This window comes from Pseudomonas sp. COW5 (assembly GCF_026240005.1).
Taxonomy (GTDB): domain Bacteria; phylum Pseudomonadota; class Gammaproteobacteria; order Pseudomonadales; family Pseudomonadaceae; genus Aquipseudomonas; species Aquipseudomonas kribbensis.
The window spans coordinates 5016885-5130465 of sequence record NZ_JAPHVP010000001.1; the positions used below are offsets into that span (position 1 = coordinate 5016885).

Genomic DNA, 113581 nt, shown 5'->3' on the forward strand with positions numbered 1-113581 from the left:
GCCAGTTGAAGTGGAACGCGTCGTTGCGTTCGCGGCGGAACTGCTTCACGGCTTTGAGACCTGCAGTCATTTGGCGCGCCACTTCGGCCGGGTCGTCGATGATGATTTCGTAATGCTGTTTAGCCGCCTCGCCGAGCGTGGCGGTAACGAACGCGTCAAGCTGTTCCAGGTACGGCGCGGCATGTTTCGGCCCGGTGAGAATTACCGGGAACGGCAGGCCGGCGTTGTCCGGGTGCATCAGGATGCCCAGCAGGTACAGGAACTCTTCGGCGGTGCCGGCGCCGCCCGGGAATATGATGATGCCATGTCCGACGCGGACGAAGGCTTCCAGGCGTTTTTCGATGTCCGGCAGGATCACCAGCTCATTGACGATCGGGTTCGGTGCTTCGGCGGCGATGATACCCGGCTCGGTCAGGCCCAGGTAGCGACCGCCGTGGATACGCTGCTTGGCGTGGGCAATCGTCGCGCCTTTCATCGGGCCTTTCATCACGCCGGGGCCGCAGCCGGTGCAGATGTCGAGGCTGCGCAGGCCCAGTTCGTGGCCGACTTTCTTGGTGTATTTGTATTCTTCGGTGTTGATCGAGTGACCGCCCCAGCACACGACGATCTTCGGCTCGACGCCCGGGCGCAGGGTGCGTGCGTTGCGCAACAGGTGGAAGACGTAGTCGCTGATGCCCTGGGAGGTGCTGAGGTCGATGCTCAGGGCGTCGAGCTCGTTTTCGGTGTAGACGATGTCGCGCAGGGCGCTGAACAGCATTTCCCGGGTGCTGGCGATCATTTCGCCATCGACGAAGGCGTCGGCCGGGGCGTTCAGCAGTTCCAGGCGCACGCCGCGATCCTGCTGGTGAATGCGGATTTCGAAGTCTTTGTAGGCTTCCAGAATGGTTTTTGCGTTGTCGACATGGGCGCCAGTATTGAGGATTGCCAGGGCGCACTGGCGAAAGAGGGTGTAGGTGCTGCCGGTTCCGGCCTGGCTCAGTTGCTGAACTTCACGTTGGGAAAGGGTTTCCAGGCTGCCTTTTGGGCTGACCGAGGCATTGATTACGTGTCGTTGGGTCATGCAGTGATCCTTAAAACGATGTCATTGCCGGCCTGGCCAATGGCATCCGAATAGAGTGTATCCATGAATGAAGATGGCACGATCTGCGTGGTATCGCCATGTCCCCCGCTGGACGATGAAAAGATGAAAAGGAGCTCCAGCATAGCTAAATCCGCCTCAGAGGCGATAATGCGCCGGCCTCTTTTTATTTCAAGCCATGGAAGCCTGTCGCGATGTTCGAGATTCAACCGATCGATGCCATCACCTATCGCCAGCAGACCCGGCGCAGCACGCTGATTATCGCGGTGCTGTTCCTGGTGCTGGCGATGGCGTTTTCGACCGTGGCGGTGGCGCTGTTCGGCGAGCCGGGCGGGGATAACCTGCGGTTCAATGTCGGCGGGGTGTTCGGCGCATTCCTGCTGACGGCGGCGTTGTTGCGCGGGCGATTCTGGAATCAGACATGGATGGCCCCGGCGGTGTACGGCTGGCGGCTCAAGCGCAGCCTGATGAGCGTCACCAATGTCATGCATCAGGTGACGGCAGCGGTCGAGAAGGGCGATCCGACGGCGATGAAAGTGCTGCGCTTCTATCATCTCGGCTTGACGCAGATGCATGAGCTGGACGGCAACTCCAGCGATCATGGGCAATTGCACCGGGAAGTCGAAGCACACAAGGCTCGGATGGAAACGCTCGGTCTGGACACCGATCAGACGCGCCTCGACCCGGCCTGGCTGGAAGCCTTGAAGTCGCGTTAAAACGGGATGCGTGCAGGGCGGCGTAGTTGCCACTGGCGGATCAGGCGCCCGTATACCAGCAGGTTGATCACCAGCACCACGCTGCCCAGCGCTAACTGGATCTGTGGGGTCAGCCCCGCCGGGTAGATGATCGGCCAGACATAATGCTCGATGAAACCGCCGGCATACTCGGTTTGCCCGGCGGCGTGGCGCATCAGGTTTTCCCAGTAGGTCAGCGGGCAGGTCAGGTGCAACACTTCGACCATTACCCCCCAGGTGGCGGCCGGCAAATGCAGCCAGGCCACTCGGTGCCACTTGAGCACCAGCAGCCCGCCAAACAGCACGAACAGAATGAACGAAAGGTGGAAAAGCACCAGCCCGTCGGCGGCAATTCGATACAGCATGTCGTCTCCCTGACGCAGATGTGAATGGCTGTCATGGTACGCCGCTAATCGGTTTGCAGCTGGGCGATTTCCGGCAACTGCGCAAGATTGTTCAAGCCATGAAAAGGCATTTGCTGGCAGAGTCCGGGGTCTTGTCTCACGGTTGAAGAGCGTTATGTCTGACTCATTTATGCCGCGCAGTGCCTTTCTTCGCGGAGCCGCGGCGATCATGCCGTTATCCCTGGCGACCGCGCCGTGGGGGCTGCTGGCCGGCTCCATGGCGATCGAAGCCAACCTCACGCCACTGCAGGGGCAGGGCTTGTCCACCATTGTGTTTGCCGGTGCTGCGCAACTGGTGGCGATCGGCATGCTCAAGGGCGGTGCCGGGATTTTCTCGATTCTGCTGACCACGCTGCTGCTGACGTCGCAGCATTTGCTCTACGGCATGAGCATGCGCCACGTGATTTCGCCGTTGCCGGGTCGCTGGCGCATCGGCCTGGGTTTTTTGCTCACCGACGAACTGTTCGCCCTGACCAGCCAGCACGACCGTCAGCAGTTCAATCGCTGGTATGCCCTTGGTGTCGGCCTGACGTTCTACATCGCCTGGAACCTCTTCACCCTGGCCGGCATCGTGCTCGGCAGCAGCATTCCGGGGCTTGAACACCTGGGACTGGACTTTTCGATTGCCGCGACCTTCATCGCCCTGATCACCCCGGTGGTGCGCAACGTGCCGACCGTGGTTTGCGTGGCGGTGTCGCTGTTCTGCTCGGTGCTGTTCAGTTACTGGCAGTGGGGTTCGGCGTTGGTGCTGTCAGGGCTGGCGGGAATGATGGCCGGGTTTATCTGCAACAAGCTGTATCGGGAGCGCACATGATGATCTGGGCAGTGATTTTCGGCATGGGAATTCTGGTGTTCCTCAACCGCTACGTGTTTCTCGAGCCGCGCCTGCCGGTGCGTTTGAGCAGCAATGCGCGGCAGTTTCTGGGTTTCGCCGTACCGGGCATGTTGACCGCGATTTGCGGGCCGATTGTGTTCATGCCGGACAAACAGCTGAATTTGCAGTGGGACAATCCCTATTTGCTGAGTTCGTTAGTCGCCATCGGACTCGTGATCTACACGCGTAATACGTTGCTTAGCATGCTGTTGAGCATGGCGTTCTTCTTTCTGTTGCGCTGGTGGTTGTAAGTTGCCTGTCTGAATCTGTTCTACGCTGTAAGGATGACTGATGACTTATGACGGCGAGGTGAACATGGCAACGGAGCAGCAACGTCCCGAAGAAGATGAAGAACCGAGCGAAGAAGAGATCGAGCGGGAGAAACACAAGGAGCAGACCTGGAAACATGACGACAGCCGCGAGTTGTCCGATCGCGACCAGGAACGCCCGCTGAAACCCTGAACGCCACAACGAAAAAGCCCCGCGATGGCGGGGCTTTTTCGTTTCATCAAAGATCGTCCAGCTGTGTGAAATCGGGGTGTGAGGCCCGATAGCCCAAGGTCTTGTCGATCCAGGCATTCAGCTCGTTGACCATCACCGGCGGGTGGCAGGGATAGTTTTGGAGAGTGGTGCGCAGGAGGCGGTCGATCTCGGGTACGTCACGCAGGTTTCGAGTCTTTATGTAGTGGGCGATAAAACAGTCGAGTTGAAAGCGTTCTGTCATGGACAGATAAATACACTCCAGGCCGTTGGCCTGTTTGATTGCAAAATCGTCGCGCAACTTAGTTCTCTGCAAGGCTTGTAAGTTTGTAGGGTATTCCCGGTTTGTTGACTCTTTGGTCAACTGGTATGCCAATAGGAAATGCGGCGCGCATGCTATCTGTAGTGTTACTAAATGTATGTATGACGATTGAAATGTCAGACAGGCGGTTGGTTTTAATCAAACGACCGATTCAATGATTGTTTCGAGTTTGAAACACTGACTGTAACGAACGGTTCTCACTTGCTGCGTGATATCAATTTGACTCACGTCTTCCGACTATTCGATAAACGTGCCGGCCTACAAAATATTTAAGCCACTACTTCAATCAACTCCGCCCCCTGATTGCGTGAGTTACCGACAGCTTTGCCGACTTTGTGCCATTCGAACGCTTCGCTGCTCAAGCCTTCGAACAGCAACATTTGCTCGGCTCGCTCCACGGGCGTAGCCGGGTCGAGCCATTCCCGCGCGCCCTCGGCGGACAACACGATGGGCCGGCGATCATGCAGATCGAGCAGGCCACCTGCGCTGTCGGCGGTGATGATCACAAAGCCGTCGTCTTCCCGTGGTTCTGATCCGGGTGTCGGAAACTGGCCGATGGCGGCGCAGAAAACCGGTTGATGATCGATTCGATGGATCAGCCAGGGTTGGCGGCTCTTGTCCGGACCGTCGACCCACTCGAACCAGTTGTCGACCGGCACGATCAGGCGATGACGCCAGATTGCCCGGAAGAACGGGCCGTGGACGACTTTTTCGACCCGCGCATTGATCGGCGCCGCGCGATCCCTGGCCCAGTGCGGGCGCCAGCCCCAGCGCAGGTTGTCGGCGTACAAGCGTTGTTCGTGTTGATGAAGAATGGCCAGCGTGGTGGTGGGCGCCGCGTTGTAGCGCGCCAGCGGTGCATCTCCGACGTGATTGATCAGCGCATCGGGAATGCTCAGCACCGCGACGAAATCGTGGATGCCCCGGTACTGCGAGAGTCTTCCGCACATCGGCCGAACCTCCGGCGAACACTGCCTGAAGGTTCAGCTTAGTTGTGCGAGTCAGTCCTTGCTGCCCTGGCCGGTGAAGGTGTCGCGCCAGGCCAGCCAGCGGCGTTCGAGTGTGGCGAGCAGGCCGTCGCTGAGTTTGCCCAGCAGCGCCAGAACGATGATCGCCGCCAGCACGATGTCCGGACGCGAGGTTTCACGCCCGTCACTCAGCAGATAGCCCAGGCCTTTGGTCGCCGCGATCAGTTCGGCCGCCACCAGAAACATCCACGCCAGACTCATGCCGCTGCGCAGTCCGGTGAACAGGCCGGGCAGGGCGGCGGGCAGCAGAATCCGCCGTACCAGTTGCAGACGGCTGAAGCCATAGATATGGCCGACTTCCACCAGTTTGCGGTCGATGTTGCGGATCGCTGCGACCACGTTGACGTACACCGGGAAGAACGCGCCGATGGCAATCAGGACGATTTTCGAGGTCTCGTCGATGCCCAGCCACAGCAGCAACAACGGCACCCAGGCCAGACTGGGAATCGAGCGCAGCGCGGCGAACGTCGGCTCCAGGTACGCCTCGGCCTCGCGGCTCAGGCCGACCCACGCGGCAAACATCAAGGCTAGACTCGCGCCGATGGCAAACCCGATCAGCACGCGAATCAGGCTGGCGCCGATGTGTTTCCACAGTGCGCCTTCGGCCAGATCGGTGAGGGTCATGGCGACCTCGCTCGGCGCGGGCATCTGATAGGACGGCAGCCAGCCGATGCGCACGATGATCTCCAGCGCGATCACGATCAGCAGCGGCAGGGCCAGCCCTTTAAGGCGTCGCCGCCAGAGCGGATTCAGCGGCCGGTTTTGTCGGCGGGGCAGCGGCACGGTGAGGCGGGCGGGCAGGTCATTGCTCATGGGCGGTTCTCCGCTCACGACAAATCCGCGACGGGCGCGGATTCGTTGTGAGCCTGATCGGTTACTGGGCGGCGGCGACCTGCTGGAAACCGGTGTCGATCAATTGATCGATGACCTGATCGACATTCACCCCACGGCGCACCAGTTCTTCGGAGACCAGAATCGGCGCGGCGGCTTTCGAGGCGAGCACATCCTTGGCGGTGAGTTGCGGGCTGCTCAGGTCGGTGCGCGACAGTTGCAGTTTGGCCACGTCCAGTGGCAGGCCGGATTCGCTGGCGAGCAATTTGGCCAATTCATCGGGATTTTTCACCGACCATTCGCGAGCCTGTTCATAGGCTTTGATCACGGTGTCGATGGTTTGCGGATGTTCCTTGGCGTATTGCTCGGTGACGCTGACCACGCCGTAGCTGTTGAAGTCGCGGTTGCGATACAGCAGGCGCGAACCGGCCTGTACCTGACTGGCGGCCATGTGCGGATCGAGGCCGGCCCAGGCGTCGACGTCGCCTTTCTCCAGCGCGGTGCGGCCGTCCGGGTGTTGCAGGTGCACCAGTTCCACATCGTCCTTTTTCAGCCCGGCCTGTTGCAGGCTGCGCAGGGTGAACAGGTACGGATCGGTGCCTTTGGTGGCGGCGATTTTCTTGCCCTTGAGGTCGGCGACGGTCTGGTACGGCGAATCCTTGCGCACCACCAGCGCGGTCCACTCCGCGCGGCTGTAGACGTACACCGATTTGATCGGGCTGCCGTTGGCACGGCTCAGCACCGCCGCGAGGCTAGCCGACGAGGCGAAGTCCACGCCACCGCTGTTGAGGTATTCCAGCGAGCGGTTGCTGCCCTGGCTCAGCACCCAACTGACTTTGCTCTGGGGCAGGGCTTTTTCCAGATAACCCAAGTGCTTGAGCGCCAAGCTGACGGGGGAGTAATAGGCATAGTCCAGATGCACTTCAGCGGGTGGCGTTTCGGCGGCGTGGACGAGAGGTTGCAGACTCAGGGCTACTGCGCAGGCCGCGAGCAGTGTTTTGACACGGGAAAACGGTAAGCGGGATTTCATGGGCACGCTCCGGCAAGGCAACAGTTTCTTATGTCCAGAAAGATATTTTTATCGAATGCTTCCTGCATGAATGGAATATTGCAGGCTCTGTGCCATATGCCTTGAGCCCCGTATTTACGGGGTTTTGATGCGATTTACGCGCTTTGAGCTGTTGCCGGGAAAACACTGTGCCGCGCCACTGTTGCCAGACCAACAGCGCTTGTCGGCGGTGCTGAGCTTATTCATTAATCGAATTTCAAATGCGATTTATAAGAGCGCTATGGTCTATAGAAAATCCCCTTTGCAGGACTCGCCATGAAGCTCTCCCGTTTCCTACGCGCTGCGTTGACCAGCGCCTTGATTGCCTCGCCTCTGACTTACGCAGCTGAACCTGTGGTCCTGCACGTCGGTGACCAGAATTACTACAACATCCGCGCTTCGGTAGAGGCTTCCGGGGTATTGAAGGGCGCGCCTTACACGGTCGACTGGAAACACTTCCAGGCCGCCGCGCCGTTGGCCGAAGCGTTACAGACCGGTTCGCTGGATCTGGGCTTTCTCGGCGATTCGGGTTTTCTGTTCCTCGCCGCGAAACAGGCACCGGTAAAACTGATCGGCGTGTCGCGGCAAAACCCGGACACCATTGCACTGTTGGTACCCAAGGATTCACCGGTGAAAACCATCGAGGATCTGAAAGGCAAGAAAGTCGCTTTCTGGCCGGGTGCCTGGAGCCAGCAATTGACCTTGCGCGCTCTGGAGCAGAATGGGTTGCCGGAGAATTACGTCGACTTCGTCAAACTGATGCCGATTGACGCGGCAGCGGCATTACCTCAGGGCAGCATCGATGCCTTCCCAGTGTGGGAGCCGTACATTTCCCAGCAGATCGTGTTCTCCGGTGCACGACCGATTCTGACTGCAAAAAACCTGATGCCGGGGTTGAGCGCCATCGCCGCTTCCGCGCCGTCCATCGACAGCAAGCGGGAGGCGATTGCCGACTTCCTCGGTCGCCTGAAACAGGCCCGGGCCTGGGTCGACAGCCACACCGACGAATACGCGGACTTGTGGGCGAAGAAAGCCAATCTCGATCAAGAGGTCTCGCGGCACTGGTTGCGCCAGGCGCACATGACGGTCGGCCCGGTGGATCAACAAGCCGCTGCCGACCTGCAAGGCACCGCGGACTTCCTGTTCAAGGTCAAGGCGTTGCCGGCGCCGCTGACCACGGCGGGGATTATCGACACCTCATTCCAGCAGGCACTGGCGCACTGAGTGAGCACCGGAACAAAACCCTGTTATCTTTATCCAACCTCGGCCCATTTCGGTGGGCCGCAGGGAGGCAGCAGCGGCGAGGGAGTTTTGCCAATCGACAACGTGACCGCAACGGTCGGGCTCAAGGCAAAACATGAAACTCTGGTTCAAGCTTTTCTGCGCTGCGTCCATCATCACCGGGCTGGCCGGTTGCATTGCCGCTCCCATCGAACTGACCGCGCAAACCCGCTCGCGTCTGGATGCGCAGGCGCCGGTCAGGTTTCTGCTGACCTTCGATGACGGCCCCAGCGCTTCGAGTTTCTACAACCCCACCGAAACCGTGCTCGACAGCCTGAAAGACAACCCGCTGCAACCGAACATCAAAGCGGTGTTTTTCGTCCAGACCCGCGCGCCGAGGGCCGGCAACAGCGAAATCGGCCGGCGGATCATGCATCGCGAGCACGATGAAGGGCACATTCTCGGATTTCACACCGCCACGCACTGGCACACCAATCACCGTTCGCTCGATCCGCAGGAGCTTGAAACCTCACTGACCAACGGCATGGCGGACATCGCGGCGATCACCGGTGCGCCGCCGATTTTGCTGCGCCCACCTTTCTGGAACTACGACAAACGTACGTTCGCGGCCTATCAGCGACATGGTCTGCATGTATTGCTCACGGACCTGAGCGCCAACGACGGCAAGATCTGGGGTTTCAACGGCAGCCCCAGACGCCGCGCGAACATGCTGCGTCAGCTCTCGGAAGTGCGCGAACGCATCGCTCGCGGCGAACTGCCGACGGTGGACGGGGTGATTCCGGTGGTGGTGACGTTCCATGACCTCAACCGCTATACCGCGCGACATGCCCGCGAGTATCTGCAGATTCTGCTCGACAGCGCTGCTGCCACAGGCGTGCGCCTGGCCGATAAGCCGTTCTACGACGATCACGCACTGCTGGAAAAAGCGGCACTGGTGCGTACGGTGCAGAAAAGCTCGGATCCGGTGCAATTGCCGGGGATCTGGAACTGGATCTGGGGGCGCGACGCCAACTGATCGATGTTGCGCAAGGATGTGAAGCGGTTGGCATTTTCTGCGATCGAGCGCTCGCGCAAGGTCGAAAAAGCTCATCTATGCTCAATCGATCGACCGATCCTTCGCCCGCGAGGCGTCCGCCCATGCTTGCCATTGCCGACATTTGCCGCATCGTCGAGTCCGGCTTTTCGCCCCTTTACTGTGACTGCACGGAAACGGGGCAGGGGCTGTTGCAGATCAAGGTTTACGAACCTGACAGCGGGCGGGTCGATCTGCTGCTCAACGGTGTGTCGCCGGAGCATCTGGTCACCATTCGTGACATCTCCAATTTCATCGGTGAATTGCGCACCGAAATGAGTGCCGGGCGTCGGGCGTTCGCCGGTTGACTCAGAGCCGGCGCTGAAAGGCGCGGACGATTTGCAGGGTCGCCTCACTGACAGTAAGGTTCTGTACCGCGTTCAGCGGGTGCCAGATGCAATCGACGATTTCGTTTTGTGGCCGTACTTCATCAATATTCAGTACCGACGCCTCGTAGACATGGTGGCGCGTGCCGCCAGCCTCCAGTTCCATCAGATACAGCATGCCATCGGCGAGCAGTCCGGTTTCTTCCTCAAGTTCACGCGTCGCGGCGTCGGCCCTGGTCTCGCCGGGCTCGACCTTGCCGCCCGGCAAGTTCCAGCGGCATCGGGGTTTGCGCACCAGGAGAATGTGTCGATCCTGTTCGCAGATGATGGTTGCACGTACTTTCATTTGTTACCCGATTGCCGGTTGTCATGAATCGGTTATGAAAATGCAATATTCAAGCCGTACCTTGGTTTAGACACGCTTGTGATGTCAGAGTGGTCGAAAAGCGCAAAAGTGCCAGACGCTTGACGCCGCTGTGGGGCGACGTCTGGTCGGCACACCCTGTCGAACCCGGTGTAAGGTGCAAAAGTGCAGTTGATCGATAGTCGACAGGAGGTGCCTATGAGCATGGCGATGCTGAACAGAATGCACATGAATGGCTACGACGTACTCAGCGTGAACAACGGCCCGTGGCGGGTCTGCACGCAGGGTGATCGACTGGCGTCTTTCGCCAGCCGGGAGGAAGCACTGGCGTATGCCGCTGCACTTCCGGGCTACAAAAGCCGCATCCACGGCCGCAAGACAGGCTGAAGGCCTGCAATGAAAAAGCCCCGGATTGTCCGGGGCTTTTTGTTTGGGGGTGTCAGTGGATTTTGGTTCGGCTGATGGCGCGGGCCTTCACTTCCCTGGCATAGAGTTGCAAACGTTCTTCATCGCTTTGCAGCACCTCGCAGGACCTGAGCACGCTTTGCGCATCCGCCTCGTTGCCGGACTTGCGCAATTGCTCGGCAATACGCTTGAGGTCGACCGCCGACCATCTCAGGTCCGATGCCATGCTTTGCAGATCACGTTGAAGTTCGTGTTCGTATTCATTGAGCCGCATGATCACCTCCGGAACATTCTCGGTAGAAAATAGTAGCCGCATTTTCCGGGAGCGGGGCAAGTGGTTCTGGTCAATGAGCTGAACGGCCGTGAACAAACTGCCGTTGGTCGGAGTAATTGTTTGCCGTGGTGCCGGAGAGCCCGGTTTTCGGGGGCACAGCATTGCGCCACGATGGATGTTCAACCAGTAACAGGGTAAATTCGCGCTTTTTCAGATGAAGGATTCAATATGCGGATGTTGATCGGGGGCCTGCTGATGGCCGCGTTGGCCGGGTGTTCACTGCCGGCATCGCTGGTCCCGGGCGAGCCGAATCTCAGCAAGGTCAGTGGCAAGGCTCCCAAGGACTACGCCGCATGCGTGTTGCCGTTGTGGCAGCAGGATATTCCCAAGACTTCACAGGTCGCGATTTCCAACGGTTACCGGATCACGGCGCCAAGCATTGTCACGGCCGACGAGATTCTCGATATCGTCAAGTACAAGGATGGCAGTCGCGTGTCGCTGTACCAGGGGCCGCCGTGGGCCAAGTCCGGCTCGCTGCGCAAATCGGTACGCGATTGCCTCTGAGGCGGAACGGCCGAAATGAAAAAGCAGAAACCGTGTGACCGGTTTCTGCTTTTTTTTGCCTGTCAGTCGGTGATGTCGGTGAGCGGGATGCCCGAGCCGGCGGTCTTCTTGTCGCGACGGTCCTGAATCCAGTTTTCCACCTGGCTGTTGAACTCCGCTGGCGCTTTGCGTCCGACCTTTCTGGCGATGTCGAGAATGGTTTGCTGGGCGAGGGCTTCTTCCATGCGCTTTTGCGCAACCATCATCGCTCCGTGGATCGAACAGGTTCCGTCCACGGCCCAATCCGGCGGCGAGCCGTCAAATAGCGCGCAGCGCCCACGGATGTCGCGGCATTCGAAAATGTTCTTCGGGCCGTCGATGGCGTTGACGATATCGAGCAGGGTGATCTCGTCCGCCGGGCGCGCCAACGTAAAACCGCCGCGCACGCCGCCAGTGGCCACCACCAGTTTGCTCTTGGCCAGTTTGGTGAAGATCTTCGCCAGGTAATCCAGCGGCACCCCTTGCAGGTCAGCCAGGTCGCGCACGCTCGCTTCGCGACTGTCACCACCGCTGCCCACCAGAAACGCCAGGCAATGGATGCCGTACTCGACGCCCGCACTGTAAAGCGACATAGCTATCTCCGACTGTAGTTGTCGCAGATGTTAGCAGGGTAATGCGTGGCGGACAAATCTGATAAGTGCCTGAATCTTTGCCTTGAAACCCGTATTTGCTCGGTATGCAGCGAATTCTATGGTTTCGAAATCCTCAGAAGGGGTCAGGTCAGCTATCGAATATTTCGATTCGAATGATCGGATAATCTGACTTGTTGGATATAACGGCGACCAATACAGTCGCCGTTATCAGGTGAGCATTGTTCAGCGCTTTCAGAAACCACAAGCGTGCCGACTCCCGATAAACGTGAATTCTTGAACCTCTTTCTACGACTTGGCTTCGAGCCTGGAGACAACAATGAAACAGCACATTCTGGTAATCGGCGCAGGTTTCGGTGGCATGTGGACGGCGCTGAGTGCGACTCGTCTGGTCGACATTCACAACCGTGACAACATCGACGTCACCGTGATGGCGCCGCAGGCTGAACTGCGTGTGCGTCCACGCTTCTACGAGCCGAATGCCCACACGCTGGCCGCGCCGCTGGGCGATCTGTTTGACGCGGTAGGCGTCAACTTCATCAAGGGCGCCGCGAACACCATCGACGTGAACGCCAAAACCGTGGGTTACACCGACGCCAACGGCGCCGCACAGGTTTTCCATTACGACAAACTGGTGCTGGCTTCCGGCAGTGGCCTGGCGCTGCCGGATACCCCGGGTGTCGCAGAACACGCCTTTGACGTTGACCAGATAGAAGCCGCGATTCGCCTGGAAAACCACCTGAAATCCCTGGCCGATCAGCCTGCGAGCCAGGCGCGCAATACCGTGGTGGTGGCTGGCGGCGGCTTCACCGGCATCGAAACCGCCACCGAAATGCCGGCGCGTCTGCGGGAAATGCTGGGCGATCAGGCTGACGTTCAAGTGATCATCGTCGACCGTGGGCAGAAAGTCGGTGCGGCCATGGGCGAAGCCATCAGCGTCTCGATTGCCGAAGCGAGCGAAGCACTGGGCGTCGAATGGCGACTGGGTGTGTCGGTGCTGTCGGTCGATGAAAACGGCGTGACCCTGTCGGACGGCCAGCGCATCGAGGCAAAAACCGTGGTCTGGACCACCGGCGTGCGTGCCAGCTCCCTGACCGAGCAGATTCCGGCCGAACGCGATCGCCAGGGCCGTCTGCATGTGGATGCACACCTGAAAGTCATCGGCCAGGACGATATCTTCGCCACCGGCGACGTGGCTTATGCGGCCACCGACGACATCGGCAACTTCGCCCTGATGACCTGCCAGCACGCGATTTCCCTCGGCCGACATGCCGGCAACAACGTCGCGGCGCAGATTCTCGGTGTCGATCCGACGCCATACAGCCAGCCGAAATACGTGACCTGCCTCGACCTCGGCGCCTGGGGCGCGGTGTACACCGAGGGATGGGATCGTCAGGTGAAACTGGTCAAGGAGGAGGGCAAGTCGCTCAAGACCCAGATCAACACCCAGTGGATCTACCCGCCGGCCGCTGACCGTGCCATCGCGCTGGCAGCTGCTGATCCGATGATCCCCGTCGTCGCGTAACCAGGCGCAGTCCGAAAAGTCCCGCTTTCGAGCGGGATTTTTTTCGCCTGCCCTTTTTACCTGCATCAAGGCTATGACTAAAAGTCATTGCCCCATGATTTTTAATGGTTACGGCCAGCCCGATCCCCGGTGTTAAAAAATCGCAAACACAGCTCATCAATAACAACCAGAGAGCGTTTGCAGCCATGTCCCGATTCTCCCTTCGCGTCTCCCCGTGTCCGTTATTGATCCCGTTGGCCATCCGGCCCGCGTGAGCTGTCGATCACCCCAAAAAATCCCTCTGCATCGCAAAGAGTAATGACTGATGAAAGAACTCGACCTGTACATCGGTGAAGGTTTCGAAGGCCCGGGCGTGAACGCCGCGCACATCAATATCCTGATCGGCCCGCGCAACGGTCCGGCGGGGAAGGCGTTTGCCAACAGTCTGGCGTCGCCGAGCCAGGGCCATTGCCCGTTCATGGTGATCGCCCAGCCGAACATTCCGGTCAAGCCGATGACCCTGTACGTCAACAAGGCTGCGATCAGCAGCGACTTGCACGGCAACGCAACGTGGGGTGCCTCCCAGGCCGGTATCGCCAAGGCGGTGCTCGAAGCGTTGCTCGACGGCACGCTGCCGCCGGAAGCCGAAGACGAGTGGGCGATCGTCACCGCCAACTGGGTCAACCCGGCCTGCGATGACCTCGATGCGGTCTACCTGAACAACTACAACGCCTGCCGCACCGCGATCCGCGCCGCCCTGACCGGCAAGCCGGAAACCGCGCAGCTCAAGGATGTGGTCAACCACATCAGCAACCCTTTCTACACGCCAAAAGCCTGAGGTCCGCGCCATGCAATACATCCGTTTGGGCAACTCCGGCCTGCAAGTTTCCCGCCTGTGCCTGGGCACCATGAACATGGGCACCCCGGACTGGAAACCGTGGATCTTCAATGAAAAACAAAGCGAGCCGATCGTCGCTCACGCGCTGAACAACGGCGTGAATTTCATCGACCTCGCGGACTTCTATTCCGCCGGTGTCGGCGAAGAAGTGGTGGGGCGCATCGTCAAGCGTCTGGCCCGTCGCGAAGACCTGGTGATCACCACCAAGGTCGGCTACGGCACTCGCAACGCGATCAATGCCAGTGGCCATTCGCGAAAGCACATCATGGACAGCATCGATGCCTCGCTGAAGCGTCTGGACATGGATTACGTCGACGTGTTCATGCTGCATTACTTCGACGTGAACACCCCGGTCGAAGAGACCATGGGCGCACTGAACGACATCGTGCGTTCCGGCAAGGCGCGTTACATCGGCGTTTCGACCATGCTCACCGGCCAATTGGCGAAAATCCTCATGGCCTGCGAGCGCAACGGTTGGGTCAAGCCGATCAACATGCAGCTGCAACTGAACTGCGCCTACCGTGAAGAAGAGCGCGAGATGATTCCGTTCTGCCGCGATCAGGGCATCGGCGTGTCGGTGTTCAGCCCGCTGGCCCGTGGCCTGTTGACCGGTGACGTGCAATCGACTCGCAACCAGACCGACTTCTTCACCCAGCAGATGTACAGCGACGAAGCCTCGTTCGAGATCGCTCATTCGGTGCAGCGCGTGGCCCGTGCCCGTGGCGTGTCGAACGCGCAGATCGCCCAGGCCTGGGTCGCCAATCATCCGGGCGTGGACTGCATGCTGGTCGGCGCCGATACCACGGCGCAGTTCGACAGCGCACTGGCTGCGCTGGAGACCAAGCTGGATGCCGAAGAGCTGCACGAACTGGAACGCAACTACACCCCGTGTGACGTGATCAACGATTACACCGCCGGCAAACGCATCCTGCGCACGGCCCGTCCGGGGCAGGAACGCTTCACGCTGCAGGGGGCGGTGGCATGAGCGGGTTGATTCGTCACGGCAACTTCATCGACGGTCAGTGGGGCAGTGGCGGCGCGACCTATCCGGTGCGCAACCCGGCCAATGGCGAGTTGATCGCCGACGTGCAAAAGGCCGGCGCCGAGGAAACCAACCTAGCCATCGAAGCCGCCAATCGTGCCTTGCCGGCCTGGCGCAAACTCACTGCCAAGGAACGCAGCCAGCGCCTGAAGCGCTGGAGCGATCTGATGCTCGCCAACCAGCAGGAACTGGCGACTTTGCTCAGCCGCGAACAAGGCAAACCGCTGGCCGAAGCCAAGGGCGAAGTAGTCTACGCCGCAAGCTTTCTCGAGTGGTTCGGTGAAGAAGCCAAGCGTGCCTACGGCGATGTGATCCCGAGCCACAAGGCCGATGCGCGGATCATCGTGACCAAGGAAGCCATCGGCGTGGTCGCGGCGATTACCCCGTGGAACTTCCCGCTTGCGATGGTCACTCGCAAGGTCGGTCCGGCGCTGGCCGCCGGATGCACGATGATTCTCAAACCGTCGGAAGAAACCCCGTTGTCGGCATTCGCCCTCGCGGTGCTGGCCGAGCAGGCCGGGATTCCGGCCGGTGTGTTCAACATCGTTTCCGGCGATGCGGTGGCCATCGGTGGTGCGCTGCAAGCATCCAGCGTGGTGCGCAAGCTGTCGTTCACCGGCTCGACCCGCACCGGCAAACTGCTGATGCGCCAGGCTGCCGACACCCTGAAAAAGGTCTCGCTGGAACTGGGCGGCAATGCGCCGTTCATTGTCTTCGACGATGCCGACATCGACGCGGCCGTCAAAGGCGCGATGGCCTCGAAATTCCGCAACACCGGGCAGACCTGCGTGTGCGTCAACCGTTTCTTCATTCAGGACGGCGTCTACGAAGCCTTCACCGGCAAACTCGCCGAAGCCGTGGCGGCGATGCGCGTGGGCAATGCACTGGACGGTGAGACCGAGCAAGGTCCGCTGATCAACGCCGCCGCGCTGGCCAAGGTCGAAGCCCACGTCAGCGATGCACTGGAAAAGGGCGCCACGTTGTTGTGCGGCGGTCGTCGCCATGCGCTGGGCGGCACGTTCTACGAACCGACCATCCTCACCGAAGCCAACGGCGACATGCTGATTGCCCAGGACGAAACCTTCGGCCCGGTGGCCGCATGTTTCCGCTTCAAGGACGAAGCCGAAGTGCTGGCGCGGGCGAATGACACGCCGTTCGGTCTGTCGGCGTACTTCTACAGCCGCGACATCGGCCGGGTCTGGCGCATGGCCGAAGGGCTGGAAGCCGGGATGGTCGGCATCAACGAAGGGATCATCTCCACGGAGGTGGCGCCGTTCGGTGGCATCAAGGAATCGGGCCTTGGGCGTGAAGGTTCGAAGTACGGTCTGGATGACTATCTGGAGATCAAATACCTGTTGATGGGCGGCCTCTAGGCCTCCCCGAATCCTGCGGGAGTTCGCTCCCGCAGGCTTCTCCCAGAGCTTTCCGTTTCTCCGTCAATAACAACAATTGGAGACGAACATGTCCGCTCAACCCGTAAAGATCGATGACCTGCCCATCGGGCGCTTCCACATCAAGATCGCCGGCCTGACCTTCGGCGCACACTTCACCGACGGCTACATCCTTGGCCTGATCGGCATCGCGTTCACCTTGCTCAGCCCGCAGATGCAGCTCGATGCGTTCTGGCAGGGCCTGATCGGCGCGTCCGCGTTGATCGGCCTGTTTCTCGGCAGTCTGTTTTTCGGCTGGATCTCGGACAAGGTCGGCCGGCAGAAAATCTTCCTGGTCAGTTTTGTGCTGATCACGCTCGCTTCGGTGATGCAGTTCTACGTCGAAACTGCCATGAGCCTCTTCCTTTGCCGGGTGTTGATCGGCATCGGCTTGGGCGGGGATTTCAGTGTCGGCCACGCGATGCTCGCCGAGTTCGCACCGAAGAAACATCGCGGCGTGTTGCTGGGTTCGTTCAGCGTGATCTGGACCTTCGGCTACGTCGCGGCGACCTTCGTTGGCACCGCCATGCTCAGCCTCGGTGATGACGCTTGGCGCTGGATGTTGGCGTCGTCGGCGATCCCCGCCGCGTTGATTCTGATCGCCCGTATCGGTACGCCGGAGTCGCCGCGCTGGCTGGTCAATCAGGGGCGGGTGGCCGAAGCCCGTGCCATCGTCAAAAAGCATCTGGGCGACAATGTCGAGCTGGACGAGACCCAATCCACGGAAACCCGCTCGGGCTACGCGGTGCTGTTCAGCCCCGAGTACCGCAAGCGTACGGCGTTCAATTGCCTGTTCTTCGTCTGCATCGTCATGCCGTACTTCGCCATCTACACCTTCCTGCCGTCGATTCTGCAGAAGATGGGCCTGGCCGAAGGTTTTGGTACCGAGCTGATGCTCAACATGCTGCTGATCCTCGGCGCGTTGATCGGCATCTGGTGCACGATCAAATTCACCCGACGCGGGTTCCTGATCAACTCGTTCATCATTCTGGCGGTGGCGTTGTTTCTGCTGGCGGTGTTGCCGGGCAGTGCGGCGTGGCTGATGGTGCTGGTGTTCGGTGTGTTCACGCTGGTGCTGTCGGCGGTGAGCAACCTGGTGGGTGTGTTCCCGGCGGAGAGCTTCCCGACGGAAGTGCGGGCCAGCGGGATTGGTCTGGCGACGGCCGTCAGCCGCCTCGGTTCGGCGGTCAGTACATTCCTGTTGCCGGTGAGTGTGGCGGGGATTGGTCTGAGCCCGACGATGGGGATTCTTGCTGCGATTCTGGCGATTGGGGCGTTGCTGTCTTGGGCGTGGGCGCCGGAGACCAAGTCGTTGACGTTGAGTCAGGCGTGCAAGGCGCAGAGTCCGGTGGAGGGCGGAGGCGTTGTGGCTGCGAAAGTAGCTGCTTCCGTGTGATTTTATTAACGGTGAGCAGCCACTATTGTGATTTGCTTGAGATCCACCCCTCACCCCAGCCCTCCCGAAACGTCGGACCGCCCCAGAGGGGAGAGGGGGAAAGGGAGCAGATCTTCATGGTTTTCCAAGCCTGAGTTCGGCTCGATGGATCAGGTCGATGTATGTCTTATAAACACCTCGGTAGGTCCCCTCTCCCTCCGGGAGAGGGCTAGGGTGAGGGGGCTTTTCAGGGGTTGGACACAATGCTGAGCCACTCAGTAAACAGCCTCACCTTCGACAGCCCTTGCTTGTCATTCGCCACATCCAGCCAATAGCCATAAGGGCCGATCACCTCAATCGGGGTGATCGGCAGCAGGCTGCCGTTGGCCAGTTCCTTTTCGATCATCTGCCGGTCGATTACCGCCAGTCCGCCACCGGCCAGGGTGGTGTGGATCACCTGGTCCAGGGTGCTGAATTCCAGCCCTTGCCCGGCATCGATGTCATCCCGGCCCATGGCCGCCAGCCAGTTTTCCCAGACTTTCAAACGCTTGCCATCGTGCAGGATGTGCAGCAGCGGAAACTGCCGCAGGTCCGGTGGCTGATCGCCGTTGAACAGCTCCGGGCTGGCCACTGCGATGTGCCGTTCCATCACCAGCAATTGGCTGGAGCAATGGGGCGCCGCCGCGAGTCCGAAGCGGATGTGGCAATCGACTTCCGTGAGGCTGTCGTGGCCGATCTGGTTGGTCACGCTGAGGTTGATGTCCGGGTAGCGCTGACAGAATGCGCGCAGGTGTGGCGACAGCCAGCGCGTGGCCCAGGTCGGCGGTGCGAGTACTTTCAAACGCTGGCGCAGATTGGGCACGCGCACCGCTTGCAGAGCACGTTCGATGTGGTCGAAGGCTTCGGCCAGATGCGGGGAAAGATTGCTGCCGGCGTCAGTCAGCGACAGCCCTTGAGGCGTGCGTACGAACAGCGCCACGCCGAGGTAGTCTTCAAGCTGTTTGATCTGGCGACTGACCGCGCCCTGGGTGACGTTCAACCCGACGGCGGCCTGACTGAAACTGCGATGGCGGGCGACTTCTTCGAACACACGCAGGGTGTTGAGCGAGGGCAGTTGACGCATGGAGGCGGAACTCCGGAAGGGGCGGTTTATTGTTGTTTTGTGGTGAGGGCTATCTGACTATCGGGGCGGTGCGGATGCAAGGTGAATTCGCAATGGACAGGCAAAAAAAATCGCAGCCCTGGCTGCGATTTTTTCGAGCGTCAGAAGTAATACCCGACGTTCACATACAACTGGTTCTCCCACTGATCCAGCCCGCCCGCGCCAAGGCTCTGGGTGTAGCTGCTGCCTCCGATGTACGGATCGTTTTTGCCGAACAGCCATTCCGTGGCCACCCACAATTTACTCACGGAAAACGAGGTGCCGAGGATCATCCGCTCGGACGTCTTGAACCCGCTGGCGGACTTGTCGAATGCGCTGTAGTTGGCGTACAGCTTGATCCCGCTGATCTGGTCGAACAGGTATTTGCCGCCGACGTCGTAACTCAGGTCGGCCACGTACAGATTGCCGCGACTGGCGACGTTGTAAGTGCCGTCGTAACCGCCGAGGGTCACCACTTCATCACTGCCGGGATTGCGCGGAGACATCTGCTGCCGCGCCGCCTGCAACTGCACGCCCCACGGGCCGTTCTTGCCCATGTAGTGCACGGCCACGGCGTTGCGCCGACCGTCGTTGTTGGTGTCTTTGTTCTCGATGCTCGAGGTCAGGCCGGAGATCCCGACCTCGGATTTCCACGGCCCCAGATCCAGCGACCTGGCCACTCGCAGCACCACGGTGTTGCGTTCCTGGTTGTTGCTGCCGTCGGCCACATAGCTGTCGGCTTCGGACACCACGCTCGAATACGTCACGCCTTTGCTGGTGCCTTTGCCTTGCCAGGCCGGGCGCAGGTAGTAGCCGGCCTGGATGTTCCAGTCGCCGCTTTGCTGGATGTACTTGGTGCCGATCTGTTGCACGTCTTCCAGGCCGATGACGTTGCCCAGAGTTTCGTAGAAGGTGCTGCCGAAATACGGCTGCAAGCCGAACGGCACGGTGTTCAGGCCCACTTGCACTTGCTGGTCGGGATTGAACTTGTAGCCGACCCACGCGAACTTGGCGAAGCGGATGTCGCCGTAATTCTTGGTGTACTGGTATGGGTAGGAGCGGCCGTAGAAGCGATATTGCGCCTCACCGATCCACGAATCGGAGTTGTACTTGGCACTGAGGAAAACTGTGTCGAGGCCAAACTTCTGGATGTCGCGATCCGGGTCCACGTCCCAGCGGGCACGAATGGCGCCGCCAAGGTCGAGATTGTCGGTCACCTGGACCGCCATGGCCGGGGTGGCAAAGCTGCAGAACAGAGCGATGGAGGTGGTGCGCAGGCGCAAAGATGCAGGGAAGGGCATGGAGCGGCTCTCGATTGTTTTTATTAGAGATGCCGCGCAGTTTTGCCATCCGCCCGCTGCAGAACAAACGATAAAAACGTCAGGGAAACCTGCATCGAATGCATGTTACTCGGAAAATCCTGTAGGACAATTCGCCAATGTCGTGGGATGCTTTGCGCCTTGTCAGTGGTTTTCGAGTGCCTTGTATGAAACGCAAAATGCCCGGCCTGAATGCGCTCAAAGCATTCGAAGTGGCCGGCAGCACCGGCAGCTTCACCCGAGCCGCCGAGTTGCTCAACGTCACCCAGAGCGCGGTCAGCCGTCAGGTGCGGCAACTGGAAGAACAGCTCGGCGAAAGTCTGCTGGAGCGCCGCCATCACCATCTCGAACTGACCGGTGCCGGCAAGATTCTGCTGCGGGCGCTGCATCAGTCGTTCGACAAGATCGAGCTGACCGTGCGCAGCATCCAGCAGAAAACCCACGCCAACCGCCTGCACATCAACGCGCCGCCGACCTTCACCAGCCGCTGGTTGATGCCGCGCCTCGGGCGCCTGCGCGAGCAGCATCCGGAGCTGGAACTGAGCATCACCACCCGTTTGCAGGACAGCCTCGCGGAAACCAGCACCCTCGATTGCGCGATCCGTTTTGGCGACGGCGAATGGGACGGGCTCGACAGTTCGCTGCTGATTCAGGAACGGCACATCGCCGTGTGCGCACCGACCCTGTATGCGCGGGAGGGCGGCGATCAGGGCATCGACCTCAATCGCCTGACGCTGCTGCACGTGCTGGCCCGGGAGGATCAGCGCTACCTGACCTGGAAACACTGGCTCGACGCGGCGCGCATCACGGGTGTCGATACCCAGGGCGGTTATGAATTCGACTTGCTGGACCTGGCGATTCAGGCGGCGGTCGATGGTCTGGGGATCACCATTGCCGACTGGCACATGGTCGCCTCGGAACTGGCCAGCGGGCAGTTGACCCAGGTGCACAACGTGCATGTGGAAGGGCACCAGTCCTACTGGCTGGTGACCCGCCCGGAACAGACGCAGATGCCGCAATTGCAGGCCTTCAGTCAGTGGCTGCAGGAAGAGATCTGGCTGGCGCAGCGCCAACTTGAGCCTTCGAAGGCGATTTTCTGAGTAACGTGCATTTTTCGAATGTTTGATCGCCGGATAAATCGTTTGTTGAACCCGCTGTCGATGACAAGACTGGCGGCATCGATAAAAACAAACGATGGGCGATGCACATGCGAGTCGAGCGAAATTTTGTTAACGGCCACTTCATCGAGCCGGCCAGCGCGGCGCTGATCGCGGTCTACAACCCGGCCACCGAAGCGTTGATCGGCCAGGTGTCGGCCGCCACTGCCGAAGAAGCCACGGCGGCAGTCGATGCCGCCGCAGCAGCGCAAAAAGTCTGGGGTAAGCTCACCAGTATCGAACGTGCCGAGCACCTGCGAGCGTTTGCGGCTGCCCTTGAGGATCGCGCCGAAGCCATCGGTGAGGCACTGGCCGCCGAATCCGGCAAGAGCCTGAGCGACGCTAGCAACGAAGCCCGTTATGCCGCGCAGATCACCCGTTACCACGCCGAGTGGGCGCGCCGTATCGAAGGCGAGATCATCCCCAGCGACAGCCCCGACGAAAACCTGTTCCTGCACCGCGAGCCGATTGGCGTCGTCGCGTGCCTGATTCCGTTCAACTACCCGGTCTACACCTTGCTGCGCAAAATCGCTCCGGCGCTGATTGCCGGCAATACCGTGGTGGTGCGCCCGAGCAACAACACCCCGACGTCGGCGTTCGAAATCGCCAAAGCCGTGGAGCAATCGGGCATGCCGGCCGGTGTGATCAACATCCTGACCATGGATCACGCCACCGCCGCAGCGGTTTGCACCCACAAAGCCGTGGGCCTGATCACCCTGACCGGCAGCGTCAACGCCGGTCGCATCGTCCTTGATTACTGCAAGGCCAACATCGCCAAGCCTTCGCTGGAACTGGGCGGCAAGACCCCGGCAATCATCGAGGCCGACGCCGATCTTGAAGCTGCTGCGAGCGCAATCATCGCCTCCAAGACCACTCACTGTGGTCAGTTGTGCACAGCGGTGGAACGGGTCTGCGTGCAGGAAAGCGTTCACGACCGTTTCCTCGCGCTGCTCAAAGCGAAAATCGCCGCCGTGAAGTTCGGCGACCGCGCCACAGATGCGAGCCTGATGGGCCCGCTGGTCAACGCCAGTTCGCAGAAGAACATCCACGCCATGGTCGAGCGCGCGATTGCCGATGGCGCCGTCCTCGAAAGCGGCGGTGTGCTGCCCGAAGGCCCGGGGCATTTCTACCCGCCAACGCTGCTCAGCGGCTGCCGTCAGGACATGGAAATCGTCCAGGAAGAAATCTTCGGCCCGGTGCTGCCGGTGCTCAAGTACCGCGACATCGATGAAGCGTTGGCGATGGCCAACGACCACCAGTTCGGTCTGTCGTCGGTGCTCTACACCGAGAGCTACCGCACCGCGCAGAAAGTCGCCAACGCCATCGAGGCCGGCGAGTTGTACGTCAATCGCACCCCGGCTGATCCGTACCAGGGCTATCACGCCGGCTGGAAACGCTCGGGCCTGGGCGGCGATGACGGCAAGCACGGCATGCTCGAATTCACCCAGACCCGTCTCGTGGTCATGAAGTACTGATCCACCGCATCACGCCTCACGCTACACCTATAAAAACAATTATCAGGGGCGCCCGGAGCACGGGTCGCCCGAGGTCACTTCAATGTCCAAGCATGCATCCTCTGCTGCCGCTGTTCAGGGTTCCAACTCGGCTTCGAAAAGCCAGAGCGACAAGGGAAGTCGCTATTTCCAACTGATGCTGCTGGTGCTCGCCGCCGGTGCGATCTACCCGATTCTGTACCTGCGTCAGGTCTACCAGACCACCATGCTCGAGGTGTTCCAGATCAGCCACAGCGAGCTGGGTTATCTGTACTCGATGCTCGGCACGATCTTCTTGCTCAGCTACTTGCCGAGCGGCTGGCTGGCCGACCGTATCGCGCCGCGTTTCCTGATTTTCTTCTCGCTGGTGGCAACCGGCGTGCTGGGGCTGTGGTACTCGACCGCTCCGTCGATGACCGGGCTGATGATCATCTTCGGTTGCTGGGGTCTGACCACCGGCCTGACGTTCTGGGCCTCGGTGCTCAAGCGGGTGAAAATGATTGCCCATCACACCGAGCAGGGCCGGTTCTTCGGCATCCTTGATGGCGGTCGCGGGCTGGTCGAAGCGCTGCTGGCGACGGTCGCGCTGGCGTTGTTCGCCTTTGCTACCGAAACCCGTGGCGAGTCCACCGCCGAAGGCTTCAAGCACGTGGTTTACCTCTACGCCTTCACCTGTATTGCCATCGGCTGCGTGCTGGTGCTGATCAAGGACCCGAAGTCGATGGAGGACACGCCGCCGGTAGAGAAGGGCAAGTTCAACCTGCTCACTGATCTGGCGACCCTGGTGAAGATCCCTGAACTGTGGCTGGTCACTGCGATCGTGTTCTGCGGTTATCACATCTTCTGGGCCACCTACAGCTTCTCGGACTACCTGCAAGGCAGCGGCCTGACCGCCGTCATGGCCGGCACCATCACCACGATCAAACTGTGGATGCGCCCGATCGGCGGCATTGGTGGCGGTTGGCTGGGGGACAAGTTTTCGAACATCTCTGTGCTGATCGTCGCGCTGTTGCTGGCGAGTCTGGCAATCGTCGGCCTGATCGTTTTCCCGGCGCTCAACAGCATGGGACTGCTGATCGCGACAGTGATTTTCATCGGCCTGATGACCTACGCGATTCGCGGTCTGTACTGGGCGATCCTCGACAGCTGCAACATTCCGCTGCGTATCACCGGACTGGCCATCGGCATTGTCTCCGTGGTCGGTTACATGCCGGATGCGTTTATCCCGTTGATCAACGGCTACCTCACTGAACATTTCCCCGGCGCCCTCGGCTACAAGCTCTATTTCGGCTACATCGCCTCTATCGGTCTGATCGGCACTCTGGCTGCCGTGACCCTGCGTGCCCGGATCAATCGCAAATCCTTGAACAAGACCTCTTTGAACAAGACAGGTGCCTGAGATGAAAATCGTCGCCCTTGAAACCCATATCGTTGCCGTACCGCCACCGCACATCGGCGGCATGTACTGGCTGTTCGTCAAGCTCAAGACCGACTGCGGCATCGAAGGCGTCGGCGAGATCTACGCCGCGACCTTCGGCCCCAAAGCCATGCTGCCGATCATCGAAGACGTGTTCGAGCGCTACCTGTTGAATCAGGACCCGCACCACATCGAACGCTTCTTCCGTCAGGCCTATTCGAGCGGTTTCACCCAGCGTCCCGACCTGACCATGATGGGCGTGGTCAGCGGCCTGGAAATGGCCTGCTGGGACATCATCGGCAAGGCCGCGAACAAACCGGTCTACGAATTGCTCGGCGGCAAGGTTCACGAACGCCTGCGCTCTTACACCTACCTGTACCCGGTCAACAGCCGTGGCGAATACGACTACGACGACCCGGACCTGGCCGCCGAGTGCGCCATCGAGAATATGAACAAAGGCTTCACCGCCGTGAAGTTCGACCCTGCCGGGCCGTACACCGCGTACTCCGGGCACCAGATCTCGCTGGAAGTGCTGGAGCGCTGCGAAACCTTCTGCCGCAAGATTCGCGAAGCGGTGGGCAACAAGTGCGATTTGCTGTTCGGCACTCACGGGCAAATGGTGCCGTCCTCGGCGATTCGCCTGGCCAAGCGCCTGGAGAAATACGACCCGCTGTGGTTCGAAGAGCCGGTACCGCCGGGCCAGGAAGAGGCCATGGCGCAAGTCGCCGCCAAGACCAGCATTCCGATTGCCACCGGTGAGCGCCTGACCACCAAGTACGAATTCTTCAAGCTGTTGCAGGCCGGCGGTGCGTCGATTCTGCAGATGAACGTGGCGCGCTGCGGCGGCCTGCTCGAAGGCAAGAAGATCGCCAGCATGGCCGAAGCCTATTACGCGCAAATCGCCCCGCATCTGTACAACGGGCCGATTGGCGCAGCGGCGAGTTTCCAGCTCGCGGCCTGCACGCCGAACTTCCTGATCCAGGAAAGCATCGAGACCTGGGGCGGCTTCCACGCCGAGGTCCTGAAAAAGCCATTGCAGTGGGAGGACGGCTACATCATCCCGTCCACCGAACCGGGCCTGGGCGTGGAGCTGAACATGGACGTGGTGCGCAAGCATTCGCCGTACACCGGTGAACGCCTGCACTTGCAAATGGCCCCGACCCCGGTCGACGTCAAAGACACATCGCCGGCCAAGGGCTGACGGGATTTCCCCGCCCGGCAACGGGCGGGTTCGATAAAAAGACTTACGCGGTAACCGTGCATGACATACGACTACATCATCGCTGGCGCAGGCGCCGCTGGCTGCGTGCTGGCCAATCGGCTTTCGGCCTCGGGCCAACACACGGTGCTGCTGCTGGAGGCGGGCGGCAAGGACAGTTCCCTGTGGTTCAAGATCCCGGTCGGCTTCGCCAAAATGTATTACAACCCGACCTTCAACTGGATGTACTACAGCCAGCCGCAGAAGCAGTTGGGCAATCGCGAAATCTACGCCCCGCGCGGCAAGGTCCAGGGCGGTTCGGGTTCGATCAACGCGATGATCTACGTGCGTGGTCAAGCCCATGACTTCAACGACTGGGCAGCCAACGGCAACGACGGCTGGGGCTTCAAGGACGTACTGCCGTACTTCCGCAAACTGGAAAACCATCCGCTGGGCGACAGCGAATACCACGGCGGCAGCGGCCCGATCAGCATCACCCCGATGGCTGGTCAGACCCACCCGATCTGCGACGTGTTCCTCAAGGGTTGCGATGAACTCGGCTACCCGCGCAGCGACGATTTCAACGGGCCGAAATTCGAAGGCGCGGGCATCTATGACGTCAACACCCGCAACGGCCAGCGCAGCTCCAGCAGCTTCGCCCATCTGCATCCGGCATTGAGTCGGCCGAACCTGACGGTCGAACATTACGCGTTGGTCGATCGTGTCCTGTTCGATGAAAGCCAACAGCGTGCCACCGGTATTTCCATCACCCAGCATGGCGTGCTGCGTACTTTCACGGCGCGCAAGGAAGTGATCCTGTGCGCTGGCGCCGTCGACACACCGAAGCTCCTGCAGCTGTCGGGCGTGGCGGATCGCGCCTTGCTGGCCAAACATCAGATTCCGCTGGTGAAACACCTGCCGGCGGTGGGGCAGAACCTGCAGGATCACCTGTGCGTCAGCTACTACTACAAAGCCAATATTCCGACGTTGAATGATGAGCTGAGCTCGCTGTTCGGCCAGTTCAAGCTCGGCGTGAAATACCTGCTGACCCGCAAAGGCGCGCTGGCGATGAGCGTCAATCAGGCTGGCGGATTCTTCCGTGGCAATTCGGAGCAGAGCCATCCGAACCTGCAACTGTATTTCAACCCGCTGTCGTATCAGATTCCGAAAAACAACAAGGCCAGCCTCAAGCCCGAACCGTATTCAGGCTTCCTGCTGTGCTTCAACCCGTGCCGCCCGACCAGTCGCGGGCGCATCGAGATTGCTTCGAAGAATCCTCGCGATGCCGCGTTGATCGACCCGAACTACCTGAGCACGCAGAAGGACATCGACGAGGTGATCCAGGGCAGTCGCCTGATGCGCAAGATCATGGGCGCTCCGGCGCTGAAGGGCATCACGGTTGATGAAGTCTTGCCGGGGCCGGCGGTGGAAACCGACGAGCAGATGCTGCAGTACTTCCGTGACAACTGCGGCTCGATCTATCACCTGTGCGGTTCATGCGCGATGGGTGCGGATGAGCAGACTTCGGTGGTCGACAAGCGCCTCAAGGTGCATGGCCTTGAGGGCTTGCGGATCGTCGATGCGTCGATCTTCCCCAACGTGACGTCGGGCAATACCCATGCGGCGGTGCTGATGGTGGCGGAGAAGGGCGCGGATCTGATTCTGCAGGATGCGTAATGCGCAGTGACACTTGATCGCAGACGGTTCTCCAGCCTGCGCTAGCCTTTGAATGCCGGCCCATTACGGGCCGGCATTGCTGTTTCTGGAGGATTGGTTTTTTGATTCAAGGAGTGACCGATCATGGATGATCTGGTGAAAGAAGTGATTCCGCTGTTGCAGTACCTGATCCCGGGGTTTGTCTCGACCTGGATTTTCTACACCCTGACGGCGTTCAAGCGGCCGGATACGTTCGGGCAGATTGTGCAGGCGTTGATTTTTACGTTTGTGATTCACGGGATGGTGTTGGGGATCGGGGCGGTTTGTGTGTGGGTGGGGGAGAAGGGATTTTCCGTAGGAAAGTGGGATGCCAAGGCTGAAGCGTGCTGGGCATTTTCTACTTCGTTGCTGCTGGGGTTGAACGCTTGTTGTCTGGCTACCAATGGCAAATTGCATAGATGGTTGCGCAGCAGAAACGTAACGAAACAATCTTCCTATCCCAGTGAATGGTTCTGCGCTTTCGCTCAGCATGATCGATTCATCACCCTTCACCTGGATGATGAAAGGCGCGTTCTAGGCTGGCCAGTCGAGTGGCCACCGGAGTCGAACACCGGGCAGTTTTTGATGAAGTTTCCACGCTGGCTCAACGACGATGGCAAATTGGATCCTATTGGCGCCGAATTTTTGCTGATAGATTCCGCAAAGGTTAAATGGGTTGAGTTCAGCCCAGCATCAGAGGAATCATCATGACTGCCAGAGCACCGCAACCAATGCCGAAACATTTGGAACGCCTATTCGTCGGACCTGACGGGAAGTTGCTGGAGCAACCATTGATCAAGGGTCCAAAGGCACCGCCACCGCTGAAGCGTTAGCCGATACAAGGGGCGTTTATTCGCCCCGGTTGCCAGCTCTCCAGTTCAGGCTCGCCAAGTCAGAGCGTCTGCACCAGCCAATCCCGAAACGCCTTCAATGACGCCAACGACTCATTGCGCGCCGGGTACACCAGGTAATAACTGCGCCGGCTGCTGATCGGTTCCCCCAGTTGCACCAGCTCACCGCTATGCAGTTCATCCTCCACCAGAATCCTCGGCACCAGCCCGATGCCGATATTGGCGCGTACGGCCTGGATCAGGTGCGAGGTCATCTCGAAACTCGGCCCGATGCGCATGCTGCGATGGGGCAGGGCGTGATGGCTGAACCATTCGCTCCACGCCTGAGCATTGCTGCTGACGTTGAGCAGCAGTTGCCCGGCGATATCCTTGTCGGCCGCCCGCCGTTCGGCATCGGACAGCTGCGTACTGGCAATCACCACCAGTTCTTCGGTGTGCAGGCGGTGGGCGGTCAGCCCCGGCCAGTCACCGCCGCCAACACAAATCGCCGCGTCGATTTCACTGGTGTCGAAGTCGATGGCTTCGATCCGCGAGTGCAGGTGCACGGTCATGCCCGGGTGCGCCGTGTAAAAGTCCTTCAAGCGTGGCAACAGCCATTTCGAGCCGAAGGTCGGCAAGGTCGCCAGGCGCAGGCTGTGAATTCCCGAGCCAAACGCCATGGCCTGCAGCGTTGCGCTGCGAATCTGGCCGAGGGCTTCGGACAGTTCGCGCTGATACATGCGCCCGACGTCGGTGAGGATCACCCGCCGGCCCTCGCGGCTGAACAGGCGCATGCCGAGCATCTTTTCCAGAATCTGCACCTGACGGCTGACCGCACTCTGGGTCAGCGACAGTTCGTGGGCGGCGCGGGTATAGCTTTCATGGCGTGCGGCGGCTTCAAACGCCAGCAGCAACGACATCGAGGGAGTGAGGGTTCGCGGATTCATTCGTTTTAGTCATGGATTGCAGGTCGATTTTACGGTTGTCCCGACATCGCTCTGCAATGAACATAAGGCCTATGAGATGGCGGGAGCGTGACGCAATCATTCATTGCGCACAACTGTTCACCGCCACACGGCCCGTTTTTGACCGAGATTGCACACCCGATGATTGCCCAGCTGTCGCCTTCCACCGCGTTGAACACCGATTACCAACAGTTTCTCAAAGCCCTTGAAACCAGCAGTTTTCGTGGCGAAATCAGCGCCGACTACGCCAGCCGCGTGGTGCTGGCCACTGATAACTCGATCTATCAGCGCTTGCCGCAAGCGGCGGTATTCCCGCGCGACGCCGATGACGTAGCGCTGCTGGCACGTCTGATCGCCGAACCGGCTTATCAAAACGTGGTAATCAGCCCTCGCGGTGGTGGTACCGGCACCAACGGTCAGTCGTTGACCGACGGCATCGTCGTCGACCTGTCGCGGCACATGAACCGCATTCTCGAAATCAACGTTGAACAGCGTTGGGTGCGGGTGCAGGCCGGCGTGGTGAAGGATCAACTGAACGCCGCTCTGAAATCCGCCGGGCTGTTTTTCGCTCCGGAGCTGTCCACGTCAAACCGCGCCACCGTCGGCGGCATGATCAACACCGATGCCAGCGGCCAGGGCAGTTGCACCTACGGCAAGACCCGCGACCACGTGCTGGAACTGCACATGGTCCTGCGCGGTGGCGAGCGCTTGCACGGCCGCCCATTGGAAGAAAGCGAACTGGCGGCGGAATGCGCCCGCGAGGGCCGGGCCGGCGAGGTGTATCGCTGCGCGCGGCAGATCATCGATGAGCAGGGCGAGTTGATCCGGGAAACCTTCCCCGACCTCAACCGTTGCCTGACCGGCTACGACCTGGCGCACCTGCGCGAGGCCGACAACCGTTTCAACCTCAACAGCGTGCTGTGCGGCGCCGAAGGTTCGCTGGGGTTTGTGGTCGAGGCCAAGCTCAACGTGTTGCCGATCCCCAAGCACACCATGCTGGTGAACATTCGTTACGCCGGCTTCATGGACGCGTTGCGCGATGCCCGGGCGTTGATGGCGCTCAAGCCGCTGTCGATTGAAACCGTCGACTCCAAAGTGTTGTTGCTGGCGATGCAGGACATCGTCTGGCATGGCGTCGCTGAATACTTCCCGGAAAGCGCCGAACGACCGACGCTGGGGATAAACCTGGTGGAGTTCTGCGGCGACGATCCCGAGGAACTGCAAGGCCGGGTCGAGGCCTTTGTCCAGCATCTGGGCAACGACGCCACGGTCGAGCGACTGGGCCATACGCTGGCCGTCGGTCACGCAGCGGTGAACCGCGTTTATGGCATGCGCAAACGCGCGGTGGGTTTGCTCGGCAACGTCGCCGGTGAAGCACGGCCGCAGCCGTTTGTCGAAGACACTGCCGTGCCGCCGCAACACCTGGCCGAGTACATCGCCGAGCTGCGCGACCTGCTCGACAGCCACAATCTGCAATACGGTATGTTCGGCCATGTCGATGCCGGCGTGCTGCACGTGCGGCCGATTCTCGACATGAAGGACCCGCAACAAGCCGCACTGGTGCGCCCTGTTTCGGACGGCGTCGCCGCGCTGACCCAGCGTTACGGCGGTCTGTTGTGGGGCGAGCACGGTAAGGGTCTGCGCTCGGAATACGCGCCGGCCTTCTTCGGCGCGTTGTACCCGGCACTGCAAGCGTTGAAGGCGGCGTTCGATCCGTTCAACCAGTTCAATCCGGGCAAGATCGCCACACCGAATATTCCTGGCGCTGCACTACTGAAGATCGACGAAGTGACCCTGCGCGGCGAACTGGACCGGCAGATCGACGAGAAAGTCTGGCAGGACTACGGCGCGGCCATGCACTGCAACGGGAACGGCGCCTGCTACAACTTCGATCCCGACGACGCCATGTGCCCGTCGTGGAAAGCCACTCGCCAGCGTGCGCAATCGCCCAAGGGCCGTGCCTCGCTGATTCGCGAATGGCTGCGTTTGCAGGGCGAGGCGGGTGTTGATGTGTTGTCGGATGCCAGTCGTCGTCCGCCGCTTTTCAGCACATTGCTGCAGCGCTGGCGCAACAGCCGTGCGCAGGAAAAAGACTTCTCCCACGAGGTGTACGACGCCATGGCCGGGTGCCTGGCGTGCAAGTCCTGTGCGGGGCAGTGCCCGGTAAAGGTCAACGTGCCGGACTTTCGTTCGCGGTTCCTCGAGCTGTACCACACCCGTTACCTGCGGCCGGCGCGGGATTACCTGATTGCCTCGCTGGAGTACACGATTCCGTACATGGCGCGGATTCCGTTTCTCTACAACGGCTTGATGGGCGCCTCGTTCAGCCGTCGCTTGATCGAGCGTCTCGGCGGCATGGTCGATGTGCCGTTGCTCAGCCGGTTCGATTTCCACGCCGCGATGCGCCGTTGGCAGGTTCAGCCGGCGTCGGTCGAGGTGCTTTCGACGCTGACTCAAGCACAACGCGAGCGCAGCGTAGTGCTGGTGCAGGATGCCTTCACCCGGTATTTCGAGGCGCCATTGCTGGCGGATCTGATCGAGCTGATTTCGCGACTGGGCTATCAGGTTTATCTGGCACCGTTCAGCGCCAACGGCAAGCCGCTGCATGTGCAGGGCTTCCTGTCGGCGTTCAATCGCGCGGCGTTGCGCAATGCCGGGCAACTGCGCGCACTGGCCGAGATCGGTGTGCCGCTGGTGGGGCTCGATCCGGCGATGACGCTGGTTTATCGCCAGGAATATCTGAAAGTGCCGGGGATGGAGAAATGCCCGGAGGTCGCGCTGGTGCAGGAGTGGCTGCTCAAGGTCATGCCGGAGCAAGCCGATCAGCGCCGCGAGGAAACCTTCCGCCTGCTGGCGCACTGCACCGAGAAGACCAACGCGCCCGCCGCGACCCGGCAATGGGAGCAGGTGTTCGAACGTGTCGGTCTGAAGCTGACGACCCAGGCCACCGGTTGCTGCGGGATGTCCGGCACCTACGGCCACGAAGCGCGCAATCGCGAAACCTCGGCGGTGATTTACGAGCAGTCCTGGGTGAAGCAGATCGAGGCACCGGCGGAGCGGGGCGAAGCGCTGGCGACCGGCTATTCGTGCCGCAGCCAGGTCAAGCGCCAGGCCGACCGGACGGTGCGTCATCCGTTGCAGGTGCTGCTTGAACGGCTGCGTTCTGCTTGAGAATCGTTGGCAATTGAAGCGCTTTTTCGTGTTATAAGGTAACGCAAATATTCGGGCTGTCGGCATGCGGCCCGATAGAACTCTTCACTCGATTGCGAACCTTTCATGAGCCTTGCTGTTCCCCGAAATGTCCCGCCGGCGACTGGCCGGCTGCTGTCCATTGATGCGCTGCGTGGCCTGGTGATTCTGTTCATGTTGCTGGATCACGTGCGCGAAACCTTTCTGTTGCATCGTCAGGTGTCCGACCCGATGGACATCGCCGGCACCGAACCGGCGCTGTTTCTCAGCCGCACGCTGGCGCATCTGTGTGCGCCAGTATTCGTGTTACTGACCGGTTTGTCGGCGTGGTTGTTCGGGGAAAAGTACGACGGCAAGGCTGACGTCAGTGCCTTTCTGTTCAAACGTGGTCTGTTCCTGGTGGTACTCGAATTCACCCTGGTGAATTTCGCCTGGACGTTCCAGCTGCCACCGAGCGTGATCTACCTGCAAGTGATTTGGGCCATCGGCCTGAGCATGATCGCGCTGTCGCTGCTGGTCTGGCTGCCACGCTGGCTGTTGTTGACGCTGAGTCTGACGATCATCGCCGGGCACAATCTGCTCGATGGTGTGCATTTCGGAACGGAGTCGGCGCTGCATGTGCCGTGGGCGATCCTGCATGACCGGGGCTGGATCGAGGCTGGCGAGACTTTGCGCCTGCGCACCTCGTACCCGCTGTTGCCGTGGATTGGCGTGATCGGTCTGGGTTACGCGCTGGGGCCGTGGTTCGCTCGCGTTGCCGATTCAGGTGTGCGGCAGCGGCGCTTGTTGATCGGTGGCTTCGCCGGGCTGCTGGGTTTCATGGCGCTGCGGCTGGTCAACGGTTACGGCGAGAAACCGTGGTCGATCAATGACAGCAGCCTGCAAACCCTGATGAGTTTCTTCAACATCACCAAATACCCGCCGTCGCTGTTGTTCATCACGCTGACGGTGAGCGTCGGGCTGCTGCTGTTGCTGGTGTTCGAGCGTGCACAGGATCGACGCTGGATCCGCTGGCTGACCGTGTTCGGTTCGGCGCCAATGTTTTTCTACCTGCTGCACCTGTATGCGCTGAAGGTGCTGTACCTGATTGGCGTGGCGTTGGTCGGGCTCAATCAGGGCAGTTATTTCGGTTTCTCGTCGGTGGCGGCGGTGTGGATGGCGGCGATGGTGCTGGCGGTCGCGTTGTTCCCGGCCGTGCGATGGTTCTCCGCACTAAAGGCCCGGCGTCGCGATATCACCTGGTTGAAGTACCTGTAACTACCCGGTTTTGCCGTCGCGAACATTGCGGGCAAAATCGATGAAAGCCTTGAGCGGCGCCGGTACATGGCGCCGGCTCGGGTAATACAGGTGCAGCCCGGGATAGTACGGGCACCAGTCTGCCAACACCTGCACCAGACGCCCGGCCGCGAGATGCTCGCTGACCATGTCTTCGAATACATAGGCCAGTCCCAGACCTTGCAACGCCGGGCCGACCATCAGGCTGACATCGCCCAGGGTCAGCGGGCCGTTGACTTCGATTTCCTGTTCAATGCCACCGCGTTCGAATTCCCAGCGGTACATCGAACCGCTCGGGAACCGATGGCGGATGCAGGGCAGGGCATGCAGGTCTTCCGGTTTCTGAGGCGCGGGATGGCGTTGGAAAAACGCTGGCGAACCGACCACCACTGAACGCAGGTTCGGTCCGATGGGCAGCGATACCATGTCGGCCTCCAGCCGATTGCCGAAACGTACGCCCGCATCGAATCCGGCAGCGACGATATCCAGCAGCGCATCGCTTTCGACCACTTCCAGACGAATGTCCGGGTAGGCCTGCAAGAACTCGCTGGCAATCGGCAGCAGCACCAGTTCGCACGCCTGGCGCCCGGAGGTGATGCGCAGATTGCCCGAGGGCTTGTCGCGGAAATGGTTGAGGTCTTCAAGCGCATCTTCGATATCGCGAAACGCTGGTTTCAGCCGCGCGTAAAGCCGTTCGCCGGCCTCGGTCAGCGCCACACTGCGGGTGGTGCGATTGAACAGGCGCACGCCGAGGCGGTTTTCCAGAGCCCGCAACGAGTGACTCAGTGCAGAAGGTGTCAGGCCCAGATCCACCGCCGCACGACTGAAATTCAAATGCTGCGCGATGCTCAGAAAGATCGACAGATCCGCGGTGGACGGGTTTTTCATTGATGAGCACCTTTCACAAAGCCATGTAATTTTGTTGGGATTATCGCATCAGTAACACGGCTTTAAAGTCGCATCAACTCATCGAGAAGGCCCGGCAATAACGCCAGGGTCACCGACAGGAGGAGTTGTTATGCGTACCTGGCTGATTACCGGAGCTTCCCGTGGTTTTGGCACCCTCATCGCAGAACACGCCCTGCGTGCCGGCGACGCGGTGATTGCCACTGCCCGCAAACCGCAGGACATCACGGATCGCCTCGGCGAGCACCCGAACCTGCTGGCGCTGCGTCTGGACGTCACCCGTGAAGACGAGGCCCACCAAGCGGTGGCGGAAGGCATCAAGCGTTTCGGGCGAATCGATGTGCTGATCAACAATGCCGGCTTCGGCGTACTGGGGGCGGTGGAAGAAACCAGCGCCAGCGAAACCGAGCGCCTGTTCGCCACCAACGTCTTCGGTTTGCTCAACGTCACTCGCGCAGTACTGCCGCACATGCGCGCCCGGCGCAGCGGACGGGTCATCAACATCTCATCGATTGGCGGTTATCAGGCCTACATGGGTTGGGGCGTCTACGGCTCAACCAAATTCGCGGTGGAAGGCATCAGCGAAGCGCTGCATCAGGAACTGGCACCGCTGGGCATTCAGGTCACGGTGGTCGAACCGGGTTTCTTTCGCACGGATTTCCTCGACGAACAATCGCTGGTCAAGACCGCGCTGGTATTGCCGGACTACGACGAAACCGTGGGCAAGATGCGCACCTTCGCCGAAGCCGCCAACCATGCGCAGCCGGGCGATCCGGTGAAGTTTGCCGAAGCCATGCTGGCGCTGGTCAATGCACCGAACCCGCCGCAACGGTTGGCGCTGGGCAGCGACACGGTTGCGCGAATCGAGGCGAAGAACCGCTTGGTGGTGCAGGAGTTGGCGCAGTGGAATGAGCTTGCGTTGTCCACGGATTTCAAGGACTGACACAACCTCCGTTGAAGCCATCGCAGGCTGCGCTCTGTTGATCGCAGCCTGATTTTTTTCATTGGATGAAATCATGAAAACCGTCTCCCAATACCATGGCGAGCGCGACAAGCGGCTGATCCTCGCGGCGATTTGCCTGTCGGCGCTGGTCCTCCCGTTAAGTTTTACCGGTGGCGCGGTGGCGACGCCGGCCATTGGCCGTGACCTGGGCGGCAGCCCGGTGGCGCTGACCTGGATCACCAATGCGTTCATGTTGTCGTTCGGCAGTTTGCTGATGGCGGCGGGGGCGTTGGCCGACGTTTATGGGCGTAAACGCCTGTTCACCGGCGGCATGCTGTTGTTTACCGGGGCGTCGATTGCCCAGAGTCTGGCGCCTTCGGTGTTCTGGCTGGATGTGCTTCGGGCGATTCAGGGCGTGGCCGGGGCGGCGGCGCTGGCCAGTGGTTCGGCAGCGCTGGCGCAGGAGTTCGAAGGCCACGCGCGCACCCGTGCCTACAGCATGCTCGGTACTACGTTTGGCATCGGTCTGGCGTTCGGGCCGTTGGTGGCCGGGGCGCTGATCGAGGCGTTCAACTGGCGCGCGATCTTTGTCTTCACCGCGCTGATCGGTGTGATCGCGATGGTCTTCGGTCTGCCACGCATGCGTGAAACCCGCGACCCCGACGCCACCGGTCTCGACTGGCCAGGCACCGTGACGTTCAGTTCGATGCTCGCGCTGTTCACGTTCGGTGTGATCCAGGCACCCGAAAGCGGTTGGAGCAGTCCGTTGGTGATCGGTCTGTTGGGTGCTTCGGCGTTGTTGCTGGCGCTGTTCGTCATCATCGAAATGCGCGTCAAACGCCCGATGCTCGATCTGACCCTGTTCCGTTTTCCGCGCTTCATCGGGGTGCAGATGCTGCCGATTGGCACCTGCTTTTGCTACATCGTGCTGGTGGTCATGCTGCCGCTGCGGTTTATCGGCGTCGAAGGCTTGAGTGAAATCGACGCCGGCCTGCTGTTGCTGGCGCTGTCGGCGCCGATGCTGGTGGTGCCGATGCTCGCGGCTTCGATGACGCGTTTTGTTTCGGCCGGTATTTTGTCAGGCGTGGGCTTTTTGATTGCCGCCGTGGGTCTGCACTGGCTGAGTCTGTACCACGTCGGCGAATCGAAATTCGCGTTGGTGATGCCGATGGTGTTGATCGGGATTGGTGCGGGCCTGCCGTGGGGCTTGATGGACGGACTGTCGGTCAGCGTGGTGCCGAAAGAACGCGCCGGCATGGCAGCCGGGATCTTCAACACGGTGCGGGTGGCGGGTGAGGGGATTGCACTGGCCAGCGTGGCGGCGATGCTTGCCTGGCTGCTGCATACCGATCTGCAAACGGTAGCGGCTGGTGCCGATGCAGCGCGGATTGCCGAGACCGCGCATCGGGTGACAACCGGCGACATGGCCCATGCGATCAACACGGTTCCGGGGTTGGCTAACGAACGGCTGGTGCAGGGTTACGCTTCGGCGTTCCAGTACCTGCTGCACATCCTGACGCTCATCACGCTGGCGTCGGCGGCCGTGGTTTTGGGATTGTTAAGCAAAGATCGGACGGTACCGGAGTCACAACGAGCGGCCGCGTAAATGTGGGAGCCAGCCTGCTGGCGATGGGGGCGACACATATTTTGAATGTGCCATCCCTATCGCCAGCAGGCTGGCTCCCACTGGGGTGAGGTGAACGGATTATTTGCGATCCAGCCATACGGTCTGCGCGTTGCAGAACTCGCGTACACCGAAGTGCGACAGCTCACGGCCGAAACCGCTCTTCTTCACGCCACCGAAGGTCACGCGCGGATCGCTGGCGGAGTAGCCGTTGATGAACACACCACCGGTTTCCAGTTCGCTGGTCAGTTGTTGGGCCAGGGCGACGTTGGCGGTGTAGATCGTCGCGGTCAGACCGAACTCGCTGTCGTTGGCCAGGGCCACGGCATGGGCGCAATCGCGGGCGGTGATAATCGACGCTACCGGGCCGAACAATTCTTGTTTGAACGAGGTCATGCGGTCGGTGACGTCGGCCAGCACGGTCGGCTCGTAGTAGTTGCCTGCGCCCTCGACCTTGCCGCCGCCGAGCAGCAGGGTTGCGCCTTCTTCCAGGGTGTCGCGCACTTGTTGATCCAGTTCGTCACGCAGATCGAAGCGGGCCATCGGGCCGATGTAGTTGTCGGCGGACAACGGATCGCCCATCTTCAACTGGCGGGTGGCCTCGACGAATTTGCGGGTGAATTCCTCGACCACGCCTTCTTCGATGATCAGGCGTTTGGCGGCAGCGCAGACCTGGCCGGAGTTCTGGTAACGACCGATGACTGCCGCTTGCACGGCTTCGTTGATATCGGCGTCGTTGAGTACGATGAACGGATCGGAACCGCCCAGTTCCAGCACGCATTTCTTCAGCGCGGCACCGGCCTGTGCGCCGATGGCCATGCCGGCGCGGACGCTGCCGGTCAGGGTCACGGCGGCAATGCGCGGGTCGGCGATAGCGGTGGACACACCTTCCGGGGTGACGTTGATCACTTCAAACACGCCATCGGCAAACCCGGCGCGTGTGAAGGCATCACGCAGCAGGTAGGCGCTGCCCATCACGTTCGGCGCATGCTTGAGCACGTAGGTGTTGCCGGCGATCAGCGCCGGGACTGCACCGCGCAGCACCTGCCAGATCGGGAAGTTCCACGGCATCACGGCGAGGATCGGCCCCAGCGGGCGGTATTCGATGCGCGCCTTGCCGCCTTCGACCAGCGTTGCTTCGGCGTTGAGCATGGCCGGGCCATGTTCGGCGTACCACTCGCAGAGCTTGGCGCATTTCTCGATTTCGCCACGGGCCTGGGCGATTGGTTTGCCCATTTCCTGAGTGATCATGGTCGCCATGGCTTCGCTGCTGTCACGCAGAGCGCCAGCCAGCGCGGTCAGGGCACGGGAGCGGTCTTGCAGCGGCTTGCGTTTCCATTTGCCGAAACCGAACGCGGCACGGGTCAGCGCGGCATCGAGGGCCTCGGCGGATTCGAAGGCGTAATGACCGATCTGCTCGCCAGTGGCGGGGTTGATCGAGATGGCGTGGGTCTGGCTGGAAATCGGGCTCATGGCATCGTCCTGCGAGGTCAGTGGATGCGCTCAGAGTAGGGTGGCGTTTGATTTCTGGAAACTGAATAATAAAGAGCGTTTCTTTCACGATTGGAGAATGACTGTGGATCTGGTGCAACTGGAAATCTTCAAGGCCGTGGCCGAGCACGGCAGCATCAGCGCGGCGGCCGCGCAGATCCATCGCGTGCCGTCGAACCTGACGACCCGCATCAAGCAGCTGGAAGAGGATCTGGGCGTCGACCTGTTCATCCGCGAGAAAAGCCGCTTGCGCCTGTCGCCGGCCGGCTGGAGCTTTCTCGAATACGCACGGCGGATTCTCGATCTGGTGCAGGAAGCCCGCGCCACGGTAGCCGGCGAGGAACCGCAAGGTGCATTCCCGCTGGGCTCGCTGGAAAGTACCGCAGCGGTGAGGATTCCCGGTTTGCTGGCGACCTATAACCAGCAACACCCCAAAGTTGATCTGGACCTGTCGACCGGCCCGTCCGGGACAATGATCGACGGTGTGCTTTCCGGGCGTCTGGCGGCCGCGTTCGTTGATGGCCCGGTGTTGCATCCGGCGCTGGAAGGCATCCCGGCGTTCGAAGAGGAAATGGTCATCATCTCGCCGCTTCATCACGGGCCGATCCAGCGCGCTGCGGACGTGAATGGCGAGAACATCTATGCGTTCCGCTCGAACTGCTCCTATCGCCATCACTTCGAAAAATGGTTCAGCACCGACGCTGCCGTGCCCGGCAAAATCTTCGAAATGGAGTCCTACCACGGCATGCTCGCCTGCGTCAGCGCGGGCGCCGGTTTGGCCCTGATGCCGCGCAGCATGCTGCAGAGCATGCCCGGTTGCGCGACGGTGAGTGTCTGGCCGCTGGCGGCGGATTTTCGCTATCTGACGACGTGGCTGGTGTGGCGGCGGGGCACGGTGTCGCGCAGTCTGAGCATGTTTGTACGCTTGCTCGAGGAGCGCGGCGTGGTGCGTGCAGAAGAGAATTGACACTTTGTGTCATGGTTGTATCTTAGGCGTCCTGTTTCGCAATATAAAAAACTATACAGCGCAAGCGATTAGCCAGAAGGAATCAGCGATGACCACAGCCCTGAGCGGTAAAGAAGCAGTAGGTGAGCGTTTTGTGCTGGAGACCATGCGCCATGCCCAGCAGTTGACCTGGAAGGCCGTGGACGAGATCGCCAAGGTAATCAAACCCGGCATGCGCGAATCCGAAGCCCATGCGCGAGGCAAAGAGATTCTCGTCGAGCTGGGCATGGACCGGATCTGGCATCCACTGCTGATCCGCTTCGGCGCCAACACGCTGAAGACCTTCAAGGAGCGCTCCGAAGGCGACCCGGTACTAGGTGAGGAAGACATTTTCTTCATCGACATGGGCGTGGTCTGGGAAGGGCACGAAGGCGATGCCGGGGCGACGTTCGTCACCGGGTCCGATCCACAAATGATCGCTTGCGCTGCAGCTTCCAAAGAGCTTTTCGACAAGGTCGAAGCCTTCTGGCGCCAAGGCGTAACGGGTGTCGAACTGTACCGCTACGCCACCGATCAGGCCGAGGCCATGGGTTGGAAGTTGAACCTGGACATCAAGGGCCACCGGGTCAGTGATTTTCCTCATGCAATATATCGGGGTGGCAATCTAGGTGACTTCGATCAGGCGCCGAATGCCGGTGTGTGGATTCTGGAAATCCAGATCGAACACCCTGAGCTTCCCTACGGCGCCTTCTATGAAGACCTGTTGATCTGACACTTTTTGCTCAAGGAAACCTCATGACGACGTCAACAGGGCCGACGGTGCTGCTGTTCTCTTACGGCACGTTGCAGGACCGCGCGGTTCAGCTCTCCAGCTTCGGTCGCGAACTGCACGGCCGCGCCGACAGCCTGCCGGGTTACCGACAGGAAATGGTCGAAATCACCGATCCGGCGGTGCTCGCCACCAGTGGCAAGACTCATCACCCCATCGTGCAGGCGAGCGGCAACCCGGCAGACGAAATTGCCGGCACGGTGTTCGAGATCACGGCGCAGGAGCTGGCAGCGGCAGATGAATACGAAGTGGCGGACTACAAGCGCGTCAGCGTGCTGCTAAAGTCAGGAGTCGATGCTTGGGTCTATGTGCAAGCGTGACCCCGAAAGTGCAGCGCTGTAGTTGTAACTACATAGCGATTGCTTCGATGATGCAGGCCGTTTCCTAACTCCAAAGTCAACAAAAGGACGTCCATCATGAAAGTCAGTGCCCGCAACGTATTCAAAGGTCAGGTCAGCCAGGTTCAGGAAGGCTCGGTCAATGCGGAAGTCGTCCTGACCCTGCCGGGCGGCGAGAAGCTGGTTGCGGTCGTGACCTTGGCCAGCCTCAAGAGCCTGGGCATCGCGGTGGGCAAGGAAGCCGTCGCCCTGGTCAAGGCGCCTTGGGTGATGCTGATGACCGAGTCCGAAGGCATTCGCCTGTCCGCTCGCAACTGCCTGGAAGGCAAGGTGCTGAGCGTGACCGATGGCGCGGTCAACGCCGAAGTGGTGATCGAGCTGGCCGGCGGTTCGAAGGTCTATTCGATCGTGACCCGCGACGCGGTGAACGAACTGGGCCTGGCGGCTGGCGTCAGTGCGACGGCGGTGATCAAGGCTTCGCACATCATTCTGGGTGTGCCGGCCTGATCAAACGCGTGACTCGATAAAAATGCCCGGTTCGGTGGTTTGCCGAACCGGGCATTTTTATTGGCCGCCAATCAAGGCATGCCGTTGCGCCCATGCAACCGGTAGCCGGGGCGCTGATTCAAGCGATCGTAATAAGCGCTCACCGCTGGCAAATGCGGATGTTCCAGCGGTGTCTCGAACCAGCGATTGACCGACAGGCCGAGAGGAATGTCTGCGAGGGAAAACTGCTCGCCGCTGACATAGGCGCCGGTCTTTTGCAGCTGTCGGTCGAGGATCTCCATGTGCCTTGCCCACTCCCGGCAACCGGCCGCAAGAGCCAGGCTGTCCTGATGCGCGGGTGACTGGCGTACCAGCGACATGAACGCGTACGACCAGGACTTGTTCAGCTCCGAAGCCTGCCAGTCGATCCATTGGTCCACCCGCGCGCGGGCGCGCGCCTCGCTCGGGTAAAGGTGTTCGCCGTCATAGCGCGACGCGAGATAACGAATGATTGAGTTCGATTCCCACAACGTGAAGTCATCGTCTTGAATCACCGGCACCATCGCGCAGGGATTGAGTGCGAGGAACTCCGGTGTCAACGTCGATTGAAAACCTGAGCCCCAGTCTTCGCGTTCGAAGGAAAGGTTCAATTCAGCACAGGTCCACAGCACTTTACGCACGTTGATCGATGAGGCTTTGCCCAGAATTCGCAGCATTGGATTTCCATCTCCGGTTGTGGTCGAGCGTCAAGAAATAGCACAACGCAATGCAGAAGGCCCGCACATGGCGGGCCTTGTTTGTTCAGCTCGTTAACTTCAGAGACTGCCCGCCAGTTTCCCGGTCATCAGCCGCCGACGATAAGCACTGTCACGACTGGCCAGCCAGAAATACAGCGGCGACGTCACCAGCAATCCCACCAGCCAGGACAGGTCCGCGCCGTTGATGTGCGCCGACACCGGGCCGACGTACAGCGGCGTGTTCATGAACGGAATCTGCACCACGATGCCGATCGCATACGCCAACAAGGCTTGCGGGTTGTAGCGGCCGTAGATGCCGCCATCGACTTGGAAGATCGAGGCGATGTCGTATTTGCCTTTGTGGATGGCGTAGAAGTCGATCAGGTTGATCGCGGTCCACGGCACAAGCACGACCAGCAGCACCAGCACCATATCGACGAAATGGCCAATGAAGTCCGACGACGCACCCACCGCAGCAAAGCAGCAGGCCAGCAGTACGATCAGCGAAATCACAGCGCGGCTCTTGGCGGTCGGGATCCAGCGGTAGGCGAAGGTCTGCACCAGGGTGATCAGCGACAGCACCGCGCCGTACAGGTTGAGCGCGTTGTGGCTGATCACGCTGAGCAGGAACAGCACCAGCATCAAAGGGCCGATCGAGCCGGTGGCGAGTTTCACCGCGTCCATGGTATCCATGCCCACCGGCGTTGCCAGCACGGCGACGGCACCGAAGATGAACGACAGACTGGAGCCCAGCGCGGAGCCGAGGTAAGTGGTCCAGAACGTCGCGGCCACCGGCACATTGGCCGGCAGGTAACGCGAGTAGTCCGAGACGTACGGCGCAAACGCAATCTGCCACAACGCCGCCAGCGACACAGTGGCAAGCCAGCCCGAAAGATTGAAACTGCCACGGGTGAGGAAGTCGGCCGTCTGCACGTGCGTCAGGATGTAGCCGAAGCCGACCACAATCCCGATCCCCAGCACCCAGGTACCGATGCGGTTCAGCACGTGGATGAAGCGGTAACCGATGATGCCGATGATCCCCGAACCCAGCGCGCCAATCACGATGCCGACCGGCACCGGAACGCTGTCGACCACGCCATGCAGGGATTTGCCGGCGAGCACGATGTTGGAGGCGAAGAAACCGATGTACATGACGCCGGCAATCAACACCACCAGCAACGCGCCGAGGGAGCCGAATTGCGCACGGCTCTGGATCATCTGCGGGATGCCCATCTGCGGGCCTTGCGCCGAGTGCAGCGCCATCAGCACACCGCCGACCAGATGGCCGACCAGAATGGCGACGATGCCCCACACCAGGTTCAGGTGAAACAACTGCACGCCGAGGGCGCCGGTGACGATGGGCAACGGCGCGATATTGCCGCCGAACCAGAGGGTGAACAGATCCCGAACCTTTCCGTGGCGATCTTCGGGCGGCACGTAGCCGATGGTGTGTTTTTCAATGAGCGGTGCGGACGTTGTTGCGGAGGTGGCCATGACGAACTCCAAGGCAAGGACGAGTACGTGGACGTACTTCAGTGAGCGCCGGCACGGACGGCGCATTTCTTGTTGGGGTCGATCATGGGCAAGGAAAGGGGAGAGATAAATTAGTAGTTTTGTTGCTTCAGGCGTTAAAAAAACGAGGCTCTCCGGTCAGGTGAAAGCGCTCTGTTTCGGGCGTTTCAGCGCCATGAACGACAACGCAGCTGACCTCCATTGGAGCAGCTGTCTGTCGGTTGCGGCGCAACGGAACTCTGCGCCAATCGCAGGATTACTGTGGGAGCGGGCTTGCCCGCGAAGAGGCCGTCAGCCTCAGCATAAGCAGAGGCTGATCTGACGCCATCGCCGGAGCGCCGCCCGGACCAAGCCCGCTCCCACAGCGTTGGGGGCAGGAATCAAAGGCGAATCGACGCCAGCATCCGTTGCAGCATCGCATCGCAGGCCGTGAGCTGATCGCGGCTGACGAACTCGTCCGGCTTGTGGCCCTGATCCATGCTGCCGGGGCCGCACACCACCGTGGGAATCCCCACGGCGTCGAACAAGCCGCCTTCGGTCCCAAACGCAACAGTGCCGAAATCATCCGAACCACAGAACGTGGCGATCAATTGCGCCGCTTGGCTCCGGGCATCAGTCGCCAGTCCCGGATACGCTGATAATTCGCTGAATCGGATATCGCTCTGCTCGCTGACGGCCCGCATGCGCGGCAGCATTTGCTGTTCGGCGTAAGCCTTGAGTTGCTGCGCGACGACCGCCGGATCCTGCGAGGGCAGGGCGCGGATTTCGAAGTCGAAACGGCAATCGGCAGGGACGATGTTCAGGGCTTTGCCGCCGCTGATCACGCCGGTTTGCACTGTGGAGTACGGCGGGTCGAAACGCGGGTCGAGATGTTCGTCCTTGAGCTGCCGGCCGATGCGCCCCAATTCGCCGATCAGTTCGGCGGCGCATTCGATGGCGTTGACCCCGAGTGGCGCGTAGGCCGAATGACAGGCATGACCCTGGACATCGCAGCGCATCGCCAGTTTGCCCTTGTGCCCGAGCACCGGTTTGAGTTCGGTCGGCTCGCCGATGATGCACAGCAGCGGTTTGACCGGACGCTGCTCCAGCACCTTTAGCAACGAACGCACACCGAGGCAACCGACCTCTTCGTCATAGGACAGGGCAATGTGCACCGGCATGCGCAATGGTGATTCGATCAACGACGGCACCAGCGCCAGCACACAGGCGATGTAGCCCTTCATGTCCGCCGTGCCGCGACCGTAAAGCTTGCCGTCACGCTCGCTGAGTTCGAACGGCGGCACGGTCCATGGCTGACCATCGGCAGGCACTACGTCGGTGTGCCCCGACAACACGATGCCCGGTTGATCGGCCGGGCCAATCGTCGCGAACAGGTTGGCCTTGCTGCGCTCTTCGTTGTAGATCAGTTCGCACGGCACATCGAACCGTTCGAGGTAGTCGCGCACGAAGTCGATCAATTGCAGGTTGGACTCGCGGCTGGTGGTGTCGAACCCCACCAGCGTCTTGAGCAACGCGACGCTGTCGCTCATCGGTCGTCTCCGGCAACCCCGTAGCCCGGCGCCTTGGCCGGATCGAGGGCGCGGTCGATGTAGTCCTGCAGTTGCGGACGATAGGCGTCCCAGAGTTTCTGCAACTGGCCGATCGGGTCTTCATCGGCCCAGTCCACCCGCAGGTTGACGATGGGCCAGGTCAGCTCGCCGACCACGACCACAGCGGCCGAATGCACCGGGCCCGCTTCTCCGCCCAAGGCCTGGGCGGCGTGCAATGCCTTGAGCAGGCGGTCGGCCAATTGACCTTCGCCCTCTTCGAACGCGCTGACCATGGCTTCGATCACCGAGCGCCCGGCGAGCATGTTGCCCGCCGCCACGCATTGCTCGCCCGACACGGCGTTGTGCACGCCCAGGGTTTGCGCGCCGCTGAAATGCGCGGTCTGGCCGAGGTGGTTGATCGCGGTGATCTGCCGGTACTGACTGTAGCCGTTGCGGGTCAACACCTTGTCCAGCGCCGCCTCGGGCGCCAGGCCTTGCTCCATCAGGGCGAGCACTTCCGGGCCGAGGGAGGGCAGGGTGATGTTCTGGCTCGACACCGCGCCGACACCGGGCAGCAGCCACGGGCAGCGGGCACCGACGGCGATGCTGGAGGAGCTGATGGCGATGCCGAACTGTCCGGTTTCGGGGCAGCGAGCGGCGATGGAAAATGTCATGTGTGGCCTCCTTTCGCTAAGGTCGAATTACTCGGGAATCACCGCAACCACATCGATCTCCATCAGCCACTGCGGCTGACCCAGGGCCGACACAACCAGCCCGGTGGAAATCGGGAACACGCCTTTCAGCCATTTGCCGACTTCCTGATACACCGGCTCGCGGTAGCGCGGGTCGATCAGGTAAGTGGTGGTCTTGACGATATGGCTCAGGTCGCTGCCGGCCTCTTCAAGCAGTTGCTTGACGTTGCGCATCGCCTGTTCGGCCTGCGCGCGCGGGTCGCCGAGGCCGACCAGTTCGCCATCGAAATTGGTGCCGACCTGACCACGGACATACACGGTATTGCCGGCACGCACGGCCTGGCACAGATCGTTATCCAGGCTCTGGTTCGGGTAGGTGTCCTTGGTGTTGAACATGCGGATGCGGGTGTGGGTTGGCTGACTCATGTGAGGCTCCTGACGAAATCGAACCCGGCGCGACAGGCGCCGGTATGGAAGAGGGAAATCAAGCGTCGACGGGGTCGGCGGCTTTGTTGTGCAGTACGGCTTCGCGTTGTTCGGCATCGCGATAGGCCAGGTATTTGCGCTGGGTGGCGATGTGATCGGCCACGTGCTTGGCGTCGTGCCACACACCCCAGATGAACGACGAACCGCGTCGCGACTGCCACGGCAGACCGAGGAAATACACACCCGATTCGCTGGACACGCCGCGCTGGTGTTGTGGTTTACCGTTGTCGTCGAAAGCGGCGACTTTCAGCCAGGAATAGTCCACGGCAAATCCGGTGGCCCAGATGATCGAGGTAATGCCGGCGGCGGCCAGATCGAGATCGGCCAGCGGGTTTTTCACGCATTCAGGGTCCGGATAGGTCTCCCGGGCTTCCGGTTCCAGCGGCAGATCCAGACCGTTGCGTTCGATGTAGGCGTCGGCGGCATCCAGCAGCGCAAGGTAGTTCTCGTCGCCACGCTTGAGGTTGTCGCGCAGGTCCTGTTTGAAGGTCACCACGCCGTTGCTGAACGATTCGGTGACGCCGACCAGGGTCATGCCGCGATGGGCCAGACCACGGAAGTCGATAGTGCGGCCACCGTGGGCGCCGCTGACGGCGATGGTCACGTGCTCGCGGCCGGGTTTCATTGCGGCCTGATCCCACTCGCCGAGTACGCCGAGCCACCAGCAGAAATCACGGTTGCGATAAGCGCGAGGAGGGCGGTCATGGGCACCGACCGAGAGGAACACTTGCTTGCCCGAACGCTGCAGTTCATCGGCGATCTGCACGCCCGACGAACCGGCACCGACCACCAGCACCGCACCGGCTGGCAGCTGTTGCGGGTTGCGGTAGTCGGCCGAGTGAATCTGTAGAAGGCGTTCATCTTTCGGCGCAATGGCCGGGATCACCGGACGCTGGAACGGACCTGTCGCAGCGACGACTCGGGCGGCTTCGATCACGCCTTCGGAGGTCTCGACGGTGAAGCCCGGACGACCGACATTGCGGACTACGCTCTTCACGTCCACGCCGGTGCGGATCGGCGCGTTGAATTTCTTCGCATAGGCTTCGAAGTAATCGGCGACACGCTCTTTGTGAGCGAAGCCATCCGGATCGACATCGTCGAATTCCATCCCCGGAAAGCGGTCGTGCCACGCCGGGCCGTTGGCCACCAGCGAATCCCAGCGCCCGGTGCGCCAGCGTTCAGCGATGCGGCTGCGCTCCAGCACCAGGTGCGGCACCCCGAGTTTGCTCAGGTGTTCACTCATGGCCACACCCGCTTGACCGGCGCCGACAACAAGCGTGTCTGTTTTTATTATTTCAGTGGTCATCTCTGATCCCTTCTCACGAGGCCGTTGGATTCAGGCCGCTGTCGACCTGTTCTCTGTGCTTGGGATCAGACTAGGGAGGGGGTGGTTATCGGTAAAATATTATTAAGCTGGCATGTGAAGATAAAAACGTGATGCAGAGGCTTCAAAGTCCCGTAAATACTGGGCCTCGCCATGGCACCGGAATCCGGGACAACGAAAAAAAAGGGCCGCCGACAGGTTAGTCGGCGGCCCTTTGCAAGGCGTGTTCGGATCACACGGACTCAGCGATCGAGAAACGCCAGCAGGTCTTCGTTCAGTTGCTGCGCATGGGTCACCGCAAAGCCGTGGGGCGCACCGGCATACACCTTCAATTCGGCGCCCTTGATCTGCGCGGCGGCGCGTTTGCCGGTGGTTTCGAACGGCACGATCTGGTCGCCGTCGCCGTGAATCACCAGGGTCGGTACATCGATTTTCGCCATGTCCGGGCGGAAGTCGGTTTCCGAGAATGCAGTGACGCAATCCACGGTGCCTTTGAGCGAGGCGAGCAGCGCGATATTCAGGGTTTGCGTCAGCACGCCCTCGGAGACTTTCTGGCCCTGATTGGTGCCGTAGAACGGCGCGGCGAAATCGGCGATGAACTGTGCGCGGTCCTTCAGCAGGCCGGCCTTGATACCGTCGAATACCGACTTGTCGACGCCTTCGGCAAAGTCCGGCTTCTTGCCGAACAGCGGCGTCACCGCGCCCAGCAGCACCAGCCCGGCAACGCGCTCGCTGCCGTGGCGTGCGATGTAGCGGCTGACATCGCCGCCGCCCATGGAGAAGCCGACCAGGGTGACGTCACGCAGGTCGAGGTGCTCGATCAACTGCGCGATGTCGTCGGCAAAGGTGTCGTAGTCGTATCCGGTCCACGGTTGCTCGGAGCGCCCGAAACCGCGGCGGTCGAAGGCGATGGTGCGGTAGCCGCGGCTGCTCAGGTATTGCATCTGGTATTCCCACATGTCGGCGTCCAGCGGCCAACCGTGGCTGAACAGCACGGGCTTGCCGCTGCCCCAGTCCTTGAAATAGATCTCGGTTCCGTCTTGGGTGGTGAACGTGCTCATGGAAACTCCTTGGAGGTTGGCTCTATGTGGTTGCCGTGGTGGCAGCAATCACTATCGCGGCAAAGCGGTTCGGCCACTTGTACGCAGGTGCTAAGTTCGTGGCGGCCGGTGTTATCGCTTCTGCGACATGAGTTGTAAGATGCAACCGCATCCCATCTTTCGTTTGCCGGAGATAGTCGAAATGAAGCGCAAAAGCCTTGCCGGCAATGCTTGCCCGGTCGCCCGGACGCTGGACCTGATCGGCGACTGGTGGTCGTTGCTGATCGTCCGTGATGCGCTGGAAGGCATCCGCCGTTTCGGCGATTTCGAGAGAAGTCTGGAAATCGCCAAGAACATCTTGAGCGTTCGCCTCAAAGGTCTGGTGGAGCGTGACATCCTGCGCCTGGTGCCGGCGTCCGATGGCAGTGCTTACAAGGAGTACGTGCTGACGGAAAAGGGCCGGGCGCTACAAACCGTGATCGTCGCGCTGTCACAGTGGGGCGGGGAGTTCATGTTCGAGCCCGGTGAGTCGGGGTCAGTGATGGTCGATGCGCAGAAGGGGAAGCCGATCAGGAAGCTGGAGTTGCTGTCAGCCGATGGTCGGGTACTGGCGCTGGAGGATGTGGCGACGAAACGGGCTGTTGAGCATTGAAGTGAAGTGAGCCGGATCTGTCGGATGTTTCGCTTCTCGGAACGTTCTCTGATGCTGTGGCCGGTTTTCTTTAAGTGATCTGAGAAACATCCTGCATCTCTGTCGGAGGCGGACGATTTCACCGATGCCGTTCATCGGCAACACTATTTCGATAAATCCTTAAATTGACGCCAGAATAGTGGCACTTTAACATAGTGCCACTATTCTGATATCGCTTTCCGTCTCGAGGGATCGAACATGTCCTTACCCGCCCTCGTGGCGAGGTTGTGCCTGGCTTTGCTGTGCCTTTCTCCGCTTGATGCTGTATTCGCTGCACCCACCCCCGGTGACACCGACCTGATCCGCGACCGCCAGAACCGCCTGCTTGAAGAGCAGCAGCGGCGTCTCGAAGAACTCAAGGATCTGCCCGGCAAGGAAGCCAAACCGGTTCAACCGGCGGCGCCGACCGACACCCGTTGCTTCCCGATCAAGGACATCGAACTCAAAGGTGCCGACAGCCTGTCGGAGAGCGACAAGGCGCGCCTGCTCAAGCCTTACATCGGCCAGTGCCTGGGCGTGCCGCAGCTCAATGAACTGCTCAAAGTCATCACCGACCACTACATCGAGAAGGGGCTGGTGACCAGCCGTGCCTACCTGCCACAACAGGATCTGTCCGCCGGGCACCTGAAAGTGCTGGTGGTCGAAGGCAAGCTCGAAAGCCTGAAAGGCGCCGAGAACAGCAAGCTGTCCGAGCGTGAGCTGTCGATGGCGTTTCCCGGCAAGGCCGGCGAGCTGGTCAACCTGCGCGAGATCGAGCAGATGGTCGATCAGCTCAATCGCCTGCCGTCCAATCAGGCCAAGATGGAGCTTTCGCCGGGCAAGAACGTCGGTGGCAGTGATGTGCTGGTCAACAACACCCCGCAAAAGCCCTGGCGTGTCGGGTTGTCGCGCAGCAACGACGGCCAGCGCAGCACCGGCGAGCAGCAGTGGGGCACTACGTTCGACTGGGACAGCCCACTGGGCCTGGCCGATCAGTTGAGCCTGCGCGGCGGTCACGATGCGATGACCGACCATCAGCACACCTCCAACAACGCCATGCTCAATTACAACCTGCCGTGGGGCTGGTGGAACTTCAGCTACACCTACAGCCAGAGCGAATACCGCTCGCAGATCGCCGCCAACGGCTACAACTTCAAGCAGACCGGCGACAGCGAAAACCATCAGTTTCGCGCCGAGCGTGTGATCCACCGCGACGCCGTGAGCAAGACTTCCCTGAGCACTGGCCTGTCGTACCTGCGCAGCAACAACTTCATCGAAGACAGCAAGCTGCGCCTGAGCAGCAACCGCATCAGCGAAGCGCAGTTCGGCTTCAACCACGGGCGGCGGATCGGCAGTGCCTTCGTCAACTTCGATGCCGGCATGCAGCAGGGCATCGGCGCGTTCGACGCCCAGGGCAACCACGATCCAGGCCCCGGCGAGCCGGATGCGCGCTACCGCAAATACACCGCGACCCTGAGTTATCTGCAGCCGTTCAAGCTGTGGGGCGAGTCGCTCACCTTCAGCAGCCTGATGACCGGGCAGCGCAGCGAAGACGTGCTGTTCAGTCCGCAGCGCACCAGCCTCGGTGGGCTGTCGTCGATCCGTGGCTACAAGGATCAATCGCTGTCCGGCGACAGCGGCGGCTACTGGCGCAACGACCTGCGCTGGGCACGTCCTGTGACCGCCGAATGGCTGCGCCCGGTGTTCGCCGAATACGGCACCAGCCTGGGTTACGACCAGGGCGTGATTCGCAATGATCGCTACAACGGCGATCAGCACGGGCGCATGTCGAGCAACTCGCTGGAGTTGTTTGCTCGCGGTGAACACGTCGCCGCGACCGTGACCTTTGCCCATTCCCTGGAACGACCGGCTGCGCTGACCGAGCGCGAAGCACCGATCTATTTCCGCATGGATTTCTTCCTCTAATTCCGTCTGCTCCGAGTTTTTGATATGAACATTCGCCACTTGGCCTTTCTGGCCAGGCAGCCTTCTGCTGCCTATGAAAAACGCGATCACTTCTGGGGCATGCCCAAACGTGGCCTGGCATTCCTGCTGGCCAACGTCATGTTCTGGCAGCCAATGTGGGCGCAAGCGGACGGAATCGTGGTCAGTGCGCCTGGCGCCACGCTCGACCGGGCCGGCAACGGCGTACCGATCATCAACATCGCCACGCCCAACGGCGCGGGGCTGTCGCACAACCAGTTCCACGATTACAACGTGGACGCTCAAGGCGTCATCCTCAACAACGCGACCAGTCGCACTCAACTGACGCAAATGGGCGGGATCATTCTCGGCAACCCGAACCTGCGCGCAGCGGCTGCGCAAACCATCCTCAACGAAGTCAACGGCGGCAGCCCGAGCCAGTTGCGCGGTTACACCGAAGTGGCAGGGCAGTCGGCGCGTGTGATCGTCGCCAACCCGTATGGCATCAGCTGTAACGGGTGCGGTTTCATCAATACGCCACGTGTGACCCTGACCACCGGTAAACCGGTGCTGGATGGCGCGGGACGTCTGGATCGCTTTCAGGTCGATCAGGGCAGCGTTTCCATTGACGGCAAAGGTCTGGACGCCAGCGCTGTCGACAGCTTTGAAATCATTACCCGCAGTGCGCAAATCAACGCGCAGATCCATGCCAAGCGCCTGAACATCACCACCGGTCGCAACGATGTAAACGCCGACACGCTCAACGCCACTGCGCGGGCTGACGATGGCAGCGCCAAACCGCAACTGGCAATCGACTCCTCGGCACTCGGCGGGATGTATGCCGGCGCGATCAAACTGGTGGGCACCGAGGCGGGTGTCGGCGTGAAACTGGCAGGCGAACTGGCGGCCAGCGCCGGGGATATCCAGATCGACGCCAATGGCCAGCTGACGATGGCCAAGGCCACGGCCAGCAATGCGATCGACATCAAGGCCAACAGTCTTCAAGCACAACAGGCGGTTTACGCGGGCACGCAACTGGCAGTGCAGACCGCACAAGACCTGGTGAACCAGCAAAGCCTCGCTGCACGGGATTCCGTGCGCCTCACCAGCGGCGGCACGCTGACCAACGCCGGCGTGATCGAAGCCGGGGTGAACGCGGACAACAGCCGTAACGGCAATGGCGACGTTGCCATCAACAGCGGCGCGCTGAGCAACCGTGGCAGCCTGTTGGCCAGTCGCTCCCTGAGCGCCAGTGCCGCAGGTTTGCTCGACAACCAGAACGGTATCGTCCAGGCCAAAACCGTCGCGCTGGGCGCCACTCGCCTGGTCAACCAAGGAGCTGACGCACGGATTTACGGCGAGACCAGCCTGGCCTTCAACGTCCCGGCAATCGTCAACCTCAGTGGTCTGATCCGCTTCGCCGACGGCCAGGCGGCAACGCTCTCCGTCGACAGTCTGGACAACCGCAAGGGCCGTATCGAAATCGCCGGCGGTAATTTGAAACTCAATGCTCGGGCGCTGCAAAACGACGACGGCAAAATCATTGCCGGACGTCTGGATCTCGATACCCGACAACTCGACAACGCTGGCGGCCTGATTGCTGCCAGCCAGGGCGAAACCAAGGTCGTCGCCCATGAACGTCTGAACAATGGCAAAGGCAAGATCCAGGCAAAGACCGGCCTCGTTGTGTCGGGCGCCGAGTTGCTCAATCAGGGCGGCACATTGGCGGCCGATTCGATCCGGATCACCGGCACCCGGCTGGATAACAGCGACAAAGGGGTCATCAGTGCCGAAAACGGCAAGGTTGACCTGACACTGGTTCAGGACCTCGCGAACCGTGATGGCAAGGTTCAGGCGTCCGATCGATTGAGCGTCGCGGCCCGGAGCATCGACAACCGTAATGCCAGCCTGACCGGCAAAACCCTTGAGGTCACCAGTCGCGGCAAACTCGACAATACCCAGGGCACGATTTCATCCGATGACAGCGTGGTGGTCAGCGAGGATCTGGACAACACCCAGGGCCTGATTCAGGGAAACACAACCCTGAACCTGACCGCCCGCGATCTGGATAACACCAACGGCCAACTGCTCGGCGGTGTCGTCGATGCGACGCTGGACAATCTCACCCGCAACGACAAAGGCGCAATCAGCGCCGAAACCGGCCAGCTCACGCTGGTGGTCAACAAGCACCTGAACAATGCCTTGGGTCGACTCCAAGCCAGTAAAGGTGACGTGGACGTACAGGCCGGCAGTATCGACAACCGCAAGGGCGTGGTAGCCGCGCAACAATTGCTGGTGAACGCTCGCGATGGCCACATCGACAACCGTGGCGGGCGGGTGATTGGCGATCGCCTCAACCTGCAAGCCGCCAGCCTGGATAACGGCGAGGGCGGTCTGCTGGCGGCGGGTGTCGACGGTGCCCGGTTGATCCTCAAGCATGCTGTTGCCGGCCAGTCGCAACTGCTCAATCAAAAGGGCCGGATCCAGAGTGACGCCGACCTCTACATCGAAAGCGACACGGTCGACAACAGCGCCGGTGTCCTGCTCGGCAAAACCATTGAAGTCACCGCCACACAGCTGAATAACAGCGACAAGGGCGGCATCGTCGGCACGGGCGGTGACATTGCGCTGAACATTGCCGGTGTCTTCAAAAACGTCACGGGTGTAGTCGACGCCGGTGAGCAACATCTGCTGCTCGAGCAACTGGTCGAACTCGACAACCACGGCGGCACATTGCGCGGCAATCGCCTGGACATCACCAGTACGTCCATCGACAACCGCAATGCGGGCCAGATCATTGCCGGCAGCGATGGCCTGAAAATCGTCGGCAACACCCTGCTGAACCAGCAGGGTGCGATCCTCGCCAATGGCAGCCACGCAGAACTGGCGCTGGGCACCGGCAGCTTGCAGAACCAGGGCGGCACGCTGCAGGCCGACACCCTGAACATCACCAGCGCCGACCTCGACAACAGCGCAGTCGATGGCAAGGCCGGTTTGATCTCAAGTCTGCTGGGTGACTTGAAGCTGACGGTGACACGCCTGACCAACCATGCCGGCAAGCTGTTCGGCAAAGATCAGGTCATTTTTGATGGCTCCAGTCTGGATAACGCGGGCGGAGAGATCAGCGGCAATCGACTGGCATTCGAAGCGGTCAGCCAGGTGCTCAATCAGGGCGGGCTGATCGAGTCGGCAACCGATCTGCAACTGATCAGCGGTCAATTGAACAACAGCGCCGGCGGGCAGATTCGCGCACTGGGCGGCGCCTCCAGCAAAATCAAACTGACCGGCAACCTGAACAACCAGAATGGTGTCATCGAGATCGGCAGCGAGGATCTGGAACTGGCCGGGGCCCAGCTCAACAACCTCAGCGGCAATGTTCGTCACGCTGCAAAAGGGTTGTTCGATCTGGATCTGACCAACCTGACCGGCTCTCAAGGCAGCCTCACCGGTCTGGGCAACGGCGTCTGGGATATCGCGTCGGTCAATGGCGTGGGCACCTGGCAACTGAACGGTGGCCTGACCTATACCAGCGCGCAGGATTTGAACCTCAATGTCGGGGATCGCATCGCCAGTGCTTCGGCGCTCAAGCTCAACGTCGCCAGTCTGAACAACGCCGGTGAACTGGCCACTGACGGCGACCTGACGCTGACTCTCGGCGGCAACCTGATCAACAGCGGGCGCGTGTCCGCCAAACAGAAACTCGTTATCGGCGCCAACGACCTGATTCAGCAGGACGGCCGTCTGGTCAGCGGTGGTGATACCGAGCTGACCCTGCGCGGCACGCTCGACAACCTGGGTCGACTGATTGCCAGCCAGAACCTCACGGTCTCCGCTGCACGGATCGACAACAAAGGCACGCTGGGCGCTCAAGGCAATCTGCTGTTCAACGCCACCAATGGCATCAGCAACGGCCCCGACACACTGTTGTTCAGCGGCGGCACCATGGAGTTGCACGGCAACAGCCTGAGCAATTTCTATGGCGATATCTACAGCCGCGGCAAGCTGACATTCGACGCAGTGGGCGGAGGCCGGGCCTCATCGTTCAGCAACCTGTCGGGCACCATCGAAGGTGAAGGTGATATCGACATCAACGCCGTTTCGTTTGAAAACGCCAAGGCCGAATTCGAAATCGCTTCGGGACCATCGTCCGGCAGCCTGAGCTGGGTCTGCGCCCAGCATTGCGGCGGCGGTGATGGCTGGAAGCGTGGCTATATCACGATTACCACCGAGTTCAGTGACAAAGTCCTGAAAGACTCGCGGGCGGCGCGGTTTGTCGCCGGCAAGAACCTCACTCTTCATGCCAATAACGTCGAAAACCGCTACAGCCTGCTGGCGGCGAACGGCGATCTGACCGTGACGGCCGACAGCCTGCTGAACCAGGGCGCAATGTCGCGCTCGGGCCAACGGATAGTGAAGATCGGTACACCGGGGCACATCGACAACAGCCTCTGGGACAAGATGGAGTTCACCGATATCCCGGCGTTCAACGCAGCGACTGCGGCGGGTCACTTTGATGAGGAACGTTTCAATGAGTTGGTCAGTCGTTCGAGTGATGAACGATTTTTGCAGACAAGTGATGTCACCACGACGGGCGATACCCCCGAAAAAGTCTACTCGTCGGTGCTTCAGGCCGGAGGCAAGGTCAAACTGGACGTCACTCACAGCATCCAGAACGGCACTCTCTACGACAACACTTACGACCAGTTGACCGGCAAGCTGTCCAGCGATCAGACAACCGCCGTCGGCGGCGTCACCATCAACCTTGGCAAACACAGCACCGACGCCAGCGCCCAGGCGCCGAAAGACGTCACCCGGATCGAGCGTATCGACGCCGATGGGGTGAAGCAGATCAGCTTCGTTCCGGTCGATTTCAAGGGCGTGCCGTTTGCCGCAGTCGATCCGACGGCTTCCTCGACGTTCCGTCTGCCGAAAGGCCCCTACGGCCTGTTCGTGCAGAGCTCGAATCCGCAGAGCCGTTACCTGATCGAAACCAACCCGGAGCTGATCCAGTCCGCGCCGTTCATGAGTTCCGATTACCTGCTGGGCAAACTCAGTTTCAGCGCCGATGAAGCGGCTCGCCGCCTCGGCGATGGCCGCTACGAGACACGACTGATCAGCGATGCAGTGATGGCCCAGACCGGCCAGCGCTTCCTCGCCGGTGGCCTGAACAACGACTACGAACAGTTCCGTTATCTGATGGATAACGCGCTCGCCAGCAAGAACGAGCTGAACCTGTCCGTGGGCGTGAGCCTGACGTCAGAGCAAGTGGCGGCACTGACCCACGACATCGTGTGGATGGAAGAGCGCATCGTCGACGGCCAGAAAGTGCTGGTGCCGGTGCTCTATCTGGCCCAGGCCGAATCACGCAACGTGCGCGGCGGCAGTCTGATTCAAGGGCGCGACCTGGAGCTGATCGCGGGCAATGATCTGGTCAACGTCGGCACGTTGCAGGCGACCAAGGATCTGTCCGTCGACGTCAAAGGCAGCCTCTACCAGGGCGGTCTGGTCGAAGCCAACGAGCGCATCACGCTCATGGCCACCGACAGCATCCGCAATGCGCTGGCAGGTGAAATTCGCGGCAATCAGGTCAGCCTCACCAGCCTCAAGGGCGACATCGTCAACGACCGCACCGCCGTCGCCGTACGCGACGGTCACGGCATGCGCACCCTGGTGGACGACGGCGGCAACATCAGCGCACGCGACACGCTGACCATCAAGTCGGGCAACGACCTCGTCAACTCCTCGTCCATCAGCAGCGGCGGCGACGCCACCCTGAGCGCCACACGCGACATCAACCTGTTGGCGACGCGCAACGAAAGCGAACTGCACGAATCGTTCGAGGGCGGCCATCGTTCAGTCATCACCACCACCGTGGAAAACCTCGGCTCCAGTGTGAAAAGCGGCGGCAACCTGAAGCTCGACGCCGGCCGGGACCTCAACGTCGTGGCCAGCACCGCCGAGGCCAAGGGCAACCTGACCGCCGACGCCAAGCGCGACATCTACCTGTCCTCGGCGGGTGACGAACACAACGTCGAAACCCACAGCAAGGACGGCAAGAAACGCGTCCACGAAGAAGACAACCACACCGTTCAGAAAGCCGCCGAGTTCATCGCCGGTGGTGACGTCAAGACCAACTCCGGTCGCGACACGACACTGGTGGCGAGCAAGATCAGCGCGGGCAATGAAGCCTATGTCTATGCCGGCAACGACCTGAACCTGCTGGCCGCGCAAAACAAGGACTACACCCTCTACGACATGAAGGAGAAGGGCGGTTTCGGCAACCTGAAACTGCAGCGCGACGAAGTCACCCAGATCACCCACGTCGGCACCGAGATCAAGACCGGCGGCAACCTGTCGCTGGTCAGCAAAGGCGATCAGCACTACCAGGTAGCCAAGCTCGATAGCGGCAAGGACATCATCCTGGACAGCGGCGGTTCCATCACCTTTGAAGGGGTGAAGGATCTGCATGACGAGAGCCACACCAAAACCAACAACAACGCCGCGTGGGTATCGGCCAAGGGCCGCGGCAACACCGACGAAACCCTGCGCCAGACCCAGATGATTGCCAAAGGCAACATCGTGTTGAAGGCGGTTGATGGGCTGAAGATTGATATCAAGGATGTGAACCAGGAGTCGGTGAGCCAGACCATCGACACCATGGTCAAGGCGGATCCGCAGTTGGCTTGGTTGAAGGATGCCGAGGCGCGGGGGGATGTTGACTGGCGGCGAGTGAAAGAGATTCACGAGTCGTTCAAATACAGCAATTCGGGTCTTGGCCCGGCATCGCAGATAGTCATTGCGATCGTCATGGCGGCGTTTGTCGGACCAGCGGTGCTGACTTCCCTGAGCGCAAGCATGGGCACTGTCTGGTCTGCAGCTCTTGCCTCGGTCGCTACAGGAGCAGCGACCAACGCCACTACCAGCTTCATCAATAATGGCGGGAACCTTGGAGCCGTTTTCCAGGATGTGACGTCCTCTGACGCGCTGGCAAGCTATGTGATTTCTGGAGTAACGGCTGGTCTGACTGCAGGCTATTTCGACAGCATTCTCAAGACGACGACGAACCCGATCACCGGCAAGGTCATGACTGATCTGAGCAGTCTTGAAGGCATCGGCCGTTTTGCTGGTAACCAGTTGTTGCAGAACACCACTTCGACTGTGTTGGGTGGCGCACTCGGTCAGCACGCAGATTTTGGTAATGCACTGACGGGGGCTCTGCTAAGTACGCTGAATGCAGCGGCATTCAATGCGGTAGGTGACTTTGCAGCAAACCAGGGTTGGAAAGACGGGGGGCTCGAGAAGATTGCCTTGCACGCCGTTGTGGGCGGTTTATTGAATGAGGCTGCGGGAGGAGATTTTAAAACCGGAGCATTGGCTGCTGGTGCCAATGAAGCGCTGGTAACCCAGTTAGCATTGTTGGTTAAGAACGACAGCAATCTGTTGTCGATGTCCTCCCAGTTGGTAGGTGTTGCAGCTGCGGCGGTGAGCAATGGCAACGTTCAAGAAGGCGCGACTATTGCGAAGGACGCCACCAACTACAACTACCTGTTGCACCACGAAGTCGTGGAGATGATGGATGAACAGAAGAAGTGTAAGTCCCAAGTCTGCCTGGACGGTGTGCGCGAGAAATACGCTAGCCTTGATGAGAATCGAAACAAGGAGCTCGCCAGTCTTTGTCAGACGAATATCAATGCTTGCAATGCGCTTTCTGCACAACTTCAGGCAGATGAGCCAAAAATCCGTGCATTTTCTGAAGAGCTCGCACGAACTGGGCAAATCGGTGCTGCCGCCACAATCGGGTACGTAATCCTACAAAGTAACCAAGCTGCTCAAAATACGATAACTACTGAGGTTGTTATCCAGCGTGACGGTGAAAGTGCCGGTTTTTGGGCTCAGTTTGCGGAGATGTTGGCGGACGTCGCCGGAGGGGGTAAGCCGGGCAAGCCGGGAAAAGCGATCGATGGAAAAGGAACCGCCAAGGGCGGAGAGCCCGAGGCAGGGGATGCACCGAAAACCGCGAGCAACGAGACTGGCGGCACAAAAGGCCCAAGTGATACCGTGGTCCGAAGCGATAACGATTTCTCTGCGACGACCAATCAAAAGGGAAATCCCAAGGCGTATATCGACGAAAACGGTAATTTGAATCCTCCTAATGCCGAAGGTACTGGGAGTGTTCAATCGCACGTGAGGGGTGGCAGCAGTGGGAATTCTCCATACATTTCCGTTACTGACCCCAATGCGACGTCTAATCCGAAAGACTATGGCACCAGCAAAATTGAGATCGACGTTAAGCGCTTGCAGCAGGACATTGACTCTGGTGCTTTACCAGATACCAAATATTTGAACAATGAGCAGGTGACTGCTGAGCTTCAGTCAAAAGTGGACGCGGCAAAGGTAAAGTACACCAACAATCCGTCACCGAAAAACGAGATTTCCCTTGGGCGCGCAGAGGATGATTTGGCGAACGCCAGACGAGACGGCGAATGCCTAATCAAGGGGTGTGTGCCGGCCGACTATATAAAGGTTGTGAAATAAAAGGTTTTAAAATGGACCCGAAAGTTTACGAACTGCTGAACAGCATTCCAGAGCAAGCTGACTATGCTGCAGACGCAGGAGATCTGGACTCCGAGGATATTTCGCCCGGCAGAGTTGATGCTGTAAAAGAGTTGCTTCTTGAATCGGGCGATGAGGAAGTGCAATTTTATGCGGCGAAATTGTTGACCAGCTGGGGATACCATGAAGGACTGGTCGCCTTGGAGAAGTTCATGAGTAAGCCAGAGGTTTTTGAGGGGCTATATACTCATCGGCTGCATGGATATGACGATACCTACCGCTATATATTAATGGCGGTAATCATGTACTTTGCCAATGTTGCTGAGAAAGAAGGGAAAGAGATTGCGAGAGTTCAAGTTCGCGACCTACTTTTGAAGATTGTTGCGCTGGCCGAAAAAAGGCCTTTCGAAATATCTGAGATGCTTCGATTTGTTAAGCGTGAAAAATACCCAGAGTATATGGCAGCCTTAAAAGAATATCTTTTGGCAATCATTGATCAGCCAGATGTACATCGTTGGAAAATTTATGACGCTCTTGAGTTTTTTGTGGCGGTCGAACCTGGCTTTGCCGAGTTAATATTAAAGGCTAGAAATAAGTTGATCGATAACTTCAAGCCTTCGAGAGAAAGTTAGAATAGAGCAGGAAAGGGGAGAGCAGAAAAAGGGGGCCAGAAAAAGGGGGCGGATTTATTTGATTTAATAAATCCGTCCCCTTTTTTTGAATATCAATAAAAAACTTGGCGAGAAAATTGGCCAGGGCCGTCTGCCTTATGAGCGAAGTCGAGCCGGTATTGATCAAGCTAAGCTTGATGTTAAAGCCACGCTTGAAACAGCAACTGAAATCAGTGCAGTGATTCCGAAGTCTCAATTGCGAGGTGACTACGATTTGGTGCATGTGTATAGTTCTGTTACGGATAGAACAGTCAGTTTGAGAGTTTTGCCAGGTGGTAAATATGAATTCGATACGTTAATTGCTGAGAAGTCATCTAAATTCTGATTGGGTTATTTATGTTCTTAAATGAGAAATTTAATGAGTTTCGAGCCAGGTCGTTTTATTTGAATGGGATCCCGGTCTGCGAGGTTTTGGTACTTTTTTTCAAGCTTGAGAAGTCTCGGTGGTGTTCGCTAAATATTGGAGAGGGAGTCGCGATATTTACTAGCGACGAGCCTGAGTCTGAGGTTGAATTGAATTTAAGCTTGGGTGGTGATGTTGATTATCCTGTGATGCGGATGCCTGTGCTTAATGATTTTGTTGGGAAGAAAATACACAGAATATTTGAATATCGAATCGAAGGGTTGGATGAGGGATGTGTAGGTGTATATTTCGACTGTGGTGTTTGTGGATTTAGTGTTGTTGAAAATAATGGTTGTCTGTCATTTGTAAGTGGTGTTTCTGATTTTGAAGGGGAAGTTTTTTTGGTTGAGAAGGATTTTATCTAGGCTGTAATAACAGTAAAGCCGGACGGATTTATATGATTCAATAAATTTGTCCAGTTTTTCACAAGAAAAAATTTATTTAACTTGGAGTCAAAGGGGACAGATTTGAATGGCACTGGGAAAATGCGGCTGATGAGTTTTCTGCTGGCCTTCCAAACTATGCAACTCATTCAACAGCAAAGAGCTATCAGTCAACGGCGCCACGAGATCTGAATGAGCAGACTTTGTGGAATAGAGTGATAGATAATCCCTCTGCTGGTCGTGATACGAAACTAGCGGGCGATAAAGATTTTCCGCGGAGTGAGGGATGGAGAAAAATGGAAGTCAGTCACCGTCTGCCTAACGGAGAAAATATAACTGTTCACTACCAGTACAACTCCGTTACCGGTAAAGCATTTGATATGAAAATCACCACGCCGCAACAGCTGCCGCCTGCGCTGCAGCCCGGAAGAACTATTGAGTGATGTGGATATGATTGTTCGAGAAATAGGGCGAGAAGAGCCTGTAAAGGTGTTTGGGATTTACTGGATAGAGAACGAGCGCTTTTACTGGGTCATTCCTTATGATGGTTACGGTGGCCTGATGGCACTCAGTGATAGAGAGGTCAATGTTGTTGACTCTTCTTTGTCAAGTGATCTCATCCTCTGCAAGGATGGGGATGGGGGTGACATGATTCTGCACTGGGCAGCGGAAGATTTGATTGAAAAACTAGTGGAGCGTGATCCACTAGCAATGGTCGAGTTCTTAGGGCGCATAAAAAACTGATGATGCAAAAGAAGCAGTGGGAACGCAAGTAAGGAAGGGGCCGTACTTCCTTGCTGCGGATACGAAAGCTTCTACACCGCAAGGCGACAAGCAGAAAAGAAGCAGAAAAGGGGACAGCAGAAAAGGGGACGGATTTATTTGATTTAATAAATCCGTCCCCTTTTTTTGGTGCTCTATCTGGCCCAGGCCGAATCACGCAACGTGCGCGGCGGCAGTCTGATTCAAGGGCGCGACCTGGAGCTGATCGCGGGCAATGATCTGGTCAACGTCGGCACGTTGCAGGCGACCAAGGATCTGTCCGTCGACGTCAAAGGCAGCCTCTACCAGGGCGGTCTGGTCGAAGCCAACGAGCGCATCACGCTCATGGCCACCGACAGCATCCGCAACGCGCTGGCCGGTGAAATTCGCGGCAATCAGGTCAGCCTTACCAGCCTCAAGGGCGACATCGTCAACGACCGCACCGCCGTCGCCGTACGCGACGGTCACGGCATGCGCACCCTGGTGGACGACGGCGGCAACATCAGCGCACGCGACACGCTGACCATCAAGTCGGGCAACGACCTCGTCAACTCCTCGTCCATCAGCAGCGGCGGCGACGCCACCCTGAGCGCCACCCGCGACATCAACCTGTTGGCGACGCGCAACGAAAGCGAACTGCACGAATCGTTCGAGGGCGGCCATCGCTCGGTCATCACCACCACCGTGGAAAACCTCGGTTCCAGTGTGAAAAGCGGCGGTAACCTGAAGCTCGATGCAGGTCGCGACATCAACGTTCTCGCCAGTACTGCAGAAGCGAAAGGCAATCTGCTTGCCGACGCGAAACAAGACCTGAACATGGCTTCGGCGGGTGACGAACACAATGTCGAGACCAACAGCAAAAGTGGCAAGAAACGTGTCCACGAGGAAGACAACCACACCGTCCAGAAAGCCGCCGAATTCATCGCAGGCGGCGACGTAAAAACCACTTCCGGTCGCGATACCACGTTGGTAGCGAGCAAGATCAGTGCTGGCAATGAAGCCTATGTCTACGCGGGTAATGATCTGAATCTGCTGGCAGCGCAGAACAAGGACTACACCTTGTATGACATGAAGGAGAAGGGTGGTTTCGGCGCCAAGAAAATGAAGCGCGACGAAGTTACCCAGGTCACTCATGTGGGTAGCGAGATCAAGACTGGGGGCAATCTCACGCTGGTCAGTGAGGGGGATCAGCGGTATCAGGGCGCCAAGCTCAACAGTGGTAAAGACCTGACCTTGGACAGCGGTGGCAGCATTACCTTTGAGGCAGTGAAGGATTCCCATCAGGAAAGCCACGACAAGAGCAGCAGTAGCGCGGCCTGGACCAGCATGGAAAGCAAAGGCCAGGTTGACGAAACTCTGCGCCAAAGCCAACTGATTGCCAAAGGTCAGACGCTTATTAAAGCGGTTGATGGGCTTTACATAGACATCAACCAGATCAATCAGCAAAGCGTCAGTCAGGCAATCGACGCGATGGTTAAAGCCGACCCGAGTATGGCCTGGTTGAAAGACGCCGAAGCGCGAAATGATGTGGATTGGCGTCAAGTCCAAGAGCTGCATGACCGCTGGAATGAAAGCCACTCCGGGTTGGGTGGCCCTGCGATGATCATCGTCATCATCATCGTCACCTACTTCACCGCCGGTGCGGCTTCAGGCCTTGTGGGGGCTGGTGCGACTGCTGGTTCCGGCACAGCGATGTCCGCTGGTTTGGCCGCGACAGCCACCAGTGAAGCAGTGGCAGCCGGTTGGGCGAACGCGGCACTCACTGCCATGATCACTTCGGCAGCCAGCACGGCGGCCGTCAGCACCATTAACAACAAAGGCAATCTCGGAGCCGCGCTCAAAGAAACCTTCAGTGCCGACAACCTGAAAAATTACATTGTGGCCGGAGGTACTGCGGGTCTGACCACCGGTTTCTTCAATGACTGGACCAGCAGCACGACCGGTACATCCCCCGCGCTGACGGAATCCACCAAAGGCGCATTGGCCAATACCAGCAAAGTTATCGTCGCCGATTCCGGTGGTCTGAGCAGCCTGCAAGGTATAGCGCATTTTACCGAAAACCAGTTGTTGCAAAATTCCACGTCGGCATTGCTCAACAAAGCCCTGGGCCGTGAAGGCAGCTTGGGCGATGCGGTGCAAAAAAGCCTGGTGAATGCGTTTACCGCCTATGGCTTCAACCTGGTGGGTGATATCGGGGCGAGCAATCACCTGCAGGACGGTGGTCTGGAGAAGATAGGCCTGCATGCGCTGATGGGGGGCTTGAGCTCACTGGCCTCGGGTGGGGACTTCAAAACGGGCGCCTTGGCAGCCGGAGTCAACGAAGCGCTGGTGGCCGACCTGGCGTCGGCGTACTCCGGAATGTCGAAGGACGATAGAGAACGATTGTTGCTGATGAACTCGCAACTGATCGGGGTCTTGACGACCGCTGTTCAGGATCCGAATGCCGATGCTGACAAACTGCAGTTAGGGTCATCGATTGCGCAGAGTGGTACTCAATATAACTACTTGAGCCACCAGGATGTAGAAGACCTGGAAAAGGCGCTCAAGGAATGTAAAGACAACTGTGATGCGGTTCGAGCTGAGTTTGCCAAGCGTGATGCGGATAACACGGCGCGGCTCAACAACTGCTGGGCGACCGGTGATTGCGAGAAGATCAAGGCTGAGATTGAAGAGGGCTCTGTTGCATTAAACGAACTTTGGCAAAATGACAAAACGGGGATTACAGATCAATTCCTCCATAGCAATATCGCCGACTCGACCAATGCCAGGACGCGAGCTTCCCTCGACCACCTTCCGAAAGGGGATCCGGCTAATGCGGTGAAATTGTTGGCTGCAGCGGGGATCATTGCTCTTGCGCCGGAAGCGATTGGTCTGCTTGGACAGTTGACCACGAGAGCTGCAGCCTCTTGCGCAGCCAATCCAGTGTTGTGCGCTAACGAAGTCGCGATCTGGACAGCTGAGGCAGGGATGTCGGAAGCACTTCCTGTCGGGTTGGGGACCGCGGCAGGAGGGTTAACGGCCAAGGAACTCAGTGATCTCCGAGGCTTGATGGAGATCGAAGCGAAAACAGGGGCTAAACTGACGGCTGAGGAGATTGCGGCAATCGTTGGGCCGGCAGCGACAGGTGCAAAAGGTAGCGGTCTTGCTGGGGAACTTACTGGTATTACGCAAAAGCAGCTTGATAAAAAATTCAAGCACGCATCTGATTTTGGCGTCGTGACGACAAAGAAAAATCCCGAAACACTTGCTCAGTATGAAACGGCGATCAAAAATCATATGGAGTCCTCCTCTACATCTCAGCAAGGTACGTATGGATTTGTTAAGGACTCGAAGGTTTTCTTCAATTCGACTACCAATAATGCCGTTGTTCTCGATAGTGCTGGTAATTTCGTAACTGGATTTAAACTATCTCCGAATACTCAGCAGTTCGATAATTTCATTAAAAATGGTGTTTTACGATGAGTGTTACGATTTTAGAATTTGCAAAATCTTTTGTAGCGGGAAGAGTGTCTGCTTGCGTTTTTTCGGAAGCCTACATGGAGCTGTGGAAAATAGAGCGCGACAGCAATCTTCTTCAAAAGGATTCAGGGGTTTTAAATGAATGCCTGTCAAGCATTTTTTGTGCGGCGGATATGTACAATTCAGACGACTCAAGAGAAGAGTATGAGTTCGACGAAGAGAAACTCAAGTCCGAAGTGGCTAGTCTGGTAAGAAAAATAAAATCTGATTCGTAAGGAAAGGGACAGGAAAAGGGGGCGGATTTATTTGATTTAATAAATCTTATTTAATAAATCCGTCCCCTTTTTCAATCTCGAGATGAACATGGATGCGGAGTCAAAGGGGGCAGATTTATTTGATTTAATAAATCTGTCCCCTTTCGTTTTTCTAGTGACAATCGTGGGGCAGGTGCTTGTATTGGTGCTCAATGCAGAGAGTTGCCAAACGGAGCGAAGGTTCGAATAGATGTGGTGGATTAGAAAGTGACCAATTTGGAGAAGTTGCTATTAAACGCAAGTCCATCTTTGAGCGAGCGTGAGCCGGAAATATGTGAGCACTCTCGTAAAATGGCGGGAGTTCTGGCGGATCAACTTTTTGGGATGTTATGCAGACGTAATGGTTTTTATGCTTTGGGAAGTGCATTGCATGTTTTTCCAGCACAGTCGAATCAGCACGAAATTGGCATCGTTGATTGGAATGAGAGCATTCTGTGGCGCGGTGACTACAGGGGTATGGCTGACGGTTGCCTTTTTTTTGCTGAAGATGTTTTTGGTGGGCAATTCTGCATAAAAGATAACAAAATCTATACTTTTGACCCGGAGACGGGGGGAGTGGAGTTTTTAGCTGATGATATTGAAAGCTGGTCTCAGATTCTCCTGAGTGATTATGAGGTGCTTACGGGCTATCCGTTAGCGCATCAGTGGCAAGAGCAGAACGGTAAACTTCCTGCTACGAAGCGTTTGTTACCCAAAGTGCCGTTCATTCTCGGAGGCGAATTTGTATTGGAAAATTTATATTTGGCGGACGCCGTAAAAGGAATGAAATCTAGAGCTAATATAGCCAATCAAATTAAAGACTTGCCGGATGGTGCTGGAATTAGTTTCAATTTTGATGGTTGATGGCAAAAGAATCAGCGAAGAAAAGTGGGCGGATTTACCTGGTTAAATAAATCCCTCTCTTTTTTATCCAAGAGCAAAAGGGGGGAATTTAATAAATCCGTCCCATTTTTTTGATTTTTTTTTGAAGGTGAATGTAAGAAGTGGGGTGATTCATATGGATTTTCCGCTGTGAGGCTTTTATGAGACAAGATTTATTTGAGCGTTTTTTGAACGGGGGATTGGACTCGTACACACTTGAACTGTTTCGTGTTGCAATTCAAGAAGCGAAACTTTTAAGGGGTTTCGTTTGTGCTCGTGAATTTAACTTAAATTTGTTTGATGTTGTCATCGATTTTGAGATGGAAGTGGTTAAGATACAAGACGTGCTCTTGCCTTCGGCGGATGAAGGGGTAGTGCTTCCATTGGATGATTTTATAAGTCTATGTAGAATATAGAAGTAAAAGTAGACCAAAAAAGGGCCTGAAAAGGGGGGGTTATTTGATTTAATAAATCTGTCCCCTTTTTACGCTGCGCTGGAGACCCTCAAAATCGAGGTCCTCATTTTAATGACGAGTCCGGAAATCACTATGACTACTGAAGTTAAAATTTCTAGTACACCAGATATCTCTGTTGATAACGAAGTGATTAATATTCGATCAGAAAGTGGGAAGGTCAAAGATGTGCTATCTGCTGCGAGTTTTTTGGTCGAAAGCACATCGAGTGAGTCTTTTGTTTTTGTATTAGAGTTTATTGCTAATGTTATTGAAAAGTCGTTGCCGGCGTATGAGGTTTGGCTACTGGTTGGTAGCTCCGCATGGCAGTCAGACACGAGAATTATCCGCTATCGAGGGTTGTGGGGGGCACTGAAGTTGCAGGGGGTTGAAATACCTAAAGCGACTGATTTGAAAGATGTTACGGTAGAAGCAGATGGGAAATTAAAGTTCTACGGTGCTCTACGATTGTCAGAGTTGCCAGTTCGAACTGTCGTTGATACGGTTTTGGCTGGATACCGTTGTTATATGGTTGCGCTGCCTAGCGATGCAGGGGCCGATATTGCTTTATCTATGCCTTGGTCTGGAATTGCAAGTGAGGATTTGGATTTTTACCGCTTGATCTGTGAAGTGAAAGGTCTGCTGTTTAAAATGGTGGGTGAGTTTGATGATCCTGAGAGGGGGGTTGTATCAATTGGGTCGCCAATCTTAGTGAAGGAACTTTTGAGTGGGGTCAAAGAGTAAGTGAGAGAAGGGGGGCAGATTCTGAGAGATCCCCAAAAAACTACTCCAAGGTCTGCGCTTCGGGTTGGAAGGGGCGACAGCTTTAAGTGGGACTAAAGAGATGATTGACTCGAAAACCGGTGAGCGGATATTAGTTTGCGTCGACGAGATTTATGGGCCTTACATTAGAGTTTCGACATTTCAAGATGGCGGAGCTTTAGAAGATGTATTGGATGAGAAATTTTTTGTACTTTATTGGAAAGGTACTCCAGACGATTTAAAAGACTTTGGTGGGAATGAATACTTTTTTGGGGGAGGGGCAGATCCCATTAAACTCCAAAAAATTCTTGACTCGATAGAGTTTGATTGGCTCTAGTGGAGGAAGGGGGGCGAATTTGTTTAATTTAATGAATCTGTCCTTTTTTTGCATTTTGCCTTTTTACCGAATCGAGTGATTGACGCCTAAATAGTGGCCATCTAGTATCGCGCCAATATTTGATATCACCTCCGTCTTGTTACGCTCATTAGGGAAGATTCATACGTGAACAAACCTGCACTCGTCACTCTGACCTTGGCAATCGCGCTAGCAGGTTGCCATTCCAACGTTCGGGATTCTTCTCCCAGCCTGCTGAAAGACGGAGTCCAACTGCACCAGAATACGGTGGCAGTCGATGCGCAGCACGCCAAGGTTGTGATGAAAGCGACGGGCTCGACGATTCCGGTGGAGTTTTCGATCCGTCGTGCAGACGATCCCGACCGCCGCATGGAATTGTTGGGTACCGTCGTGGATTCGGGGCGAGGCCAGGTGTTCGGCTGGATTGCCAAGCTCAACGAAGTGGGCAACAGCGCGGTGGCCAAGCGCTTCCCGCAACTGGAAACCCAGGCCGATGCCGATAAGGCAATTGAAGTCTCGGGCTATGCGAGTGGCCCTCGTACCGGGGTTGTCCATACCTGCGGGCCAGTGAGCAATTCGTTTACGCCAGAGCGCGGCAAAACGTATCTGGTGGAGTTTGAGTTTGTTGGTGACGGTTGCGAGCAGCGCGTCTACGACGTTACGCAGCCCGAGCAGCGTATTCCTGTGAAGAGTTGATTCGCTGAATTAGCACTGAAATGAGAAATGAAAACGCCCCGAATTTATCGGGGCGTTTTCATTTGCCAGGCAGCAGGTTTATCTGAACGCCGGCACCACATGCTTGATAAACAACTCCAGCGACTTCTTCTTCTCCGCATGCGGCAAGCTGTTATCACACCAGAAACTGAACTCATCCACCCCCAGTTCCTGGTAGTACTTGATCCGCGGAATGATTTCTTCCGGCGTGCCGATCATCGCCGTCTTGTGCAGGCTTTCCAGCTCAAACTCTGGCCGCCCGGCAAATTTCTCTTCCGGGCTCGGGGCGAGGAAGCCGTTCACCGGAACTTCCTTGTTGCCGAACCACGCATCGAAGGTGCGGTAGAAACGTGAAATGGCTTTGGCGCCCACCTTCCAGCCTTCCGGGTCATCCACTGAATGCACGTGGGTATGACGCAGCACCATCAATTGCGGACGCGGCACGTCGGGGTTGTTGTCCAGCGCGGTCTGGAATTTGTTTTTCAGGTCGAGGACTTCTTCATCACCCTTCATCAGCGGCGTGACCATCACGTTGCAGCCGTTGGCCACGGCGAAGTTGTGAGAGTCCGGGTCGCGGGCGGCGATCCACATTGGCGGGTTGGGCTGCTGAATCGGTTTCGGCACGCTGGTGGAGGTGGGGAATTTCCAGATTTCACCATTGTGGGCGTAGTCGCCTTGCCACAGGGCGCGGACCACCGGGACCATTTCCCGCAGCGCCTGGCCGCCGCTGGAAGCAGGCATGCCGCCGGCCATGCGATCGAATTCAACCTGATAGGCACCACGGGCCAGGCCGACTTCCATCCGGCCGTTGCTGATAACGTCGAGCAGGGCGCATTCACCGGCGACCCGCAGCGGGTGCCAGAACGGTGCAATGATGGTGCCGGCGCCGAGGTGAATGGTGGTGGTTTTGGCGGCGAGGTAGGCCAGCAGCGGCATCGGGCTCGGTGAGATGGTGTATTCCATGGCGTGGTGTTCGCCGATCCACACGGTGCTGAAACCGCCGGCCTCGGCCATCAACGTCAGTTCGGTCAGGTCTTCGAACAGTTGACGGTGGCTGACGCTTTCGTCCCAGCGTTCCATGTGTACGAACAGGGAAAATTTCATGACACTACCTCGAATCTCTTGTGGTCGGCCGGTCGCATGCCGGCCTGTTTAAATGCAAACGTGTGTGGGTCAGGCGAAGGCGGGCAGGGCGCCCATCTTGCCGTGGCAATACACCAGCGGGCCGGTGTCTTGCTGGGGGACGATGAGGTTTTTCACCGCGCCGACCATGATCGCGTGGTCGCCGCCTTCGTATTCGCGCCACAGCTCACATTCGATGATAGCTGTCGCGTTGGCCAGGATCGGGTTGCCCAGTTCGCTCAGTGTCCACTCGACGCCCTGCGCCTTGTCCTTGCCTTTGCGGGCGAACGCGTAGGCTTCGCTCTGTTGTCCGCCGGAAAGCACGTGAATGGCAAAACGTTTGTTCTTGATCAGGACGGGATAGGAGTCGGAGCTGTAGTTGGGGCAGAACAGCACCAGGGCCGGGTCCATCGACAGCGAACTGAACGCGCTGGCGGTCAGGCCGACGATCTGGCCGTCGTCATCAAGCGTGGTGATGACGGTGACGCCGGACGGGAACGAGCCCATGACTTGTTTGTAGACGGCAGCATCGATCATTGGTCAATCCTCGAGTGCGGTGAAGCGTGTTTTTATTCGTTTGTGGGTCTGATGGTATACCGTAATACATCGATTGCAAGCGCTTTTTTGGTGAAACGATAAACGTGGTGCATTCGTCGGAAACTCAGCGTTTACGGGCCTTTCGTCTAGCCGTAAAGCCTTGCTATCGGGGAGGATGCCGGATCAGTTACCGCCGCAAACAGCGGATCAGTCTTGTGAAAATGTTGGAATACCATAATATGGTGTTCATCTGAGGGGCGACCAAGAACGTCCCCGGTTTGGCTTCATACAACGATAAGAACAGACCCAATCGAGTTCATATATGTCCCAGATGTCCCGGCAAGATCCGTTGATCGAGAATCACACGGTCGACTACGTCCCACTCGCGGAACGCCACGGGAAGGCCCGCGACCTTTTCACTCTTTGGTTCAGCACCAACATTGCGCCACTGCCCATCGTCACCGGCGCCATGGTGGTCCAGGTGTTTCATCTCGACCTGTTCTGGGGGCTGCTCGCGATTGCGCTGGGGCACATGATCGGCGGGGTGGTGATCGCCCTCGCATCGGCGCAAGGCCCGCGCATGGGCATTCCGCAGATGGTGCAGAGTCGTGGTCAGTTCGGGCGTTACGGTGCGCTGCTGATCGTGTTTTTCGCCGCAATCATCTATATCGGTTTCTTCATTTCCAACATCGTGCTCGCCGGCAAATCCATCGTCGGCATTGCGCCGTCGGTGCCTGCGCCGCTGAGCATTCTGATCGGCGCCCTCAGTGCTACGGCCATCGGCGTGATCGGCTACAACTTCATCCATACGCTCAACCGCATCGGCACCTGGGTGATGGGTAGTGCGTTGCTGGCCGGATTCATCTACATCTTTGCCCATGAGTTGCCGGCGGACTTCTTCACCCGTGGCAGCTTCAATCTGTCCGGGTGGCTGGCGACGGTGTCGCTGGGGATCATCTGGCAGATCAGTTTCTCGCCGTACGTCTCGGACTATTCCCGCTACCTGCCGGCGGACATCGGTATCAGCAAGCCGTTTATCGCGACTTACCTGGGCGCCACGCTGGGCACGATTCTGTCGTTCACCTTCGGTGCGGTGGCGGTGCTGGCGACACCCGAGGGCACCGAGGCGATGGCGGCGGTCAAGCAGTCCACCGGTTGGCTGGGGCCGATTCTGATGGTGCTGTTCCTGCTCAACATCATCAGCCACAACGCGCTGAATCTGTATGGCGCGGTGCTGTCGATCATCACCTCGATCCAGACCTTCGCCAGCCAGTGGACGCCGAGCATCAAGGTGCGAGTGATCCTGTCGAGCGTCGTGCTGGCGGGTTGCTGTGTGGTGGCGCTGGGGGCATCGGCAGACTTCATCTCCGAGTTCATCGGCCTGATTCTGGCGCTGCTGCTGGTACTGGTGCCGTGGGCGTCGATCAACCTGATCGACTTCTACCTGATCAAGCGCGGCAGCTACGACATCGCCTCGATCTTCCGCGCCGATGGCGGGATCTACGGGCGCTTCAATCTGCACGCGATCATTGCCTATTTCATCGGCATCATCGTGCAGTTGCCGTTTGCCAATACGTCGTTGTACGTCGGTCCTTACGCCAATCTAGTGGACGGCGCGGACCTGTCATGGCTGGTCGGCCTGATCGTAACCTGCCCGTTGTATTACTGCCTGGCGACGCGCGGGCAGACGCAGCAGAGCAGGGCGGCAAAATTGGGTTTTACTGACTGACCGTTCGCCGTCTGTTCAAACAATGCCCGGCCACTCGCCGGGCATTGTCGTTTCAGTATTCTGACGGTCACGCAAATTGGCCATATCGATCCCCTTTTGGCCAACCGGCTACTGTGCGCCTTGTGCGCTTGTCGGCAAGAATCGAAGCCACAACAAGACGCTGCACCTTCCTTGCCCTTGGCTGACCTGACAGCCGCTGCCGTGTACAGAACATAAAAACCATCGACTCACGCTGCATTCGGGGAAACACAATATGGTCACGATGAAACGCATTCTGGGCGCTACTGTTTTCGGGCTGACGCTGCTGGCCGGCGCCGTCCAGGCCGAACAGCGCGAACTGCGGGTATACAACTGGGCGGATTACATCCTGCCGTCGGTGCCCAAGGACTTCGCCGCCAAAAGCAACATCAAAGTGACCTGGGACACCTTCGACACCAACGAATCCCTCGAAGCCAAGCTGCTGACCGGCAACTCCGGCTACGACCTGGTGGTGCCGTCTAACCAGTTCCTCGATACCCAGATCAAGGCCGGGGTGTTCCAGAAACTCGACAAGTCCAAACTGCCGAACTGGAGTCATCAGGACCCGGCGCTGCTCAAGTTGCTCGATTCCAACGACCCCGGCAATCAGTACGGCGTGCCCTACATGGTCGGCACGGTGCTGATCGGTTTCAACCCGGCCAAAGTCAAGGCAGCGCTCGGCGAGAATGCGCCGGTGGACAGCTGGGATCTGGTGTTCAAACCGGAGAACATGGAAAAACTCAAATCCTGCGGCGTGGCGATGCTCGATTCGCCGTCGGAAATCCTGCCGCTAGCCTTGCATTATCTGGGGCTCGACCCGAACAGCCAGAACCCGGCCGACTATGAGAAAGCCAAGGACCTGATGCTCAAGGTTCGCCCTTACGTCACCTACTTCAACTCGGCCAAGTACATGACCGATATCGCCAACGGCGACATCTGCGTGGCCATCGGTTATTCCGGCAGCTTCTACCAGTTTGGTAACCGCGCCAAAGAGGCGAAGAACGGCGTGGTGGTCGACTGGCGCCTGCCGAAGGAGGGCGCGCCGATCTGGTTCGACACCTTCGCCATTCCGAAGAGCGCGAAGAACGTTGAAGAGGCCCACGAGTTCCTCAACAACCTGCTCGATCCGAAGGTCATCGCTTCGATCAGCGACTTCCTCGGCTACCCGAATGCCAACAAGGATTCGCTGCCGCTGATCAACAAGGAAATCACCGGCAACCCGAACCTGACGCCGACCAGCGAGGCATTGAAGACGCTGTACGTGGTGCAGCCATTGCCACAGAAGCTGGAGCGGGTGCGGACGCGGGTGTGGACCAGCATCAAGTCCGATAAGTAAGTTCAAAGCCGAGGGAGCGAATTCCGTTCGCTCCCTCGGTTGTTATTTCGCCTGACTTTCCTCAGGCGACTTGTCCTTCGTCAGCACCAGACTGAGCAACACCGACGCCAGAATCAGCCCGCCAACAATCGCCAGCGACCACTCCACCGGCATGTGGAACCACGGCATTGCCGTCATCTTCCCGCCGATGAACACCAGCACCAGCGCCAGGCCGTACTTGAGCAGGTGAAAGCGGTCGGCCATGTCCGCCAGCAGAAAGTACAGCGCCCGCAGCCCCATGATTGCGAAGATGTTCGAGGTGAAAATGATGAACGGATCGGTCGTCACCGCGAAAATCGCCGGGATGCTGTCGACCGCGAACATCAGGTCGCTGGCCTCGATCAGCACCAGCACCAGAAACATCGGCGTGGCCCAGCGCACGCCGTTCTGCAGCACGAAAAAGCGCTCGCCATGAAAACCGTTGGTGATCCGCAGATGCCCGCGCACCCAGCGCAGAAGCGGATTGTTATCGAGGTCCGGTTGCTGTTCGGCGAACACCAGCATTTTGATCCCGGTGATGATCAGGAACACGCCGAAAACATACAGCAGCCAGGTGAACTGCGACACCAGCCACACCCCGGCAAAGATCATCGCCGCGCGCATCACGATCGCCCCGAGTACGCCGTACAGCAGCACTCGACGCTGCAACTCCGGCGGCACGGCGAAGTAGCCGAAAATCATCACGAACACGAACATGTTGTCGATCGACAGCGATTGCTCGATCAGATAACCGGTGAGGAATTCCAGGGTCTTGCGCTGGGCGATCTCGGGCCCGAACTCGCCGTTCAGATACCACCAGAGCAGCCCGGCGAAGGCCAGCGCGAGCATGCACCACGCAATCACCCAGGATGAGGCTTCGCGCACCGAGACCCGATGCGCCTTGCGCCCGCCGAAGACAAACAGGTCAACGGCCAGCATGGCGAGGACAAAAACGATGAAGGCGGCCCACATCCAGGGTTCGCCGATGTTGATGGGGTGCATGTCGTTCTCCCTGTCTTTATGTTTTTCGGGGTAGACGGGGCCATGCTAGTAGGAGAATTCCGAGGAAGAAAAATCGTTTATTTCGTGGGTATTGTTCGTGAATAACGAAGTGTCGATCGCCACGTGCAGCGCACGGGTAATACTTCATTCGACACTTCTTTGCTAACCTCGCTGTCGAGTCAGTCCACCACTCAGGGAGCTACGATCATCGACACGCCAGATCCTCAAGCCGTCTGCAGCCCGATCACTAGCGCTGCGATCTTCATCGTGGCGACCCTCAATGCCGAAGCCGAGGCGGCCGAAAAAGTCCGCGACTGGTGCGCCGATATTGCAGGCCTGACACGCTCGGTCGGCAAGCGCGTCCCCTCGGGCAACCTGTCCTGCGTCTGCGGGTTTTCTTCCAGCGCCTGGGATCGTCTGTTCGGCAGTCCACGACCGGCGTCCCTGCATGACTTTCGCGAATTCGGTGTAGAAGGGCGGCGCGCCGTCTCAACACCCGGTGACCTGCTGTTGCACATTCGCGCCGATCAGATGGACCTGTGTTTCGAACTGGCGACGCAATTGATGTCGGCGCTGGACGGCGTCGTTACTGTGACTGATGAAGTGCAGGGTTTTCGCTATTTCGACATGCGCAGCATCATCGGTTTTGTCGACGGCACGGAGAATCCGGTCGGCCGCAAAGCCGAGCATTTCACCCTCGTAGGTGATGAAGATGAGACGTTCAGCGGTGGCAGTTATGTGTTGGTGCAGAAGTATCTGCACAACATGAAGGCGTGGAACGAATTGCCGGTCGAAGCGCAGGAGCGAGTGATCGGGCGGACCAAACTGTCCGATATCGAGTTGGACGACTCGGTCAAACCGAGCAACTCCCACAGTGCGTTGACGACCATCACCAAGGATGGCGAAGAGGTGAAAATCCTGCGCGACAACATGCCGTTCGGTCGGCCCGGCGCAGGTGAATTCGGCACTTACTTCATTGGCTATGCGCGTTCGCCCGAACCGCTGGAGCAAATGCTGGAAAACATGTTCGTCGGCAAACCGCCCGGCAATTACGATCGATTGCTGGACTTCAGTACGGCGGTGACCGGCAGTCTGTTTTTTGTTCCGTCAGCCGACCTGCTGGAAGAACTCGCTAGTCGATAGCTAAGAAGTGCAGATTGTCTTAGTGAAAAGCGAGCCACTCACCACTGGTAATTACCAGAGTGGCAGCGCTGAGAACCATTTTGAATGGGGTCAATTGCTTCCTTTGATTAAGTGGAATTTAATACTGAAGCTATACACAACGTTGTCATCCACAGCCTTGCCTTTAATGTTGGCTGTTCCCGTGATTGTTTTTTCAGTCTCGTTTCTTTTAATGTCAAGGACTCCTTTAAGCTCGTAGAAACCACCAACATCACTTAAGGCAATTGTTGCGGTTACATTGTCCTGACCAAAATAGCCCAGCGGGTGTGTGCCATCCGAAATGCTTTTAGGGAACTCGATGTAAAATTGTCGATATGGAGTAGCTCCGGTGTTGTGCCCGAAGAGAATTGTTTTGTCCCCGATCACTCCATAAAAATAATGCGTTGCATCGAAGGTGCCTCCCGATGGAGTGGGCGGTGTAATAGTGGATTTGTAGTACATGTTTTCAGGTAGTTGTTTTGATGCTTCAAATAAAGTCTCTAGATTACTGATTTTGGGAGTGGGCTTGCTGGTCATGAAGGCGTTCTCCTTATCGTAATATGAAATTTTTACGAGAGTCCTTGTGGGGCATCACGTAAATAACATTTTCTATATTTTAATAGGGATGACAACTGTCAGAAGTTACAGTTGCGTAAATATAAATAATGTGCATTTGGAACGGGTACCTGCTTTATGCTTGGCACCCTTCTCTTGCTGAGGTGATTACCATCAGTTTTGCGTTTTACTTTTTTGTGAATATCGGCGGCGTGCGCGGTGGCACCAGACGCTTCGACCCTGTCGCTTCAAACGCCGTCGCCAAGCGCAGCAACGTCGAATCGTCATAGGCCCGCCCAGCAAACGTCAGCCCTACCGGCATACCGATGTCGGCCATCACGCCCATCGGCACGGTGACGGTCGGCACGCCGAGGTGGCGGATCGCGAGGTTGCCGTTGGCGACCCAGATGCCGTTGCTCCAGGCGATGTCCGCCGAGGCCGGGTTGACGTCGGCGTCCGCCGGGCCCACGTCGGCGTTGGTCGGGAACAGCACGGCATCGAGGCCGAGGCGATCCATCCAGTCTTCGAGGTCGAGCTTGCGGGTCTTCTCCAGACCGCGCAGGCCGTCCGGCAGGGTCGGAATCTGATCCCACGGCGTGATGCCGCGTTCGGCCATGCGCACGTATTCGTCCATGCCGGCGGCGAGATCGCCTTCGCGGTTGGGCAGGGTGCCCGGGTCGTGCGGGAAGATTTTCGGCCCGTCAACATCTGCCAGTTGATTGAGTTTCGGGTCACCGTTGGCGCGCAGGAAATCATCGAACGCCCAGGCCGACAGGTCCCACAGTTCGTGGTGCATGAACTCTTTCGAGACGATGCCGCGATTGAACACAGTCGGCGCGCCCGGACGATCACCTTCGCAATTGGAGACCAGCGGGAAATCCACTTCGATGACTTCTGCGCCGGCGGCTTCGAGGGCCTGACGGGCCTGTTTCCAGAGATCGATCACCGATGCGCGGGTGTTGATGCGTTGCCCGGTCGGGCCGCCGATGCCCGGCTCGTCGCTGGTGCCGGCCTCAGGGTCGGCGTTGATGTACATGCGCGGCACGCCGAGGCGTTTGCCAGCCAGGGCATCACTTTTCACCGCCAGATCAAGGTAGGAAGCCGGGCGCACCGAGGCGACGCTCGGGATCGGCACCCAGGGTTGCAGGCGCCACAGGTCGCCACGGGTGTCGGTGTCTTCGGCGACCACCACGTCGAGGACTTCCAGCAGGTCAGCCATGGTGCGCGCGTACGGCACCACCACGTCCATGGTCGGCGTCAGCGGCCAGTTGCCGCGCACCGAGATCACCCCACGTGACGGCGTATAGGCGCACAGGCCATTGTTGGATGCCGGGCCGCGACCGCTCGACCAGGTTTCTTCCGCCAAGCCGAATGCCGAGAAGCTTGCAGCAGTGGCGGTGCCAGCACCGTTCGACGAGCCGGAAGCAAACGGCGCAGTCAGGTAATCGGCGTTGTACGGACTTTCAGCGCGACCGTAGACCCCGCGCTGCATCCCGCCATTGGCCATCGGCGGCATGTTGGTCTTGCCCAGGCAGATCGCGCCGCCCGCACGCAGGCGCTCGATGGTGAACGCATCACGCTGGGCCACCAGATCGGCGAACGCCGGGCTGCCGGAGGCAGCGGTCAGGCCTTTGACCAGATAGCTGTCCTTGGCGGTGTAGGGGATGCCGTCCAGCGGACCGAGGGTTTCGCCCTTGGCGCGGCGGGCATCGGATGCCTCGGCTTCCTTCAAGGCCTCGGGGTTGCGCACAATCACCGCGTTCAGGGCGGTGTCGGTTTGCGGGCCGTCATAGGCATCGATACGTGCCAGATAGGCCTGGACCAGTTCAACCGCGGTGGTCTGGCCGGATTCGAGCGCCGAGCGCAGTTGAGCAATGGAGACTTCAGTGACTTCGATCATGCTGTTACCGCCGACAGGTTCGCTAAAGGGTGGTTGATCATTGTTATCGTCGAAACGTGTCAATCATTCTTGATGGGCGAAACTCTACCCTGAAGTTTGTCGATTGGCATGTCCTAATTCGATAAATATCGACAAAAATCAGCGAAAAAATTCTCCGGGCGTTTCGCCAAACTGCTGGCGAAAGGCTGCGATGAAGGCCGACGTCGAATCATAACCGCAAGCTAGAGCCACTTCCGTGACCCGTTCGCCACGCTCCAGTGGCGTCAGCGCGCCCAGCAAACGCAAGCGCTGGCGCCATGCGCGGAAAGTCAGGCCGGTATCGCGCAAGAACAGCCGGCTGAGGGTTTTCTCGGTCACACCGAACTTTTCACTCCAGTGACTGAGTGTGGTCTGCTGTTCCGGATGTTGCTCGAGACTTTGATAAATCTGCCGCAAACGGATGTCCTGAGGCAGTGGCAGCATCAGGTCGATTTGCGGGGCCTCGGCCAATTGATCGAGGATCACCTGCGCCAGGCGTCCGTGAGGGCCGCTCTGGTCATACTCGACAGGAATCTGACTGAAGGCCCGGATCAACTCGCGCAAAAGATCGCTGACGCCGAGCACATGACAGCGCTCCAGCGCCCAACCCGCGACGCTGCAATCGATGTACAGGCTGCGCATTTCCGTGTGCGGCGAACTGAATACCCGATGCGGCACCCCCGCCGGAATCCATACGGCCCGTTCCGGCGGCGCAACGAAACGACCGGCGGCGGTCTGCACTTCGAGTACACCCTGGATCGCGTAAGACAACTGCACCCACGGATGACTGTGGCGGCGGGTCAGGGCGCGATTGGGCAACGATTCGGTGCGTCCGTACAACGGGCGCGGCAGGCTGGGCAGCCCGGGAATGCTGCGTCTGACGCTCTTGTCGTGTCCTTTTGGCGGCATCTTGCGGCTCTTCGGCGTTAGTCGGTAATTTCCAGTCACGTTAGAGTCGCTTCCACGTACTGGCAACCCCCGGATGAACAAACCATGACGCGCCCAAGATTCTTGCCCGACAACTTCACCCTGACCCTCGTCGCCGTGGTACTGCTTGCCAGTTTCCTGCCCGCCAGCGGCCAGGTCGCGGTCGGCTTCGGCTGGCTGACCAACATTGCAATTGCGCTGCTGTTTTTCCTGCACGGCGCCAAGCTTTCCCGCGAATCGATCATCGCCGGCGCCGGTCACTGGCGCCTGCACCTGCTGGTGTTCAGCCTGACTTTTGTCCTGTTCCCGCTGCTGGGACTGGCGCTCAAACCGCTGCTGTCGCCGATGATTGGTGACAACCTGTACATGGGCATGCTTTACCTCTGCGCATTGCCGGCCACGGTGCAGTCGGCCATTGCCTTCACGTCACTGGCCCGGGGCAATATTCCGGCGGCGATCTGCAGCGCGGCGGCGTCCAGTCTGTTCGGGATCTTTCTCACGCCATTGCTGGTGACGTTGTTGCTGAACGTGCATGGCGACGGCGGCTCGACCGTCGACGCGATCCTGAAGATCAGCGTGCAACTGTTGTTGCCATTCATCGCCGGTCAGATCGCCCGTCGCTGGATCGGCGCCTGGGTCGGTCGCAACAAGAACTGGCTGAAGTTCGTCGATCAGGGTTCGATTCTGCTGGTGGTCTACGGAGCGTTCAGTGAGGCCGTCAACGAAGGCATCTGGCATCAGATCCCGGTCATCGACCTGCTGGGGCTGGTGGTGGCCTGCTGCATCCTGCTGGGGCTGGTGCTGCTGGCGTCGACGCTGCTGGGCAAGCTGTTTGGCTTCAACCTGGAAGACCGCATCACCATCCTGTTCTGCGGTTCGAAAAAGAGCCTGGCCACCGGTGTGCCGATGGCGCAGGTGTTGTTTGCCGGCAGCACGATCGGCGTGCTGATTCTGCCGCTGATGCTGTTCCACCAGATTCAGTTGATGGTCTGCGCGGTGCTGGCGCAGCGTTACGCGAAGCGGCAGGAATCGGTGCAGGAACTGATGGCGCAGGTTGATCCGTAATCACGGCTGCGGACGCTAACCCGCACCGGAATACTTGACTGCCGCCGCTGCCCGCGACGGCACGTTGAGCACTCGCAACAACGACGACACATGAATCCGCACCGTGAACGGGGAAATATCCAGTTCACGGGCGATTTCCTTGTTTGTCTTGCCTTGGGCGATCAGCCGCAGAACATCCTGCTGGCGCGGGGTGAGGGCGGCGCCAGTTTCCAGCGGCAGCAGGCCCGACGGGGCGAACTTCACCAGCACTTCGCCTTCGCGGATCGCCAGGATGGCCTCGCCGATTTCATCGGGGGCGATGTTCTTGCCGATGAAACCGTCGATGCCCGCTGACATGACTTCGCCGATCAGCGCCTCGTCATCCACCATCGACACGATGATCAGCGTGGTGCGCGGCAGGCGCCGGCGCAGTTCGCCGAGCTGGCTGACGCAAGTCAGGCCGGGGAAGCGTAGGTCCAGAATCAGCGTGTCGGGTTCATCGCCGGTTGGCAGCAGGGCGAGTACTGACTCCAGATCGCCGGCTTCTTCGATCAGCGCTTCAGGCAGCAAGCGCCGGACCGTGCGCACCATCGCTTCGCGAAACAGCGGATGATCGTCGGCTATGATGATTCGGCATGTCATGGCACAACCCTCCCTGGGTCGACATTTCTCACGGCGTGCACCTTAGCACCGGGCGAAGGCGTTGCCTGTCGGTTCGTGCTGATTCTGACGATTGCCGCACAAGGACGTTCCCCATGAAGTTCGAAAAGAACACCGAGCTCGACCAGGCCAATCTGCGCATCATCATCGCCAGTATCGCGCTGGTGTACATGGCTGTGCTCGGTTTCCTGCCGGGCCAGCGCTTCGATACCTATCTGCCGGTAGTCACTTACATTGCCCTGTTTTTGCTGGCCTCCGTCGGACTGCGTCAGGCCATCGTGCGTTGGCCGGGGCATTATCCGGCGCGACGGATTTTCGGCATGGTCCACGATTACACCGGCACCTGCTTCGGTCTGGTGGTCGGTGGCGAGGCGGCGCTGCCCATCTATGCCGTCATGGTCTGGGTCAACCTCGGCAACGGCATGCGCTATGGCTCGCGCTATCTGGCGATCGCCACGGTATTGGCATTGCTTGCGCTGCTGGCGGTCTATCGGTTGACGCCGTACTGGCAGGCGCAACCGTTCATGGTGCTGATGCTGATGATCACCAGCACGGTGATTCCGGTGTATGCGCACCTGTTGCTGGAGCGCACGCGCAAGGCTTCCGAAGAGGCGGTCGCGGCGAATCTGGAGAAATCGCGATTCCTGGCCCAGGCCAGTCATGACCTGCGCCAGCCGATTCACTCCATCGGCCTGTTTACCGCGTGTCTACGCGAGTCGCGGCTGGGCGAGGATGAACGGCGGCTGGTGGACAACATCGACCGTTCGCTGCTCAACGTGTCGCAGCTTTTCCGCTCGATCCTCGATCTGTACACCCTCGATAAAGGCCGGGTTCAACCCAGGATGCAAACGCTGGAACTGGGGCAGTGGCTGACGGAACTGATTCGCCAGAATGCCGAAGCGGCGCGTTGGGCCGGTGTGGAATTACGTCTGCACCGTTGCGAACATTGGGTGTACACGGATCCAGCCCTGCTGGCGACCATGGTGCAGAACGTGCTGTCCAACTGCTTCAAATATGGGGCGCAGCGGCCGGTGCTGGTGGGCGTGCGTAGAAAGGGCGCGGGGTTGGCCATCGTGGTGTATGACCGTGGCAGCGGCATCGCCGAGGAGCATCTGCCCAGGGTTTTCGAGGAGTTTTATCGGGTCCGTCAATTGCGCGACAAGGACGTTGAAGGCGTGGGGCTGGGCCTGTCGATCGTCAAGCGGCTGGGGCAGATGATCGGCGTCGAGGTGCTGATTCGCTCACGGCTGGGACATGGCACGGCCGTGACGCTGCAAGGGTTGCCACGGGCGGCGCCGCAGTTGCCGGTCAGTCGCGACGAGGCTCGTCAGGTCGGATTGCTGACGGGGTTGAAGGTGTGTCTGGTGGAGGATGACCATAACGTTCTGCTGGCGACCTCGGCGTTGCTCGAACGTTGGGGCTGCGTCGTGCAGGCCGAACTGACGGGGCAGGGGCTGGTCACCGACTGCGACATCATCGTCGCCGACTATGACCTCGGCTCGCACAGTACCGGTATCGAGTGCATCGATGAGGTTCGTCGACAGCGGGGTTTTGCGGTGCCGGCGATGATCATCACCGGGCATGACATTGAAAAAATCCAGGCGGCCCTGCATGACCGCCAGATTGCCATTCTGTCCAAACCGGTGCGCCCGGCCGAGCTGCGCGCGACCTTGCGTGCGCTGCGCGACCGGCAGACCGAAGCGGTCAGCGCTTACACAGATAGTCCTGCGTAATGGTGGTTTGCAGGCAGTTGTACTGGCCCATGGTGCGGCAGATGTTTTTCTCCGAGCCGGAGACTTCGGCGCTCTTGTAGCCCCAGACCTTGCAGCGTCCTTCAGCCGTGGCCAGTCCCTGGGCGGCGGAGGTTTGCCCGCTTTCGAACTGGCCCAGTTCATAGGAAACCTGGACGACGCCGTCGGTCTTGCTGCCGCCGGTGGCTTCCCATTGTTTCGGTGTGGCGCAGCCGGTGAGCACGACGGCGGCGAGGCTGAGGGTGGCGATGAGTGTTTTCATGATCGAACGGAATCCTTTACCGGATGAGAAGGCGGTGTAACGGTTTACTGGACCGGAATCGGCGACGCGCCTTTGGGCAGGCAGGACAGCGGAGGCGTCATGATGCCCATGCTGGCGACCGCGATGATTGCGCCACTGGGCAGTTCGCAGTTGTATTCGCCGGCGGAGGTATAGGCGGTGTAGTACGTCAGGGTGCTGTCGTTGCGGATGTTGCCGATTTTGGAGACGGGCTTGCCGATGACGGTCTGGGCCCGTTCGCGCATGCTGTCTTCGGTGGGCTTGGCGGTCTGGCAACCGGTGGCGCCGATAAGCAGGGCGCCGAGCACCGTGATTCTGGCGAAGTTGAGGTACAGGTTCATGGTGTTGCTTCCTTGGTGTTGTTGTTTTTCCAGGCACAACGATCCCGCGCACTGCGCAGCGGCAATGTTGGGGAGTGTCGGGGGTTGCGAGGGAATATAACGCCAGGGAACGGGGTGGTCGATTAGCACAAATGTGCTAGTGCGGCGCAACCGGCAGGCCGCCGGTCGCGCCGTACAGCATTACTGGGGGCTGTTGAACTGGTCTGAATAGCTGCCGGTCATGAGGGCGGACGCGACCTGGTCGGAGCCCACGCCACGACGAGAGTAGGCAAGCCGTCTGGCGTCCACCTTGTCTGCGCCATCGGAAGCGACTGCGCCAGCGCCCACGTGATCGGCACCATCGGAAGCGACTGCGCCAGCGCCCACGTGATCGGCCCCATCGGAAGCGACTGCGCCAGCGCCTACGTGATCGGCCCCATCGGATGCGACTGCCCCGGCACCCACGTGGTCGGCCCCATCGGAAGCGACTGCGCCAGCGCCCACGTGGTCGGCACCATCGGAAGCGACTGCCCCAGCACCCACTTGATCGGCACCGTCAGACGCGACGGCCTTGGCGCCAACGTGATCCGAACCATCCGAGGCAACCGAACCCGCACCCACATGATCCGCCCCGTCAGACGCCACAGCCTGCGCCGCCCAGACTTGGGGCATTACCACCACCGTTGCCGCGACTGCCAGGACCATGCCTGACCAAAGCTTGTGTTTCATGATTTTCTCCACGACCCATCAGCCACCCAGCATCCGAGCATTCCCCGTCGGTTGACGGTGTGGCTCGTTGGCCCCGGGGTTAACCAGATTGGCGATTGGCACGGGCGCGCCGCGAGGCGCACGGGTGTCGACGTTTTGCATGAAACCTGAACAGCGAACTGAAAAAGTATAGTTCGCCCCGATCGGGTGGCGGGTCCGGGGAGCGCGAAGGCGATAGTCGGTTAACTTCCTTGCAGGCAAGTGCTAGAAGAAAATCAATCTAAAAGCCGCGTAGCGCAAAGCAGCGTGTTTGCTAGGCTCAAGAATGTAGGCGAAGACGCAGACTGATGCGCAAGCGGATAGCGAGGAAGCGTTGGGCGCGTTCCGAAGGGTACACGGTTAGAAAGAACCCCGCGCTGGGTTCCAGCCCTTATGCCGTGTGAAGCAGCAGAGCACATTGCCTGTACTGTGGGAGTCCTGAGAAACCTCGTAAGCCAGAGACCAGCACTGGCCGCCTACTCGAACACCAAAGCCCGCTTCGTGCGGGCTTTGACGTTTCTGCGGGTTAGATGCTGGCCAGGGCTTGCGCCAGATCCGCACGCAGATCCTCGATATCCTCCACGCCCACCGACAGGCGCACCAGGCTGTCACCGATGCCGAGTTTGGCGCGGGTTTCGGCCGGGATGGTGGCGTGGGTCATGATCGCCGGGTGCTCGATCAGGCTTTCCACGCCGCCGAGGCTTTCGGCCAGGGCGAAGATCTGCACGTTTTCCAGGAAGCGCCGGGCGCCTGCCAGATCACTGTTCAGATCCAGAGAAATCATCCCGCCGAAACCACGCATCTGACGCTTGGCCAGTTCATGCTGCGGATGGGATTCCAGGCCCGGGTAGTAGACGCGTTTGACCTGCGGCTGCTGCTCCAGCCAGCGCGCCAACTCCAGCGCGTTGCTGCAATGACGCTCCATACGTAGCGCCAGGGTCTTCACACCGCGCAGGGTAAGGAACGCGTCGAACGGGCCGGAGATGGCGCCGACGGCGTTCTGCAGGAAGCCCAGACGCTCGGCCAGCGCTGGATTGTCACCGACGACCGCGATCCCGCCGATCACGTCGGAGTGACCGTTCAGGTACTTGGTGGTCGAGTGCAGCACGATGTCGAAACCCAGCTCCAGCGGACGCTGGATCCACGGGCTGGCGAAGGTGTTGTCGGCCACGCAGATGATCCCGCGGGCCTTGCAGATGCGCGCGATGGCGGCGAGGTCGGAGAGGCTCAGCAGCGGGTTGGTCGGGGTTTCGACCATGACCATGCGCGTGTCGTCCTGCAGCGAAGCCTCGAACGCCGACAGGTCGGCCAGATCGACGTAGCTGAAACGATGCCCGGCGCTGCGCTGGCGCACCTTGTCGAACAGACGAAAAGTCCCGCCGTACAGATCATTGCCGGAGACGATGTGCGAGCCGGCATCGATCAGTTCGAGTACGGTGGAAATCGTCGCCAGCCCGGAAGCGAAGGCAAACGCCTGGGTGCCGCCTTCCAGATCCGCCACGCAGCGCTCCAGGGCAAAACGCGTCGGGTTGTGCGAACGGCCATAGTCGAAGCCCTTGTGCACGCCGGGGCTGTCTTGCAGGTACGTGGAGTTGGCGTAGATCGGCGGCATCAGCGCGCCGGTGGTCGGATCCGGCGTCTGTCCGGCGTGGATCACGCGGGTGGCGAAACCCTGCGGGCGGGCGTTCTTGTCGTGCTGACTCATGCAAGGGATCTCCGTAGTTGGTTGAGCATGTCGACGCGGGTGATCAGGCCGTGGAAGCCCGAAGCGTCGGCAATGATCGCCACCAGGCCGCTGCTGAGCACGGCTTCCAGTTCAGCCAGGGTCGCGGCGGGGGCGAGGGTTTGCAGTTTGTCCGTCATCGCGCTGGCGACGGGTTTGCTGAAGAGCGTGGCATCCTCGTGTACGCGCACCAGAATGTCCGATTCGTCGATCACGCCGACCAGTTGTTTGCCTTCCACCAGTACCGGCAGTTGCGAAACATCCGCCAGGCGCATGCGCTGGAACGCGGTCATCAGGGTGTCGTCGGGGCCGACGCTGACCACTTTGCCGTCTTCGAAGCGACGGGCAATCAGGTCGCGCAGATCGCCGTAGCGTTTGCGCTGCAACAGGCCCTGATCGGTCATCCACTGGTCGTTGTAGACCTTCGACAGATAGCGGGTGCCGGTGTCGCAGACGAAGCTGACCACACGTTTCGGCACGGTTTGCTCACGGCAGTAACGCAGCGCGGCGGCGAGCAGGGTGCCGGTGGACGAACCACCGAGAATGCCTTCCGAGCGCAGCAACTGACGGGCGTGATCGAAGCTTTCTTCGTCGCTGATCGAGTAGGCGCTGCGCACGCTCGACAGGTCGGTGATCGACGGAATGAAGTCTTCGCCGATGCCTTCCACCGCCCACGAACCGGCAGTGCCGAGGTGCTTGCTGCGGCTGTATTCAGCCATGACCGAACCGACCGGGTCGGCCAGGACCATCTCGAGGTCCGGTTGTACGCGTTTGAAGAAACGGGTCAGGCCGGTCAGCGTACCGGCGGAACCGACGCCGACCACGATGGCATCCAGATCATGCTCGGTCTGCGCCCAGATTTCCGGCGCGGTGCTGCATTCGTGGGCCAGCGGGTTGGCCGGGTTGTTGAACTGGTCGGCGAAGAACGCGCCGGGAATGTCTTTCGCCAGACGGGCCGCGACGTCCTGATAGTACTCGGGGTGACCCTTGCCGACATCGGAGCGAGTGATGTGAACTTCGGCGCCCATGGCCTTGAGGTGCAGGACTTTTTCGGTGGACATTTTGTCCGGCACCACCAGCACGACGCGATAACCCTTGGCGCGGCCCACCAGCGCCAGGCCCAGGCCGGTATTGCCGGCGGTGGCTTCAACGATGGTGCCGCCGGGTTGCAGGCGACCGTCGCGCTCGGCGGCGTCGATCATCGCCAGGCCGATGCGATCCTTGATCGAGCCGCCGGGGTTCTGGGATTCGAGCTTGAGAAACAGGGTGCACAGGCCGGTATCGAAGCGGGTGACTTGTACCAGCGGAGTATTGCCGATCAGCCCAAGTACGGCAGGGCGTGATTCCTTTGACATTTCTTCACCTCTTTGTGGTGTTGATCGCGTTCCATTCGCGGGGGAAAAGCTCGCGTGCAACATAGGCGCAGACATCAACTGTCGCAACCATTAGTCAGCGTGCAATTCAGCCATTTCGATCTAACCATAGAACGAAATCAGAGAAGGCAAGGGAGCGATTTACCGAGGTTTATACGAAGGCGTCATTGAGTATTCAAAGGGCGTCTTCAGCGGCAGGAACGGCTTGATCTGACGGTGAATATCCGGCAGCGAAAACCGATCAGTGGTTGCTCATCAGGCCGTGCAGGACACCCAGCCGCAAACCGGGTTCCGATGGCTCCATTTGCGCGATGCCGAACACTTTGAAGGCTGCGAGCATGACCACCAGACCGCCAGGCAGGATGCTCTGGCGATGGGATTGCAGGCCGGCGAGTTTCAGTTGCCGCACATTGCTGACTTCCAGCAGGCGAAGCGACAGCCGCAGCAGACCGCCGTAGGTGATGCCGCCCTGACCGAAGTCGTTCAGGCGATTGGCCTTGAGCACTTTGGCCAGCATCCGTGCCGTGCCCGAGGAGCCGATGGTCTGCTGCCAGCCCTGGGCGCGATAGCGGCGGGCGACCTTTTCAAATTGCAGGATGGCCACCCGCTCGGCCTCTTGAAGGGCGCCGGGGGAAATCTCGCCATTGCGAAAGTAGCGTGCGCTCAGGGTGCCGCTGCCGATGGCGATGCTTTCGGTCAGCAACGGTTGCGAACCCTGGCCTAGGATCAGTTCGGTGGAGCCGCCGCCAATGTCGACCACCAGACGCAGGTCATCGGCGACCGGCAAGGTGTGGGCCACACCGGCGTAGACCAGACGCGCTTCTTCGTGCCCGGAAATCACATCGATGCGGAAGCCCAGATGCCGCTCCGCACTGCCAAGAAACAACTGGGCATTGTCGGCCTCGCGCACGGCGCTGGTGGCCACTGCCCGCACACGACACGGCTCGAAACCGCGCAGCTTTTTGCCGAACCGCGCCAGGGCCTGCCAGCCGCGATCCAGCGCCATTTCGTCGAGTGCCCGGCCATCGAATCCTTCCGCCAGCCGCACCGGTTCACGCAAGGTTTTCACTTCCTGAATCATGAAGCCCTTTCTGCTGCGGACCGACTGACCGATCATCATGCGAAACGCATTCGAACCGAGATCGATGGCAGCAAACAGCGAGGCGTCTTCTTTCATGGGAATCCTTGCAAAATCCACCGCCCCAGGCCCGGGCGGTTTGCGAGGATTCTGCAATGGCTTCGATGACAACCTGATGACGCGGGGGGGGCGGTTCAATGAATTTAGTGCTGTCATGACACGGTCATTATCGGGTGCCCATACTTGCCCTCAATACATCGCGTGCTTTTCATGATTTTGGCTGCCAACTTTGGCAGCTTTTTTTTGCCTGCGATTTGAGTGGTCAGCGAAATTTGCAATTCGAAGGAATGCCCGATTAATATACGTTCCATATATATTCCATATCGGATCTTGCCATGGGCATCGTAAAGATTTCAGAGGACATGCACGAGAATCTGCGCATTTCCAGTAACGCACTGAGCCGTTCGATCAACGCGCAGGCCGAGCACTGGATGCGCATCGGCATGCTCGCCGAGCTGTATCCCGACCTCGATCACCACGCCATTTGCCGGTTGCTGATTCGCGCGGAGCAAGCGGGTGGTCTGGATCTGCAACAAATCTGTGCCCTGGCCGATGCCGCGCAGAACATCCCGGTTCAAGAGGCAGCCAAGGCATGAGAAACCCGATCAAGATCAACACCCGGGCCGAGATCGCCCAATCCCGCGTGGCTGCGCAATTAGCCGCCGAGGTGCTGGCGATGCTGGTGCCGCACGTCAAGGCCGGGGTCACCACCGATCAGCTCGACCGTTTGTGCAACGATTACATCGTCAATGTGCAGAAGGCGATTCCCGCCAACGTCGGTTATCACGGCTTCCCGAAAACCGTCTGCGCGTCGGTCAACGACGTTGTCTGTCACGGCATCCCGTCGGGCACGCCGTTGAAGGATGGCGACATCCTCAACCTCGACATCGCCGTGATCAAGGACGGCTGGTTCGGTGACACCAGCCGCATGTACGTGGTCGGCCAGGCGTCACCCGAGGCGCAGCATCTGATCAAGACCACCTACGAGGCCATGTGCGCCGGTATTCGCGTGGTGCGTCCGGGCGCCACCCTGGGTGACATCGGTCATGCGATCCAGAGCCTGGCGGAAAGGGAAGGTTTCAGCGTGGTGCGCGAGTACTGCGGGCACGGGATCGGCAAGGTCTATCACGATGAGCCGCAAGTGCTGCATTACGGTTATCCGAATCAGGGCCTGAAGCTGAAAGCGGGGATGATCTTCACCATCGAGCCGATGCTCAATGCCGGCAAGCGCCATGTGAAGAACATGCCGGATGGCTGGACCGTGCTGACCAAGGATGGCTCGCTGTCGGCGCAGTGGGAACACATGGTGGCGGTGACGGAGGACGGGTTTGAGGTGTTGACGGTTTGGCCTGATGAGATTGAGGGTTTTGCGCCGATCAGTTGATACCGAGTCGCCTGTTTCCCCTCACCCTAACCCTCTCCCAGAGGGAGAGGGGACTGACCGAGTTGTCTTGCGCTCTACATCGACCTGGAAAACCGAGTTGATTATGGATTCGGCACAGGAATTTCAGGTCGGCGGCGATTATGGATTCACTTTAAAGCTTTCAGGTCGGCGTACTTCTCCAATATTCCCCAATCGGCCCCCTCTCCCTCTGGGAGAGGGCTGGGGTGAGGGGCCAGGATTCAACAGGTGCGCGCTCTTAATGAGCACCCGCCGCTTTGTTCAGATCACTCTCGGCCCACTCGGTGTAGACGCAAGCATCGGCAGTCGCCCAACGTACCTGCACTGGATCGCCAGTCTTCAATGGCATCCCCGCCGCCGACAATGCCTTAACCGTCATCGAAGTCCCGCCCGAAGTCACTACACTGCAAGTCTGGCTCTCACCCAGAAACAGCACCTCGACCACCTTCGCCGAAACCTCGTTCCAGCCCGCCGCCAACGGCTCGCTCGCCACTTGCTGCACACTCAACGCCAGAGCCTTCTCCGGACGCACCATCAGCAAAACATCCTGCCCGGTCTGCAATCCGGCAGTCAGGCGAATCGACAGCGACTGCCCTTCAAAACTCGCCGCGCCGTGACCCTGTGCCTTGAGCTTGAGGAAGTTCGAGTTACCGAGGAACGACGCCACAAACGCATTCGGCGGATTCTGGTACAGGTCAAAACCGCTGCCGAGTCCGACAATCTTGCCGTGACTGAAAATCGCGATGCGCTGGGACAGGCGCATGGCTTCTTCCTGATCGTGAGTCACGTAGACGATGGTGATGCCGAGACGGCGGTGCAGTTGGCGCAACTCGTCCTGCAAGTCTTCGCGCAGTTTCTTGTCGAGTGCGCCGAGGGGTTCGTCCATCAGCAGGATGCGTGGCTCGTAGACCAGCGCGCGGGCGATGGCAACCCGTTGCTGCTGGCCGCCGGACAGTTGCGAAGGACGGCGATGGGCGAATTGCTCCAGTTGCACCAGTTTCAGCATCGCATCGACGCGTTTGTCACGCTCGGCCGCCGCGAGTTTGCGGATCGCCAGCGGGAACGCGATGTTGTCGCGCACCGACAGATGCGGGAACAGCGAGTAACGCTGGAACACCATGCCGATATCGCGCTTGTGCGGCGGCACGTTGACCAGCGACTGGCCGTTGACCAGGATCTCGCCACTGCTCGGGGTTTCGAAGCCGGCGAGCATCGACAGCGTGGTGCTTTTGCCAGAGCCGCTGGAGCCGAGGAAGGTCAGGAATTCGCCGTCCTTGATGTCCAGCGAGATGTTGTCCACGGCGGCGAAATCGCCGTAGTGCTTGTTCAGGTTGCGCAGGCTGACCAGGGGTTTGTCGTTCTGCTGGGATGCGTCTTTGATCACGGCACTCATGTCGTACTCCTGGCGCTCAGGCGCTGATTTCGTTGCGCCGGCGCAGAGCGGCGGCGATCACCATGACCAACACCGACAGGCCGATCAGCAGCGTCGAAGCGACGGCGATCACGGGCGTCAGGTCCTGGCGCAGGGTGGTCCACATTTTCACGGGAAGGGTTTGCAGGGTCGGGCTGGCCATCATCACGCTGAGCACCACTTCGTCCCACGAAACCAGGAAGGCGAAGAGGGCGCCGGCCACCATCCCCGGACGAATCGCCGGAAAGGTCACCTTGAACACCGCTTGCAGGCGTGACGCCCCGCAGATCACCGCCGCGTCTTCAATCGACTGATCGAACAGCTTGAGCGAGTTGATGATCGAGATGATGGTGAACGGCAGCGCGACGATCACATGGCTGACGACGAAGGCGAACATCGTCCCGGTGTAGCCGAGCTTGAGAAACAGCGCGTACACCGCCACGGCGATGATCACCAGCGGCACGATCATCGGCAGGGTGAACAGGCCGTAGAGCATTTCCCGGCCGGGAAAGCGCCCGCGCACCAGCGCAAAGGCAGTCGGCAAACCGAGGGCCACGGCGCAGATCGTAGTCAGTACCGCAACCTTGAGGCTGGCCGCTGCGGCGTTCATCCAGTCGGCGTTGGAGAAGAACTGGCCATACCATTTCAGAGTCCAGCCCGGAGGCGGGAACACCAGCCATTGGGACGAGCCGAACGACAGCAGCACGATGAACACGATCGGCAGCAGCAGAAACAGCGCGATCAGCCCGGTGGTGGCGTACAGGCCGAAGCGCATCCGGCGGCTCATGGCGTTGGGAGTCAGGAGCATGTCGGCTTACCTCGCGTTACTGGCGCCAACCGGGGATTCCGGCTGAAGCTTCAGGTAGAAGTAGAACAGCACCAGGGTGATGACGATCAGCAACGCGGCGCCGGCGCTGGCCAGGCCCCAGTTGAGGAACGATTGCACCTGCTGAATGATGAACTCCGGCAGCATCATGTTCTGCGCCCCGCCCAGCAGCGCCGGGGTGACGTAGTAACCGAGCGACATCACGAACACCATCAACCCGCCGGATGCCAGACCCGGCCGGCACAGCGGCAGGAACACCCGGAAGAAGTTGGTCCATGGACTGGCGCCGCAGATCGAACCGGCCTGCAGGATCATCGGGTCGATGGCCTGCATGGTCGCCTGCAACGGCAGCACGATAAACGGGATCATGATGTAGCTCATGCCGATCACCACGCCGGTCAGGTTGTGCACCATTTCCAGCGGCTGATCGATGATGCCCATGGCCATCAAGGCTTTATTGATGACGCCCGAAGCCTGCAACAAAACCAGCCACGAATAGGTGCGGGCGAGGAGGCTGGTCCACATCGACAGCAACACGATGTTGAGAATCCAGCGACCCCAGCCGCGCGGCACCAAGGTGATTGCCCAGGCCAGCGGGAAGCCCAGCAACAGGCTGAACACCGTCACCAGTCCCGCCACCGAAAAGGTGTTGAAAAGCACCCGTGCGTACGCCGAGTTGGCGAACAGTTGTTCGTAGTTGCCAAGGCCCGGCACCGGTTCCAGTACGCCGCGCAACAGCAGGCCAATCAACGGCGCGAGAAAGAACAGGCCGAGGAACAACAGCGCCGGCGCGAGGTTGCCGGCGCCGCGCCAGCGTTGCTTGAGGGACGGGGCTGGCGCCATGGCACTGGCCTTTTTTCCGGCGGCCGACCCGGCAGCGCTGGCGGCGCTCCCGGTGGCAGTGGAGGGACGGGACGTGGTGGACACCATTTTCATTTGACCAGCCATTCGTTCCACCGTGTCGCGATGGCCTGGCCGTTCTTGGCCCAGTACGCGAAATCAAGAGTGATCTGATCCTTAGCGTAGGCAGTCGGCAGGTTCGGGGCCAGCGTCGAGTCCAGACGCTGCACGCTGTCGACGTTGACCGGGGCGTAGGCAGTCAGGTTGGAGAAGTCCGCCTGACCCTTCGCGCTGCTGGCGCTGGCCAGGAACTTCATCGCCGCGTCCTTGTTTTTCGAACCCTTTGGCACGACCAGGATGTCCGCCATGACCAGGTTCTGTTTCCAGCTCACGCCCACCGGCGCGCCGTCTTCTTGCAGGGCGTGGATACGGCCGTTCCAGAACTGGCCCATGCTCGCTTCACCGGAGGCCAGCAGTTGCTGCGACTGCGCGCCGCCGCCCCACCAGACGATGTCTTTCTTGATGGTGTCGAGTTTCTTGAAGGCGCGATCCAGGTCCAGCGGGTAGAGCTTGTCGGCCGGCACGCCGTCGGCGAGCAAGGCCAGTTCGAGCACGCCGGGGCTCGGCCATTTGTACAGGGCGCGTTTGCCGGGGAAGGTCTTGGTGTCGAACAGCGCGCTCCAGTCCTGCGGTTTGCTGGCGCCGAGTTTGCCCTCGTTATAGCCGAGGACGAAGGAGAAGAAGAACGAACCGACGCCGTAGTCGCTGACGAAACGCGGGTCGATCTTGTCGCGCTGGATCTGTTTGAAATCGAGGGGTTCGAGCAGGCCTTCGGAGGCGGCGCGCAGGGCGAAGTCGGCTTCGACGTCGACCACGTCCCATTGCACGTTGCCGCTTTCGACCATGGCTTTGAGTTTACCGTAGTCGGTCGGGCCGTCCTGCACGACGGTGATGCCGCTGGCCTTGCTGAACGGATCGGCCCAGGCCTGTTTCTGCGCATCCTGGGTGCTACCGCCCCAGCTGACAAAGTTCACACTCTCGGCGGCCATCGCGGCCTGGCCGGTCACGCTCAGCAGTCCCGCAAGAAAGATCGCGGTTGCAGCTTTGTTCAACACCATTTTTACGCCCTCATTGTTGTGTTTTTGAGCGGGCTTGCGTTGTTGCCCGCCTGTCGGGAGCAGTAGCTGGACGGTTTTTCAGGTCGTCCGGTCTATGGAATATCATATTATGGTATTCCAAACATTGTGCAAGCACTTTGCCTTACCGGCTATCTGGCAAACGGGGTTATTCAGTGAACGGAATGCTCTCGACCACCTCAAGATCGTAGCCGGTCAAACCGGCATATTTCAGCGGCGGCCCCAGGTGGCGCAGCTTGCCGACGCCCAGGTTCTGCAGAATCTGCGCCCCGGTGCCGACCTCCGAATAGATCCGCGATTGCGATCGGCTGAACTGCCGTGGCGGTTGAGTCAACTGCGGTACCCGCTCCAGCAACGCCTGCGACGACTCATGATTGGCCAGCACCACGACCACGCCATGGCCCTCGGCCGCGACCCGTTGCAGCGCTGCCCACAGCGTCCAGTTCGTCGGCCCGCTGTACTCGGCGCCGACCAGATCCCGCAGCGGATCGATCACATGCACACGCACCAACGTCGGCTCTTCACGGCGCAATTCACCCATGACCATCGCCATGTGCACGCCGCCCTCGATGCGGTCTTCGAAGGTGATCAAGCGGAAGGTGCCATGCACCGTCGGCAATTCCCGCTCGCCGATGCGCTCGATGGTGTGTTCGGTGCTCAGGCGATAGTGAATCAGGTCGGCGATGGTGCCGATCTTGATCCCGTGCTTGCGGGCGAAGACTTCCAGATCCGGGCGGCGGGCCATGGTGCCGTCGTCGTTCATCACCTCGACGATCACCGAGGCGGGCGTGAACCCCGCCAGGCGCGCCAAATCGCAACCGGCCTCGGTGTGGCCGGCGCGGGTCAGTACGCCACCTTCTTTGGCGCGCAGCGGAAAGATATGGCCGGGCTGCACCAGGTCTTCAGCACGAGCGTTTGGCGCCACGGCGGCAGCCACCGTGCAGGCGCGGTCAGCAGCTGAAATGCCGGTGGTCACACCGACCGCCGCTTCGATGGAAACCGTGAACGCCGTGCTGAACACGCTGCCATTGCTCGGCACCATTTGCTCAAGTCCCAGGCGCTGGCAATGATCGTCGGTCAACGTCAGGCAAATCAGCCCCCGAGCCTCACGGGCCATGAAACTGATCGCCTCGGGCGTGCAACGGTCGGCGGCCAGCAGCAGGTCGCCTTCGTTTTCCCGGTCTTCGTCATCGACCAGCAACACCATTTTGCCGAGGCGATAATCTTCGATGATTTCTTCGATGCTGTTGAAGGCCATGCTGGACTCTCGATATGGATGAAATTCGTGGTATACCATAATACAAATTCAACCGAGAGGTCACTATGAAGGCGTACTGGATTGCTCACGTGGACATCACCGATCCCGATCACTACAGCCAATACACCCAGCGCGCGCCGAAGGCATTCGCCGAGTTCGGCGCGAAGTTTTTAGCCAGAGGCGGGCGCAGCGAAGCGATGGAAGGCCGGACGACGCCACAGCGCAGCGTGGTAATCGAGTTCGACAGCTACGAGCAGGCGGTGGCGTGCTATCGCTCGGCGGCGTATCAGGAAGCGAAGAGCTACCGCGAGGAGTGGGCGAGGGCGGAGATCGTCATCGTTGAAGGCGTGCCGCCAGTTTAAGCGACACCGCCACATTCCTGTGGGAGCGAGCCTGCTCGCGAAGGCGCCGTATCAGTCGATGCAATGTTGAATGAACGACCGCTTTCGCGAGCAGGCTCGCTCCCACAAGTAAGCATGGGGTCTTCAACGCATGAAATGAATCTTGCCGCTGTCGTCATTGCCCATGTACATGCCATACACCCCGGCCTGGCGTTCCTCGATGTAGCGTTCGAGGATCTGCCGGATCGCCGGGTAGTAGATCTGCTCCCAAGGGATGTCTTCGGGGGCGAAGAATTTGCAGTCCTGCGTTTCCGGGCCGTACTGGCCGGTGATTTCCAGTGCGAGGGCGCGGAAGATGATGTAGACCTCGCTGATCTTCGGCACGCTGAAGATCGAGTACGGCGAGACGATTTCCGCGCGTACGCCGCTTTCTTCCCAGACTTCGCGCAGGGCTGCCTGTTCGGTGGTTTCGCCGCTTTCCATGAAACCGGCGGGCAGGGTCCAGGTGCCCGGGCGCGGGGGAATCGCCCGTTGGCACAAGAGGTATTTGCCGTCCTGCTCGATGATGCAGCCGGCGATGATCTTCGGGTTCACATAGTGGATGTAGCCGCAGCCGCGGCACATCAGGCGCTCGTGCGTATCGCCCGGCGGCACCCGCTGACCGAGGTCGGCGCCACCGCATTTCGGGCAAAAGCTCGGGCTGAACATGTCAGTGACCTATGCGTGGTTCTTTCAGTGCGATGGGCAGGGTGATCGCCGGTGTGGCGCCGGTCTCTTCCTGTTTGCGCTTCAGATAATCGAGGGCCACGGCAGCTGCAGCGCGCACGTGGTCGACGCAGGCCTGATGCGCCGCCAGCGCGTCGCCGCTCTTGATCGCCTCGACCATTTTTTCCATTTCCTGGTTACTCGCGCCGCGACGGTTTTCCTGGGACACCGAGGTCGCCCGCAGGTAGCTGATGCGTGCCTGCAATTGACGCAACTGGGTGGCCGCGACATGGTTGCCCGAGCCTTCGAGCAGTACGTCATAGAAACCCTGCACCGAGTCGATCACCTGCTGCAGTTCGCCGTCCTTGAGTGCCTTGCGGTTCTCGTCGAGGGCTTTTTCCAGGGCCTTGATGTCCTTGGCCTTGGCGCGCAGGGTGAAGAGCTGGACGATCAGGCCTTCGAGCACGCAGCGCAGTTCATAGATGTCGACCGCATCGGCGAGGGTGATGATCGCCACGCGCGGGCCCTTGGCGTCGGCGAACTCCACCAGGCCTTCGGATTCCAGGTGACGCAAGGCTTCACGCACCGACGTACGGCTCACGCCCAGGCGATCGCACAGATCGCGCTCCACCAGGCGATCGCCCGGCAGCAGCTGGAAGTTCATGATGGCGCTTCGCAGTTTATCCAGCACGATTTCGCGCAGGGTGACGGGGTTGCGATTGACCTTGAAGCTGTCGTCGAGTGGCAGGCGTTTCATGGGGTCCGCTCTTTAAGTTGGCTGTCCATGCCAGACGGGCATTCAAACAGCCGAGGGGTTAACTGGAGGCCTCGGCGTCGGCTTCGGCGAAGGCTTCACGGGCGAGCCGGAAACTGTCCACGGCTGCCGGGACGCCGCAATAAATACCGACCTGAAGCAGAATTTCGCGTATTTGCTCACGACTCAGGCCGTTACGCAAGGCGCCGCGCACATGCAGCTTGAGTTCGTGCGGGCGGTTCAGCGCGGAGATCATCGCCAGGTTGATCATGCTGCGCTCCTTGAGCGACAGACCTTCACGTCCCCAGACATGGCCCCAGCAGTATTCGGTGACCATTTCCTGCAGCGGGCGGGTGAAGTCGTCGGCGTTCTCGATCGAGCGCTGCACATAGGCTTCGCCGAGCACCTGGGTGCGGATCTTCAGGCCTTGCTCATACTTTTCGTTACTCATAAATCCTCCAGTCACCACAATTCCCTTGTGGGAGCGGGCTTGCTCGCGAACTCGGTAGCTCACTCAGCATAGAGGTCGACTGACACGACGCCTTCGCGAGCAAGCCCGCTCCCACAGTGGAATTTGTATGAATCTCTCAGCCCAGTGTCGGCAACGCGCCGAGCTTGCCCTTGTGATAAATCATCGGCGTCACCGGTTGCGCCGGCAGGATCAGGTTCTTCACCGCACCAACGATGATCGCGTGATCGCCACCGTCGTATTCGCGCCACAACTCGCACTCGATGATCGCCGTGGCCTTGGCGAGGATCGGGTTACCCAGTTCGCTCAGGTGCCAGTCGATACCGTTGGCCTTGTCCTTGCCTTTGCCGGCGAAGGCGTAGGCCTCTGCGGTCTGGTCGGCGGACAGCAAATGAATCGCGAAGCGCTTGCTGTCGCGCAGCACCGGGTAGGTGTCGGAGGCGTAGTTGGGGCAGAACAGCACCAGGGCCGGATCAATCGACAGCGCACTGAAAGCGCTGGCGGTGATCCCGACGATGCCGCCGTCCGGGTCGAGGGTGGTGACCACCGTGACCCCGGACGGAAACGAGCTCATGACGTCTTTGTAAATGCCGGGTTCGATCATGTCGCAGGACTCCTAGCGCATCACAAACGGATCAGGCATCGGTGCCTGAGAGAGGTTGATCCACACCGTTTTCAGTTCGGTGTAGGCCAGCACCGAATCGATGCCGCTTTCGCGTCCATAGCCACTGTTCTTGAAGCCGCCGATCGGTGCCATCGCCGACACCGCGCGGTAGGTGTTGACCCAGATGATCCCCGAGCGCACGTCACGGGCCAGACGATGGGCGCGGCCCAGGTCGCGGGTCCAGATGCCGGCTGCGAGGCCGAACTGCGAGTCGTTGGCAATCGCCAGCGCTTCGGCTTCGTCCTTGAAGCGGATGACCGAAGCCACCGGACCGAACACTTCTTCCTGCATGATCTTCATCGAATTGCGGTCGCATTCGAATAGCGTCGGTTCGTAGAACCAGCCGTCACCGACGCCACTCGGCCGCTTGCCACCCAGACGCAGGCGCGCACCTTCGGCGATGGCATCGGCCACCAGACCTTCGACCACCGCCAGTTGCTGCGCGGTGGCCATCGGGCCCATTTCGCTGCTGTCGTCCTGCGGGTTGCCGATGCGGATGCGCTGGGCGCGCTCTACCAGCCGGCTGACGAATTCGTCGTAGATCTCGTCCTGCACCAGCAGTCGCGAACCGGATACACAGCTCTGGCCGGACGCCGCATAAATCCCGGCGATGGCGCCGTTGATCGCGCTGTCGAGATCGGCGTCGGCGAAGATGATGTTCGGCGACTTGCCGCCCAGTTCCAGCGACAGCTTGGCGAAGTTCTCGGCGCTGCTGCGCACCACATGCCGGGCCGTGGCCGCGCCGCCGGTGAAGGCGATTTTGCGGATCAGCGGATGGCGGGTGAGGGCAGCGCCAGTGCTCGGGCCGTAACCGGTGACGACGTTGACCACGCCCGGCGGAATTCCGGCTTCGAGGGCCAGGCGCGCCAGTTCGAGAATGGTCGCCGAGGCGTGCTCGGACGGCTTGATCACGATGGTGTTGCCGGCGGCCAGGGCTGGCGCCAGTTTGATCGCGGTCAGATAAAGCGGGCTGTTCCACGGAATGATCGCGGCGACCACACCCATGGCTTCGTGCACGGTGTAGGCAAACAGATCGGGCTTGTCCAGCGGCAGGGTGCCGCCTTCGAGCTTGTCGGCAAGGCCGGCGGTGTAGTGGAAAAACTCCGGCAGATAACCGACCTGACCCCGGGTTTCGCGGATCAGTTTGCCGTTGTCGCGGCTTTCCAGCTGCGCCAGTTGTTCCTTGTTTTCAGCGATCAGGTCACCGAGACGACGCAGCAGTTTGCCGCGCGCGGTGGCGGTCAGGCCGCGCCACGCCGGGCTGTCGAAGGCGGTTTGCGCGGCTTGCACGGCGCGTTCGACATCGGCCTCATTGGCGTCGGGCAGTTCGGCCCAAGGCTCGGCCAGTGCCGGGTTGAGGCTTTCGAAAGTCTTGCCGGAGAGGGCGTCGACCCATTCTCCGCCGATGCACATCTGGAAGCGTGCGAGTGTCATGCAACGATCCCCTTTATATGGTTTTGTCGGGCGTGTGCGGTTTCGAGAAATTCCAGCAGCGTCTGGTTCACCAGCCGAGGCGACTCTACCGGCATCATATGCCGTTGCTCGGGCAGCACGGCAACCTTCGCGCCGGGAATGCGCGCGGCCAGTTGCTCGGCCATTTCCGGGGTCGATCCGGGATCCAGCTCGCCGGTGGCGATCAGCGTCGGCGCCTGGATGCTGCCCAGATCGTCGGCGCGGTACATGTCCTGGGTGGCGAACAATTCGTAAGTGGTCAGGTAACCCTGCGGGTCATTGCCGGCGAGGGTCTGGCGGATCGCGGCGATCTGCGCCGGGTTAGCCGCCTGATACTCACGGCTGAACCAGCGCGACAGTGCCGCTTCGGCATTCGCATCCGGCCCGTGTTCGGCAGCTTGGGCGGTGCGGGCGATGACGCCGGCACGCTGCTCTTCGCTGCGGTTGAACACGCTGTTGAGCACCACCAGGCTTTTCAGGCGTTCCGGGTAATGCAGGGCAAAGGCCCGCGCCACCAGACCGCCCATGGAAAAACCGATCACCGATGCCAGCGGCAATTGCAGGTGGTCGAGCAGCTCCAGCAACTGATCGGCATAACCGAGCAGGGCGGTGCCGCTGGCCGGACGCGGGCTGGCGCCATGGCCGAGCATGTCGTAGGCGATCACCCGGTATTGCGTGGCCAGGCCAACGATCTGGCCGCCCCACATTTCTTTGTTCAGGCCCACGCCGTGGATTAACACCACGGGGTGGCCCTGGCCGGTCGCCAGATAACTGGTGCCGGCCGGGGTGAGTTCAGCGGTAGGCCGAATCATGGAGCGCTCCTGCAATGCCTTTTTATTGTGATTACTGGGCTTTTTCGGCAGCCAGTTCTTCCAGATCGATGTAGCGGTTGCCGATGCGCGGGTGCAGGCGACCACCGTCGGCGCAACCGAGCACCACGACGATTTCGTCGGCGCGCGGAGCGTCTTCGATCTGCATTTCCAGGGTGATGTAGTGCGAGCGCAGGCCTTCGTCATCCTTGTGCATCATCGGGATCTGGATCGAAGTGCCCGGACCGCCGCGCTTGTTGGTGAAGCTCAGGTAGCTCTTGGCCTTGACCGCTTCGCGGTAGTGATTGCCGAAGCGCAGGGTGTGGATCACCGCCGAGGCGTGCTCGATTTCGCCATCGGCGCCGACCACCGCAGCCTTGCCGTAAGCCTCGATCTTCTCGGCGCCGCCGATGATGCCCACCAGACGCTCGACCATCATCGCGCCGAGGTCGGAGCAATTGGCGCGGATCTGCGGCTTGAGGTCTTCGACAAAGCCGTTGCCGACCCACGGGTTCTTCATCACGACGGCCAGGCCAACCATGGTCACCGGGGTGTCGGACGCCTTGCCGCCTTCAATGAAGGTCTCTTCGACATAGCTGACGATCTTGCGAATTTCGAAACTCATGAGCTGCTCCGTAGGGGATAAAGAGTGTCTGTGCGTCTGATGGTATACCATAATACCGATCGTGCAAGTCCCCCACGCAAGATTCCCTTCCATCAGTCGGACGAATGCCCGCGCATTCAGCCGCCGCCGTAATCCCTTTCGGTTAACAAAAGATAACGTTGCGCCGATTGTCAGACGTTTCGAATGCCCGATAGGATGAGCCAGCTTCCGAAGTGGCTCTGGATTGCGGGTTTCAGGACTATGCTTCTGACCAGCCGTCGCCGGAGCACACTTGCGGCGCCCTTGAAGGCCGAATGGCCTAACAATAATAAATAGGGGAAGGTCTATGAGTCGTTGCCGCCCGCCGGCGTTACGCAACACCGCGTTGCTGGCCACAGCACTCTCTCTGCTGGGCTTTGCCACCTTGTCGGCGCCTGTCCTGGCTGCCGAAGCGCCCGCCGACGTGGTCTACGCCATCGAATCGGCCAAGGCCCCGAAAAGCCTGATGCTCGATGTCGTTCACGCCGGTTCACGGCTGGTGGCGGTCGGGGATCGCGGGCACATTCTCTACTCCGACGACCAGGGCAAGTCCTGGACCCAGGCCAAGGTGCCGAGCCGTCAGTTGCTGACGGCTGTTTATTTCGTCGACGACAAGCACGGCTGGGCCGTCGGCCATGACGCGCAGATTCTCGCCAGCGAAGACGGCGGCCAGACCTGGACCAAACAGTTCGAAGACCTCAAGCGCGAATCGCCGTTGCTCGACCTCTGGTTCAAGGACCTCAACAACGGCCTGGCCGTGGGGGCCTACGGCGCCTTGCTGGAAACCACTGACGGTGGCAAGAACTGGCAAGACGTCAGCGACCGCCTCGACAACCAGGACCAGTTCCACCTCAACGCCATCGCCGCCGTCAAGGACGCCGGGCTGTTCATCGTGGGTGAACAGGGCGCGATGTTCCGCTCCGCCGACTGGGGCCAGACCTGGGAAAAAATCGAAGGCCCGTACCAAGGCTCGCTGTTTGGTGTGATCGGCACCGCCCAGCCTTCCACACTGCTGGCCTACGGGCTGCGCGGCAACCTCTACCGCTCCACCGATTTCGGCAGCACCTGGCAGCAGGTCGAACTCAAGGCTGCGCGCGGTGCGCTGGAATTCGGCCTGTCAGGCGCCACGCGGCTTGACGACGGCTCCATCATCATCGTCGGCAACGGCGGCACAGTGATCAGCAGCAGCGACAACGGCGAAACCTTCAGCGTGTTCAACCGCCCGGATCGCATCTCGCTGTCGTCGGTCACCGCCGCCGGCAACGGCAATCTGATCCTGAGCGGGCAGGGTGGCGTCCACACCACCACGCCAAACGGCACCGAGCTGGGCAAATGAGCCGAATCAATAATAAGAAGGCGGGGCTATGACTTCCTTGAGCACTCATCATCAGGACAAGGCGACGTTCCTCGAGCGCCTGATCTTCAACAACCGCCCGGCAGTGATCGTGATCTGCCTGCTGGTCAGCATTTTCCTGTTCTGGCAGGCGACGCTGATCCGCCCGTCCACCAGCTTCGAAAAAATGATCCCGCTCAAGCATCCGTTCATCGAGAAGATGATGGAGCACCGCAACGATCTGACGAACCTGGGCAACACCGTACGCATTTCGGTGGAAGCCAAGGACGGTGACATCTTCTCCAGGGAATACATGGAGACCCTGCGCCAGATTAACGATGAGGTGTTCTACATCTCCGGCGTCGACCGTTCCGGCCTGAAGTCGCTGTGGAGCCCGAGCGTGCGCTGGACCGAAGTGACCGAGGAAGGTTTCGCTGGCGGTGAAGTGATCCCGCAGAGCTACGACGGCTCCCAGGACAGCCTCGACATGCTGCGCAACAACGTGCTCAAGTCGGGTCAGGTCGGGCGTCTGGTGGCCAACGACTTCAAGTCGAGCATCGTCGACATCCCGCTGCTGGAGTCCTACCCGGACCCGCAGGACCAGGGCAAGTTGCTGGCGCTGGACTACCGCCAGTTCTCCCATGAACTGGAAGACAAGATCCGCAACAAGTTCGAAGCGCAGAACCCCAACGTCAAGATCCACATCGTCGGTTTCGCCAAGAAGGTCGGTGACCTGATCGATGGTCTGGTGATGGTGGTGATGTTCTTCGGCATCGCCTTCGTCATCACCCTGATCCTGCTGCTGTGGTTCACCAACTGCCTGCGCAGTACCGTGGCGGTGTTGAGCACCACGCTGGTGGCGGTGGTCTGGCAACTGGGGTTGATGCACTTCTTCGGGTTCGGCCTCGATCCGTATTCGATGCTGGTGCCGTTCCTGATCTTTGCCATCGGGATTTCCCACGGCGTGCAGAAGATCAACGGTATCGCCCTGCAATCGAGCGAGGCGGACAACGCCCTGACCGCCGCGCGGCGCACCTTCCGGCAACTGTTCCTGCCGGGGATGATCGCGATTCTCGCGGATGCGGTGGGCTTCATCACGCTGCTGATCATCGACATCGGCGTGATCCGTGAGCTGGCCATCGGCGCGTCCATCGGCGTGGCGGTGATCGTGTTCACCAACCTGATCCTGCTGCCGGTGGCGATTTCCTATGTCGGCATCAGCAAGCGCGCCATCGCCAAGAGCAAGAAGGACGCGAACCGCGAGCACCCGTTCTGGCGCCTGCTGTCGAATTTCGCCAGCCCGAAAGTCGCACCGGTGTCCATCGCGCTGGCGCTGATCGCCTTCGGTGGTGGCCTCTGGTACAGCCAGAACCTGAAGATCGGCGACCTTGATCAGGGTGCGCCGGAACTGCGTCCGGACTCGCGCTACAACAAAGACAACAACTTCATCATCAACAACTATTCCACCAGCTCCGACGTACTGGTGGTGATGGTCAAGACCAAGTCCGAAGGCTGCTCGCGCTATGAAGCGATGGCGCCGATCGACGAGCTGATGTGGAAGATGCAGAACACCGAGGGCGTGCAATCGGCGATCTCGCTGGTGACCGTGTCCAAGCAGATGATCAAGGGCATGAACGAGGGCAACCTGAAATGGGAAACCCTGTCGCGCAACCCGGACGTGCTGAACAACTCCATCGCCCGTGCCGACGGTCTGTACAACAACAGTTGCTCGCTGGCGCCGGTGCTGGTGTTCCTCAACGACCACAAGGCGGAAACCCTGGACCGTGCGGTGAAAGCCGTGCAGGAGTTCGCCAAGGACAACAACAAGGACGGTCTGGAATTCATACTCGCGGCGGGTAACGCCGGGATCGAAGCAGCCACCAACGAAGTCATCAAACAGGCCGAACTGACCATCCTGGTGCTGGTGTACATCTGCGTGGCGGTGATGTGCATGATCACCTTCCGCTCGTGGGCAGCGACCCTGTGCATTGTTCTGCCGCTGGTGCTGACCTCGGTACTGGGCAACGCGCTGATGGCGTTCATGGGCATCGGCGTCAAAGTAGCGACGCTGCCGGTGGTGGCGCTGGGTGTGGGGATTGGCGTGGACTACGGCATCTACATCTACAGCCGTCTGGAAAGTTTCCTGCGTGCCGGCCTGCCGTTGCAGGAAGCCTATTACCAGACCCTGAAATCCACCGGTAAAGCGGTGCTGTTCACCGGCCTGTGCCTGGCCATCGGCGTGTGCACCTGGATCTTCTCGGCGATCAAGTTCCAGGCCGACATGGGCCTGATGCTGACCTTCATGCTGTTGTGGAACATGTTCGGTGCGCTGTGGCTGCTGCCGGCACTGGCCAAGTTCCTGATCAAGCCGGAGAAGCTGGCGGGGCAGAAGGGGAATTCTTTGTTTGCTCACTGATCGGCGAGCCTGAAACGACAAAGCCGGAACCTCAGGGTTGCGGCTTTTTTTGTGAGGCAAGATCAAAAGCCCCTCACCCTAGCCCTCTCCCGGAGGGAGAGGGAACCGATTGGGGGATATTGGAAAGATACACCGACTTGAACGATCCGCTTTGAATCCATAATCGACTCGGTCATTCAGGTCGATGTATGACGAAGAACAACTCGGTCAGTTCCCTCTCCCTCCGGGAGAGGGCTAGGGTGAGGGCAGGCGGACGAAAGACCTACGAAAGATCCGCCCCAAGCACAACACTCAACGCACTCCGCGCATCATCCAGCTGCACCAACGTCGCATGCCGAGCCCCCAACGCATCCCGGTTCTCGATGGCGGTCAGAATCGCCTTGTGCCGAGGCAACGCCAGTTCATGCAGATTCGGCCGTTGGTTCGAGTGCTTAAGCGCCTCGGCAATTGCTACCGACAGCATGTTGCACAAGTTCGCCAGCAAATCATTGTGGGTCGCATCGGCAATGCGGCTGTGGAAGTCCAGGTCCGGTTGCAGCAAGGCTTCCGGTGTCGGCGCGGCTTCCATGCGTTGGTAGGCTTCGCCGATGGCTGCGATGTCGGCATCGGTGGCGTGCTGGGCGGCGAGGGCGGCGGCGGCCGGTTCGATGATGCTGCGCACGCTGGTCAGCACGTTGAAGAATTCATTTTGCGGGCTGCTTTGCATCAGCCAGTGCAGTACGTCCGGGTCGAGCATGTGCCATTCACGGCGCGGCTTGACCACGGTGCCGACCCGCGGCTTCGAATACACCAGCCCCTTGGCCACCAGCACCCGCGTGGCTTCGCGCAACACCGGCCGACTGACCGCGTACTCCTCGCAGAGCAAGGCTTCGGCGGGCAGTTTGTCGTCGGGCAGAAAACGGCCGGAGACGATCTGCATGCCCAGTTCCTGGACGATGCGCGAGTGCATGCTTTTGCGGTCGGAAGGTTTGCGGTAATCCATGGGGAGCGGCACGATCCTGAGCGATGGAGATGCCGCGCATCATAGCAGGCACCACACAATCTTGAGGCAGATACACAAAGCAAATGTGGGAGCGAGCTTGCTCGCGATAGCGGAGTGTCAGCCAACCTGGATGTTGAATGATAAATCGTAATCGCGAGCAAGCTCGCTCCCACAGGGAACGGCGGTATTAGTGGGAATGACGGGGCACTTCAGCACCTCGACAGCCGACAAGGAAATCAAAGTCGCAACCCTGATCCGCCTGCAGCACATGGTCGATATACAACTGACGATACCCACCCACCAGCAATTGCTGTGGTGGTTGCAGATCCGCCATGCGCGCCGCCAGTTCGGCGTCCGGAATATCCAGGTGCAGACGCCCGCTGGCGCAGTCCAGCTCGATCCAGTCGCCTTCCTTCACCACCGCCAACGGCCCGCCGGCCGCCGCTTCCGGGGCGACGTGCAACACGACGGTGCCGTACGCCGTGCCGCTCATGCGTGCATCGGAGATGCGCACCATGTCGGTCAAGCCCTGGGCCAGCAGCTTGGCCGGCAAGCCCATGTTGCCGACTTCGGCCATGCCCGGATAACCCTTCGGCCCGCAGTTTTTCATCACCAGAATCGAGTTCGCATCGACGTCCAGTTCCGGGTCGTTGATGCGCGCCTTGTACATATCGAAGTTCTCGAACACCACGGCGCGGCCACGGTGCTGCATCAACTCCGGCGTGGCGGCTGATGGCTTGAGCACCGCACCCAGTGGCGCCAGGTTGCCGCGCAACACGCAGATCCCGCCGTCGGCGCGGATCGGATTGTCGAGGGTTCGGATCACCTGGTCTTCGCCGTAGATCGGTGCGTCTTTGGTGTTCTCGCCAATGGATCTGCCGTTGACGGTCAGCGCGTCCGGATTCGGAATCAGATTGGCCTCGCCGAGGCGGCGCAGTACCGCAGGCAAGCCGCCGGCGTAATAGAACTCTTCCATCAGGAAACGCCCGGACGGCTGCAGGTCGACAATGGTCGGCATGCCGCGACCGATGCGGGTCCAGTCGTCCAGATCCAGCTCGACACCAATGCGCCCGGCGATGGCTTTGAGGTGAATCACCGCGTTGGTCGAACCGCCAATCGCTGCGTTGACCCGGATCGCGTTTTCGAAGGCCTCCTTGGTGAGGATCTTCGACAGCTTCAAGTCTTCACGCACCATCTCGACCGCACGCATGCCGGACATGTGCGCCAGCACGTAACGCCGCGCATCCACCGCCGGAATCGCCGCGTTGTGCGGCAGGGAAGTGCCCAGTGCTTCGGCCATGCAGGCCATGGTCGACGCGGTGCCCATGGTGTTGCAGGTACCGGCCGAGCGGGACATGCCGCCCTCGGCCGCCAAGAAGTCGTCGATGGTGATGGTGCCGGCCTTGACCTGTTCGCTGAGCTGCCAGACCACGGTGCCGGAGCCGATGTCCTTGCCCTTGTGCTTGCCGTTGAGCATCGGCCCGCCGGTGACGACGATGGCCGGCACGTCGCAACTGGCCGCGCCCATCAGCAGGGCCGGGGTGGTCTTGTCGCAACCGGTCAGCAACACCACGCCGTCAATCGGATTGCCGCGAATTGCTTCCTCGACGTCCATGCTCGCCAGATTGCGGGTGAGCATGGCGGTCGGGCGCAGGTTCGATTCACCGTTGGAGAACACCGGGAATTCCACCGGAAAACCACCAGCCTCGATCACCCCGCGTTTGACGTGCTCTGCAATCTGGCGGAAGTGCGCGTTGCACGGGGTCAGTTCCGACCAGGTGTTGCAGATGCCGATGATCGGCTTGCCATGGAACTGATGGTCGGCGATGCCCTGATTCTTCATCCAGCTGCGGTACATGAAGCCGTTCTTGTCGGCCGTGCCGAACCATTGGGCGGAGCGCAGGGTGGGTTGCTTATCAGACATGATCGATTCTCTTATTGTAAGACTATTGTTTGCGAGCTTCGGCTAAACATAAGCGCAAAATCGACGCTTTGGAAGTGTTGTTGGGTAATTAGTATTACTATATAGTCGTTTTCGATTGAGGGATGGCCCTGACGATTTTTCGCGAGAGGCGTCCCCGCAGGTTCCATAAAAACAACAATCGGAGACCGATCCCATGAGCCAGGAACTGCGGCTTGTCCGGCGCATCACGCTGAAACTGATTCCCTTCCTGATCCTGCTGTACCTGATCGCCTATGTGGATCGCTCCGCCGTCGGCTTCGCCAAGCTGCACATGGGCGCCGACATCGGCATCGGCGATGCCGCCTACGGCCTCGGTGCCGGGCTGTTTTTCATTGGCTACTTTCTGCTGGAAATCCCCAGCAACCTGATGCTCGAACGCTTCGGTGCGCGGCGCTGGTTCGCGCGGATCATGATCACCTGGGGCGCCATCACCATCGGCATGGCCTTCGTCCAGGGTCCGCACAGTTTCTACGTAATGCGCTTTCTGCTCGGCGCGGCGGAAGCGGGGTTCTTTCCCGGCGTCCTGTACTACATCACCCAATGGTTCCCGGTGCGCCATCGCGGCAAGATCCTCGGGCTGTTCATCCTGTCCCAACCCATCGCGATGATGATCACCGGCCCCGTGTCCGGCGGCTTGCTGGGCATGGACGGCATTCTCGGTCTGCATGGCTGGCAGTGGCTGTTCATCGTCATCGGCACCCCGGCGATCCTGCTGACCTGGCCGGTATTGCGCTGGCTGCCGGATGGCCCGCAGCAAGTGAAATGGATGGACCAGGCCGAGAAAGACTGGCTGACCGGTGAGCTGAAAAAGGATCTGCAGGAATACGGCCAGACCCGCCACGGCAATCCGCTGCATGCGCTGAAAGACAAACGTGTGCTGCTGCTGGCGCTGTTCTACCTGCCGGTGACCCTGAGCATCTACGGACTTGGCCTGTGGCTGCCGACCCTGATCAAACAGTTCGGCGGCAGCGATCTGGTGACCGGATTCGTGTCATCGGTGCCGTACATCTTCGGCATCGTCGGGTTGCTGATCGTGCCGCGCAGTTCCGACCGCATGAATGATCGCTACGGGCATCTGGCGGTGCTTTACGTGCTGGGCGCCCTTGGCCTGTTTCTCAGCGCCTGGCTGTCCTTGCCGGTGGCGCAACTGGCGGCGTTGTGTCTGGTGGCGTTCGCGCTGTTTTCTTGCACGGCGGTGTTCTGGACCTTGCCGGGGCGGTTCTTTGCCGGCGCCAGTGCGGCGGCAGGGATCGCATTGATCAACTCGGTGGGCAACCTCGGCGGCTACATCGGCCCGTTCGTGATCGGCGCGTTGAAGGAATACACCGGCAACCTCGCTTCGGGCCTGTACTTCCTGTCCGGCGTGATGGTGTTCGGGTTGATTTTGACGGGCGTCGTCTATCGCTTGCTGGAGCGCAAACATGTGCTGCCGGTCGAGCAGTTTGCGGCGAGTGCACGCGGTGCCACCCGAACCTGAATCTGCCGAACCATACACAACCTATGTGGGAGCGGGCTTGCTCGCGAATGCGCTGGTTCAGCCACCCTCACAGTTGAATGACACACCGCTTTCGCGAGCAAGCCCGCTCCCACATAGGGACGGCGCCGAACTCAGGATTTGTATAGAGGAGAGGATTTATGCATCTGGTTCAATTCGAATTGAGTAACGGCGAGCGCCGTGTCGGGGTGGTCGAGGGCGGTCTGGTGCGCGAAGTGCAGGATGCGCGTACGGTTCGTGATCTGGCACTGGCGGCGATTGAAGCCGGCAGCACCCTCGCGCAACAAGTGCAATCCCTCGGCCTCGGTATCAGCCACGATTACGCGCAGTTGCTTAAAAACCTGTGCATCCTGCCGCCGCTGGACCACCCGGACCCCGCGCACCTGCTGGTCAGCGGCACCGGCCTCACGCACCTCGGCAGCGCCTCGGCCCGGGACAAGATGCACCAGCAGGCCGGCGACGAAGCGGCGATGACCGACACCATGCGCATCTTCAAGTGGGGCGTGGAGGGCGGCAAACCGGTGGCGGGGCAGGCCGGGGTGCAACCGGAGTGGTTCTACAAGGGCGACGGCAGCATTGTCGTGCGTCCCGGTCAGCCGTTCCCGTTGCCGCCGTTTGCCGAAGACGCCGGCGAAGAGCCAGAGATGGCCGGCCTCTACGTCATCGGCCACGACGGCAAGCCGTATCGCCTCGGTTTCGCGGTGGGCAACGAGTTCTCCGATCACGTCATGGAGCGCAAGAACTACCTGTACCTGGCTCACTCGAAACTGCGCAGTTGCAGCTACGGCCCGGAGCTGCGCGTCGGTGAATTGCCGCAACATCTGGCCGGCACCAGCCGTATCCTGCGCGACGGTGAAGTGCTGTGGCAGAACGAGTTCCTCAGCGGCGAGGCCAACATGTGCCACAGCCTGGCGAACCTCGAATACCACCACTTCAAGTACAGCCAGTTCCTGCGTCCGGGTGACGTGCACATTCATTTCTTCGGCACCGCGACTCTGTCGTTCGCCGATAGCATCCGCACTCAGCCGGGCGATGTGTTCGAGATCAGTCAGGCCGAATTCGGTGCGCCGCTGATCAACGGCATCGCACCGGTTGAAGCGGTTTTCCAACCGGACAGCATCGGCACCCTTTAAGGAGATCCCATGACTCAGATTCTCGGTCACAACTACATCGGCGGGCGTCGCAGCGCGGCGGGCAGCGTCAAGCTGCAGAGCATCGACGCCACGACGGGCGAGGCGCTCCCTCACGATTTCATTCAGGCGACGCTGGAGGAAGTGGACGCCGCCGCGAAATCTGCCGCTTCTGCCTACCCGGCTTATCGCAGCTTGAGCGCCGAACGACGCGCGCAGTTCCTCGATGCCATCGCCGATGAGCTGGATGCGCTGGGCGATGAATTCGTCGCCGTGGTTTGCCGCGAAACCGCGCTGCCTGCCGGGCGGATTCAGGGTGAGCGTGGCCGCACCAGTGGCCAGATGCGGCTGTTTGCCAAAGTTCTTCGGCGTGGTGATTTCTATGGTGCGCGCATCGACCTGCCGCTGCCGGATCGCCAGCCGTTGCCACGTCCGGATCTGCGCCAGTACCGCATCGGCCTCGGGCCTGTGGCGGTGTTCGGTGCCAGTAACTTTCCGCTGGCATTCTCCACCGCCGGCGGCGACACCGCCTCAGCGCTGGCCGCCGGTTGCCCGGTGGTGTTCAAGGCCCACAGCGGCCACATGACCACGGCCGAATTCGTGGCTGACGCGGTGATTCGTGCAGCAGAGAAAACCGCGATGCCGGCCGGTGTGTTCAACATGATCTATGGCGGTGGCGTCGGCGAGTGGCTGGTCAAGCATCCGGCAATTCAAGCTGTCGGTTTCACCGGGTCGCTGAAGGGCGGACGGGCGTTGGGCGACATGGCCGCCGCGCGTCCACAGCCGATTCCTGTGTTCGCCGAGATGTCGAGCATCAACCCGGTGATTGTGTTGCCCCAGGCCCTGGCCGTGCGTTCGGAAACCGTCGCCCGTGATCTGACCGCTTCGGTGGTGCAGGGCTGTGGTCAGTTCTGTACCAACCCTGGCCTGGTGATCGGCATTCGTTCGCCGCAGTTCACGGCGTTCGTTGAGCAAGTCGCTGCGCTGATCGGCGATCAACCGGCGCAAACCATGCTCAATGCCGGGACCCTTGGCAGCTACGGCAAAGGTCTGGAAAAACTCTTGGCGCATGCCGGCATCGAGCATCTGGCCGGCAACCCGCAGCAGGGCAATCAGGCGCAGCCGCAGTTGTTCAGGGCCGATGCCAGCCTGTTGACCGATGGCGATGAAGTGCTGCAGGAAGAAGTGTTCGGCCCGACCACGGTGGTCGTCGAAGTGGCGGATCAGACGCAATTGAGTGCGGCGCTGCATGGTCTGCATGGGCAACTCACCGCGACGATCATCGGCGAGCCGGCAGACTTCGTGCAGTTCCCGGAACTGACGCCGTTGCTGGAGCAGAAGGTCGGGCGGATCCTGCTCAATGGCTATCCTACCGGTGTCGAGGTGTGTGATTCGATGGTTCACGGCGGGCCGTATCCGGCAACGTCCGATGCTCGCGGCACCTCGGTCGGCACCCTGGCCATTGATCGTTTCCTGCGCCCGGTGTGCTTCCAGAACTACCCCGACAGCCTGCTGCCGGAACCGTTGAAAAACGCCAACCCGCTGCGGATTCAGCGACTGGTGGATGGCAAGCCATCGCGCGAGGCCCTCTAAGCCATACCGAGATCCCTGTGGGAGCGAGCCTGCTCGCGAAGGCGGCTGTCCAGTCACTAGTTGATTGCCTGACACTCCGTATTCGCGAGCAAGCTCGCTCCCACAAGGGCTCAGTGGCTGCTTTGAGCTATCATTGCCACTTTCCCCCTGAAAGACATGATCGACATGACTGCCGTACCAGACACCCTTCTCAACGCCCTCGAACACTGCGGTATGGTCGAAATCGACGGCCTGCACGCCTTCGAATTCGCCCTCGATGAAGACGACAACCTGCATATCGAGTGCATCGATGGCCGAACGGCCAGGCATTGGGAGTTCACACCGGCCCAGGTTGAAGCGGCGACGTTTGACCAGGACCTGCAGAGCTGGTTGATCATCGGTTTTGCCAGCGACACCAAAACCGTCGGCGAACACCGTCTGGTCTGCCTCGGTGATGTACTCAGCAGCGCCGACGACGAGGATGAAACCGAATGAACATGCGTAAACTCTGGCCGTTGCTGATGGCCGGCAGCGTCGGTGCGATGGGCCTGTCCAGTGCCTCGGCCGAAAGCTTCCAGTTGCTGGTCGGCTCCTACACCGCCGGCACCAGCCAGGGCATCTACCGGATGAACTTCGACAGCGCCACCGGCCAGATCGACGCCAAGCCGCTGCAGGTGATCAAGAGCGAAAATCCGTCGTGGCTGACCCTGTCCAAGGATCAGCACCGGGTGTTCGTGGTCAACGAAAACGGTCCGGGCCAGAAAGACCCGGTCGGTCGCGTCAGCAGCTATTCGATCGATCCCAAGACCCACGCCCTGACCCTGATCAATCAGGTGCAGAGCCTGGGCAACGAGCCGACCCATTCGAGCCTCAGCGGCGACGCCAGCCATCTGTTCGTCAGCAACTACTCCGTGGTTGAAGATCCGGGCGGCACCCTCGCGGTGTTGCCGGTGGGCAGCGACGGCAAACTCAAACCAGTGGTGCAGATGAGCGCGCACCCGGCGAGCCGGGTCAACCCCGAGCGTCAGGCCTCGAACCACGTGCACTCGACGATTTCCTCGCCGGACGGCCGTTATGTGTTCTCCAACGACCTGGGCGCAGACAAAGTCTTCATCTATCAATTCGACCCGAAAGCCAACCCGGACTTGCCGTTGACTCCGGCGAAAACCGCTTCGGTGCAATTGCCACCGGGCAGCGGCCCGCGTCATCTGCTGTTCAGCGCTGACGGCAAACATGCCTGGCTGACCATGGAAATGAGCGCCCAGGTTGCCGTGTTCGACTACAAGGACGGCGTGCTGACCCAGACGCAAATGGTTGATCTGGCAGCCGGCCAGCCGACGTCGGACAAAGCCGCTGCGGCGTTGCACGCGTCCGCTGATGGCAAATTTCTTTACGTCAGCAACCGTGGCACCGCCAATCAGTTGCTGGTGTTCGCCATCGACCCGGCCAGCGGCCAGCTCAAGGAACTGCAGCGACGTTCGGTGGAAGGCGATCACCCGCGTGAGTTCAGCCTCGATCCAAGCGGCAAATTCCTGCTGATCGCCAACCAGAAAAGCAACCAGATTGTCGTGGTCGAACGCGACGGCAAGACCGGTCTGCTCGGCAAAACCGTGCAAAAACTGCCGATGGACGCCCCGAGCGACCTCAAGTTTCTCGTGCGTCAATAAGCCGCAGGCCCCGGTCTACGGGGCCTGACGCTTTGTATTAATCCTGCTGATAACAGGTAATGGTGCAAAGCATTTCAAGCGAGCAACCCTCGAGCGTTAAGTTTGCTTCACGGCCCAACCGGGCAAGCAAGCCAACCGAACACGAGGGTTACCGCCATGAACTTCAATCTCTTCTCCGTTATCGCC

At 59.7% G+C, this 113581-nt stretch carries 105 protein-coding genes (2 of these 105 only partly in view); 58 read left to right on the forward strand and 47 right to left on the reverse strand.

Annotated elements, in window-relative coordinates:
- On the reverse strand, positions 1-1060 hold the 5' portion of the coding sequence (ppnN, locus tag OQ248_RS23025) for a nucleotide 5'-monophosphate nucleosidase PpnN (protein WP_085711405.1). Its footprint begins 314 nt before the window's first position; 1060 of the gene's 1374 nt are visible here — the first part of the coding sequence; it begins with the start codon at positions 1058-1060; its stop codon lies off the left edge, out of view.
- 212 nt (positions 1061-1272) lie between these two features.
- On the opposite strand from ppnN, the gene OQ248_RS23030 reads away from it, so the two are divergent.
- Positions 1273-1794, forward strand: coding sequence for a DUF3087 domain-containing protein (locus OQ248_RS23030; protein ID WP_265814121.1), 522 nt, complete (start codon positions 1273-1275; stop codon positions 1792-1794).
- Here OQ248_RS23030 and OQ248_RS23035 read toward each other — a convergent pair.
- Entirely contained in the window at positions 1791-2177 is a 387-nt protein-coding gene (locus OQ248_RS23035; RefSeq protein ID WP_265814122.1) for a DUF2784 domain-containing protein, read from the reverse strand. The two genes, OQ248_RS23030 and OQ248_RS23035, sit on opposite strands and share 4 nt — an antisense overlap.
- Positions 2178-2331: 154 nt before the next feature.
- On the opposite strand from OQ248_RS23035, the gene OQ248_RS23040 reads away from it, so the two are divergent.
- From OQ248_RS23040 to OQ248_RS23050, 3 genes are read left to right on the forward strand one after another with little or no spacing between them, the layout of a single operon-like run.
- Positions 2332-3030 (forward strand): AzlC family ABC transporter permease, encoded by a 699-nt coding sequence (locus OQ248_RS23040; protein WP_265814123.1) that lies wholly within the window; start codon positions 2332-2334, stop codon positions 3028-3030.
- Positions 3030-3341 (forward strand): AzlD domain-containing protein, encoded by a 312-nt coding sequence (locus tag OQ248_RS23045; protein WP_167443797.1) that lies wholly within the window; start codon positions 3030-3032, stop codon positions 3339-3341. The genes OQ248_RS23040 and OQ248_RS23045 overlap by 1 nt, the downstream gene beginning before the upstream one ends.
- Before the next feature lie 40 nt (positions 3342-3381).
- Positions 3382-3552 (forward strand): hypothetical protein, encoded by a 171-nt coding sequence (locus tag OQ248_RS23050; protein ID WP_167748741.1) that lies wholly within the window; start codon positions 3382-3384, stop codon positions 3550-3552.
- Positions 3553-3598: 46 nt separating this feature from the next.
- Here the strand turns inward: OQ248_RS23050 and OQ248_RS23055 are convergent, their stop codons facing one another.
- The 4 genes from OQ248_RS23055 to OQ248_RS23070 form a co-directional block, all read right to left on the reverse strand.
- On the reverse strand, positions 3599-3871 hold the full coding sequence (locus tag OQ248_RS23055; protein WP_085711400.1) for a hypothetical protein: 273 nt from the start codon (positions 3869-3871) through the stop codon (positions 3599-3601).
- A 290-nt stretch (positions 3872-4161) separates the two neighbouring features.
- The gene (locus OQ248_RS23060; protein WP_265814124.1) at positions 4162-4842 is read right to left on the reverse strand and encodes an SOS response-associated peptidase family protein; all 681 of its coding nucleotides are present in this window, start codon (positions 4840-4842) and stop codon (positions 4162-4164) included.
- A 51-nt stretch (positions 4843-4893) separates the two neighbouring features.
- Positions 4894-5733: an ABC transporter permease gene (locus OQ248_RS23065; protein WP_265814125.1), complete on the reverse strand. Its 840-nt coding sequence runs from the start codon at positions 5731-5733 to the stop codon at positions 4894-4896.
- A gap of 61 nt (positions 5734-5794) precedes the next feature.
- A complete protein-coding gene (locus OQ248_RS23070) occupies positions 5795-6781 on the reverse strand; it encodes an aliphatic sulfonate ABC transporter substrate-binding protein (protein ID WP_265814126.1) in 987 nt (328 codons plus the stop codon).
- Positions 6782-7075: 294 nt separating this feature from the next.
- Between OQ248_RS23070 and OQ248_RS23075 the strand changes: the two genes are divergently transcribed.
- The 3 genes from OQ248_RS23075 (at position 7076) to OQ248_RS23085 (ending at position 9421) form a co-directional block, all read left to right on the forward strand.
- A complete protein-coding gene (locus tag OQ248_RS23075) occupies positions 7076-8023 on the forward strand; it encodes an ABC transporter substrate-binding protein (protein ID WP_265814127.1) in 948 nt (315 codons plus the stop codon).
- Between the two features lie 133 nt (positions 8024-8156).
- Complete coding sequence (locus tag OQ248_RS23080) at positions 8157-9056, forward strand: polysaccharide deacetylase family protein (protein ID WP_265814128.1); 900 nt, start codon at positions 8157-8159, stop codon at positions 9054-9056.
- A gap of 122 nt (positions 9057-9178) precedes the next feature.
- The gene (locus tag OQ248_RS23085) at positions 9179-9421 is read left to right on the forward strand and encodes a DUF1652 domain-containing protein (protein WP_096820123.1); all 243 of its coding nucleotides are present in this window, start codon (positions 9179-9181) and stop codon (positions 9419-9421) included.
- A 1-nt stretch (position 9422) separates the two neighbouring features.
- Here the strand turns inward: OQ248_RS23085 and OQ248_RS23090 are convergent, their stop codons facing one another.
- Positions 9423-9785: an NUDIX hydrolase gene (locus tag OQ248_RS23090; RefSeq protein ID WP_265814129.1), complete on the reverse strand. Its 363-nt coding sequence runs from the start codon at positions 9783-9785 to the stop codon at positions 9423-9425.
- Positions 9786-10001: 216 nt separating this feature from the next.
- Here OQ248_RS23090 and OQ248_RS23095 point away from each other — a divergent pair, with 216 nt between their 5' ends.
- On the forward strand, positions 10002-10190 hold the full coding sequence (locus tag OQ248_RS23095) for a DUF2188 domain-containing protein (RefSeq protein ID WP_265814130.1): 189 nt from the start codon (positions 10002-10004) through the stop codon (positions 10188-10190).
- Positions 10191-10242: 52 nt separating this feature from the next.
- Here OQ248_RS23095 and OQ248_RS23100 read toward each other — a convergent pair whose 3' ends face one another.
- Positions 10243-10482: a hypothetical protein gene (locus tag OQ248_RS23100; RefSeq protein ID WP_265814131.1), complete on the reverse strand. Its 240-nt coding sequence runs from the start codon at positions 10480-10482 to the stop codon at positions 10243-10245.
- A 228-nt stretch (positions 10483-10710) separates the two neighbouring features.
- On the opposite strand from OQ248_RS23100, the gene OQ248_RS23105 reads away from it, so the two are divergent.
- Positions 10711-11046, forward strand: coding sequence for a hypothetical protein (locus OQ248_RS23105; protein WP_065259781.1), 336 nt, complete (start codon positions 10711-10713; stop codon positions 11044-11046).
- Between the two features lie 62 nt (positions 11047-11108).
- On the opposite strand, the gene OQ248_RS23110 is transcribed toward OQ248_RS23105, so the two are convergent.
- A complete protein-coding gene (locus OQ248_RS23110; protein ID WP_265814132.1) occupies positions 11109-11657 on the reverse strand; it encodes an Rrf2 family transcriptional regulator in 549 nt (182 codons plus the stop codon).
- 337 nt (positions 11658-11994) lie between these two features.
- On the opposite strand from OQ248_RS23110, the gene OQ248_RS23115 reads away from it, so the two are divergent.
- The 5 genes from OQ248_RS23115 (at position 11995) to OQ248_RS23135 (ending at position 17945) form a co-directional block, all read left to right on the forward strand.
- Positions 11995-13200, forward strand: coding sequence for an NAD(P)/FAD-dependent oxidoreductase (locus OQ248_RS23115; protein ID WP_265814133.1), 1206 nt, complete (start codon positions 11995-11997; stop codon positions 13198-13200).
- 304 nt (positions 13201-13504) lie between these two features.
- Positions 13505-14017 carry a formaldehyde-activating enzyme gene (gene fae, locus OQ248_RS23120; protein ID WP_265814134.1) on the forward strand — a complete coding sequence of 171 codons (513 nt, stop codon included), beginning with the start codon at positions 13505-13507 and terminating at the stop codon, positions 14015-14017.
- Positions 14018-14027: 10 nt separating this feature from the next.
- Positions 14028-15062 (forward strand): aldo/keto reductase, encoded by a 1035-nt coding sequence (locus OQ248_RS23125; RefSeq protein ID WP_085602959.1) that lies wholly within the window; start codon positions 14028-14030, stop codon positions 15060-15062.
- Positions 15059-16492 (forward strand): NAD-dependent succinate-semialdehyde dehydrogenase, encoded by a 1434-nt coding sequence (locus OQ248_RS23130; RefSeq protein WP_265814135.1) that lies wholly within the window; start codon positions 15059-15061, stop codon positions 16490-16492. The genes OQ248_RS23125 and OQ248_RS23130 overlap by 4 nt, the downstream gene beginning before the upstream one ends.
- A gap of 88 nt (positions 16493-16580) precedes the next feature.
- On the forward strand, positions 16581-17945 hold the full coding sequence (locus OQ248_RS23135) for an MFS transporter (RefSeq protein ID WP_265814136.1): 1365 nt from the start codon (positions 16581-16583) through the stop codon (positions 17943-17945).
- A 226-nt stretch (positions 17946-18171) separates the two neighbouring features.
- On the opposite strand, the gene OQ248_RS23140 is transcribed toward OQ248_RS23135, so the two are convergent.
- Positions 18172-19047 carry a LysR substrate-binding domain-containing protein gene (locus OQ248_RS23140; protein WP_265814137.1) on the reverse strand — a complete coding sequence of 292 codons (876 nt, stop codon included), beginning with the start codon at positions 19045-19047 and terminating at the stop codon, positions 18172-18174.
- 140 nt (positions 19048-19187) lie between these two features.
- Positions 19188-20294, reverse strand: a complete 1107-nt coding sequence (locus OQ248_RS23145; RefSeq protein WP_265815129.1) for a hypothetical protein — start codon at positions 20292-20294, stop codon at positions 19188-19190.
- A gap of 257 nt (positions 20295-20551) precedes the next feature.
- Here OQ248_RS23145 and OQ248_RS23150 point away from each other — a divergent pair, with 257 nt between their 5' ends.
- From OQ248_RS23150 to OQ248_RS23175, 6 genes are all read left to right on the forward strand, one after another.
- Complete coding sequence (locus OQ248_RS23150; protein WP_096820112.1) at positions 20552-21484, forward strand: LysR substrate-binding domain-containing protein; 933 nt, start codon at positions 20552-20554, stop codon at positions 21482-21484.
- 107 nt (positions 21485-21591) lie between these two features.
- Positions 21592-23016 carry an aldehyde dehydrogenase gene (gene aldA, locus OQ248_RS23155; protein ID WP_265815130.1) on the forward strand — a complete coding sequence of 475 codons (1425 nt, stop codon included), beginning with the start codon at positions 21592-21594 and terminating at the stop codon, positions 23014-23016.
- An 82-nt stretch (positions 23017-23098) separates the two neighbouring features.
- Entirely contained in the window at positions 23099-24433 is a 1335-nt protein-coding gene (locus OQ248_RS23160) for an MFS transporter (RefSeq protein WP_265814138.1), read from the forward strand.
- Between the two features lies 1 nt (position 24434).
- Complete coding sequence (locus tag OQ248_RS23165; RefSeq protein ID WP_265814139.1) at positions 24435-25652, forward strand: mandelate racemase/muconate lactonizing enzyme family protein; 1218 nt, start codon at positions 24435-24437, stop codon at positions 25650-25652.
- Between the two features lie 60 nt (positions 25653-25712).
- Complete coding sequence (locus OQ248_RS23170; protein ID WP_265814140.1) at positions 25713-27326, forward strand: GMC family oxidoreductase N-terminal domain-containing protein; 1614 nt, start codon at positions 25713-25715, stop codon at positions 27324-27326.
- A 123-nt stretch (positions 27327-27449) separates the two neighbouring features.
- Positions 27450-28055, forward strand: a complete 606-nt coding sequence (locus OQ248_RS23175; protein ID WP_265814142.1) for a DUF6338 family protein — start codon at positions 27450-27452, stop codon at positions 28053-28055.
- A gap of 181 nt (positions 28056-28236) precedes the next feature.
- On the opposite strand, the gene OQ248_RS23180 is transcribed toward OQ248_RS23175, so the two are convergent.
- The gene (locus OQ248_RS23180) at positions 28237-29121 is read right to left on the reverse strand and encodes a LysR substrate-binding domain-containing protein (protein WP_265814143.1); all 885 of its coding nucleotides are present in this window, start codon (positions 29119-29121) and stop codon (positions 28237-28239) included.
- Between the two features lie 159 nt (positions 29122-29280).
- Here OQ248_RS23180 and OQ248_RS23185 point away from each other — a divergent pair, with 159 nt between their 5' ends.
- Positions 29281-32310 (forward strand): FAD-binding and (Fe-S)-binding domain-containing protein, encoded by a 3030-nt coding sequence (locus OQ248_RS23185; RefSeq protein WP_265815132.1) that lies wholly within the window; start codon positions 29281-29283, stop codon positions 32308-32310.
- Positions 32311-32415: 105 nt separating this feature from the next.
- Positions 32416-33585, forward strand: coding sequence for a DUF1624 domain-containing protein (locus OQ248_RS23190; protein ID WP_265814144.1), 1170 nt, complete (start codon positions 32416-32418; stop codon positions 33583-33585).
- Here OQ248_RS23190 and OQ248_RS23195 read toward each other — a convergent pair whose 3' ends face one another.
- Positions 33586-34491 (reverse strand): LysR family transcriptional regulator, encoded by a 906-nt coding sequence (locus OQ248_RS23195; RefSeq protein ID WP_085711376.1) that lies wholly within the window; start codon positions 34489-34491, stop codon positions 33586-33588.
- A gap of 130 nt (positions 34492-34621) precedes the next feature.
- Here OQ248_RS23195 and OQ248_RS23200 point away from each other — a divergent pair, with 130 nt between their 5' ends.
- Positions 34622-35452 carry an oxidoreductase gene (locus tag OQ248_RS23200; RefSeq protein ID WP_265814145.1) on the forward strand — a complete coding sequence of 277 codons (831 nt, stop codon included), beginning with the start codon at positions 34622-34624 and terminating at the stop codon, positions 35450-35452.
- A gap of 73 nt (positions 35453-35525) precedes the next feature.
- A complete protein-coding gene (locus tag OQ248_RS23205; protein WP_265814146.1) occupies positions 35526-37058 on the forward strand; it encodes an MFS transporter in 1533 nt (510 codons plus the stop codon).
- Positions 37059-37157: 99 nt separating this feature from the next.
- Here the strand turns inward: OQ248_RS23205 and OQ248_RS23210 are convergent, their stop codons facing one another.
- Positions 37158-38549, reverse strand: coding sequence for an aldehyde dehydrogenase family protein (locus OQ248_RS23210; protein ID WP_265814147.1), 1392 nt, complete (start codon positions 38547-38549; stop codon positions 37158-37160).
- A 103-nt stretch (positions 38550-38652) separates the two neighbouring features.
- Here OQ248_RS23210 and OQ248_RS23215 point away from each other — a divergent pair, with 103 nt between their 5' ends.
- From OQ248_RS23215 to OQ248_RS23230, 4 genes are all read left to right on the forward strand, one after another.
- Entirely contained in the window at positions 38653-39534 is an 882-nt protein-coding gene (locus OQ248_RS23215; protein WP_039767672.1) for a LysR family transcriptional regulator, read from the forward strand.
- Positions 39535-39622: 88 nt separating this feature from the next.
- Positions 39623-40285, forward strand: a complete 663-nt coding sequence (locus OQ248_RS23220) for a M24 family metallopeptidase (RefSeq protein WP_265814148.1) — start codon at positions 39623-39625, stop codon at positions 40283-40285.
- Between the two features lie 23 nt (positions 40286-40308).
- Positions 40309-40662, forward strand: coding sequence for a gamma-glutamylcyclotransferase family protein (locus OQ248_RS23225; RefSeq protein WP_119427390.1), 354 nt, complete (start codon positions 40309-40311; stop codon positions 40660-40662).
- 96 nt (positions 40663-40758) lie between these two features.
- Positions 40759-41187 (forward strand): TOBE domain-containing protein, encoded by a 429-nt coding sequence (locus OQ248_RS23230; RefSeq protein WP_119427391.1) that lies wholly within the window; start codon positions 40759-40761, stop codon positions 41185-41187.
- 71 nt (positions 41188-41258) lie between these two features.
- On the opposite strand, the gene OQ248_RS23235 is transcribed toward OQ248_RS23230, so the two are convergent.
- The 7 genes from OQ248_RS23235 to OQ248_RS23265 form a co-directional block, all read right to left on the reverse strand.
- On the reverse strand, positions 41259-41882 hold the full coding sequence (locus OQ248_RS23235; protein ID WP_265814149.1) for a glutathione S-transferase: 624 nt from the start codon (positions 41880-41882) through the stop codon (positions 41259-41261).
- 99 nt (positions 41883-41981) lie between these two features.
- Complete coding sequence (locus OQ248_RS23240) at positions 41982-43397, reverse strand: cytosine permease (RefSeq protein ID WP_265814150.1); 1416 nt, start codon at positions 43395-43397, stop codon at positions 41982-41984.
- 398 nt (positions 43398-43795) lie between these two features.
- On the reverse strand, positions 43796-44944 hold the full coding sequence (argE, locus tag OQ248_RS23245; protein WP_265814151.1) for an acetylornithine deacetylase: 1149 nt from the start codon (positions 44942-44944) through the stop codon (positions 43796-43798).
- A complete protein-coding gene (locus OQ248_RS23250; protein WP_248741948.1) occupies positions 44941-45618 on the reverse strand; it encodes a DUF1028 domain-containing protein in 678 nt (225 codons plus the stop codon). Before OQ248_RS23250 ends, argE begins: the two co-directional genes overlap by 4 nt.
- Positions 45619-45645: 27 nt before the next feature.
- Positions 45646-46062 (reverse strand): RidA family protein, encoded by a 417-nt coding sequence (locus OQ248_RS23255; protein ID WP_265814152.1) that lies wholly within the window; start codon positions 46060-46062, stop codon positions 45646-45648.
- Positions 46063-46120: 58 nt separating this feature from the next.
- Entirely contained in the window at positions 46121-47428 is a 1308-nt protein-coding gene (locus OQ248_RS23260) for an NAD(P)/FAD-dependent oxidoreductase (protein WP_265814153.1), read from the reverse strand.
- Between the two features lie 260 nt (positions 47429-47688).
- A complete protein-coding gene (locus tag OQ248_RS23265; RefSeq protein ID WP_265814154.1) occupies positions 47689-48507 on the reverse strand; it encodes an alpha/beta hydrolase in 819 nt (272 codons plus the stop codon).
- A gap of 181 nt (positions 48508-48688) precedes the next feature.
- Here OQ248_RS23265 and OQ248_RS23270 point away from each other — a divergent pair, with 181 nt between their 5' ends.
- From OQ248_RS23270 to OQ248_RS23335, 14 genes are all read left to right on the forward strand, one after another.
- The gene (locus OQ248_RS23270; protein ID WP_265814155.1) at positions 48689-49138 is read left to right on the forward strand and encodes a helix-turn-helix domain-containing protein; all 450 of its coding nucleotides are present in this window, start codon (positions 48689-48691) and stop codon (positions 49136-49138) included.
- A 237-nt stretch (positions 49139-49375) separates the two neighbouring features.
- Positions 49376-51082, forward strand: coding sequence for a ShlB/FhaC/HecB family hemolysin secretion/activation protein (locus OQ248_RS23275; RefSeq protein WP_265814157.1), 1707 nt, complete (start codon positions 49376-49378; stop codon positions 51080-51082).
- Positions 51083-51106: 24 nt separating this feature from the next.
- The gene (locus tag OQ248_RS23280; RefSeq protein ID WP_265814158.1) at positions 51107-59614 is read left to right on the forward strand and encodes a DUF637 domain-containing protein; all 8508 of its coding nucleotides are present in this window, start codon (positions 51107-51109) and stop codon (positions 59612-59614) included.
- A gap of 11 nt (positions 59615-59625) precedes the next feature.
- The gene (locus OQ248_RS23285) at positions 59626-60264 is read left to right on the forward strand and encodes a hypothetical protein (RefSeq protein WP_265814159.1); all 639 of its coding nucleotides are present in this window, start codon (positions 59626-59628) and stop codon (positions 60262-60264) included.
- An 85-nt stretch (positions 60265-60349) separates the two neighbouring features.
- Positions 60350-60628: a hypothetical protein gene (locus tag OQ248_RS23290; RefSeq protein ID WP_265814160.1), complete on the forward strand. Its 279-nt coding sequence runs from the start codon at positions 60350-60352 to the stop codon at positions 60626-60628.
- A gap of 188 nt (positions 60629-60816) precedes the next feature.
- The gene (locus OQ248_RS23295; RefSeq protein WP_265814161.1) at positions 60817-61071 is read left to right on the forward strand and encodes a hypothetical protein; all 255 of its coding nucleotides are present in this window, start codon (positions 60817-60819) and stop codon (positions 61069-61071) included.
- Positions 61072-61385: 314 nt separating this feature from the next.
- A complete protein-coding gene (locus OQ248_RS23300) occupies positions 61386-61532 on the forward strand; it encodes a hemolysin (RefSeq protein ID WP_265814162.1) in 147 nt (48 codons plus the stop codon).
- 1 nt (position 61533) lies between these two features.
- A complete protein-coding gene (locus tag OQ248_RS23305; RefSeq protein ID WP_265815133.1) occupies positions 61534-61833 on the forward strand; it encodes a hypothetical protein in 300 nt (99 codons plus the stop codon).
- Positions 61834-62001: 168 nt separating this feature from the next.
- Positions 62002-65313, forward strand: coding sequence for a colicin D domain-containing protein (locus OQ248_RS23310; protein WP_265815134.1), 3312 nt, complete (start codon positions 62002-62004; stop codon positions 65311-65313).
- A complete protein-coding gene (locus OQ248_RS23315) occupies positions 65310-65585 on the forward strand; it encodes a colicin immunity domain-containing protein (RefSeq protein ID WP_265814163.1) in 276 nt (91 codons plus the stop codon). The genes OQ248_RS23310 and OQ248_RS23315 overlap by 4 nt, the downstream gene beginning before the upstream one ends.
- Before the next feature lie 246 nt (positions 65586-65831).
- Positions 65832-66467: an SMI1/KNR4 family protein gene (locus tag OQ248_RS23320; protein ID WP_265814164.1), complete on the forward strand. Its 636-nt coding sequence runs from the start codon at positions 65832-65834 to the stop codon at positions 66465-66467.
- 566 nt (positions 66468-67033) lie between these two features.
- The gene (locus OQ248_RS23325) at positions 67034-67681 is read left to right on the forward strand and encodes a hypothetical protein (RefSeq protein WP_265814165.1); all 648 of its coding nucleotides are present in this window, start codon (positions 67034-67036) and stop codon (positions 67679-67681) included.
- 100 nt (positions 67682-67781) lie between these two features.
- On the forward strand, positions 67782-68036 hold the full coding sequence (locus OQ248_RS23330) for a hypothetical protein (RefSeq protein WP_119426260.1): 255 nt from the start codon (positions 67782-67784) through the stop codon (positions 68034-68036).
- A gap of 165 nt (positions 68037-68201) precedes the next feature.
- Positions 68202-68750 (forward strand): hypothetical protein, encoded by a 549-nt coding sequence (locus OQ248_RS23335; RefSeq protein WP_265814166.1) that lies wholly within the window; start codon positions 68202-68204, stop codon positions 68748-68750.
- Positions 68751-68828: 78 nt separating this feature from the next.
- Here OQ248_RS23335 and OQ248_RS23340 read toward each other — a convergent pair whose 3' ends face one another.
- Positions 68829-69872, reverse strand: a complete 1044-nt coding sequence (locus OQ248_RS23340) for an LLM class flavin-dependent oxidoreductase (RefSeq protein ID WP_265814167.1) — start codon at positions 69870-69872, stop codon at positions 68829-68831.
- Between the two features lie 69 nt (positions 69873-69941).
- Complete coding sequence (locus tag OQ248_RS23345; protein ID WP_265814168.1) at positions 69942-70427, reverse strand: flavin reductase family protein; 486 nt, start codon at positions 70425-70427, stop codon at positions 69942-69944.
- A 322-nt stretch (positions 70428-70749) separates the two neighbouring features.
- On the opposite strand from OQ248_RS23345, the gene OQ248_RS23350 reads away from it, so the two are divergent.
- On the forward strand, positions 70750-72156 hold the full coding sequence (locus OQ248_RS23350) for a cytosine permease (protein ID WP_248740728.1): 1407 nt from the start codon (positions 70750-70752) through the stop codon (positions 72154-72156).
- Between the two features lie 253 nt (positions 72157-72409).
- Positions 72410-73510, forward strand: a complete 1101-nt coding sequence (locus OQ248_RS23355; RefSeq protein WP_085711357.1) for a polyamine ABC transporter substrate-binding protein — start codon at positions 72410-72412, stop codon at positions 73508-73510.
- A gap of 42 nt (positions 73511-73552) precedes the next feature.
- Here the strand turns inward: OQ248_RS23355 and OQ248_RS23360 are convergent, their stop codons facing one another.
- A complete protein-coding gene (locus OQ248_RS23360; RefSeq protein WP_134826431.1) occupies positions 73553-74530 on the reverse strand; it encodes a TerC family protein in 978 nt (325 codons plus the stop codon).
- A gap of 207 nt (positions 74531-74737) precedes the next feature.
- On the opposite strand from OQ248_RS23360, the gene OQ248_RS23365 reads away from it, so the two are divergent.
- Positions 74738-75673, forward strand: coding sequence for a Dyp-type peroxidase (locus OQ248_RS23365; RefSeq protein WP_265815135.1), 936 nt, complete (start codon positions 74738-74740; stop codon positions 75671-75673).
- 90 nt (positions 75674-75763) lie between these two features.
- Here OQ248_RS23365 and OQ248_RS23370 read toward each other — a convergent pair whose 3' ends face one another.
- The 3 genes from OQ248_RS23370 to OQ248_RS23380 all read right to left on the reverse strand — a co-directional run bounded on the left by OQ248_RS23370 (position 75764) and on the right by OQ248_RS23380 (position 79073).
- Complete coding sequence (locus OQ248_RS23370) at positions 75764-76228, reverse strand: hypothetical protein (RefSeq protein WP_265814169.1); 465 nt, start codon at positions 76226-76228, stop codon at positions 75764-75766.
- A 205-nt stretch (positions 76229-76433) separates the two neighbouring features.
- Entirely contained in the window at positions 76434-78146 is a 1713-nt protein-coding gene (locus tag OQ248_RS23375) for an amidase (protein WP_265814170.1), read from the reverse strand.
- A 138-nt stretch (positions 78147-78284) separates the two neighbouring features.
- Complete coding sequence (locus OQ248_RS23380) at positions 78285-79073, reverse strand: helix-turn-helix transcriptional regulator (protein WP_085711354.1); 789 nt, start codon at positions 79071-79073, stop codon at positions 78285-78287.
- An 84-nt stretch (positions 79074-79157) separates the two neighbouring features.
- On the opposite strand from OQ248_RS23380, the gene OQ248_RS23385 reads away from it, so the two are divergent.
- Complete coding sequence (locus tag OQ248_RS23385; RefSeq protein ID WP_265814171.1) at positions 79158-80156, forward strand: bile acid:sodium symporter family protein; 999 nt, start codon at positions 79158-79160, stop codon at positions 80154-80156.
- Positions 80157-80171: 15 nt separating this feature from the next.
- On the opposite strand, the gene OQ248_RS23390 is transcribed toward OQ248_RS23385, so the two are convergent.
- Positions 80172-80777, reverse strand: a complete 606-nt coding sequence (locus OQ248_RS23390; protein ID WP_265814172.1) for a response regulator transcription factor — start codon at positions 80775-80777, stop codon at positions 80172-80174.
- Positions 80778-80890: 113 nt separating this feature from the next.
- On the opposite strand from OQ248_RS23390, the gene OQ248_RS23395 reads away from it, so the two are divergent.
- A complete protein-coding gene (locus OQ248_RS23395; protein ID WP_265814173.1) occupies positions 80891-82528 on the forward strand; it encodes a hybrid sensor histidine kinase/response regulator in 1638 nt (545 codons plus the stop codon).
- On the opposite strand, the gene yecR is transcribed toward OQ248_RS23395, so the two are convergent.
- The 5 genes from yecR to OQ248_RS23420 form a co-directional block, all read right to left on the reverse strand.
- Complete coding sequence (gene yecR, locus OQ248_RS23400; RefSeq protein ID WP_007950440.1) at positions 82500-82808, reverse strand: YecR family lipoprotein; 309 nt, start codon at positions 82806-82808, stop codon at positions 82500-82502. The two genes, OQ248_RS23395 and yecR, sit on opposite strands and share 29 nt — an antisense overlap.
- 44 nt (positions 82809-82852) lie before the next feature.
- The gene (locus OQ248_RS23405; protein WP_265814174.1) at positions 82853-83167 is read right to left on the reverse strand and encodes a hypothetical protein; all 315 of its coding nucleotides are present in this window, start codon (positions 83165-83167) and stop codon (positions 82853-82855) included.
- A gap of 1252 nt (positions 83168-84419) precedes the next feature.
- On the reverse strand, positions 84420-85598 hold the full coding sequence (locus tag OQ248_RS23410; RefSeq protein ID WP_085711347.1) for a cystathionine gamma-synthase: 1179 nt from the start codon (positions 85596-85598) through the stop codon (positions 84420-84422).
- Positions 85595-86971 (reverse strand): pyridoxal-phosphate dependent enzyme, encoded by a 1377-nt coding sequence (locus OQ248_RS23415; RefSeq protein WP_085711346.1) that lies wholly within the window; start codon positions 86969-86971, stop codon positions 85595-85597. Before OQ248_RS23415 ends, OQ248_RS23410 begins: the two co-directional genes overlap by 4 nt.
- Positions 86972-87230: 259 nt before the next feature.
- Positions 87231-88166, reverse strand: a complete 936-nt coding sequence (locus OQ248_RS23420; protein WP_265814175.1) for a Ppx/GppA family phosphatase — start codon at positions 88164-88166, stop codon at positions 87231-87233.
- A 296-nt stretch (positions 88167-88462) separates the two neighbouring features.
- Between OQ248_RS23420 and OQ248_RS23425 the strand changes: the two genes are divergently transcribed.
- Together OQ248_RS23425 and map are read left to right on the forward strand one after the other, a co-directional pair.
- Positions 88463-88723 (forward strand): ParD-like family protein, encoded by a 261-nt coding sequence (locus tag OQ248_RS23425; RefSeq protein WP_085711344.1) that lies wholly within the window; start codon positions 88463-88465, stop codon positions 88721-88723.
- On the forward strand, positions 88720-89511 hold the full coding sequence (map, locus tag OQ248_RS23430) for a type I methionyl aminopeptidase (protein WP_265814176.1): 792 nt from the start codon (positions 88720-88722) through the stop codon (positions 89509-89511). Before OQ248_RS23425 ends, map begins: the two co-directional genes overlap by 4 nt.
- 256 nt (positions 89512-89767) lie before the next feature.
- Here map and OQ248_RS23435 read toward each other — a convergent pair whose 3' ends face one another.
- From OQ248_RS23435 to ribBA, 5 genes are all read right to left on the reverse strand, one after another.
- The gene (locus OQ248_RS23435; RefSeq protein WP_265814177.1) at positions 89768-90922 is read right to left on the reverse strand and encodes an ABC transporter ATP-binding protein; all 1155 of its coding nucleotides are present in this window, start codon (positions 90920-90922) and stop codon (positions 89768-89770) included.
- A gap of 16 nt (positions 90923-90938) precedes the next feature.
- Positions 90939-91748: an ABC transporter permease gene (locus tag OQ248_RS23440; RefSeq protein ID WP_085711341.1), complete on the reverse strand. Its 810-nt coding sequence runs from the start codon at positions 91746-91748 to the stop codon at positions 90939-90941.
- Positions 91749-91754: 6 nt separating this feature from the next.
- Positions 91755-92702 (reverse strand): ABC transporter permease, encoded by a 948-nt coding sequence (locus OQ248_RS23445; RefSeq protein ID WP_265815136.1) that lies wholly within the window; start codon positions 92700-92702, stop codon positions 91755-91757.
- Entirely contained in the window at positions 92699-93724 is a 1026-nt protein-coding gene (locus OQ248_RS23450; protein ID WP_085711339.1) for an ABC transporter substrate-binding protein, read from the reverse strand. The genes OQ248_RS23445 and OQ248_RS23450 overlap by 4 nt, the downstream gene beginning before the upstream one ends.
- Positions 93725-93890: 166 nt before the next feature.
- Positions 93891-95000 (reverse strand): bifunctional 3,4-dihydroxy-2-butanone-4-phosphate synthase/GTP cyclohydrolase II, encoded by a 1110-nt coding sequence (ribBA, locus tag OQ248_RS23455; protein ID WP_085711338.1) that lies wholly within the window; start codon positions 94998-95000, stop codon positions 93891-93893.
- 65 nt (positions 95001-95065) lie between these two features.
- Between ribBA and OQ248_RS23460 the strand changes: the two genes are divergently transcribed.
- A complete protein-coding gene (locus tag OQ248_RS23460) occupies positions 95066-95362 on the forward strand; it encodes a DUF1330 domain-containing protein (RefSeq protein WP_265814178.1) in 297 nt (98 codons plus the stop codon).
- 123 nt (positions 95363-95485) lie between these two features.
- Here the strand turns inward: OQ248_RS23460 and OQ248_RS23465 are convergent, their stop codons facing one another.
- The 7 genes from OQ248_RS23465 to OQ248_RS23495 form a co-directional block, all read right to left on the reverse strand.
- Positions 95486-96049, reverse strand: a complete 564-nt coding sequence (locus OQ248_RS23465; protein ID WP_265814179.1) for an NUDIX hydrolase — start codon at positions 96047-96049, stop codon at positions 95486-95488.
- Position 96050: 1 nt separating this feature from the next.
- Positions 96051-96803 (reverse strand): GntR family transcriptional regulator, encoded by a 753-nt coding sequence (locus OQ248_RS23470; protein ID WP_074688591.1) that lies wholly within the window; start codon positions 96801-96803, stop codon positions 96051-96053.
- A 58-nt stretch (positions 96804-96861) separates the two neighbouring features.
- Positions 96862-97251, reverse strand: coding sequence for a carboxymuconolactone decarboxylase family protein (locus OQ248_RS23475; protein WP_007957404.1), 390 nt, complete (start codon positions 97249-97251; stop codon positions 96862-96864).
- Positions 97252-97387: 136 nt separating this feature from the next.
- Complete coding sequence (locus tag OQ248_RS23480; RefSeq protein WP_085711335.1) at positions 97388-97873, reverse strand: flavin reductase family protein; 486 nt, start codon at positions 97871-97873, stop codon at positions 97388-97390.
- A 12-nt stretch (positions 97874-97885) separates the two neighbouring features.
- Positions 97886-99367: an aldehyde dehydrogenase gene (locus OQ248_RS23485; protein WP_265814180.1), complete on the reverse strand. Its 1482-nt coding sequence runs from the start codon at positions 99365-99367 to the stop codon at positions 97886-97888.
- Positions 99364-100197 carry an alpha/beta fold hydrolase gene (locus tag OQ248_RS23490; RefSeq protein ID WP_114883599.1) on the reverse strand — a complete coding sequence of 278 codons (834 nt, stop codon included), beginning with the start codon at positions 100195-100197 and terminating at the stop codon, positions 99364-99366. The genes OQ248_RS23485 and OQ248_RS23490 overlap by 4 nt, the downstream gene beginning before the upstream one ends.
- 31 nt (positions 100198-100228) lie before the next feature.
- Positions 100229-100819, reverse strand: a complete 591-nt coding sequence (locus OQ248_RS23495) for an amino acid synthesis family protein (RefSeq protein ID WP_007957412.1) — start codon at positions 100817-100819, stop codon at positions 100229-100231.
- A gap of 325 nt (positions 100820-101144) precedes the next feature.
- Between OQ248_RS23495 and OQ248_RS23500 the strand changes: the two genes are divergently transcribed.
- On the forward strand, positions 101145-102173 hold the full coding sequence (locus OQ248_RS23500; RefSeq protein ID WP_085711333.1) for a YCF48-related protein: 1029 nt from the start codon (positions 101145-101147) through the stop codon (positions 102171-102173).
- A gap of 28 nt (positions 102174-102201) precedes the next feature.
- Positions 102202-104586: an RND family transporter gene (locus OQ248_RS23505; protein WP_265814181.1), complete on the forward strand. Its 2385-nt coding sequence runs from the start codon at positions 102202-102204 to the stop codon at positions 104584-104586.
- A gap of 262 nt (positions 104587-104848) precedes the next feature.
- Here the strand turns inward: OQ248_RS23505 and OQ248_RS23510 are convergent, their stop codons facing one another.
- Together OQ248_RS23510 and OQ248_RS23515 are read right to left on the reverse strand one after the other, a co-directional pair.
- On the reverse strand, positions 104849-105568 hold the full coding sequence (locus tag OQ248_RS23510) for a FadR/GntR family transcriptional regulator (protein WP_248741915.1): 720 nt from the start codon (positions 105566-105568) through the stop codon (positions 104849-104851).
- Between the two features lie 187 nt (positions 105569-105755).
- Positions 105756-107492, reverse strand: a complete 1737-nt coding sequence (locus OQ248_RS23515; protein ID WP_265814182.1) for an IlvD/Edd family dehydratase — start codon at positions 107490-107492, stop codon at positions 105756-105758.
- A 193-nt stretch (positions 107493-107685) separates the two neighbouring features.
- On the opposite strand from OQ248_RS23515, the gene OQ248_RS23520 reads away from it, so the two are divergent.
- The 6 genes from OQ248_RS23520 to OQ248_RS23545 all read left to right on the forward strand — a co-directional run.
- Entirely contained in the window at positions 107686-109008 is a 1323-nt protein-coding gene (locus OQ248_RS23520; protein WP_134826448.1) for an MFS transporter, read from the forward strand.
- 158 nt (positions 109009-109166) lie between these two features.
- Positions 109167-110159 (forward strand): AraD1 family protein, encoded by a 993-nt coding sequence (gene araD1 / locus OQ248_RS23525; RefSeq protein WP_265814183.1) that lies wholly within the window; start codon positions 109167-109169, stop codon positions 110157-110159.
- A gap of 9 nt (positions 110160-110168) precedes the next feature.
- Complete coding sequence (locus tag OQ248_RS23530) at positions 110169-111749, forward strand: aldehyde dehydrogenase (NADP(+)) (RefSeq protein ID WP_265814184.1); 1581 nt, start codon at positions 110169-110171, stop codon at positions 111747-111749.
- Positions 111750-111914: 165 nt separating this feature from the next.
- A complete protein-coding gene (locus OQ248_RS23535) occupies positions 111915-112223 on the forward strand; it encodes a DUF5629 family protein (RefSeq protein ID WP_119426295.1) in 309 nt (102 codons plus the stop codon).
- Positions 112220-113395 (forward strand): lactonase family protein, encoded by a 1176-nt coding sequence (locus tag OQ248_RS23540; RefSeq protein WP_265814185.1) that lies wholly within the window; start codon positions 112220-112222, stop codon positions 113393-113395. Before OQ248_RS23535 ends, OQ248_RS23540 begins: the two co-directional genes overlap by 4 nt.
- Before the next feature lie 156 nt (positions 113396-113551).
- Positions 113552-113581, forward strand: the start of a protein-coding gene (locus OQ248_RS23545) for a hypothetical protein (protein ID WP_007941320.1). It continues 150 nt past the right edge of the window; the window shows 30 of its 180 coding nt (coding positions 1-30); its start codon is at positions 113552-113554; its stop codon lies off the right edge, out of view.

What these genes read in the sequence shown, in the direction of transcription:
- OQ248_RS23265 (WP_265814154.1), bottom strand. Translation starts at nt 48,507, where the DNA reads ATGAGCACGTTCACCACCCAAGACGGAACCGAGATCTATTTCAAGGAC.
- OQ248_RS23080 (WP_265814128.1), top strand. Translation starts at nt 8,157, where the DNA reads ATGAAACTCTGGTTCAAGCTTTTCTGCGCTGCGTCCATCATCACCGGG.
- OQ248_RS23250 (WP_248741948.1), bottom strand. Translation starts at nt 45,618, where the DNA reads ATGACATTTTCCATCGCCGCTCGCTGCCCCGAAACCGGACAGTTCGGC.
- OQ248_RS23180 (WP_265814143.1), bottom strand. Translation starts at nt 29,121, where the DNA reads ATGAATCCGCGAACCCTCACTCCCTCGATGTCGTTGCTGCTGGCGTTT.
- fae (WP_265814134.1), top strand. Translation starts at nt 13,505, where the DNA reads ATGAAAGAACTCGACCTGTACATCGGTGAAGGTTTCGAAGGCCCGGGC.
- OQ248_RS23175 (WP_265814142.1), top strand. Translation starts at nt 27,450, where the DNA reads ATGGATGATCTGGTGAAAGAAGTGATTCCGCTGTTGCAGTACCTGATC.
- OQ248_RS23415 (WP_085711346.1), bottom strand. Translation starts at nt 86,971, where the DNA reads ATGTCAAAGGAATCACGCCCTGCCGTACTTGGGCTGATCGGCAATACT.
- OQ248_RS23350 (WP_248740728.1), top strand. Translation starts at nt 70,750, where the DNA reads ATGTCCCAGATGTCCCGGCAAGATCCGTTGATCGAGAATCACACGGTC.
- OQ248_RS23045 (WP_167443797.1), top strand. Translation starts at nt 3,030, where the DNA reads ATGATCTGGGCAGTGATTTTCGGCATGGGAATTCTGGTGTTCCTCAAC.
- OQ248_RS23145 (WP_265815129.1), bottom strand. Translation starts at nt 20,294, where the DNA reads ATGGCGGTCCAGGTGACCGACAATCTCGACCTTGGCGGCGCCATTCGT.
- OQ248_RS23510 (WP_248741915.1), bottom strand. Translation starts at nt 105,568, where the DNA reads ATGGATTACCGCAAACCTTCCGACCGCAAAAGCATGCACTCGCGCATC.
- OQ248_RS23330 (WP_119426260.1), top strand. Translation starts at nt 67,782, where the DNA reads ATGATTGACTCGAAAACCGGTGAGCGGATATTAGTTTGCGTCGACGAG.
- OQ248_RS23445 (WP_265815136.1), bottom strand. Translation starts at nt 92,702, where the DNA reads ATGAAAATGGTGTCCACCACGTCCCGTCCCTCCACTGCCACCGGGAGC.
- OQ248_RS23170 (WP_265814140.1), top strand. Translation starts at nt 25,713, where the DNA reads ATGACATACGACTACATCATCGCTGGCGCAGGCGCCGCTGGCTGCGTG.
- OQ248_RS23185 (WP_265815132.1), top strand. Translation starts at nt 29,281, where the DNA reads ATGATTGCCCAGCTGTCGCCTTCCACCGCGTTGAACACCGATTACCAA.
- OQ248_RS23030 (WP_265814121.1), top strand. Translation starts at nt 1,273, where the DNA reads ATGTTCGAGATTCAACCGATCGATGCCATCACCTATCGCCAGCAGACC.
- OQ248_RS23065 (WP_265814125.1), bottom strand. Translation starts at nt 5,733, where the DNA reads ATGAGCAATGACCTGCCCGCCCGCCTCACCGTGCCGCTGCCCCGCCGA.
- argE (WP_265814151.1), bottom strand. Translation starts at nt 44,944, where the DNA reads ATGAGCGACAGCGTCGCGTTGCTCAAGACGCTGGTGGGGTTCGACACC.
- OQ248_RS23165 (WP_265814139.1), top strand. Translation starts at nt 24,435, where the DNA reads ATGAAAATCGTCGCCCTTGAAACCCATATCGTTGCCGTACCGCCACCG.
- OQ248_RS23115 (WP_265814133.1), top strand. Translation starts at nt 11,995, where the DNA reads ATGAAACAGCACATTCTGGTAATCGGCGCAGGTTTCGGTGGCATGTGG.
- OQ248_RS23140 (WP_265814137.1), bottom strand. Translation starts at nt 19,047, where the DNA reads ATGCGTCAACTGCCCTCGCTCAACACCCTGCGTGTGTTCGAAGAAGTC.
- OQ248_RS23505 (WP_265814181.1), top strand. Translation starts at nt 102,202, where the DNA reads ATGACTTCCTTGAGCACTCATCATCAGGACAAGGCGACGTTCCTCGAG.
- OQ248_RS23210 (WP_265814147.1), bottom strand. Translation starts at nt 38,549, where the DNA reads ATGAGCCCGATTTCCAGCCAGACCCACGCCATCTCGATCAACCCCGCC.
- OQ248_RS23495 (WP_007957412.1), bottom strand. Translation starts at nt 100,819, where the DNA reads ATGAGTTTCGAAATTCGCAAGATCGTCAGCTATGTCGAAGAGACCTTC.
- OQ248_RS23160 (WP_265814138.1), top strand. Translation starts at nt 23,099, where the DNA reads ATGTCCAAGCATGCATCCTCTGCTGCCGCTGTTCAGGGTTCCAACTCG.
- OQ248_RS23050 (WP_167748741.1), top strand. Translation starts at nt 3,382, where the DNA reads ATGACTTATGACGGCGAGGTGAACATGGCAACGGAGCAGCAACGTCCC.
- OQ248_RS23425 (WP_085711344.1), top strand. Translation starts at nt 88,463, where the DNA reads ATGGGCATCGTAAAGATTTCAGAGGACATGCACGAGAATCTGCGCATT.
- OQ248_RS23450 (WP_085711339.1), bottom strand. Translation starts at nt 93,724, where the DNA reads ATGGTGTTGAACAAAGCTGCAACCGCGATCTTTCTTGCGGGACTGCTG.
- yecR (WP_007950440.1), bottom strand. Translation starts at nt 82,808, where the DNA reads ATGAAAACACTCATCGCCACCCTCAGCCTCGCCGCCGTCGTGCTCACC.
- OQ248_RS23315 (WP_265814163.1), top strand. Translation starts at nt 65,310, where the DNA reads ATGAGTGTTACGATTTTAGAATTTGCAAAATCTTTTGTAGCGGGAAGA.
- OQ248_RS23255 (WP_265814152.1), bottom strand. Translation starts at nt 46,062, where the DNA reads ATGAGTCAGCCAACCCACACCCGCATCCGCATGTTCAACACCAAGGAC.
- OQ248_RS23095 (WP_265814130.1), top strand. Translation starts at nt 10,002, where the DNA reads ATGAGCATGGCGATGCTGAACAGAATGCACATGAATGGCTACGACGTA.
- OQ248_RS23070 (WP_265814126.1), bottom strand. Translation starts at nt 6,781, where the DNA reads ATGAAATCCCGCTTACCGTTTTCCCGTGTCAAAACACTGCTCGCGGCC.
- aldA (WP_265815130.1), top strand. Translation starts at nt 21,592, where the DNA reads ATGCGAGTCGAGCGAAATTTTGTTAACGGCCACTTCATCGAGCCGGCC.
- OQ248_RS23125 (WP_085602959.1), top strand. Translation starts at nt 14,028, where the DNA reads ATGCAATACATCCGTTTGGGCAACTCCGGCCTGCAAGTTTCCCGCCTG.
- araD1 (WP_265814183.1), top strand. Translation starts at nt 109,167, where the DNA reads ATGCATCTGGTTCAATTCGAATTGAGTAACGGCGAGCGCCGTGTCGGG.
- OQ248_RS23110 (WP_265814132.1), bottom strand. Translation starts at nt 11,657, where the DNA reads ATGTCGCTTTACAGTGCGGGCGTCGAGTACGGCATCCATTGCCTGGCG.
- OQ248_RS23105 (WP_065259781.1), top strand. Translation starts at nt 10,711, where the DNA reads ATGCGGATGTTGATCGGGGGCCTGCTGATGGCCGCGTTGGCCGGGTGT.
- OQ248_RS23535 (WP_119426295.1), top strand. Translation starts at nt 111,915, where the DNA reads ATGACTGCCGTACCAGACACCCTTCTCAACGCCCTCGAACACTGCGGT.
- OQ248_RS23380 (WP_085711354.1), bottom strand. Translation starts at nt 79,073, where the DNA reads ATGCCGCCAAAAGGACACGACAAGAGCGTCAGACGCAGCATTCCCGGG.
- OQ248_RS23460 (WP_265814178.1), top strand. Translation starts at nt 95,066, where the DNA reads ATGAAGGCGTACTGGATTGCTCACGTGGACATCACCGATCCCGATCAC.
- OQ248_RS23220 (WP_265814148.1), top strand. Translation starts at nt 39,623, where the DNA reads ATGACCACAGCCCTGAGCGGTAAAGAAGCAGTAGGTGAGCGTTTTGTG.
- OQ248_RS23490 (WP_114883599.1), bottom strand. Translation starts at nt 100,197, where the DNA reads ATGATTCGGCCTACCGCTGAACTCACCCCGGCCGGCACCAGTTATCTG.
- OQ248_RS23405 (WP_265814174.1), bottom strand. Translation starts at nt 83,167, where the DNA reads ATGAACCTGTACCTCAACTTCGCCAGAATCACGGTGCTCGGCGCCCTG.
- OQ248_RS23135 (WP_265814136.1), top strand. Translation starts at nt 16,581, where the DNA reads ATGTCCGCTCAACCCGTAAAGATCGATGACCTGCCCATCGGGCGCTTC.
- OQ248_RS23300 (WP_265814162.1), top strand. Translation starts at nt 61,386, where the DNA reads ATGGAAGTCAGTCACCGTCTGCCTAACGGAGAAAATATAACTGTTCAC.
- OQ248_RS23520 (WP_134826448.1), top strand. Translation starts at nt 107,686, where the DNA reads ATGAGCCAGGAACTGCGGCTTGTCCGGCGCATCACGCTGAAACTGATT.
- OQ248_RS23485 (WP_265814180.1), bottom strand. Translation starts at nt 99,367, where the DNA reads ATGACACTCGCACGCTTCCAGATGTGCATCGGCGGAGAATGGGTCGAC.
- OQ248_RS23340 (WP_265814167.1), bottom strand. Translation starts at nt 69,872, where the DNA reads ATGAAATTTTCCCTGTTCGTACACATGGAACGCTGGGACGAAAGCGTC.
- OQ248_RS23480 (WP_085711335.1), bottom strand. Translation starts at nt 97,873, where the DNA reads ATGATCGAACCCGGCATTTACAAAGACGTCATGAGCTCGTTTCCGTCC.
- OQ248_RS23385 (WP_265814171.1), top strand. Translation starts at nt 79,158, where the DNA reads ATGACGCGCCCAAGATTCTTGCCCGACAACTTCACCCTGACCCTCGTC.
- OQ248_RS23410 (WP_085711347.1), bottom strand. Translation starts at nt 85,598, where the DNA reads ATGAGTCAGCACGACAAGAACGCCCGCCCGCAGGGTTTCGCCACCCGC.
- OQ248_RS23090 (WP_265814129.1), bottom strand. Translation starts at nt 9,785, where the DNA reads ATGAAAGTACGTGCAACCATCATCTGCGAACAGGATCGACACATTCTC.
- OQ248_RS23345 (WP_265814168.1), bottom strand. Translation starts at nt 70,427, where the DNA reads ATGATCGATGCTGCCGTCTACAAACAAGTCATGGGCTCGTTCCCGTCC.
- OQ248_RS23420 (WP_265814175.1), bottom strand. Translation starts at nt 88,166, where the DNA reads ATGAAAGAAGACGCCTCGCTGTTTGCTGCCATCGATCTCGGTTCGAAT.
- OQ248_RS23035 (WP_265814122.1), bottom strand. Translation starts at nt 2,177, where the DNA reads ATGCTGTATCGAATTGCCGCCGACGGGCTGGTGCTTTTCCACCTTTCG.
- OQ248_RS23200 (WP_265814145.1), top strand. Translation starts at nt 34,622, where the DNA reads ATGCGTACCTGGCTGATTACCGGAGCTTCCCGTGGTTTTGGCACCCTC.
- OQ248_RS23225 (WP_119427390.1), top strand. Translation starts at nt 40,309, where the DNA reads ATGACGACGTCAACAGGGCCGACGGTGCTGCTGTTCTCTTACGGCACG.
- OQ248_RS23360 (WP_134826431.1), bottom strand. Translation starts at nt 74,530, where the DNA reads ATGCACCCCATCAACATCGGCGAACCCTGGATGTGGGCCGCCTTCATC.
- OQ248_RS23370 (WP_265814169.1), bottom strand. Translation starts at nt 76,228, where the DNA reads ATGACCAGCAAGCCCACTCCCAAAATCAGTAATCTAGAGACTTTATTT.
- OQ248_RS23285 (WP_265814159.1), top strand. Translation starts at nt 59,626, where the DNA reads ATGGACCCGAAAGTTTACGAACTGCTGAACAGCATTCCAGAGCAAGCT.
- OQ248_RS23040 (WP_265814123.1), top strand. Translation starts at nt 2,332, where the DNA reads ATGTCTGACTCATTTATGCCGCGCAGTGCCTTTCTTCGCGGAGCCGCG.
- OQ248_RS23205 (WP_265814146.1), top strand. Translation starts at nt 35,526, where the DNA reads ATGAAAACCGTCTCCCAATACCATGGCGAGCGCGACAAGCGGCTGATC.
- OQ248_RS23280 (WP_265814158.1), top strand. Translation starts at nt 51,107, where the DNA reads ATGAACATTCGCCACTTGGCCTTTCTGGCCAGGCAGCCTTCTGCTGCC.
- OQ248_RS23230 (WP_119427391.1), top strand. Translation starts at nt 40,759, where the DNA reads ATGAAAGTCAGTGCCCGCAACGTATTCAAAGGTCAGGTCAGCCAGGTT.
- OQ248_RS23150 (WP_096820112.1), top strand. Translation starts at nt 20,552, where the DNA reads ATGAAACGCAAAATGCCCGGCCTGAATGCGCTCAAAGCATTCGAAGTG.
- OQ248_RS23475 (WP_007957404.1), bottom strand. Translation starts at nt 97,251, where the DNA reads ATGAGTAACGAAAAGTATGAGCAAGGCCTGAAGATCCGCACCCAGGTG.
- OQ248_RS23470 (WP_074688591.1), bottom strand. Translation starts at nt 96,803, where the DNA reads ATGAAACGCCTGCCACTCGACGACAGCTTCAAGGTCAATCGCAACCCC.
- OQ248_RS23190 (WP_265814144.1), top strand. Translation starts at nt 32,416, where the DNA reads ATGAGCCTTGCTGTTCCCCGAAATGTCCCGCCGGCGACTGGCCGGCTG.
- OQ248_RS23390 (WP_265814172.1), bottom strand. Translation starts at nt 80,777, where the DNA reads ATGACATGCCGAATCATCATAGCCGACGATCATCCGCTGTTTCGCGAA.
- OQ248_RS23235 (WP_265814149.1), bottom strand. Translation starts at nt 41,882, where the DNA reads ATGCTGCGAATTCTGGGCAAAGCCTCATCGATCAACGTGCGTAAAGTG.
- OQ248_RS23375 (WP_265814170.1), bottom strand. Translation starts at nt 78,146, where the DNA reads ATGATCGAAGTCACTGAAGTCTCCATTGCTCAACTGCGCTCGGCGCTC.
- OQ248_RS23540 (WP_265814185.1), top strand. Translation starts at nt 112,220, where the DNA reads ATGAACATGCGTAAACTCTGGCCGTTGCTGATGGCCGGCAGCGTCGGT.
- OQ248_RS23130 (WP_265814135.1), top strand. Translation starts at nt 15,059, where the DNA reads ATGAGCGGGTTGATTCGTCACGGCAACTTCATCGACGGTCAGTGGGGC.
- OQ248_RS23515 (WP_265814182.1), bottom strand. Translation starts at nt 107,492, where the DNA reads ATGTCTGATAAGCAACCCACCCTGCGCTCCGCCCAATGGTTCGGCACG.
- OQ248_RS23500 (WP_085711333.1), top strand. Translation starts at nt 101,145, where the DNA reads ATGAGTCGTTGCCGCCCGCCGGCGTTACGCAACACCGCGTTGCTGGCC.
- ribBA (WP_085711338.1), bottom strand. Translation starts at nt 95,000, where the DNA reads ATGGCCTTCAACAGCATCGAAGAAATCATCGAAGATTATCGCCTCGGC.
- OQ248_RS23465 (WP_265814179.1), bottom strand. Translation starts at nt 96,049, where the DNA reads ATGTTCAGCCCGAGCTTTTGCCCGAAATGCGGTGGCGCCGACCTCGGT.
- OQ248_RS23325 (WP_265814165.1), top strand. Translation starts at nt 67,034, where the DNA reads ATGACTACTGAAGTTAAAATTTCTAGTACACCAGATATCTCTGTTGAT.
- OQ248_RS23240 (WP_265814150.1), bottom strand. Translation starts at nt 43,397, where the DNA reads ATGGCCACCTCCGCAACAACGTCCGCACCGCTCATTGAAAAACACACC.
- map (WP_265814176.1), top strand. Translation starts at nt 88,720, where the DNA reads ATGAGAAACCCGATCAAGATCAACACCCGGGCCGAGATCGCCCAATCC.
- OQ248_RS23440 (WP_085711341.1), bottom strand. Translation starts at nt 91,748, where the DNA reads ATGCTCCTGACTCCCAACGCCATGAGCCGCCGGATGCGCTTCGGCCTG.
- OQ248_RS23530 (WP_265814184.1), top strand. Translation starts at nt 110,169, where the DNA reads ATGACTCAGATTCTCGGTCACAACTACATCGGCGGGCGTCGCAGCGCG.
- OQ248_RS23260 (WP_265814153.1), bottom strand. Translation starts at nt 47,428, where the DNA reads ATGACCACTGAAATAATAAAAACAGACACGCTTGTTGTCGGCGCCGGT.
- OQ248_RS23085 (WP_096820123.1), top strand. Translation starts at nt 9,179, where the DNA reads ATGCTTGCCATTGCCGACATTTGCCGCATCGTCGAGTCCGGCTTTTCG.
- OQ248_RS23435 (WP_265814177.1), bottom strand. Translation starts at nt 90,922, where the DNA reads ATGAGTGCCGTGATCAAAGACGCATCCCAGCAGAACGACAAACCCCTG.
- OQ248_RS23395 (WP_265814173.1), top strand. Translation starts at nt 80,891, where the DNA reads ATGAAGTTCGAAAAGAACACCGAGCTCGACCAGGCCAATCTGCGCATC.
- OQ248_RS23060 (WP_265814124.1), bottom strand. Translation starts at nt 4,842, where the DNA reads ATGTGCGGAAGACTCTCGCAGTACCGGGGCATCCACGATTTCGTCGCG.
- OQ248_RS23275 (WP_265814157.1), top strand. Translation starts at nt 49,376, where the DNA reads ATGTCCTTACCCGCCCTCGTGGCGAGGTTGTGCCTGGCTTTGCTGTGC.
- OQ248_RS23355 (WP_085711357.1), top strand. Translation starts at nt 72,410, where the DNA reads ATGGTCACGATGAAACGCATTCTGGGCGCTACTGTTTTCGGGCTGACG.
- OQ248_RS23100 (WP_265814131.1), bottom strand. Translation starts at nt 10,482, where the DNA reads ATGCGGCTCAATGAATACGAACACGAACTTCAACGTGATCTGCAAAGC.
- OQ248_RS23075 (WP_265814127.1), top strand. Translation starts at nt 7,076, where the DNA reads ATGAAGCTCTCCCGTTTCCTACGCGCTGCGTTGACCAGCGCCTTGATT.
- OQ248_RS23270 (WP_265814155.1), top strand. Translation starts at nt 48,689, where the DNA reads ATGAAGCGCAAAAGCCTTGCCGGCAATGCTTGCCCGGTCGCCCGGACG.
- OQ248_RS23195 (WP_085711376.1), bottom strand. Translation starts at nt 34,491, where the DNA reads ATGAAAAACCCGTCCACCGCGGATCTGTCGATCTTTCTGAGCATCGCG.